General features: G+C 40.1%; 95 protein-coding genes, 3 tRNA genes, 1 other RNA gene and 3 pseudogenes. 37 read left to right on the forward strand and 65 right to left on the reverse strand.

Annotated features, from left to right (window positions below; all coding sequences use genetic code 11):
- Nucleotides 1-30: 30 nt before the first annotated feature.
- The 5 genes from I6F41_RS09780 to dnaQ form a co-directional block, all read right to left on the reverse strand.
- Nucleotides 31-107: transfer RNA gene (locus I6F41_RS09780), tRNA-Asp, on the reverse strand.
- 41 nt (nucleotides 108-148) lie between these two features.
- Nucleotides 149-225: transfer RNA gene (locus I6F41_RS09785), tRNA-Asp, on the reverse strand.
- 26 nt (nucleotides 226-251) lie between these two features.
- Nucleotides 252-328: transfer RNA gene (locus I6F41_RS09790), tRNA-Asp, on the reverse strand.
- Nucleotides 329-426: 98 nt separating this feature from the next.
- Nucleotides 427-1,797, reverse strand: a complete 1,371-nt coding sequence (locus I6F41_RS09795; RefSeq protein WP_197108279.1) for a TIGR03503 family protein — start codon at nucleotides 1,795-1,797, stop codon at nucleotides 427-429.
- A 9-nt stretch (nucleotides 1,798-1,806) separates the two neighbouring features.
- Nucleotides 1,807-2,520 (reverse strand): DNA polymerase III subunit epsilon, encoded by a 714-nt coding sequence (gene dnaQ, locus I6F41_RS09800; RefSeq protein ID WP_086999245.1) that lies wholly within the window; start codon nucleotides 2,518-2,520, stop codon nucleotides 1,807-1,809.
- Between the two features lie 68 nt (nucleotides 2,521-2,588).
- Between dnaQ and rnhA the strand changes: the two genes are divergently transcribed.
- The gene (rnhA, locus tag I6F41_RS09805) at nucleotides 2,589-3,053 is read left to right on the forward strand and encodes a ribonuclease HI (protein WP_011328623.1); all 465 of its coding nucleotides are present in this window, start codon (nucleotides 2,589-2,591) and stop codon (nucleotides 3,051-3,053) included.
- Between the two features lie 21 nt (nucleotides 3,054-3,074).
- Here the strand turns inward: rnhA and I6F41_RS09810 are convergent, their stop codons facing one another.
- The gene (locus I6F41_RS09810) at nucleotides 3,075-3,842 is read right to left on the reverse strand and encodes a class I SAM-dependent methyltransferase (protein ID WP_197108280.1); all 768 of its coding nucleotides are present in this window, start codon (nucleotides 3,840-3,842) and stop codon (nucleotides 3,075-3,077) included.
- Nucleotides 3,843-3,895: 53 nt separating this feature from the next.
- Here I6F41_RS09810 and gloB point away from each other — a divergent pair, with 53 nt between their 5' ends.
- Nucleotides 3,896-4,669 carry a hydroxyacylglutathione hydrolase gene (gloB, locus tag I6F41_RS09815; RefSeq protein ID WP_197108281.1) on the forward strand — a complete coding sequence of 258 codons (774 nt, stop codon included), beginning with the start codon at nucleotides 3,896-3,898 and terminating at the stop codon, nucleotides 4,667-4,669.
- Between the two features lie 156 nt (nucleotides 4,670-4,825).
- Complete coding sequence (locus I6F41_RS09820) at nucleotides 4,826-6,409, forward strand: LysM peptidoglycan-binding domain-containing protein (protein ID WP_011328626.1); 1,584 nt, start codon at nucleotides 4,826-4,828, stop codon at nucleotides 6,407-6,409.
- A 44-nt stretch (nucleotides 6,410-6,453) separates the two neighbouring features.
- Here I6F41_RS09820 and I6F41_RS09825 read toward each other — a convergent pair whose 3' ends face one another.
- The 4 genes from I6F41_RS09825 to I6F41_RS09840 form a co-directional block, all read right to left on the reverse strand.
- On the reverse strand, nucleotides 6,454-7,527 hold the full coding sequence (locus tag I6F41_RS09825) for a phosphotransferase enzyme family protein (RefSeq protein ID WP_011328627.1): 1,074 nt from the start codon (nucleotides 7,525-7,527) through the stop codon (nucleotides 6,454-6,456).
- Between the two features lie 77 nt (nucleotides 7,528-7,604).
- On the reverse strand, nucleotides 7,605-8,048 hold the full coding sequence (locus I6F41_RS09830) for a flavodoxin (RefSeq protein ID WP_011328628.1): 444 nt from the start codon (nucleotides 8,046-8,048) through the stop codon (nucleotides 7,605-7,607).
- Between the two features lie 3 nt (nucleotides 8,049-8,051).
- Entirely contained in the window at nucleotides 8,052-8,816 is a 765-nt protein-coding gene (gene truC, locus I6F41_RS09835; protein WP_011328629.1) for a tRNA pseudouridine(65) synthase TruC, read from the reverse strand.
- Complete coding sequence (locus tag I6F41_RS09840; protein WP_089368532.1) at nucleotides 8,809-9,129, reverse strand: YqcC family protein; 321 nt, start codon at nucleotides 9,127-9,129, stop codon at nucleotides 8,809-8,811. The genes truC and I6F41_RS09840 overlap by 8 nt, the downstream gene beginning before the upstream one ends.
- A 210-nt stretch (nucleotides 9,130-9,339) precedes the next feature.
- Here I6F41_RS09840 and I6F41_RS09845 point away from each other — a divergent pair, with 210 nt between their 5' ends.
- Both I6F41_RS09845 and I6F41_RS09850 read left to right on the forward strand, forming a co-directional pair.
- A complete protein-coding gene (locus tag I6F41_RS09845) occupies nucleotides 9,340-10,368 on the forward strand; it encodes a DUF3549 family protein (protein WP_197108282.1) in 1,029 nt (342 codons plus the stop codon).
- Entirely contained in the window at nucleotides 10,369-10,668 is a 300-nt protein-coding gene (locus I6F41_RS09850; RefSeq protein ID WP_197108283.1) for a DUF3301 domain-containing protein, read from the forward strand.
- A gap of 673 nt (nucleotides 10,669-11,341) precedes the next feature.
- Here the strand turns inward: I6F41_RS09850 and I6F41_RS09855 are convergent.
- Nucleotides 11,342-11,983, reverse strand: coding sequence for a GNAT family N-acetyltransferase (locus tag I6F41_RS09855; RefSeq protein WP_011328633.1), 642 nt, complete (start codon nucleotides 11,981-11,983; stop codon nucleotides 11,342-11,344).
- A gap of 278 nt (nucleotides 11,984-12,261) precedes the next feature.
- On the opposite strand from I6F41_RS09855, the gene I6F41_RS09860 reads away from it, so the two are divergent.
- From I6F41_RS09860 to I6F41_RS09870, 3 genes are all read left to right on the forward strand, one after another.
- Nucleotides 12,262-12,498 carry a DUF2789 domain-containing protein gene (locus I6F41_RS09860; RefSeq protein ID WP_011328634.1) on the forward strand — a complete coding sequence of 79 codons (237 nt, stop codon included), beginning with the start codon at nucleotides 12,262-12,264 and terminating at the stop codon, nucleotides 12,496-12,498.
- 121 nt (nucleotides 12,499-12,619) lie between these two features.
- Nucleotides 12,620-12,883, forward strand: a complete 264-nt coding sequence (locus tag I6F41_RS09865; protein ID WP_197108284.1) for a hypothetical protein — start codon at nucleotides 12,620-12,622, stop codon at nucleotides 12,881-12,883.
- 16 nt (nucleotides 12,884-12,899) lie between these two features.
- Complete coding sequence (locus I6F41_RS09870; protein WP_197108285.1) at nucleotides 12,900-13,673, forward strand: Zn-ribbon-containing protein; 774 nt, start codon at nucleotides 12,900-12,902, stop codon at nucleotides 13,671-13,673.
- Nucleotides 13,674-13,770: 97 nt separating this feature from the next.
- On the opposite strand, the gene syd is transcribed toward I6F41_RS09870, so the two are convergent.
- Nucleotides 13,771-14,310 (reverse strand): SecY-interacting protein, encoded by a 540-nt coding sequence (gene syd, locus I6F41_RS09875; protein WP_197108287.1) that lies wholly within the window; start codon nucleotides 14,308-14,310, stop codon nucleotides 13,771-13,773.
- Between the two features lie 59 nt (nucleotides 14,311-14,369).
- On the opposite strand from syd, the gene queF reads away from it, so the two are divergent.
- Nucleotides 14,370-15,215 (forward strand): NADPH-dependent 7-cyano-7-deazaguanine reductase QueF, encoded by an 846-nt coding sequence (queF, locus tag I6F41_RS09880; protein ID WP_011328638.1) that lies wholly within the window; start codon nucleotides 14,370-14,372, stop codon nucleotides 15,213-15,215.
- Between the two features lie 38 nt (nucleotides 15,216-15,253).
- Here the strand turns inward: queF and I6F41_RS09885 are convergent, their stop codons facing one another.
- The 3 genes from I6F41_RS09885 to I6F41_RS09895 form a co-directional block, all read right to left on the reverse strand.
- Complete coding sequence (locus tag I6F41_RS09885; protein WP_197108288.1) at nucleotides 15,254-16,150, reverse strand: peptidylprolyl isomerase; 897 nt, start codon at nucleotides 16,148-16,150, stop codon at nucleotides 15,254-15,256.
- A gap of 90 nt (nucleotides 16,151-16,240) precedes the next feature.
- The gene (gene tamB / locus I6F41_RS09890) at nucleotides 16,241-19,918 is read right to left on the reverse strand and encodes an autotransporter assembly complex protein TamB (RefSeq protein WP_197108289.1); all 3,678 of its coding nucleotides are present in this window, start codon (nucleotides 19,916-19,918) and stop codon (nucleotides 16,241-16,243) included.
- Nucleotides 19,918-21,645: an autotransporter assembly complex protein TamA gene (locus tag I6F41_RS09895; RefSeq protein WP_197108290.1), complete on the reverse strand. Its 1,728-nt coding sequence runs from the start codon at nucleotides 21,643-21,645 to the stop codon at nucleotides 19,918-19,920. The genes tamB and I6F41_RS09895 overlap by 1 nt, the downstream gene beginning before the upstream one ends.
- A 201-nt stretch (nucleotides 21,646-21,846) precedes the next feature.
- Between I6F41_RS09895 and I6F41_RS09900 the strand changes: the two genes are divergently transcribed.
- A complete protein-coding gene (locus I6F41_RS09900; protein ID WP_011328642.1) occupies nucleotides 21,847-22,182 on the forward strand; it encodes a ribonuclease E inhibitor RraB in 336 nt (111 codons plus the stop codon).
- A gap of 36 nt (nucleotides 22,183-22,218) precedes the next feature.
- On the opposite strand, the gene I6F41_RS09905 is transcribed toward I6F41_RS09900, so the two are convergent.
- From I6F41_RS09905 to I6F41_RS09930, 6 genes are all read right to left on the reverse strand, one after another.
- Complete coding sequence (locus tag I6F41_RS09905) at nucleotides 22,219-23,970, reverse strand: DEAD/DEAH box helicase (protein ID WP_197108291.1); 1,752 nt, start codon at nucleotides 23,968-23,970, stop codon at nucleotides 22,219-22,221.
- 176 nt (nucleotides 23,971-24,146) lie between these two features.
- Entirely contained in the window at nucleotides 24,147-26,111 is a 1,965-nt protein-coding gene (locus I6F41_RS09910) for a S9 family peptidase (RefSeq protein ID WP_197108292.1), read from the reverse strand.
- 70 nt (nucleotides 26,112-26,181) lie between these two features.
- The gene (locus I6F41_RS09915) at nucleotides 26,182-29,118 is read right to left on the reverse strand and encodes a TonB-dependent receptor domain-containing protein (RefSeq protein ID WP_011328645.1); all 2,937 of its coding nucleotides are present in this window, start codon (nucleotides 29,116-29,118) and stop codon (nucleotides 26,182-26,184) included.
- Between the two features lie 794 nt (nucleotides 29,119-29,912).
- Complete coding sequence (locus tag I6F41_RS09920) at nucleotides 29,913-30,860, reverse strand: class I SAM-dependent methyltransferase (protein ID WP_197108293.1); 948 nt, start codon at nucleotides 30,858-30,860, stop codon at nucleotides 29,913-29,915.
- Nucleotides 30,861-30,921: 61 nt separating this feature from the next.
- On the reverse strand, nucleotides 30,922-33,564 hold the full coding sequence (locus I6F41_RS09925; RefSeq protein WP_182684233.1) for a TonB-dependent receptor plug domain-containing protein: 2,643 nt from the start codon (nucleotides 33,562-33,564) through the stop codon (nucleotides 30,922-30,924).
- Nucleotides 33,565-33,936: 372 nt separating this feature from the next.
- On the reverse strand, nucleotides 33,937-36,282 hold the full coding sequence (locus I6F41_RS09930; RefSeq protein WP_197108294.1) for a DNA polymerase II: 2,346 nt from the start codon (nucleotides 36,280-36,282) through the stop codon (nucleotides 33,937-33,939).
- Nucleotides 36,283-36,341: 59 nt separating this feature from the next.
- Here I6F41_RS09930 and dinG point away from each other — a divergent pair, with 59 nt between their 5' ends.
- The 5 genes from dinG to I6F41_RS09955 all read left to right on the forward strand — a co-directional run bounded on the left by dinG (nucleotide 36,342) and on the right by I6F41_RS09955 (nucleotide 40,373).
- Nucleotides 36,342-38,417, forward strand: a complete 2,076-nt coding sequence (gene dinG, locus I6F41_RS09935; RefSeq protein WP_192531563.1) for an ATP-dependent DNA helicase DinG — start codon at nucleotides 36,342-36,344, stop codon at nucleotides 38,415-38,417.
- Nucleotides 38,418-38,419: 2 nt separating this feature from the next.
- On the forward strand, nucleotides 38,420-39,196 hold the full coding sequence (locus tag I6F41_RS09940; protein ID WP_011328650.1) for a TSUP family transporter: 777 nt from the start codon (nucleotides 38,420-38,422) through the stop codon (nucleotides 39,194-39,196).
- A 1-nt stretch (nucleotide 39,197) separates the two neighbouring features.
- Complete coding sequence (locus I6F41_RS09945; RefSeq protein ID WP_192531564.1) at nucleotides 39,198-39,806, forward strand: primosomal replication protein; 609 nt, start codon at nucleotides 39,198-39,200, stop codon at nucleotides 39,804-39,806.
- A 140-nt stretch (nucleotides 39,807-39,946) separates the two neighbouring features.
- Nucleotides 39,947-40,222: a late competence development ComFB family protein gene (locus I6F41_RS09950; RefSeq protein ID WP_089368542.1), complete on the forward strand. Its 276-nt coding sequence runs from the start codon at nucleotides 39,947-39,949 to the stop codon at nucleotides 40,220-40,222.
- Complete coding sequence (locus tag I6F41_RS09955; RefSeq protein WP_083497521.1) at nucleotides 40,212-40,373, forward strand: YbaM family protein; 162 nt, start codon at nucleotides 40,212-40,214, stop codon at nucleotides 40,371-40,373. Before I6F41_RS09950 ends, I6F41_RS09955 begins: the two co-directional genes overlap by 11 nt.
- A 210-nt stretch (nucleotides 40,374-40,583) precedes the next feature.
- On the opposite strand, the gene I6F41_RS09960 is transcribed toward I6F41_RS09955, so the two are convergent.
- Genes I6F41_RS09960 through I6F41_RS09970 form a run of 3 tightly spaced genes read right to left on the reverse strand, consistent with a single transcriptional unit; the run spans nucleotide 40,584 to nucleotide 42,315 of the window.
- Nucleotides 40,584-41,096 carry a CC0125/CC1285 family lipoprotein gene (locus I6F41_RS09960; RefSeq protein ID WP_197108296.1) on the reverse strand — a complete coding sequence of 171 codons (513 nt, stop codon included), beginning with the start codon at nucleotides 41,094-41,096 and terminating at the stop codon, nucleotides 40,584-40,586.
- Nucleotides 41,097-41,107: 11 nt separating this feature from the next.
- Nucleotides 41,108-41,827, reverse strand: a complete 720-nt coding sequence (locus tag I6F41_RS09965; protein ID WP_058373748.1) for an anti-sigma factor family protein — start codon at nucleotides 41,825-41,827, stop codon at nucleotides 41,108-41,110.
- Nucleotides 41,824-42,315: an RNA polymerase sigma factor gene (locus tag I6F41_RS09970; RefSeq protein ID WP_197108297.1), complete on the reverse strand. Its 492-nt coding sequence runs from the start codon at nucleotides 42,313-42,315 to the stop codon at nucleotides 41,824-41,826. Before I6F41_RS09970 ends, I6F41_RS09965 begins: the two co-directional genes overlap by 4 nt.
- Nucleotides 42,316-42,494: 179 nt before the next feature.
- On the opposite strand from I6F41_RS09970, the gene I6F41_RS09975 reads away from it, so the two are divergent.
- Complete coding sequence (locus tag I6F41_RS09975) at nucleotides 42,495-43,820, forward strand: S8 family serine peptidase (protein WP_197108298.1); 1,326 nt, start codon at nucleotides 42,495-42,497, stop codon at nucleotides 43,818-43,820.
- Here the strand turns inward: I6F41_RS09975 and I6F41_RS09980 are convergent.
- The 3 genes from I6F41_RS09980 to I6F41_RS09990 all read right to left on the reverse strand — a co-directional run bounded on the left by I6F41_RS09980 (nucleotide 43,804) and on the right by I6F41_RS09990 (nucleotide 48,008).
- Complete coding sequence (locus I6F41_RS09980) at nucleotides 43,804-44,736, reverse strand: hypothetical protein (RefSeq protein ID WP_197108299.1); 933 nt, start codon at nucleotides 44,734-44,736, stop codon at nucleotides 43,804-43,806. The genes I6F41_RS09975 and I6F41_RS09980 overlap by 17 nt on opposite strands.
- 51 nt (nucleotides 44,737-44,787) lie before the next feature.
- Nucleotides 44,788-45,621 carry a hypothetical protein gene (locus tag I6F41_RS09985; RefSeq protein ID WP_231613493.1) on the reverse strand — a complete coding sequence of 278 codons (834 nt, stop codon included), beginning with the start codon at nucleotides 45,619-45,621 and terminating at the stop codon, nucleotides 44,788-44,790.
- Between the two features lie 212 nt (nucleotides 45,622-45,833).
- Entirely contained in the window at nucleotides 45,834-48,008 is a 2,175-nt protein-coding gene (locus I6F41_RS09990) for an exonuclease domain-containing protein (protein ID WP_197108300.1), read from the reverse strand.
- A 126-nt stretch (nucleotides 48,009-48,134) separates the two neighbouring features.
- On the opposite strand from I6F41_RS09990, the pseudogene I6F41_RS09995 reads away from it, so the two are divergent.
- The 4 genes and pseudogenes from I6F41_RS09995 to I6F41_RS10010 form a co-directional block, all read left to right on the forward strand.
- Nucleotides 48,135-48,326: pseudogene (locus I6F41_RS09995) on the forward strand (MFS transporter); the annotation flags it as partial.
- 235 nt (nucleotides 48,327-48,561) lie between these two features.
- Nucleotides 48,562-49,821: an OmpP1/FadL family transporter gene (locus tag I6F41_RS10000; protein ID WP_182684237.1), complete on the forward strand. Its 1,260-nt coding sequence runs from the start codon at nucleotides 48,562-48,564 to the stop codon at nucleotides 49,819-49,821.
- A gap of 3 nt (nucleotides 49,822-49,824) precedes the next feature.
- Nucleotides 49,825-50,238 carry a YeeE/YedE family protein gene (locus I6F41_RS10005; protein WP_011328658.1) on the forward strand — a complete coding sequence of 138 codons (414 nt, stop codon included), beginning with the start codon at nucleotides 49,825-49,827 and terminating at the stop codon, nucleotides 50,236-50,238.
- 3 nt (nucleotides 50,239-50,241) lie between these two features.
- Complete coding sequence (locus I6F41_RS10010) at nucleotides 50,242-50,646, forward strand: DUF6691 family protein (RefSeq protein ID WP_011328659.1); 405 nt, start codon at nucleotides 50,242-50,244, stop codon at nucleotides 50,644-50,646.
- A gap of 228 nt (nucleotides 50,647-50,874) precedes the next feature.
- On the opposite strand, the gene I6F41_RS10015 is transcribed toward I6F41_RS10010, so the two are convergent.
- From I6F41_RS10015 to I6F41_RS10040, 7 genes and pseudogenes are all read right to left on the reverse strand, one after another.
- A complete protein-coding gene (locus I6F41_RS10015; RefSeq protein ID WP_011328660.1) occupies nucleotides 50,875-52,368 on the reverse strand; it encodes an acetyl-CoA hydrolase/transferase family protein in 1,494 nt (497 codons plus the stop codon).
- Nucleotides 52,369-52,740: 372 nt separating this feature from the next.
- Nucleotides 52,741-54,930 (reverse strand): DEAD/DEAH box helicase, encoded by a 2,190-nt coding sequence (locus I6F41_RS10020; protein WP_086999315.1) that lies wholly within the window; start codon nucleotides 54,928-54,930, stop codon nucleotides 52,741-52,743.
- Nucleotides 54,927-56,234 (reverse strand): ATP-binding protein, encoded by a 1,308-nt coding sequence (locus tag I6F41_RS10025; RefSeq protein ID WP_086999318.1) that lies wholly within the window; start codon nucleotides 56,232-56,234, stop codon nucleotides 54,927-54,929. Before I6F41_RS10025 ends, I6F41_RS10020 begins: the two co-directional genes overlap by 4 nt.
- Before the next feature lie 2 nt (nucleotides 56,235-56,236).
- A complete protein-coding gene (locus tag I6F41_RS10030; protein ID WP_197108301.1) occupies nucleotides 56,237-58,684 on the reverse strand; it encodes a tellurite resistance TerB family protein in 2,448 nt (815 codons plus the stop codon).
- Between the two features lie 257 nt (nucleotides 58,685-58,941).
- A pseudogene (locus I6F41_RS18185) lies at nucleotides 58,942-59,091 on the reverse strand (DUF7830 domain-containing protein); the annotation flags it as partial.
- A 209-nt stretch (nucleotides 59,092-59,300) separates the two neighbouring features.
- Nucleotides 59,301-59,397, reverse strand: an RNA gene (gene ffs / locus I6F41_RS10035) — signal recognition particle sRNA small type.
- Nucleotides 59,398-59,535: 138 nt separating this feature from the next.
- Nucleotides 59,536-60,405: a DUF3014 domain-containing protein gene (locus tag I6F41_RS10040; RefSeq protein WP_179807551.1), complete on the reverse strand. Its 870-nt coding sequence runs from the start codon at nucleotides 60,403-60,405 to the stop codon at nucleotides 59,536-59,538.
- Nucleotides 60,406-60,577: 172 nt separating this feature from the next.
- Here I6F41_RS10040 and I6F41_RS10045 point away from each other — a divergent pair, with 172 nt between their 5' ends.
- On the forward strand, nucleotides 60,578-61,723 hold the full coding sequence (locus I6F41_RS10045; RefSeq protein WP_011328667.1) for a patatin-like phospholipase family protein: 1,146 nt from the start codon (nucleotides 60,578-60,580) through the stop codon (nucleotides 61,721-61,723).
- Between the two features lie 38 nt (nucleotides 61,724-61,761).
- Here I6F41_RS10045 and I6F41_RS10050 read toward each other — a convergent pair whose 3' ends face one another.
- Nucleotides 61,762-63,735 (reverse strand): monovalent cation:proton antiporter-2 (CPA2) family protein, encoded by a 1,974-nt coding sequence (locus I6F41_RS10050; protein WP_197108302.1) that lies wholly within the window; start codon nucleotides 63,733-63,735, stop codon nucleotides 61,762-61,764.
- Between the two features lie 129 nt (nucleotides 63,736-63,864).
- On the opposite strand from I6F41_RS10050, the gene I6F41_RS10055 reads away from it, so the two are divergent.
- Complete coding sequence (locus I6F41_RS10055; RefSeq protein WP_179807549.1) at nucleotides 63,865-64,761, forward strand: GGDEF domain-containing protein; 897 nt, start codon at nucleotides 63,865-63,867, stop codon at nucleotides 64,759-64,761.
- 88 nt (nucleotides 64,762-64,849) lie between these two features.
- Here the strand turns inward: I6F41_RS10055 and I6F41_RS10060 are convergent, their stop codons facing one another.
- The 6 genes from I6F41_RS10060 to lpxB all read right to left on the reverse strand — a co-directional run bounded on the left by I6F41_RS10060 (nucleotide 64,850) and on the right by lpxB (nucleotide 72,865).
- Complete coding sequence (locus I6F41_RS10060) at nucleotides 64,850-65,200, reverse strand: hypothetical protein (RefSeq protein ID WP_086995281.1); 351 nt, start codon at nucleotides 65,198-65,200, stop codon at nucleotides 64,850-64,852.
- A complete protein-coding gene (gene tilS, locus I6F41_RS10065) occupies nucleotides 65,200-66,507 on the reverse strand; it encodes a tRNA lysidine(34) synthetase TilS (protein ID WP_089368972.1) in 1,308 nt (435 codons plus the stop codon). The genes I6F41_RS10060 and tilS overlap by 1 nt, the downstream gene beginning before the upstream one ends.
- A 138-nt stretch (nucleotides 66,508-66,645) precedes the next feature.
- Nucleotides 66,646-67,605, reverse strand: coding sequence for an acetyl-CoA carboxylase carboxyl transferase subunit alpha (gene accA / locus I6F41_RS10070; RefSeq protein ID WP_011328672.1), 960 nt, complete (start codon nucleotides 67,603-67,605; stop codon nucleotides 66,646-66,648).
- Nucleotides 67,606-67,621: 16 nt separating this feature from the next.
- On the reverse strand, nucleotides 67,622-71,113 hold the full coding sequence (gene dnaE, locus I6F41_RS10075) for a DNA polymerase III subunit alpha (RefSeq protein WP_086995284.1): 3,492 nt from the start codon (nucleotides 71,111-71,113) through the stop codon (nucleotides 67,622-67,624).
- A gap of 2 nt (nucleotides 71,114-71,115) precedes the next feature.
- The gene (gene rnhB, locus I6F41_RS10080) at nucleotides 71,116-71,718 is read right to left on the reverse strand and encodes a ribonuclease HII (protein ID WP_011328674.1); all 603 of its coding nucleotides are present in this window, start codon (nucleotides 71,716-71,718) and stop codon (nucleotides 71,116-71,118) included.
- Nucleotides 71,708-72,865 carry a lipid-A-disaccharide synthase gene (gene lpxB, locus I6F41_RS10085; protein WP_197108303.1) on the reverse strand — a complete coding sequence of 386 codons (1,158 nt, stop codon included), beginning with the start codon at nucleotides 72,863-72,865 and terminating at the stop codon, nucleotides 71,708-71,710. Before lpxB ends, rnhB begins: the two co-directional genes overlap by 11 nt.
- Nucleotides 72,866-73,200: 335 nt before the next feature.
- Between lpxB and I6F41_RS10090 the strand changes: the two genes are divergently transcribed.
- Genes I6F41_RS10090 through cydC form a run of 5 tightly spaced genes read left to right on the forward strand, consistent with a single transcriptional unit; the run spans nucleotide 73,201 to nucleotide 79,618 of the window.
- Nucleotides 73,201-74,784 (forward strand): cytochrome ubiquinol oxidase subunit I, encoded by a 1,584-nt coding sequence (locus I6F41_RS10090; protein WP_011328676.1) that lies wholly within the window; start codon nucleotides 73,201-73,203, stop codon nucleotides 74,782-74,784.
- A complete protein-coding gene (cydB, locus tag I6F41_RS10095; protein ID WP_011328677.1) occupies nucleotides 74,781-75,920 on the forward strand; it encodes a cytochrome d ubiquinol oxidase subunit II in 1,140 nt (379 codons plus the stop codon). Before I6F41_RS10090 ends, cydB begins: the two co-directional genes overlap by 4 nt.
- Nucleotides 75,921-75,932: 12 nt before the next feature.
- Nucleotides 75,933-76,097, forward strand: coding sequence for a cytochrome bd-I oxidase subunit CydX (gene cydX, locus I6F41_RS10100; protein WP_011328678.1), 165 nt, complete (start codon nucleotides 75,933-75,935; stop codon nucleotides 76,095-76,097).
- Nucleotides 76,087-77,862: a thiol reductant ABC exporter subunit CydD gene (gene cydD, locus I6F41_RS10105; protein ID WP_086995287.1), complete on the forward strand. Its 1,776-nt coding sequence runs from the start codon at nucleotides 76,087-76,089 to the stop codon at nucleotides 77,860-77,862. Before cydX ends, cydD begins: the two co-directional genes overlap by 11 nt.
- Nucleotides 77,855-79,618, forward strand: a complete 1,764-nt coding sequence (gene cydC / locus I6F41_RS10110) for a thiol reductant ABC exporter subunit CydC (protein WP_197108304.1) — start codon at nucleotides 77,855-77,857, stop codon at nucleotides 79,616-79,618. The genes cydD and cydC overlap by 8 nt, the downstream gene beginning before the upstream one ends.
- Here cydC and I6F41_RS10115 read toward each other — a convergent pair.
- From I6F41_RS10115 to rpsB, 14 genes are all read right to left on the reverse strand, one after another.
- On the reverse strand, nucleotides 79,615-80,004 hold the full coding sequence (locus I6F41_RS10115) for a septal ring lytic transglycosylase RlpA family protein (protein ID WP_192531574.1): 390 nt from the start codon (nucleotides 80,002-80,004) through the stop codon (nucleotides 79,615-79,617). The genes cydC and I6F41_RS10115 overlap by 4 nt on opposite strands.
- Nucleotides 80,005-80,157: 153 nt before the next feature.
- The gene (lpxA, locus tag I6F41_RS10120) at nucleotides 80,158-80,928 is read right to left on the reverse strand and encodes an acyl-ACP--UDP-N-acetylglucosamine O-acyltransferase (RefSeq protein ID WP_011328682.1); all 771 of its coding nucleotides are present in this window, start codon (nucleotides 80,926-80,928) and stop codon (nucleotides 80,158-80,160) included.
- Between the two features lie 2 nt (nucleotides 80,929-80,930).
- Nucleotides 80,931-81,383, reverse strand: coding sequence for a 3-hydroxyacyl-ACP dehydratase FabZ (gene fabZ, locus I6F41_RS10125; protein ID WP_011328683.1), 453 nt, complete (start codon nucleotides 81,381-81,383; stop codon nucleotides 80,931-80,933).
- A gap of 27 nt (nucleotides 81,384-81,410) precedes the next feature.
- Nucleotides 81,411-82,433, reverse strand: a complete 1,023-nt coding sequence (gene lpxD / locus I6F41_RS10130) for a UDP-3-O-(3-hydroxymyristoyl)glucosamine N-acyltransferase (protein ID WP_197108306.1) — start codon at nucleotides 82,431-82,433, stop codon at nucleotides 81,411-81,413.
- Between the two features lie 7 nt (nucleotides 82,434-82,440).
- Nucleotides 82,441-82,959 (reverse strand): OmpH family outer membrane protein, encoded by a 519-nt coding sequence (locus I6F41_RS10135; protein WP_041454497.1) that lies wholly within the window; start codon nucleotides 82,957-82,959, stop codon nucleotides 82,441-82,443.
- 11 nt (nucleotides 82,960-82,970) lie between these two features.
- The gene (gene bamA / locus I6F41_RS10140) at nucleotides 82,971-85,442 is read right to left on the reverse strand and encodes an outer membrane protein assembly factor BamA (RefSeq protein ID WP_197108308.1); all 2,472 of its coding nucleotides are present in this window, start codon (nucleotides 85,440-85,442) and stop codon (nucleotides 82,971-82,973) included.
- 96 nt (nucleotides 85,443-85,538) lie between these two features.
- The gene (rseP, locus tag I6F41_RS10145) at nucleotides 85,539-86,897 is read right to left on the reverse strand and encodes a sigma E protease regulator RseP (protein WP_011328687.1); all 1,359 of its coding nucleotides are present in this window, start codon (nucleotides 86,895-86,897) and stop codon (nucleotides 85,539-85,541) included.
- Between the two features lies 1 nt (nucleotide 86,898).
- Nucleotides 86,899-88,104, reverse strand: a complete 1,206-nt coding sequence (ispC, locus tag I6F41_RS10150) for a 1-deoxy-D-xylulose-5-phosphate reductoisomerase (RefSeq protein WP_197108320.1) — start codon at nucleotides 88,102-88,104, stop codon at nucleotides 86,899-86,901.
- The gene (locus tag I6F41_RS10155) at nucleotides 88,101-88,967 is read right to left on the reverse strand and encodes a phosphatidate cytidylyltransferase (protein ID WP_011328689.1); all 867 of its coding nucleotides are present in this window, start codon (nucleotides 88,965-88,967) and stop codon (nucleotides 88,101-88,103) included. Before I6F41_RS10155 ends, ispC begins: the two co-directional genes overlap by 4 nt.
- A gap of 20 nt (nucleotides 88,968-88,987) precedes the next feature.
- Complete coding sequence (locus I6F41_RS10160; protein ID WP_011328690.1) at nucleotides 88,988-89,767, reverse strand: isoprenyl transferase; 780 nt, start codon at nucleotides 89,765-89,767, stop codon at nucleotides 88,988-88,990.
- 165 nt (nucleotides 89,768-89,932) lie between these two features.
- The gene (gene frr, locus I6F41_RS10165) at nucleotides 89,933-90,454 is read right to left on the reverse strand and encodes a ribosome recycling factor (RefSeq protein WP_011328691.1); all 522 of its coding nucleotides are present in this window, start codon (nucleotides 90,452-90,454) and stop codon (nucleotides 89,933-89,935) included.
- 50 nt (nucleotides 90,455-90,504) lie between these two features.
- Nucleotides 90,505-91,254: a UMP kinase gene (gene pyrH, locus I6F41_RS10170; RefSeq protein ID WP_011328692.1), complete on the reverse strand. Its 750-nt coding sequence runs from the start codon at nucleotides 91,252-91,254 to the stop codon at nucleotides 90,505-90,507.
- A 157-nt stretch (nucleotides 91,255-91,411) separates the two neighbouring features.
- Nucleotides 91,412-92,263 carry a translation elongation factor Ts gene (gene tsf / locus I6F41_RS10175; protein ID WP_011328693.1) on the reverse strand — a complete coding sequence of 284 codons (852 nt, stop codon included), beginning with the start codon at nucleotides 92,261-92,263 and terminating at the stop codon, nucleotides 91,412-91,414.
- A 103-nt stretch (nucleotides 92,264-92,366) separates the two neighbouring features.
- Entirely contained in the window at nucleotides 92,367-93,095 is a 729-nt protein-coding gene (rpsB, locus tag I6F41_RS10180) for a 30S ribosomal protein S2 (RefSeq protein ID WP_011328694.1), read from the reverse strand.
- 271 nt (nucleotides 93,096-93,366) lie between these two features.
- Between rpsB and map the strand changes: the two genes are divergently transcribed.
- The 3 genes from map (at nucleotide 93,367) to dapD (ending at nucleotide 97,675) form a co-directional block, all read left to right on the forward strand.
- Nucleotides 93,367-94,152 (forward strand): type I methionyl aminopeptidase, encoded by a 786-nt coding sequence (gene map, locus I6F41_RS10185; protein ID WP_089368556.1) that lies wholly within the window; start codon nucleotides 93,367-93,369, stop codon nucleotides 94,150-94,152.
- A gap of 64 nt (nucleotides 94,153-94,216) precedes the next feature.
- Nucleotides 94,217-96,835 carry a [protein-PII] uridylyltransferase gene (gene glnD / locus I6F41_RS10190; protein WP_011328696.1) on the forward strand — a complete coding sequence of 873 codons (2,619 nt, stop codon included), beginning with the start codon at nucleotides 94,217-94,219 and terminating at the stop codon, nucleotides 96,833-96,835.
- 9 nt (nucleotides 96,836-96,844) lie between these two features.
- Nucleotides 96,845-97,675, forward strand: coding sequence for a 2,3,4,5-tetrahydropyridine-2,6-dicarboxylate N-succinyltransferase (gene dapD, locus I6F41_RS10195; protein WP_011328697.1), 831 nt, complete (start codon nucleotides 96,845-96,847; stop codon nucleotides 97,673-97,675).
- 141 nt (nucleotides 97,676-97,816) lie between these two features.
- On the opposite strand, the gene I6F41_RS10200 is transcribed toward dapD, so the two are convergent.
- The gene (locus I6F41_RS10200; protein WP_197108310.1) at nucleotides 97,817-98,392 is read right to left on the reverse strand and encodes a hypothetical protein; all 576 of its coding nucleotides are present in this window, start codon (nucleotides 98,390-98,392) and stop codon (nucleotides 97,817-97,819) included.
- A 199-nt stretch (nucleotides 98,393-98,591) separates the two neighbouring features.
- Between I6F41_RS10200 and I6F41_RS10205 the strand changes: the two genes are divergently transcribed.
- Nucleotides 98,592-100,619: a BCCT family transporter gene (locus I6F41_RS10205; protein WP_197108312.1), complete on the forward strand. Its 2,028-nt coding sequence runs from the start codon at nucleotides 98,592-98,594 to the stop codon at nucleotides 100,617-100,619.
- A 257-nt stretch (nucleotides 100,620-100,876) separates the two neighbouring features.
- Here I6F41_RS10205 and I6F41_RS10210 read toward each other — a convergent pair whose 3' ends face one another.
- From I6F41_RS10210 to pspA, 8 genes are all read right to left on the reverse strand, one after another.
- The gene (locus tag I6F41_RS10210; protein WP_011328700.1) at nucleotides 100,877-101,221 is read right to left on the reverse strand and encodes a 4a-hydroxytetrahydrobiopterin dehydratase; all 345 of its coding nucleotides are present in this window, start codon (nucleotides 101,219-101,221) and stop codon (nucleotides 100,877-100,879) included.
- A 39-nt stretch (nucleotides 101,222-101,260) separates the two neighbouring features.
- Nucleotides 101,261-102,058, reverse strand: a complete 798-nt coding sequence (gene phhA, locus I6F41_RS10215) for a phenylalanine 4-monooxygenase (protein WP_011328701.1) — start codon at nucleotides 102,056-102,058, stop codon at nucleotides 101,261-101,263.
- 238 nt (nucleotides 102,059-102,296) lie between these two features.
- The gene (gene megL / locus I6F41_RS10220; RefSeq protein ID WP_197108314.1) at nucleotides 102,297-103,478 is read right to left on the reverse strand and encodes a methionine gamma-lyase; all 1,182 of its coding nucleotides are present in this window, start codon (nucleotides 103,476-103,478) and stop codon (nucleotides 102,297-102,299) included.
- Between the two features lie 157 nt (nucleotides 103,479-103,635).
- Complete coding sequence (locus tag I6F41_RS10225; RefSeq protein WP_011328703.1) at nucleotides 103,636-104,661, reverse strand: YcjF family protein; 1,026 nt, start codon at nucleotides 104,659-104,661, stop codon at nucleotides 103,636-103,638.
- Complete coding sequence (locus I6F41_RS10230; RefSeq protein ID WP_086997937.1) at nucleotides 104,658-106,079, reverse strand: YcjX family protein; 1,422 nt, start codon at nucleotides 106,077-106,079, stop codon at nucleotides 104,658-104,660. Before I6F41_RS10230 ends, I6F41_RS10225 begins: the two co-directional genes overlap by 4 nt.
- Nucleotides 106,080-106,142: 63 nt before the next feature.
- Entirely contained in the window at nucleotides 106,143-106,544 is a 402-nt protein-coding gene (gene pspC / locus I6F41_RS10235) for an envelope stress response membrane protein PspC (protein ID WP_011328705.1), read from the reverse strand.
- Nucleotides 106,541-106,774 (reverse strand): envelope stress response membrane protein PspB, encoded by a 234-nt coding sequence (gene pspB / locus I6F41_RS10240; protein WP_011328706.1) that lies wholly within the window; start codon nucleotides 106,772-106,774, stop codon nucleotides 106,541-106,543. The genes pspC and pspB overlap by 4 nt, the downstream gene beginning before the upstream one ends.
- 85 nt (nucleotides 106,775-106,859) lie before the next feature.
- Entirely contained in the window at nucleotides 106,860-107,519 is a 660-nt protein-coding gene (gene pspA, locus I6F41_RS10245; protein ID WP_041454499.1) for a phage shock protein PspA, read from the reverse strand.
- Nucleotides 107,520-107,704: 185 nt separating this feature from the next.
- Between pspA and pspF the strand changes: the two genes are divergently transcribed.
- The 6 genes from pspF to I6F41_RS10275 are packed head-to-tail and all read left to right on the forward strand — an operon-like array spanning nucleotide 107,705 to nucleotide 114,114.
- Entirely contained in the window at nucleotides 107,705-108,790 is a 1,086-nt protein-coding gene (gene pspF / locus I6F41_RS10250; protein WP_086997934.1) for a phage shock protein operon transcriptional activator, read from the forward strand.
- A gap of 48 nt (nucleotides 108,791-108,838) precedes the next feature.
- Complete coding sequence (locus I6F41_RS10255; protein WP_011328709.1) at nucleotides 108,839-110,446, forward strand: ABC transporter substrate-binding protein; 1,608 nt, start codon at nucleotides 108,839-108,841, stop codon at nucleotides 110,444-110,446.
- On the forward strand, nucleotides 110,446-111,480 hold the full coding sequence (locus I6F41_RS10260; RefSeq protein ID WP_089368562.1) for an ABC transporter permease: 1,035 nt from the start codon (nucleotides 110,446-110,448) through the stop codon (nucleotides 111,478-111,480). Before I6F41_RS10255 ends, I6F41_RS10260 begins: the two co-directional genes overlap by 1 nt.
- Nucleotides 111,467-112,360, forward strand: a complete 894-nt coding sequence (locus I6F41_RS10265) for an ABC transporter permease subunit (RefSeq protein ID WP_011328711.1) — start codon at nucleotides 111,467-111,469, stop codon at nucleotides 112,358-112,360. The genes I6F41_RS10260 and I6F41_RS10265 overlap by 14 nt, the downstream gene beginning before the upstream one ends.
- The gene (locus I6F41_RS10270) at nucleotides 112,361-113,353 is read left to right on the forward strand and encodes a peptide ABC transporter ATP-binding protein (protein WP_011328712.1); all 993 of its coding nucleotides are present in this window, start codon (nucleotides 112,361-112,363) and stop codon (nucleotides 113,351-113,353) included. It abuts the gene before it with no gap.
- Nucleotides 113,353-114,114: an ATP-binding cassette domain-containing protein gene (locus I6F41_RS10275; protein ID WP_011328713.1), complete on the forward strand. Its 762-nt coding sequence runs from the start codon at nucleotides 113,353-113,355 to the stop codon at nucleotides 114,112-114,114. Before I6F41_RS10270 ends, I6F41_RS10275 begins: the two co-directional genes overlap by 1 nt.
- Before the next feature lie 296 nt (nucleotides 114,115-114,410).
- Here I6F41_RS10275 and I6F41_RS18030 read toward each other — a convergent pair.
- Nucleotides 114,411-114,574: pseudogene (locus I6F41_RS18030) on the reverse strand (transposase); the annotation flags it as partial.

Raw genomic sequence — 114,574 nt, forward strand, 5'->3', positions numbered from 1 at the left:
GTATATTTAAACTGTTATCTTTTTTCTTATTGGCGGAGTGGACGGGACTCGAACCCGCGACCCCCGGCGTGACAGGCCGGTATTCTAACCAACTGAACTACCACTCCAGAATAAGAATATGTTTTACAACCATATGTTGTGTAAGCGTTGGCGGAGTGGACGGGACTCGAACCCGCGACCCCCGGCGTGACAGGCCGGTATTCTAACCAACTGAACTACCACTCCAGTTTTGCTTACAAGTTTTCGAAAATTGGCGGAGTGGACGGGACTCGAACCCGCGACCCCCGGCGTGACAGGCCGGTATTCTAACCAACTGAACTACCACTCCACATTTTCGTTGCTGTTTGAGTCTCCCCTGACAGCGGCGTGAATAATACGAACCAGCCCCTATTTCGTCAAGGGCTTTTTCGCTTTTATTTAGGTTTTTTAGTCATCTGTCATCGAAAGGTTTAAAATTTCACCGCTTTTGTCATTTTTTGAGCCGTTTTTAGTACTTTGCTTTTTTTCAGAATTACCAACATCGTCATTTGTTGTTGTCTTTTTATTTATAAAAGGCAGCTTCACTTTAAATTTAAGCGATTTTTTCTGTACAAAAATACGAATTGCCAGCCAACCCATTAATAAAACGCACAGATTTCCAACAATAATTAAGCTGAGTAAAACCCAATTCGCTATTTTTTCTGCTACGGGTTCACTCTCAATCATTAAATCAGGTGGAATTATGGTCGCTGGATCAACTGCTGGTACCGCTTCTATTGGGCGTGCAATTTCAAATTTGTACGTTGGCAGCGTTGCCATAAACTCACGACCCTTTATATTTGTGCCAAAAATAGACAGCTCGACACTATATCGACCCCAACCATAATTTTTAATTGCTAACTGCCTCGTATGTTGTGCATCCGACTCTATACTAAACATTTGCTCTTCGTTATTAGGGTAGTAAATTTTACCCTGCATAATTACGGTTTCTGGCTTAACTATTGTGTCATCTAAATTAATAGCTAAAAGGTGCTCGTTACTTTCTTGCTCTGCTAACGTCATGTCGTAACTTACTGGGGCAGAATGTACCACAATGCTGCTTTGCACTATTCGACGTTGTAATAAGGGGGTTGCTATGTAGAGTTCGGGGATCCATTCTCCTTCGGGAAAGTCTAATTTAAACTCGCCCGTAAAAACGCCATCGTTTGGGCGTTCGTCAAACCCTCGGCCATCATCTTTAAATTCAGCGACTTCTTGAGTAATGGCTCCAAAATTAGCAGCCTCTGCATTATTAGTACTTACAAAATCAACATTTAAGGTAACGACATCTCTAAATAGATTGGCATTTATGGGAGCACCGTCATTTAAAATTTTTCCGGTGATTTTTATTGTCTCGCCTCGAAACAGCATTTCCGGTAACGGCTCTGCCTCAAGTGATACCTGGCCTAATACGACAATGCGGCTGTCGGGTAAGATATTACCTATAACTTGCCAAGGGCCAGCCATGGGGTTGCGTATGGTAACCAAATCATAACTAAGCTCGTCATGCCAACTTAAGTCAGGGTTTTTAACTGATTCGGTAGCAAAATATTTACTGCCATCGGGCCTTACTAAAATAACAGCCGGTGAGCCTGGTTTTCTAAAAAAAAGTAAGGTTATTTCAGCTACTTTACTATCAATACGAAAACGATTATCTAATAAAGGGATTTCATTTTGCCTCCCATCACGCTTTAGTACTTCAACTTGTTTAACGCCATATGCGCTGGTTGCAAAAAAACTAGCAGATACTAATGCGGTTACCAAATAAAAGGTTTTCATAATATGGCCTTAATCAGCGCGCCATATACAGTGGCCGCCTTCATTATTAACAATATCTAATCGTGCTTCGTGTGCAGCTTGTTCTGCCTCACTGGCGCTTAATACTACAAGAGGTGCTCTTTGGGCGCTTAAGCGTCGTATTCCGCCTTTTTGCTGTTCGGTATCGTCATTTTTATTTTGATTCAAATTTAGCTTAACTTGTCCGCCAGTCATTGCTAGGTAAACGTCAGCTAATATTTCAGAATCCAGTAATGCGCCGTGCAAGGTTCGCTTAGCGTTATCTACGTCGTAACGACGGCATAGCGCATCTAGGTTGTTCTTTTGTCCTGGATGCAAGTCACGCGCCATTTTAAGCGTGTCGAGTACTTGACAGAAAGTGGCCGTTTTAGGATAGCCCTGGTTAAGCAGAGAAAATTCGTTATCCATATGGCCAATATCGAACGGCGCATTATGAATAACCAGTTCTGCCCCCTTAATATAATCAAAAAACTCTTGAGCAATTTGATGAAACAGTGGTTTATCACGTAAAAACTCATTAGTGATACCGTGAACGTCTATTGCTTCTTCTTCACTGTTGCGCTGTGGGTTAATATACACATGAAAGTTATTGCCGGTTAAGCGGCGATTTACTAATTCAACACACCCGATTTCGATAATACGATGCCCTTGTTTAGGGTCGATGCCGGTGGTTTCTGTATCTAAAACTATTTGTCTGCGTGCCATATCGAATTAATCCTGACTCTGGTATCTTTCTATAATCACTTTATTGTACATAATATCAAGGTAAAACAGTGGAAAAAACCGTAGAGATTTATACCGATGGTTCGTGTTTAGGTAATCCAGGCCCCGGTGGTTATGGTATATTCATGATTTATAACGAACATGAAAAAAAATTGAGTCAAGGTTATAAACTAACAACTAATAATCGCATGGAAATGCTGGGGGCAATTGTGGCTCTGGAAGTATTAACTCGCCCATGTGTTATTAATATCACTACCGATAGCCAATATGTGAAACAAGGTATTGAGTCTTGGATCACGAATTGGAAAAAGCGCGGCTGGTTAACCTCAGCTAAAAAACCAGTAAAAAATGTCGACTTATGGAAACGCCTCGATTTAGCGTGCGCTAAACACACCGTAACCTGGAAATGGGTTAAAGGGCATAGCGGTCATAAATACAATGAAATTGTAGATGACTTAGCGCGCGATGCCGCTGGCAGTAAAGATTTACTCGATGATGTAGGTTATCAACCTTAAAGCTGATTAGCACATACCAAATTACTTTTTATTTTGCTCACAATGCTTTAAGTGTTGCTTTGAGGTTTGTCTAAGGCCCCCTTCTACTGTTGTAAAGCGCGGGCGAGCATGCCACTTAGGTTTAATGGGTGTGAGCGGTGCAACACGTTTACGTGCCACCAGCATGTAAACACTGCCCATAGGTTTTAAGTATTGTTTGGTAAAGCTACGCCAAAACGCAAAACGCGACAATCTATTACCTCGCGCCAGTGATGAGTAAATAAAGCGCTCATCACTCACTATTTCAAATCCCAATAAATTAAGCCAATCTTTAACCCGTGCAGGGGTAAAAAAACGCCCTGTCCATGGCAGTTTCTGGCCACTAAATGGTAATAATTGCGCAAGCCCACATAAACTAAACGGATTAAAGCCCGTTATCACAATATACCCACCTGGAATTAAAGTGCGATGTGCTTCGCGTAAAATATGGTGAGGATCTGAGTGATACTCTAAGCAATGGCTTAAAATACATGCATCAATAGTGTGCTCATAAAATGGTAATTCGTCTATATCGGCAATAACGCCGGTGTGAGCGCCCGCTTGCGCTACGCACACTTGGTGTTTTATTAAACATTTACTGGTGTTTAGCTCGCCACTCAAACTACCTAACTTAAGCATATGGTAGCCAAACATACGGGGGAGCCACGGCGCTAATTTACGTTCAATCTCACAGCGTAAATAATCCCCATGAGGAAACTGCTGCCATGACAACGGTTTAGGTCCTTCTTGAAAACTAAGGGCTGGTTTCATTTTATGAGCTCGTTATACTAGGTGTTAACTGTCACTTTATAGAGCAACGTTACATGGTGCAAGTCAAAGCAATTAAAGCCTTTTCAGATAATTATATTTGGTGCTTAACTACAAGCAATAATACGCAAGCTTGGGTAGTCGATCCGGGCCAAGCAGAGCCAGTACTTGATTATTTGGCGCAGCATAATTTAACCTTGGCGGGTATTTTAATTACCCATCATCATTACGACCATACCGATGGCGTAGCAAAGCTGGTTAGCGAAAACCCAAATATTGCTGTATACGGCCCAACTAACAGCCCGTTTAAGGGGATTACTCAGCAACTTACTGATGGCCAAAGTATTACAGTGCTTAATACTGCTTTTAATATTATAGCGACACCCGGGCATACTCTAGATCATATTTGTTATGTTAATGAACAACTTGCCTTTACTGGTGATACTTTATTTAGTGGTGGTTGTGGGCGTTTATTTGAAGGCTCTGCAGCGCAAATGTGGCACTCGTTTAATAAACTGCGCGAATTACCTGCTGATTGCAAAGTTTACTGTACTCACGAATACACTCAAGCTAACCTCGCTTTTGCAACAGCCATTGAACCGCGTAACCCAGAGCTACTTGCCTATAGTAAAAGAGTAGATGAACTGCGCAGCAAAAATGAAATTACTTTACCAAGCACTATCGGCCAAGAGCTAAAAATAAACCCCTTTATGCGCAGCGATTTACCTAACATTACTGAACTATTACCAAAAGAATTTTGCTCGGTTACAAAAAACAATGAACCTTGGGAAAACTTTGCGGGTCTGAGAAAGTTCAAAGACCATTTTTAATCCGCTAACCAATAGCCACATGTACTTTTTGTTTAGCAATCAAAAAGTTAAAATTAGCATTTGATTATTGCTAAGTGTTTTAAAAGGTCACAAGTGGCAATGTTAGCTCATAACGGGTAGTATTCGCCGAGTTTTTTACCCCATGTATTGGTATTTATGAATAAATCTCCCCTATTACTGGTTTTAGTATTAGCACTAAGCGGCTGTCAAACGTTAACAAACGAAAACACTGACTCGCAAGCCGCAACTCAAGCAAATAAGCAGCTTGGAGGCGCAAGTCCACACGATATTAGCAATGCATTAATGAGCAGCGCCAAGTATCAACACGTTAAAGATACTGACACTGAAGCACCTATTTTTGATGATGTATGGGAGCGTATTCGTTACCAGCTTTCAATAGAGGTGCCGCAAAATCGCCCCGTAGTTACCGAGCGTAACTATTATGCAAAGCACCAATCTTATTTAAATCGTATTTCGAAGCGTGCCGAACCTTATTTGCATTTTATTGTTGAAGAAATAGAAAAACGTGAAATGCCTATCGAAATTGCACTGCTGCCTATTGTAGAGAGTGCTTTTGATCCGTTTGGTTACTCGCATCGCACGGCGTCGGGTATTTGGCAATTTATGCCACAAACCGGTGAGCGTTTCGATTTAAAGCAAAACTGGTGGTATGACGGGCGTCGCGACATAGTACAATCAACTCGCGCTGCGCTTGATTACTTGTCGTATTTACACAAAACCCTTGAGGGCGATTGGCTCAATGCCATTGCAGCTTATAACTCGGGTGAAGGTCGCTTGTTGCGCGCGATTAAAAAGAATCGCAAAAAACACTTGCCGACCGATTTTTGGTCACTTGATTTACCTAGCGAAACCACCGCCTATGTACCAAAATTATTAGCACTGGCCGACTTGTTAAAGCGCTCAGATGACTTTAACGTGACGTGGAATCCTATTATAAATGCACAAGTTGTTGAAGTAGTTGAAATTGGTTCGCAAATTGACTTAGCACTCGCTGCAGAAATGGCCGATATAACACTCACTGAGTTGTATAGGTTAAACCCTGGTTTTAATCGTTGGGCAACCGATCCTAATGGCCCGCATTCTTTACTATTACCGGTTGATAAAGCTGAGCAGTTTAGTCAAAAATTAGCTAATACTGATATTAAAAACCGCTTACGCTGGCAGCAATATACGGTTGAGCGTGGCGACAGTTTATCGGTTATTGCCAAAAAGTTTACCACCAGCACCAGTGCAATCCGATCATTAAATAAGTTAAGCTCAAATACAATTAGAGTCGGTCAGCAACTATTAGTGCCACTAACTGATGGCGCAATTAATAGCGAACATTTACCAGAGCAAATGCGCTCTGCGGCTAATAATACCAGCCGTACTAAGCTTTCGCATACGGTTAAAAGTGGTGATACGCTGTGGGATATTAGTCGTGAATACGATGTCACTATGGATGAGCTTGCAAAGTGGAATAAGCTGAAGAAAAGCGCTACATTGCGTTTAAATCAAAAGCTAACGGTATATAAATCTGCTAATAAAGCAAAGACAGCAGCAAACACTACGCATCGTACAATTACGTATAAAGTGCGCCGCGGTGATTCGTTAGCGCGTATTGCGTCTAAGTTTAACTTAACTGTAAACGACATTATAAAGTGGAATAGTTTAGCCGGACAAAAGTATTTACAGCCGGGGCAAAAGCTTAAATTAAAAGTAGATGTTAGAAGCAGTTAAACTGCAACAGGTAAAACTAAGGCGCTTATAGCGCCTTAGTTATTTTAGGCTTGTGCTAATATTGCTTTAAGGGTGCTTTGTTTTGCAATAATATCTTTATAAAGCGCAAACTGATTTTGCGCCCGCTCTAAATTATGATTGGCATGTTTGATTGAAAAATAATTATCGCCATCAATATAATCTGTTAAAAATCGCAGGCCTATCATAAAGGTCATCACTTTAGCACCTAGCCAAAAGCTTTGTTTTTCTTGCTCGGTGATCAGGCCTTTTAATGGCTCTACGTAACCTTTAACTATGGCTGCAAATATTTCTTCGCGCACACCTACATTACTTAAATCGGTGGAGTCTTCTTGCTCTGGTGAGCAAAAGGTGCGTACCATATCACCAAAGTCGTAAAGCCAATACCCTGGCATACAGGTGTCTAAATCGATTACCGCTTTAGCATTATGTGATTGCTCACAAAACAGCATGTTATTTATTTTTGTATCGTTATGACAAGGCCTTACCGGTATAGATCCTGCTAATGCTTGGAGTTCATCAATGAGTGTAAATTGCGATAAACAAAAATCAACCTCAGCTTGGCAACTAGCTAAGCGCTGCTCTGGGTCAAGACTAACTGCAGTTTTAAACGTCTGTGCACGCATGGCTAAGTTATGAAAGTCAGGGATCACATGGTGCAATTGTTCTGCATCAAAATCCTCTAGCGCCACAGCAAATTGACCAAAGGCATTCGCCGCAGTTTGCGCTTGGGTAGCATTAGTGACTACATCGTCGCTGTAACTGCCACCAATAAACTCTAGTGCTCGCCATACCCCCTGATCACAGTTAACTAAATAGTCATTATTAATAGTCGCTACGTGGCGAATAATATCTAAGTTGTACTCACCCAATTGCTGCTTGCTAGTTAGGTGTTGCTCTATTAAACGGGCATTTTTTACGAGTAAACCGGGCTCAGGAAACACATCAACATTGAGCTTTTGTACTACTAGCGACTTTTTAGCAGTGCTAAGTAACCATGTACTATTGATCAGCCCACTACCGATTGGTTTGATACTGATATGCTGATTGCCTACGCCAAAACTTTCAGACAAATGAACCGCGATGGGATTTAGCTGCATAGCTATTTTGCTACCTAAAAATAAAATAACTCAGATAATAAAGGTGAGCTTAGGGTAACACTCACCTTTATTAATAATTAAAGCTTACTAAGCCAATTTTTTAACCACGGCTCGGTAACCGGCCAAGGTTCAAAGTCTTCGCAGGCATCAACCTCTAAGCGGTTACCAACAGGCTTAGCTTGTAAGTCACGTAATAATTCATCAAAGCTGCGCCCTGCACCACAAAAGGTGTCGCCGTAGCTTCTGTCGCCCATGGCAATAATTCCAAATGGCTTGTCGGTTAACATAGGAAAAGTACTATTTAACTGATTATAAAAATCAGCCAAGTTATCAGGCACATCGCCTTGGCCGGTTGTTGAGGTGATAATTAAAATATGTGATGCACTTTGAATGTCGCTCAACACTGGCTCATTAAATACCGTAACGCCATGCCCAGCTTGCTCTATTGTTGTGGCTACTTCGTCACTTAAACGCTCTGCACCGCCATATACGCTGCCTACAAAAATACTAATATGTGCCATTAATTAATAATCCTTTTCTTCATCTGGCCAACCTAGTTGTTTGCAAATGCTGAGCATTGCATCACCTAGTGGCGCTTTAATTGTTATTGATTCATTACTATAAGGGTGCACAAAGCTAAGCTCAGTTGCAAATAACATTAATCTGCGCAGCTCAAAATGCTCCCTAAAAAATTGATTATGCTGATTATCACCATGGTTTACATCGCCAATGATAGGCAGTGATAAATGCTTTAAATGCCGACGAATTTGATGTTTACGCCCCGTTTTAGGAAAACATTCTACGAGGGAATAGCGCACCGTTGGGTACTTGCCAATGGGAATAGGCAAGGCTGCTTGGTGCAAGCAGTTAAACTGAGTTTGCGCTTCTTGTGGCGCTTTGTCTTGATCGGCAAACTTATCTGCTATTTTGTCCAGCTCTTCTTTTAGTGGTTTATCTAAAAATACCGACTCGGGTGCAAAACCACGTACTAAGGCTAAATAGCGTTTACTAATAGTGCCTTCAATAAATAACTGATTCATATCGCGGGCCGCTTCTGAACTTAACGCAAACAGTAACACCCCCGATGTGGGTCTATCGAGCCTATGTACCGGAAAAACATGCTGCCCAAGTTGATCGCGTAGCATTTGCATAGCAAACTGGGTTTCGTGCTTATCTAAAAACGAACGATGCACTAATAAGCCTGAGGGTTTATCTATGGCTACGTAGTTTTCATCCTGATACAAGATAGTCAGTTCGCCATACTCAATTGGTATTGGGCGCTCACTCATTTGGATCTCCTAAAAAGGCATCGAGAGCTGTTAACAGAGTAATAATTTCATCGCTGCCTTTTTTACTCGCAAGCGTCATTTGTGCCATAGGAGCAATTGCAAAGTTGCGCGGCAATGGCTGCTTATCAATAATTAGCTGCTCAACTTTTTCAATAAATACAAACTGTAACCATTGTTCAAATGCCATGGTGTCGTGACAAAAAGGCACGTTTGATTGTAATGCTTCTACTGCTATTGGCTCATTTTGCCAAAGCTGATGCTTTTTTAAAAGTGCCCTTAACTGCACTAAATAAGCTTGAGTTTGCTGGTACATAACCGCCCTCTTAAAACTAGATGAAGTAATAATACCATTTGTATTTATTAAGAGCGAAATTATAGTAACTGAAAATACCCGCTTAATATTACCCCCGCTTGCTCGGTTATTTAGCAAAATCAAAACTCAAATTCTATAAGCGCGGTTCCCTCAACCTTTGCTATGGCGTATAATTGACGCAATTTTGTAGTAAAAACAATTGAGAAAACGATGAGTAAGCAAATAGCGACATTAGGGCAGCTTTTAGATAATGCAGGTACTCAGTGGCGCGCGTTTGATATTGGTAGGCACATAATTAAGCTTGATAAAAAACAATTTTTAGCCATAGAGCAAGCACAAGTCCCTTACCCATATCCGCTTGCTGGTCATGCGTGGTTAGCTATTCAGTTTTGGGATAGTAAAGCGAGTAAAGAACCTTATGTATGGTTTTTAAAATTTCCAGTAGATGAGCAAAGCAAATTGGTGAGTGCGAGTCGTGATCACTTTGCCGACATGGTAATTGAAGCACTCGGCACACAGCTTACCGGTGAGCAAGCCGACGGTAAACTTGATAACAACCCTTATGTTTTTACACCAAATGCCAACAAATTAGCAGCCTTTAATGCGCAACTTAAAGTATTATTAAAGCAACCTGCATCACAGTATTACGAGCATACGCAGTTGTACTTTAGTGGCAAGCTGGGTTTTGAAAATTGGCAAAGTGTGGCATTACAAGGCATTGCCGATTTTGCACTGCGCCTCGATAATGAGACTAACTTAGCTAATTTACAAAAAGCCTGGCCTCATTTGCCCGTTGAGGTATTACAGCCCCTTAGCGCCATGCTTGAGCATGTAGAAATACCGCCCTCATTTAGCCAATTACTAGTAGAGTACGGCCAAGCGGCTATAAAAAATAATGACCCGTTTGCTGTTACAGTAGCGCTACGTTCGCTTTCTAAAGCGCAAGCGCAAGGCTTAACCACCCAATTGGTCGATAGTGTATTAACTTCATCGGTTAATCAAGATGCTGACGTACTGCTCACTATTGCTGGGCGTTGCTTTAAACAACTAGAAGACCCTGAACGCTTGCATGTATTTATGGACAACTGTGCACACCATCAACAAATTACTGAACTATTTGTGAGTGTTTTTGCTGATTTAGTTGCAATACCCACCATTCGCCCGCATTTATTAGGCTTATTACGTAAAGAAAATCGTAGCGAAACCCTCGCGCGTGCAATTGGAAGGTTATTCTCTTAAATGGCAAGTTTATGGACGTTCATACTTATTGGTAGTGTAATTTACTTATTTTGGCTAAACCGAAAGGTAGCCGAGGCGGCGAACGTTCATGCTAAACGCCAAAGCGAACAACTGCAGGTGCAATTAATGAGCGTTGCCTGTAGTAAACGCCGCTTTGGCTTTTTAAAAAGTGGTAAACCTGGAGTGAAAAGCGAATTTATTTTTGAGTTTTCAAGTAATGGCGAAAATGCCTATCAGGGAATACTGATCATGGAAAATGAGTATTTAAAAAGTGTGGTTATTCCACCGCATAAAATATAACCTTTATACTGCGCTAAAAGTTTAATTTAGGGTAAGGTTTAATTTAAAAATAAGTAAAACACAAAAAACTAAGGCGTAACTAAAGTTACGCCCCAATTGACAAACATCCTGTTAGGTATCCTTTACCTGTGTAATCCGTATTATCATCCTCTGAACGAGCAAACAACCTTGTTCACCCTCACATTGCATCCTGCAATATCCTCTTGCCACCTTGGCTGTCCTGCGTAAACTAACGCTCCGGCTACTTCCTGTAGCGCCATCCTTGATTATCCCTTAGTAGCTCCTGCCACTTAAGCGCATCATGCACTTTCCTACTCATCCTTGCATCCGTGTTAACTTGTCCGTTTTGCTTCTTGCTAGCATCTGCTATGTTGCCTACTTCCGTATCCTTGGCAATCACTCAATCATTGAGCTGTGTCGTCTTGACAAAGTAAAGTTTAAAGCAAATGCCTAGTAGATATAGTACCTAGCTGTTAATTATTAAATGGCATTTATATTAAAAAACACAAACTATAAAAATAACCTTACATATCAATCAAATAGGTAAGGAATAACTATTTCAATGCAATTTAAACTGACAACTCGCACAGCGATGTGAGATATATCTCACGGTCATATGTCCGTTTTGGGATGTAAACCACCAATGCAGGCTACCTTATAACCTAAATTAAATTTAGTTTTTTGACTTAAATAACAATTCGCCCGCAATCTTATTAAAAGTAAGCTGCTTAAAGCTTTCAAACCCTTCGGTTTTAAAAAATTGAGTATGCTCTTTGCGCGTTACAAACACCGCCATACCTGTAGACTCGGCATTAGATTGAACTAGGTCATTTAGGCCTCTTAATAAATAACGCCCAAACCCTTGGCCATGAAAATGCGGATCGACCGCAATAAAAGCTAAAAAATAGTAGTTGCCCTGCTGCTCTAGTGCATCTCTAATTGTTTGCTCTTTATCTATTAGTTGATTGGTTTGTAAGTAACCAGCACTTAACATTAGCTTTAAGCGCCAATGCCAATAACGCTGCGCCTGTAATTGGCTGTTTGATTCGAACACGCAGGCAACGGCTTTGAGCTTATCGTTACGATATAAACCAATAAGCGGCTGCTTCTCTTGCCAAAAGCTGCTTAGCTCTTCGCGAATTAATGATCGAAGTTTTTTTTCGTAGGCCGATTTACTCTCTTGCTCGTAATTGAGCATAGTTTGTAAAATAGGATCGTCGTGATACGCCTGATAAATTAAACTTGCGGCAATACTTATATCTTCTGCGGCTAAATACTGTACGCTAAATGTATCGGCTTGGGTGGTCACAGTCATTATTATTCCTTTTTTGTATTAGAACAACACATCATTATTTTCGCCTTATGATTAAACCATTAGCTTGGCGCTATAATCACTAACTTAATGCGATTGGGTTTACTCATAGCTACAACTTACACACATAATAAATTTATATTTGTTCTCTAAATAAGCGCTTTATTTACTCACTTTCTAAACTATAGCTGTAAAGTTATTAATGGTAAATTCAGCGTGAGTTTAGCTGGCTTAGACTATAGTTTATTTATAATCTTATTTTGACACGCTAGGAGCACAACATGGATACAACAAAGCACGATATAAATACACTGTTTGCACAACTTGGCTTACCTAGTTCTGAAGCTCAGATTGATGCTTTTATTGCTTCCCATGCGATTGAAGATACAACGTTAATACAAGATGCACCTTTTTGGGATGAATCTCAACAGCATTTTTTAGCTGAATCACTCGCAGAGGACAGTGATTGGAGTGAAGTTATTGATGAGCTTGATGTACGCCTTCGCCAAGGCAATTAATTTTAAGGTAATTGATTTAATTTGGGACATTTAATGTGCCCCTCCCTATTTATTGTTACTATAGCCTCCACGCAGCAGCTTCATGCTGCGTACCTATTTATACTAAAGAGTTATAAACCTAATGAATGCTGCTGTATTTGATGCAATTAAAGTCCTTCTTGATGAAGGCAAAGTACCTACTGTCGCGCTTACTAAAAGTCGTTTAATTAAGCCTGTGCCTATGCCTGTTATTATTGCGGCGGTGAGTCAGTATAAAAACAATCCAGATTCAATTTATAACTTAATGAAAAGCCAAGCACAACCGAGTGGTAGCGATTCTAAAACTTCGCAGTTAGATAGAATTGAAGAAAAGCTCGACCGGTTACTTACCCTGCTAGAAAAATAATAATTCGAGACTATAAATGTTCGTTGTTGATTTAACCTTTGATTGCTACCAAGACACCACTTTAGAGAAGGCCGAACAAGCTATTAATCGCTTGGTTAATGCGCTGCGTTTTAATGGCCAAATAATGGGCGAAGAATTTCCTACTGTTTTAAAAGATGGTTTCTTTATTACCCGTGTTATGTGCCCAAACGAAGATGCCATGCACCCGCTTAACAATAGTCCATTTGTAAAACACAGCATTGAGCAATTGCACAGCGCTGGTTTACTTGCGCCAAAAGTAAAAATTATTGGTCAAGATATTCATTCTAATGGGTCTGATTGCTGCGCCGAGCCTTCTAGCTATATTTTATACACCACTTATGTGCATACTTGTAGCCCACTTTATTGTGGTGACGACTTTTTACCGGTACCGCTATTTCGGATCCCAGCAATTGCTAATGGTGATTATAAAACCTTAATTAAATGGCAGGAAGACTGGCAAGCCTGCGATCAAATTCAAATTAATGGCGCAACACGCTGTGAGTTTCCTGCTCTTGAAGAAATTTCGAGTATTAAAAGCGACTTATTCCGCCGCGGTAAAGACATTACTAAACGAATTAGCTTTTTAACTAAAAAACCTGTGTATTACTATATATACCGCGTAGGTGGCACCGATAAAACTTCTGAACTAGAGCGTAAATGCCCAAGCTGTAATGGCGATTGGAGGTTACCTGAATCCTGGTTTGGATTATTTGATTTTAGGTGTGAGCCCTGCGCCTTAGTGTCTAACATATCGTGGGACTTTCAATAAGTTAAAGATATTATTAATGTATTAGCTCGATATTAAAATTAATTCCGAGCTAATACTTTACACTAAATCGTTTTAAGGTAATTAACGCCTGTTTTAATTAAACCTCAAGCGCTTGCAAAAATTCTTCTATATTGGCAGCAAGCACATGATGCGTTTTTTTGCCTACGTACTCTAAGCACACTTCACCGCTGTGCAATAACACACTTACTAACAAATCATCTTGTGCTGTTAACCCTATAAATACTGTTTCAGGTTGTTTAAGTTTACGCTTCATTAAAACGTGGCCAGTTATATTTTGTTGCAATAAATCAAAGTCATCGCTATTCCATACCTGTAACAATTCAACTTGGTGACCATCAATACTAGCTTGAATATTGCCACCATACATATGCCCATAAAGCGCATTTAAGCCACTTGGAAATGTAACATCCAATGCCTTAGCTAAATCATTAAGCGAGCCTGCAGGTTGCTGCAGCACAGCTTGCCACTGAATATTACCTTGTTGATCAACATTGCCTATTTCACATGGGCTTGGCCATTGTTCATCGTGCACCATAAGTGGATGTTTTTGCGTGTTTTTTAGGGTTTTGTCATTAAACCTTTGGTGTAGCTGGGTTAACTGCAATACAACAGACATACTATGAAACTCATTTAAATTAGATATAATGCCGCTATTGTAACTATTTAAGGGCAAACATGACAGATTACAGCAATTCTCCCGACCTTAAAGGCAGTGTGTTAGGCCAATCAACTGAATATATAGATCAATATACTCCAAGCTTACTTTTTCCAATTGCACGCAAGCTAAATAGAGATGCTTTAAATATTGACGAAGCCGCTTTACCATTCAAAGGCCAAGACATTTGGACTGGTTACGAGCTGTCGTGGTTAAACGCCAAAGGCAAGCCGCAAGTCGCTATCGCTGTATTTACTTTTGCCTGCCAAAGCAGTCACCTTGTTGAATCTAAATCGTTTAAACTGTATTTAAATAGCTTTAACCAAACTCGATTTAACAGCCGTGATGAAGTGAAACAGCATTTAGTTAAAGATCTAACCGCAGTGGTTAACAGCTTAGTGCAGGTAACTTTATACAATGCAGATGAGTATAACTGCCTTCCTTACACCCCATTACCTGGTGAGTGTATTGATGATTTAGATATCGAAATTGATAACTACGATATTGACGCTCATTCTCTAAAATCGCAAAGCAATAAAACGGTAACCGAAACCCTGCATAGCCACTTACTTAAGTCTAACTGCTTAATTACCTCACAACCCGATTGGGCAAGTGTAATTATTCGTTATACAGGTGAGCAAATATGTAGAGAGTCGTTACTTCGCTACTTAATTTCGTTTAGAACCCATAATGAGTTTCATGAACAATGCGTGGAGCGTATTTATAGCGATTTAAGCACTCAGCTCAGCATTAAAAATCTTGAAGTTTATGCTCGCTATACGCGCCGTGGTGGCCTTGATATAAATCCGTATCGCTCAACTCATAATAACGACACGCCATTTGCAGTTAAAATTAACCGCCAATAAGTGTTTATTGTAATAAAAAAGGAGCCTAGGCTCCTTTTTTATTCACTACGTTTGGTGGGAATAGCCACAGCGCACACGTCTATATAATTAGCTGTATGTACAAACCAAGGCTCAGAGCGATTTTTTCTTGCCGCAATTAGGTTTTTAAATGCCTGTGAGTTTGTTTTCATCACTTTAAAAACACTTTTATCACTATTATTAATGTCTTCAAGTACTTGAATATCAGTTATTGGGTTAAATTCTTTATCATTGCGAGCGGTACGCTCTAAGCGGTTAACATGCTCTATACCCTCAAGTACGCGTCCAAATACAGTGGTGTTTTTATCTAAATAACGTGGCGCTTGCCCTATAGTGATAAAGAATTCGGTGCTTGCACTATTTATATCGTTATCTCGCGCCATTGCAAATATGCCACTGCAATGCACTTGCCAAGTTTGGGTTTGTAGTGCGTTTTGAGCAACCGCAAAACCATTTAAAAAACCAGTTATAGGTGCATAACCATCACCTTCAAGGGCTGTAATTGCCAACGGGTGTTTAGTAGTTAAATAAAACTCGGCCAAAAGTGATTTATTTGCAGTCTTAATAATCTTTTTAGCACTGCTAGCACCACCTTGAGCTACAAATCCCTCAACAAAGCGATAAACACTCGTTCCTTGATAAAAGCCTTCTCGCGCAAGCTTTTTAATATTTTTTACATGCTGTGGAGCAAGCTGCGGATTAAGCTCAATATAAGTGGCGCCTGTGGGTAAGGTTATTTTTAAAATATTTTGCGAGTTAACCACTCGCCACTCGTCCTCGGCGGCTTTAGTAATAACGTCACTGGCAGTGTGCTTTATTTTAGGCTCACCTTGTTGCGTGGTAATGCTTTGTTTATATTGTCCAGCACAGCCGTTTAATAACATCGCAGCGGCCACTGTTAACAGGTACTTTTTCATAAATTAGCGCCTTATTATTATAGTTTTACATTAGGGTCTTATCCTTAAGCTTGGTTATTACTTACTAACATCTGCTTTAACCTGTAATTATTAGTCCCAATCAAACTTATAAAGTATATCTACGTTTTGATATAGCCCACTGGTTATTTCGATATAAAACTGCGAAAGCAGCTGATAACGTATTGCCACTTCACTAAGGGAGTCAAAAATACCAACACTGTATTTTACTTGTAAGCTCGGTGCCACATAGCCTGATATTTCTACTTTTGTTTGCTCACCACTGCCTTTAGAGGTAAGGCTAACATCCGACAAACCAAACGTTTCACCCACTTTAGAAACCAGCCCTTCACTGCGGCTAACCCCCTGCGAAAGTAACAACTGAGTGAGCATAGCATCGGTGGAGCTATCGCCCTCGCCTAGTGGTTGGCCATTGAGTAAATAGGCCAAAGCTTGTGCCTGATCCATCGCTGGCTCCGAAAACACTTTTAGCCTGGGTTGCTCTACATTACCTGTAAGCGTTACCCCAGCAATAACACCATTGGCGGTGTTTTCGGGATTACGAATGGCTTTAATATTTAAGTAAGGCTGCTCTATTGAGCCACTAAAGCCAACCTGGCCGGTACGAATTAACAAATCTTGGCCAAATGCTAAGTATGTACCGTTTACTAACTTAAGCTCGCCTGTGGCAATAATAGGAGTTCCTTGGCTCATTTTAATCGCCAAGTCGCCTTCTACTTTAGATTCTAGACCGAATGATTCAATTTTCACGTCATTTTTTACAATCAGTTTTAAATCTATATCGTAATCAAATGGCACTTTTTTAGTCGCTTTGGTTTTTTGATCAACGATTATTTCGTCATCGCTAACTTGCACAGCGCCCTCTGGCAGCTCTTCTATTTCAATTCGCCCATAAGGGACAATTACTTCACCCACAAGGTTTATTGCGTTGTTAGCCAAACCAATTTTTAAATCTGGAGATACTTTAAAAACGACTCCTTGCTGAGCACGTACATAAAATTGCTCACCTACTATTGCAACGTTAACGGCTGGTTGTTCACCTTGCCAATCTATGTCGCCATTTAATTTAATATTCCCGCCTTGGGGATCTGTTAAAAGGCCTTTAATTGTTGCTGTCGCTTTGTTAAATAAAATACTCACATTCGATTTTTCAAGTGCTATTGGTAGTTGTTCACCTTGTAAATTAATATCATCAATATTTACTTCACCTTCAAGGAGTGGCTCTTTTAATGTACCTGCTAATGCAATTTTACCGCTAATATTGCCTTTGAGCTGCTCAATAGTGTCTAAAAATGGCTGCAAGTTAGAAAATAATATTTTATCTATGTTTACATTACCGCTTAACGCTTGCGTGTTTTGTATGTCATCTACATTAATTTGGGTGGTAATTTCACCTAACACGCTAGAGTTTAAGTTAGCTGTTAATTTACCTGTTTGAGAATCAGTAAATGCATTCACACTAAGCGTTTCTATTGGTAAACGAAAGTTATCTTCTTCGGAATTGTATTTGGCTATTAAGTTATTTGAATTTAAAGAAGCGCGTAATGTTTTCAGCGCACTCGCTTGCCAGTTTGCAACAAATTCCCCTGTTAAAGCGCCTTCTGCACCAACATTATCAGGTAGTAAATGCTTTAGTTCCTCAAATGCTAAATTGTTTAATTTAGCATTGAATTGACCTAACTGTTTATTTTGCGACAAAGTGTCGATACACAACTCACTTTGTGCAGATTGCCAGCAGTGCTTACTTACATCAAAATCGCCTGTTTGGGTGTTTACGTTAAGTGTAATTTTTTTACTGTTGTTAAAGCTTAGCTTTTTATCGCTTAACTGCACATTGCTCAATGCACCTTGCCAAATCGCATTGGTAAGTTGACCATTAACTTCAAACTCAACTGCACCTTGTTGCGCATCAACAGATGCGGTAAGTTGATGATCTTTTTTATCCCCTGTTGCATCTATTTTTACACTGTTAATTTGTTGCTCAGCAACTAAAGCCGAACCAACATCTATTGCAATATTAGTTTGCCAATCGGCCGCTGTATCAAGATCAGCTTTAACAGATAACTTACTTATATTTATTTCATCAAAAATAAAACGTTCCAGCATTAATGCTAAGTCAACCGACGGTGTTAACCTTTGACCTCTAAGGGCTATATTGGCCTTACCATCTGCAATAAATGGCATATTAGCCTGCTCATCACTTTGTAGTGTTATATTGCCATCTACTAACCATTTGCTATCTATTTGGCCATTGAGTTCTAATTTATTTTTACCACTGCTTAAATAAAAACTATCAATATTAGCTTTTAATGCATTATCTAGCCTAAAGTTTGCGGCAAACTCTAATGGCACGTCGTTAAGTGTGCCGGTGAGTTTGGTATTATTCATTTTCAGTTGCCAAGTATCCGTTTGTGCATTAAATGAGCCTTTAAACTGCCCAGAAATATCACTCGTTACTGCATCTGTTAAGTATTGCGCTTTTAAATGCGATAGCGTCCCTGCAAAATCTGCTTGTATACCTTGTTGCCAGTTAACATTGGCATTTATTTTTGCAGTGCTGTCGTTGGCCTTAACCGACAATGTAGAAAGCTGTGCATGGGTAAGCGTGCCCGTTAATTGTGTGTTTAAATCAACGGCTGGGTACGCGCCTAACTGGCTCGTTGCAGTTAAACTAAGTTGATAGTCATCTGCGTTGCCCTGCGCACTTAAGTTAACCTTACGTAGCGTTAACTGCTCGCTTTGTGCGTCGATCAGCCACTGGTTTATTTTGCCTTTAACTGTAAATGGGTAGTTTGTTTGCTTTAAATTAGCATTGGCATTTAAACTAAGCGGAAATTGCCCTGTGGTTTCTAAATCAACATTTAAATTTGCCAAGTCGCCACTGAGTGATAAGTCAGCTTGGTGTTGCGGGCTTTTTAATACAATATGACCTTTTAGCGGCATATTACCTACAAGCTCTGTGTTAAGTTGTGTATTTAATTGCCACTGCTGATAACGAGCCGCTAAAGAATATAAATTTATTTTGGCATCTTCTACAGTCATTTGCAGTGCTATATTTTCTATCTCATAGTCTTGTTCGCCCTGCTGTATAGCCACTTTATCAATATCAAACTGCTCAATGGTTATATCCAGTGGTGAAGTAAATTCGATATTAGGCAGTGCAGGAAGCTTCGTAATTGCCGTTGATGCTGTTTGTGATTGCTGGGATTGGGCTTGCTCTTTTAGCGTAACCAGTATTTTAGGTATGTTTAAGCTTTTTACTACAAGCTCTGATCCCATCGCTTTTGCCGATAACTTAAAGTTATCAACACGCACGTTGGCGCTTGGGTGTTCTAAAGTAAATACTTTTACAGCTATATTTTTAACAGCGATATTAAAAGGTAAGGTAATTTTAGTTAGTGGCTCAGATGGCTCTTCTGCAACTGCTTCAGTTGATTGCTCCAAAGTTAAGGCCATTGTATTAGCACTTAAATTATCAATGCAAATACCGTCGCACTGCCACCAAAATAAATTAAGCTTTAGTTGCTGGGCATTAAAATCTACCCCGTTATTGTTATACCTAACATTAAATACATCGTTATATAAAAACCGACCGTTTTTAATGTCAATATTTAAACCATCAACCAACTTGTTTGCACTATAAGCAATAAATTGATTACCGGGTGCAGTAAATAATATACAAAATACGGTTATTAGCAGTATGACTAAAACAGCACTGACACTTGCAGTTATTTTTTTAAATACAGTCATTAAATTTCAGGCCCTATAGTAATACTCAAACGGGTGCTTTTACTTTCTTTGGTAAGTCCCCAAGCGTGGTCAATTCTAACCGGACCTACAGGTGTTAAATAACGAAAACCAAACCCAGCACCTACTTCAAATCTATCCGAAAAATCATTGGTTGCAGTACCTCCATCTACAAATAAAGCAACCCGCCAATTTTGCGCAAACTGATAGTTGTATTCTGCAGTACCAGAGACTAAGTACTTACCCCCTATTAGCTGCCCTTCATCGTTTTCGGGTGAAATTGATTGATACGCAAAACCACGCACACTTTGATCGCCACCAGCAAAAAAGCGCAGTGAATACGGCACATTAGCTATATTATCGACCAACATGGCACCTAGGTTCGCTTTTAAAAACACTAAATGGCGGTCTAAATAAGTTCTCAGCCAAGCGTTTTGTAACTGCACGCGGATCAAATTAGTACTAGAGAGTACATCTTCTACGCCAAACTCTGCAGATATTAACCACTGTTCGCCCCAATAAGGGGTTGTTCCCCCTTTTGATTTTTTACGTGCATAACTAATACCTGGCATTAACATTTCACTGCTTTCTTCTTCGTCGTCACCTATTCTATATGTTTCATGGTCGCGGCGTATAAAAGCGGTACGCACCCAGTTATTATCAGTTAACCATTGGCGTTGTACTTGCCCGGTAAGTATTTCACTATAAATATTATTAGCTAATTCATCCTCAAGTTTATAACCAACCGAAAAACGCCATAAATCGTCATTAGGATCATCCTCTGGGATTGTATAAGCCATTGAAATATCTTGTTGTCGCTCAGACACATTTAAGTTACTTTCTAGGTAATGGCCATCTTGCGTTATCCATGGTTTACTCCATTTAAAGCGCACTTTGGGGCCTAAGTCGGTACTAAAGCCACCACCCACTTCATAGCTATTTGCAGGTTTATGTAATACATCTACTTTTATAGGTACTTGGTTATTTTTACGTTCGGTTATATCTGCATATACTCGTACACTAGTAAAATAAGGCGTGCTTGATAAATCAAGATTATAATCGGCTATGTGGGTCGATTTATAAGGCTGCCCTTTGGCAAAAGGCGCTAAAGAACGAATATACTTTTCAGCAGGGGTATCGCTAGCAATTACAATATCGCCAAACTGATAACGCCCCCCAGTTTCAATAATAAAAGTAACTTCTGCGCTATGTTTCCCCAAAGATACTTCTAGTTTACGCGCAGGCCATTTAGCGTCAAAATAACCTAGCTCTAACAGCATTGATTCTATTTTTTTATGCGCGCTGTCATAATGTCCGTGGTTTAAAATATCTCCCTGCTTTAGGGTAATATTATTAATTACTGCCAATAAAGCGGGGTCCTGCTTGCCAGCCCCCTTTACACTAATATTTATTGCAGCGATGCGAGTAGCTGGCCCTCGCTCAACTCTAACCACCAAATCACGCTCATCTTTATCAAAGTTAACCTCTACTTTAGGGCTGTAATACCCTAATGCTTTAATACTATTCTCGACTTGTTTTTTTGCATAGCGGCGCAGGGTCAAGGTCGGCTTTTCACCTATAAGTTGTTTTAAATAAAGCGCAACATTTTTTTCTAAATCGTCATTTATCCCTTTAATCTCATAATCTTCTATTACATTTTCAGAGGCAACAGACTGAGCACTCAGAAGAATGCAAAAAATAAACATGTAACGCAAAAACTGATTAAACAAGTAAATATCCTTACCTTTAATTCTTAAAATATAACGATGCATCAACTCTATAATATCATAGCCGTAATGAGCCTTACATTAACTTAATAGCTACCCAGTGACATAATATGCAATCTATAATATTAAAATTAGTACGCTTTAAGCGTTTATTTTGGTTACAATAGCCATAACAAGTACACAATAATTTTAATGAGTTTTTTAATGCAATTTCCTGATGACGAAAATGGCCAACTTTTAGCTGAAATAGCCGCCGCTGGTATTGATTTAAGTAAAATGCACCAAGTCGATTTTTATATTTTATTTGAGCAACAAAGCGATGCAGAAAAGTTTGCCAAAGAAGTAGTAGCCGATACATTAGTACAGCATGCTGAACTCGAAAAATGCCAAGACACTGGCGTATGGGAAGTAATTACTCAAGTACAAATGGTTCCTGAGCACACTCTATTAGGCCAAGCTGAGCAATACATTGAAAGCATAGCTAATAACTTTAACGGTTACGGCGATGGTTGGGGATTAATGGACGCAGAAGAAGCTTAATCTGCATTCCCATACTAAATTATAAATCAGTTAAACCTAAGGGTTTAACTGATTAGCTTTTCTAAAACTGCCTTTATAATCAAACAGCTTATCTGCTACCTTCCAACCATATTTTTTACTTTTACGCGCAATTACAAAGTCGGGCGCAATTAAATCTAACTGTGCGTTAATTACCTGCTCTGCCGTTTTAAATTTTACGGGTGCTTGACCTTGGCCTACCCGCTTACCAAATTGCCGATTAAAAATATACGCCGCCCCTTTATTTGCAATATCGTAAACTTCGTCGCAACTTGCACCGTCCTCGTCAAAATACGTTACTTTAATCATCTCATTTTTAAGCTGCGTTACACTTAAACCACTACAGCGAAGTACGAGTGCATCTTTTAAGTTTAAAGCATTGCGTAATTTATCATCAGGGTCGGCCATTACCGCACCGCAATCATGGCATTTACGTGCGGCTATATCGTTTTGCGCACCACATTCATCACACTCTTTAAAGCGAAAACGATAATCACACTGCTCTTTATTACCTTCATCATCTTCTAGCAAGCCCTTACAGCGCCTACCAAAGTGTTCAATAACCTTTCCTGTAGAGTCAGTTTTACCCCAATAAATATTAGCAAAGCCACAGCCAGGACAAAGCACTTGTACCGGCTCGTTATCGCTATCGCCTTTTTTATCGCCAACCTCAGGGTGAAACAAATCAAAACCATTTCCGGCATAATCGATCACCAAACAATCTGTTTTTGACTCGGCTAATCTAAGTCCTCTGCCGACAATTTGCTGGTATAAACTCACCGACTCAGTAGGGCGTAAAATAGCAATAAAATCAACATGAGGTGCATCAAAGCCGGTGGTGAGTACCGATATATTAACCAGGTATTTTAATTGCTTGGCTTTAAATTGCTTAATTATTTTATCGCGTTCGCTATTAGGTGTGTCACCTGTAATTAAGGCGCTTTGCTGATGAGGTAAATAGCTTAAAATTTCTTGTGCGTGCATAACCGTAGCGGCAAAAATCATAATACCTTGGCGGTTTTCACTATATTGCATTACTTGTTGTAAAATGGATTGCGTTGCCCGTGCGCTGTTTTTTAATAGCGCATTCATATCCTCATTAGTATAACGGCCAAACGCATCACTGGTTAACGCCGAAAAGTCGTAATGACTAATCGCCGCATCCACTTCATTGGGTGGCGTTAAATAGTTATGTTTGATCATATAGCGCAGCGGTAATTCAAAAATACAGCTTTTAAATGGGCTGTCTTTATTGCCCCGCACAAAACCATGATAGTGATGATGATAAATCCACCCCATACCTAATCGATAAGGCGTTGCCGTTAACCCTAATACTTTTAATTGTGGGTTATGCGCTTGCAAGGCATTAATAACTTTACCGTATTGGCTTTTTTTATCGCCATTAACTCTATGGCACTCATCAATAATTAACAGTGAATAATGCTCATTAAGCTGATCTAAATTACGCGATAGCGACTGCACACTAGCAAAAGTAACCTGGTGGTTTAACGATTTTTCTTTTAATCCTGCCGAAAATATACTCGCCTCAAGCCCAAAGCTTTTATACTTTTGTGAGTTTTGCTCTACTAATTCTTTAACATGCGCCAGTACTAATATTTTTTGTTTAGCTATACGCGCCAGCTCAGCAATTACCAAGCTTTTACCCGCACCAGTAGGTAATACTATCACTGCGGGATCATTGGTTTTTCTAAAGTGTAAAACGGTACGTTCTACGGCTTCTTGCTGGTAAGGTCTTAGGGTGTAGGTCATGAGATAACAATTAAATTTTAATGAGGGATTTTAGCAAATAACTTAACTTTAAAGGTAATTATTAATTATGCGGTTTTTAAATCGCATAATTAAAACTCATTTTAATGGGGAATACTACGATAAAACATTTATATCTATTAATAACACCCCTAAGTTAATTACTCAGGGGTAGACTTTTATTTACCTATGTTTTTACCAAAAAATGTTAGCATTTTTTCCCATCGCTCTACATTATGCTCTGGTTTATAAAAACCATGCCCTTCACCTTTTTTGTACATCCACTCTACAGAGTGATTGCGTTTTTTAAGCGCATCTCTTAGCCTAAATGCATGCTCTTCAGGTACCCTTACATCTTGGCCACCCTGAATAATGAATACAGGTGCTTTGAGTTTATCTACATTATGCACTGGCGATTGTGCTTCTCTTTCTGCTTTTGTCTTCGGAAGTACGTTTTCTAAGTAATTTAAACCTGAAGATGATTCTGAGATATCGCCTTCTTCGAACATTAGCTGTAAATCGTAAACGCCTACAAAGCCTACAACACACTTATAAAGCTCAGGTTCTCGTATAGCACTTTGAACCGCAGCATAACCACCATAAGATGCACCATAAGAACAAATTCGACCTTCATCAACGACCCCCTGTTTAATTAGGTAACGTACACCATCGGTCATATCATCAATCATGCTTGTCCCCCAGCTTTGGTAACCCATTTGCAGAAATTTTTTACCATAGCCACCTGAACCACGAAAGTTCGGTTGAAAAACAGCGTATCCATGTGATGCAAGTACTTTTACATCACTACTTAATGTTGATAATGAATCTCTAATACCATGTGGGCCACCATGAGGATGCATTATTAGAGGTAAATTCTTATCTGCATTCACAGGGAGCGTTAGCAGCCCGCGAACCTCTAACCCATCACGTGTTTTATAAGAAATTAGCGTTGTTTGAGGGATCTCCTCCTGACTTAACCAAGGTTTAGCTTTAACTATCGCGCTAAGACTTCGTTTCTTAGTATCAAATAAGTAAAATTGCTTTGGGTTATTAGTGGAGCTAACTGTTAACACCAGCTTCGTATTATCTAAAGTTGAGGAGGTAACCTCTATAGTTTGGTTTTTAAATGAATTTGATAAGCTCGATAATAAACTCGCAAAGCCAGTATCTGTTATATCTTCAAAAAAAACATTTTCAATTGAATCTAATTCATAACTTGCTCCAATTACTTCACTGACTTTGCCGTTATTTATACTAACAACTGGCATTAGATCTGTATTTGGATGAGTCACTTTCACAGTTTGTTTGTTTGTTTTCAGATCAAATGAAGAAATAGATAACGTATCAGTTGTATTATCACTAATACCAATCACAGTTGAATTATCAGCTAAAAATGTAAGTGGGGTGAAAGATCCTGAATCACTGTCAAATCGGAGTACTTCATGCCACTCATCATCTTTATTATCTCTTGTGACTACAATACTTTGATTATTTTTATCTGGGGCAATACCTGTTGCCAGCCTCGCAATACCATTATGATCCAATAAAACGCTCGTATTTGTTCCTTTGTAAACACGTAAAGGAAGCTTCCCCATACTTTGTTTACGCCCTGAACTTGCTTTTACTCGCTGTAACTCTAAATAGGGTTCTTCAGAAAATGGGGAAAAAGAAGAGATTATAAGTTCATCGTCGATCTCTGGTAATAAGTCTATTATTCTTGCAACTCGAATTCTTGAGTCACCTGAGCGAGGTCCTGCTATTATAGTTTTACTTTTACCATTTACGTTTATAGATAAAAGATCACCTGTTGCCATTGGCGCATCATAAGCACCGTATTCTTGAGCTAGTGAAATAATTACTCGTTCATTATCGGCCCAACCAAAGTCTGCAACAGCTTCACTCTCTTTTCCTTCAGTAATAGAAACAATCTCATGATTACTAACATTAAGTATAGTTAGCCTAATAGCGCCTGTTTCCGTTCTTGTTGTAGCAGCAAGATGTTTACCGTCAGGTGAGATTTTCATATTTATAAACTGTGCGTGTTTTGCGTAATTTTGCAAGTTAGCACTATCGACATTGGCCTCAGCCCCTACTGACGCAGCAATTAAAAGCATACCTACAGTAAATTTAGCTATATTCCTCATTAGTATTTCCTTATCAATAAAAAAGCCCTCCTACGAGGGCTTAATAAATAGACTTTAATCTAAATGCTAATTAAAAATTATAAGTAACATTCGCAAAGAATCTACGGCCTAAATTATCATATTGTGAATAAAGCGCACTATTACCAACAGCTCTAACATAACTAGGTGACACTTGCGGCGGCTCTTCATCAAAAACGTTCGCAATACCCATTGTTACATCAAATTGGTCAAGCTTTAAATTACCTGAAAGTGAATGGTAAAATACTTTAGGTGTTTCAGCTACAAAAGTAATCTCTTCACCACGGTAAGTTGATTCATTTGAATCATCGTAATATTCATAATCATTCGTTTCATCAACATACCGTGTAGTCCATGTTAAGCTCCAGTCATCCTTTTTAAATGTTGCTGAAATATTACCAACATGTTTAGGATCACCAATCTCACCAATGTATTGGCTTGGCTCACTGTCAGCAAAAAGCTGGTAAGTGCGCTCTAACTGAACAGTATGCTCAATGTTGAAGTATACCGAACCAAAATCAAAATCATCACGGTAAGTGAAGTTTAAATCAACGCCACGAGTGCTCTGATTCGCAACGTTAGTGTAACCACCGTAAATAGTATCAATACCGTAGTTGCCGTCTGTTCCATCATTTCGCGTGAACTGAGTACAAATAGGATCATTCGGGAAGTTTTCAGAGTTATAACAAGTGCTAGTTATATCACTGCCACCTAAATTAGCTACTTGGTTGCTAATATCAACTTTGTAGTAATCAGCTGAGAATGCGTAAGTATTTTCTGGACTTGTCCACACAAAACCAAAACCTTCCGAAATCGAAGTTTCAGCTGTTAAACGCCCTGCACCACCACTTGTTACACTCGTAGCTGAACTTGCAGTAGAGCCATCATAATCAGTAGGTACACCAGAAGCTAAACAGTTGTTATAGGTACGTTCTGAAACAGTACCATCTGCATATCCTGAGCCGTAATCAAAACATGGATCAACTGAGTTCTGACCAAGAAAACCCGTTTGTCCTGCTAAGTATAGCTCATACAATGCTGGAGAGCGGAACGATGAACCACGAGAACCTCTTAGTGTGAAACCATCAACAACTTCCCATACTAAACCTACTTTAAACGTGTTATCGCTACCGTAAGTAGATACATCAGTCCAACGCCCTGATGTTGTTAACTCCATGCGCTCAGCCCATGGTTCACCCTGAAAAAGTGGCACTCGAATTTCACCAAATACGGCACGAGTATTTTGTGTTCCTGCTGTACGACTCGCACTGCTTAAACCCCAAGAATTACCAGTAGAAGAAGCGACTCCTGGCGTATCATCTAGCTCATCTTTTTGATAAGACATACCAAATGCACTGCCAACTGCACCTGCAGGTAATTCAAATAAATCACCCGTAATATATGCTTCTAGCGTTTGTTGCTTGTAAATGGTTTCACCTGTTTCTTCACCAAATAAGAAGTTACGAACTTCATCTGAAGGATTACCATATAAAAATTGTGGATCTGTCCAAGGTACATCAACACATGCTTTTCCTGAATTAGCAGTAACCTCACCAGAACATGATGTCCCATTTCCTAAATGCTGTTGGGCCATTACCATTGAATCGCGGTAAATTACTTTATTTTGGTATTCACCTTTACTATGGCTGTTTTGATAAGAAACGTCCCAATCCCAAAAACCTAAAGAACCCTCCAAACCAAGAACAAAACGTCTGTAGTCGATCGTCGTTTCGCTACCATAATGATCCGTCAATGCAACTGGCATAATTCGAACATCACCACCAAAACCTTCATATAAATCAGCATCAGGTCGAGCTATATCACCAACCCAAAATTGACGGTATGCTTGTGTTTCAGTTTTACGAGAACTATATAAGGCTTCTGCATAACCACTTATACTATCCGTAAAGCTATAGTCACCTTGTAAAAACAATGAATAAGTAGCTGTTTTAGGTATCATTGATTCGTTGTCAGAAAATGGATGCTCTAGATTTCTCCAACCATCAGACTCTTTATCAAACCCTACATTATACCAACCATCTGGAGTCGTAAAATCGCCTGGACCACTAGCAGCATCATTAAAGCTACTGTAACCATTGTTACCAAAAAAACCATCATAATCGTAAGAGCCATAGCCAGAGTCAAAGTTTGATGCGCCATCATTGCTCAACCACAAACCATAGCCTGATTCATTACAGTGATAATTACCTGTTCGTGGATCGATCGGATCAGCTCGCTCACCATCTTTGTTATAATATCTACGGGCGCTACAATCGAAAAACTCACGATCGCCACGTTGTAACTCATGCTGCACTTTATAATCACCAACTACTCGAATTGAGCCTTTTTTAAACTCTTCACCGATTGAGAAGTTGATACGTTGCTGCTCACCGCCTGACTCAAATGGCTGCGAAAGGTCAACTGAAATAGACTTATCATCACCTTTTTTAGTAATAATATTAATTACACCTGCAACCGCATCAGAGCCATAAAGAGAAGATGCACCATCTTTTAAAACTTCAATACGTTCAATAGCAGATATTGGTAATGCATTCATATCAAATGATGATACTTGTCCGCGCGTACCTGCAGGACCAGCACGACGACCATTCAACAGTACTAATGTACGATTAGCTCCAAGGCCACGCATTGAAATAGTTTCTGTGCCAGCGCCACCTGAAGTAACATAGCCAACTGATAATGCAGAGGTAACTTGACTAGAACCAGCAGCAATTGTGCTGGTACGCAGTAACTCTCCTAATGACGTAATACCTTGATTAGCTGCATTTTCTACAGAAATGATAGTAATAGGCGTATCACTAGCAAAACTATCTGTGCGGATACGAGAGCCTAAAACCTGAATTTTTTCTACTTCTTCTACAACTTCACCTTCTTCTGCCGCAAATGAACTAGCTGAAAATAAAGCTGTTGATGCTGCACCAAAAGCAATCGCTAAGCGAACTGCTTTTGAAACTTTAGTATTTAACATTTTATTGTCCCTATAGTTTTATTTTATTTTATTTTTATCATTGTCTTATGAAAAGTAAAGCTACGGTATCTGCATAGCATCTATTTTCAAATTAAAGAGTATTACTAAGGACACCATCAGGTCAACACCTAGTTAACATAAAACAACCCTTGTTTACATACATTTACAAAGCACATGTATTCATATAAACACAATGAATAATATCTGATAAACAATTTACCGCACTTATTGTGGGTACTATTGTTTATCTATAATTGAGTTTTTAGGGATATATGAATCAACTGATAAAAATCAGCTTTTCATATTTGGCGGGACATAGAGCAAAAATAAAGGTATAGAAGTAAAGGTAATATTACTTATAATTAATCTCTGTATTATGTTTGGTTTAGTAATTATTAAGCTAGCTTTACATTAAAATTGAAAAACAGCCCATACTAAAGCAGTAACATATTACTAACTAAATAGAACAATTGAGTTTAACTGTACAAAAGCGTAATAGTAGCTGCTACATATCTACAAAGTCACTTAGCGGATTAATAACTTTAAAGCTTATATAAAATAAGCAGAGGGGCAGAGGTTTATATGCCTCAAGTCAGAAAGATAACTATTTAAACAGACCGCTACAGTATTAATAGCCTGTTGCGTTATTAATGAAGGGACAATTGGTTGTAATAAGCAGATAGTAATTTACAACTCTTTTTTACTTAATTTAAACAGCAACGAAGAACTACATAGCTGTTTATTATTGTACTAATTTACACTTTTAAATTAGTACAATACATTCAATGTTAAATTTACTTTCGTGCTTTTATAACCCAGCAAAAAATACCTGCGTCTATTTTCATAACATCGAACTCGTAGCTAGACCAATTATCTTGCAGAAGGGTTTTTATATACTCAACATCTGAGTTTGACCACGATGCGGCTTGTTGATCTTGTAAGCGAAGCTGAAAAGAATATAAATTGTCACGGAGTTCTTCTACTCTTTTACTGTCTGTTTTCGGCCAATCAATGATCGCTGGAAGTAGCTCTTTTACTAACAAATTAAACCAGTCTAACTCATCTTCACTGTTGCATTTACTCTGCTGATATTTTACTTGCTGTAACAGGTCTACATTTTTTTGCTTAAATTGAACTTGTTGCTCAGCAGTCGGATCTACCTTATTTGTAATAGACTGACAAAAATCAGCGAAGTCTTGAAGTTGCAATAACAAACCATTGTCTTTACTTAAATCTTTGAGTACTTTTAACCCAATTTTACAATCTGTAGAAATAAATGAGTCTTGATGATGTACTAACGCAATAAATTCACCATTAGGTTTTAATGCCTTATTTACCGCTAAAAGAGCGGCGGCGGGCTCTGCATACTCAAAACCAAATTGGCTTATAACACTATCAAATTGAACGTTCTCAAACGCTAAGGTTTCAGAGGGCATATTGCCATAAAAATGTATTTTTTCGAGGTGTTTGTAATTAGAATCTGAGGGGGCATGTTGAGATAATGGTGCTATGTTTGCCGCGTCTGATGCATAAACATCAAAACTTGCATTAAATTGCTGTGCTAAAACAGCCAGTCCACCATTCCCGGTAGCTAGGTCTAAAATTGTAGTTGATTCAGGTAGTGATTTAAAAATAGTTTGCCAAAAACTGGCGACAATGCCTTTATAACCTTGGCTGTGCTCCCCTTCTGCAAAACTATTAAGTGATTTGGTCCTTGACCAGTATGAATTCCAATGTTGCATTTTTTACCCATAAAAAAAGGTGGGTTTTAAACCCACCTTTTTATTTAACTTATTTTATAAATTAAAACGATTGTGAGAAACGTAAGTATGTAACACGACCGTAAGCATCATAAAGGTCGAAGTTATAGCTACGACCGCCAAAGCTGCTTAACTGTGGCTCTTTTTCAAAGGCATTTTGCATACCAACAGAAACCTTAGTGCCTGTAGGGAAGCTATACGTTGCTTGTAAATCATGTGTTATCCACGTTGCAATATTACCTGTACGTTCCACATTACCGCCAGCTACTTGCCTTACATCTTCATACTGAGAACCAATCATGTTGATATTCCAAGTAAAGTCAAAGTCTTGTATTGCATAGCTATTTGACAATGAAGCACGTTGCTGTGGCTCACCTGTGTCTTTAAGTGTATTACGACCACCATCAATTTTACTTTCAAACTGATGACTAAATTGTAATGTTTGTTTTAACGTACCTGCTGCATCAAAGTCAAATGTTGTGTTTAAATTTACATCTAAACCACTAACTTCCCATTTACCTTCGTTAGCATAACCCTGAGTGATAAGGTCAATACCACCGTTGCTTAAACGTGTAACACCTAAACCTGCAGGAATTGGGTCACCTGTTTGTTCACGAGTTAGGATTGTATCTGAACCAAAGAAACGGATCATGTTAGAGATTTCAATCTCATAATAATCAGCAGAAAAGTTTAACCAATCTGTTGGTTGGTAAGCTAAGCCTAATGAAATCTGCTCTGATGATTCAGAACCCATTTCTGCGTTTGCTAAAGTAATCGCGCTTACTTGTACGTCACAACCTGCTGCCAAACCTAAATTTAAACAAGATGGATCATCTGATACACTTGGGTTATCTGGAGCTGGCTTAGCTGTAAGGATATCCAATGTAGGTGCGCGGAAACCTTCACCATATGATGCACGTAATACAAGTTCATCATTCACATCGTATTTTACTGAAACTTTAGGTGAAAAATCTGAACCATAATCAGAATAATCATCGTAACGACCTGCTAATGTAAACTCTAGGCCTTCCATAACTGGGAATAATGCTTCAAAGTAAGCACTTGTTAAATTACGACCACCACCAGCACTATTACCTGCAGAACCACCTACTTGACCAGCTTCTGATAATGAATCGTACGTATCAGAATAATCTTCTTTACGGTACTCAAGACCAACAACAGCTTGTAGAGTTCCGCCATTCATTTCCATTACGTCAAATGCAGCAGAACCAAACACTTCTTCTTGTTGGAAAGTACCAATTCGCGATGTAGTTACATTCAAGCCGTTTAGTACTTTAGCGTAATTATTACGTTCTTCATCTGTAGTAAAACGTGTGCCAAATGGGTCATTTAGCATGTAATCACCGTTATCAACAGCTGTTCTTGCATTTGAACCCATTAAATAACCACGACCAATTTCATAGGTTTTTGTTTGGTTTTTACGCGCACCAAAATCAACAAAAACATTACCGATTTGCCCTTCAACACTAATCATAAAGTCTGTAGACCAGTTATCAACTTGACTATCACGATTACCTAATGCAGCAAAACGATGACGATATCCAACTTCACGTGCACCTAGACCATCTGAAGGAGCATCATAAAATGGGCTAGCTGGGTTAGTTGGGTTATTTGGGCTATCAGCTGACATGAAAGCACCAACACCTGCGTCATTCAATGTTGGCGCGTAACGACCAAAAGACTTAGTTTTTGATACTAGAGTATGAGACAAGATTCTCCAGTCATCATTAATATCATAATTAGCTTTTAAGAACGCTGATGTGTTTGATGTAGAAGCTTCGTTAGCATTTGTCGCGTTAAAGTTATATGCACAGAAATCATCACCTAGTGAAAAGAAGTTATCGATTCCATCACAAGCGCTAGCTGATAAAATTGAACTTAAGCCACCAGCACTTGGCTCGCCATCAGCACCAATACCATCGTAGCCACTTGGTCTTACCCAGTTTGCGCCAAAGCTTGAAGCACCAGGTTGTACCCATTCGTAAGCATTTTCATAAATAATGTCACGGCTGTTCCAAGAAACACCACCAATTACAGAAGACTTATCGCTTGAAGCACCAAATACTACAGAGCCTTCTTCACGGTCACCACCGTCTTTCGGTAAGCTTACTTCTGAAGCACCGATACGCATTTCAATACCGTTAAAATCTTTTCTGGTAATAATGTTAACTACACCAGCGATAGCGTCAGAACCATATACTGCAGAAGCACCATCAGATAAAATTTCAATGCGCTCAACCGCCGCCATTGGAATTGAGTTCAAATCTTGTGAGTTACCAGTTGAAGGTGACTTAGGTAAGCGACGACCATCAACTAAAATTAGTGAGCGTGAAGCACCTAAACCACGTAAGTTAATTTGCGAAACACCTTGCGCAGAACTACCAGACTGTGGACGAAATGAACCCGCCGAGTTAAAGCTTGTATTACGTAATAAGTCTGAAACAGAAGTTTGTCCTGAAAAGTCAATCGCAGCACGATCGATAACAGTTACAGGTACAGAACCTTCTAGGTCAGTTCTTTTAATACGTGAACCAGTAACAGCGATACGCTCTACTTTTTCTACGCCTTCTTCAGCAGCAATTGAGCTTGCTGAAAATACAGCTGTTGAAGCTGCACCAAAAGCGATTGCTAAGCGAACAGCTTTTGAAACTTGATTATTTAACATTTGATTCTCCCAAGAATACTATTTTATTTTTTATATTTAATCATCTGATTACGAATAAACAATGATTATGCAACCAATGATAATACTATGAGAACAGAAAGGTCAACATAAAATTAACTTTAAGTGACCTGTCATTATCATATATCACACTAAATCACCGCTATTAGTACTGGTCGTTTACAAAAAGTCTTTTGGTAAGTGCGATACAAATTAAAAAATAAAAATAACCCATTGTTTTTAAATTAGTTTACTTCAGTGTTATTTTCGACTGTAGTTTAATTAAAATCATACTTGTTAACTTTCGGCATGTGAATTTTTGTAAACAGTTTATTTAATCAGTTTCACACTTTGATTTTTTACTGATTATTAAGCTTAAAACAAGGTACTTTGGGTTGAGTTTGGCTGTACGCCAAGTGCGCTTAGAATCATATCGGCAACTGGTTCTAGCTGCCGCTGTATATAAAGAGGGTAATTGAGGGTGTTGTTTGCATTGTAAATTTCAGCGCCATTAATAGCATAAACATATTCTATTATTTGGCCGCGCTTTACATCAAAGTCGGGGTTATTCGCTTTATATTTTTTTACTGCTCGCACATGCGGGGGAATATTTTTTACATAGTCACTTAAATTTTGGCCTAAACGTTTACGGTATATAAGTTTTTTATCAAACTCCCCTGCGTATAGTTTTTTAGTGTAGCTTTTTATAATGTTGTTTAATTGCTCTATTTTAAATTGTTGATCAAATAATGTTTTAAAAAGTTCGGTTTGAAACTCTTGTGCAAACTGGGTCCAATCGCTGCGCACGGTTTCCATTCCTTTAAAAATGAGCTGCTTGGCGTTGTTTTTATCAATTTGGCCAACGTAACGTTTTTTTGAGCCTATTTTTTTTCCTCTTATGGTTGGCATAAAAAATGGGCTGTAATGGGTTTCAAACTCTATTTCTAAATAACTGGTCAACGAAAAGCGAGTTTTAACGCTATCAGACCAGCGTTTGTTAATAATTTGCATCACATCATTGCCTATTTCATTACACTGTGTGGCATTTAAGCGCTCATTTACTTTTACAAATATTGAATCTGTGTCGCCATAAATAACCTCATAACCTAGCTCTTCAATCCATTTTCGGGTGGTTTGCATGATTTCGTGCCCCCTTAGTGTAATTGAACTTGAGAGCCTGGGATCGTAAAATCGGCAACCTTTAGAGCCTAATACACCATACAAGCTGTTCATTATTATTTTTATTGCCTGAGAAAGCATTGGCTGGTTGGTGTCTTTAGCTTTTTGGCGAGTACGGGTTAAGTGCTTAATTAATTTGGGTAAATGATGCAGGTCGCGTGAAAAAAGTGCATCGTTAAACCCTGCTACCGCACTTTCGGGAGAGTTTAGCCCTTCTATAAGGCCTAATGGATCAATACAAAAAGTGCGCATAATTGACGGATACAAGCTTTTAAAGTCGAGCACTAATACATTTTCATATAAACCAGGAGTCGACTCCATTACATAACCGCCAGGGCTTTCAAACGATAAGCCATGATCGCCTAAATTAGGTGCAACATAGCCACTGCGATGTAATAAGGGTAAATATAGGTTGGTAAATGCAGCTACCGAGCCGCCCATACGCTCTAGTTCAAGCCCCGTAAGTTGCGTTCTTACTATGGCAAATTCAAATAGCTTTAACTTAACAAAAATTCTATTTACTAATATACAATCTTGGCGGTTATAAGCGGCAAGTGCGAGCTTGTCGTGATTAAATTGACGAATAATTTCGCTAAGGCGATTATCAGCTTGAATTAACTTAGACTCGCCCAGCACTTTATAAGAAATATTAGCTAACGAATAACTGTCAAAATGATAAGTGGCATTTTTTAGTGTATCTATACCATCTATTACGCTGCGCCCAGGTAAAGTAAGCCGGGTGTAATGACCCGTTCTAATTGTTAAAGGTTGTTGATCTCTACCTAAATTAAGCACCAGTCCTAATGCTTCTGCGCGCGCGTTAAGTACGCTAAAATCAAATTCAATTACATTCCAACCTACTATCACATCCGGATCGTTACTAGTAATGTAGCACTGCAGTTTTTGCAGTAAGTTTATTTCATCAACGCACCAGTCAATACTAAATGCGTTACTGTGAGGCTGTGGCTCACCAATCATTAATACGCAATCTAGGCCATTACCAACTAATCCAACCGAGAACAACACGCCTTCTGCGTTACATTCTATATCTAATGAAAGCGACGCGAGCTGTGGCGTATAGTTTGGATTAGCTTTTAGTTTTGCTTGAGTAATTTCGATAAAGCCATTTTTTTGTAGCGCCTCTCCAGTTACCCACACTCCTCCTTTAATAAAGCGCTCCATTAAAAATCGGTCGCTGTGGCGAATATCCCCTTCGTATATATTTATTTGCTCCTCAAGCTGGGCTCTTGCTTTATAAAGGCTACTACTGTCGTTAAAATAGCAGGCTGTGCAGTCAACACCACTAAAGTGGCGCATATTAACCGCTTTAAAACTTACCTTTATTTTGGCTTTGGCTAATAACGTTTGTGCAAGAGGAAGTTGTTGTTGCGCAATAAAAAATACGGCTTGCTGGTTTTCAACAACCACCTTTATAGGCCCAGACTCAGAGCTTAACCAATAACACAAAGTAAGGCCCTGCCTGTTTTTAGACGAGTATTGTTGCCTTGATAAAATAAAGCCCTGATAGATTGCTTGTGTCAATGTCCGATCCCACTTAATATATACACTGTAATTATATACATACTTTAGGTAATCATCACATGCTATCGAGCTCATTAAAAAAAACTATTAGGCAAGTACATCAGCATGTGGCTAATAACCTAAGTGATTACCGCCCGCGTAGCAGCCAAAATTACTTAGTTGCCGAAATAGCAAAAACGCTTGCGGGTGAATATCACAAAAAACAACGTATTTGCGTTATAGAAGCAGGTACAGGCACTGGCAAGTCTCTGGCATATTGTTTAGGCGCTTTGCCACTTGCGCTAGCACAAAAAAAGAAATTAGTTATTTCAACCGCCACAGTTGCGCTGCAAGAGCAGTTAATAGCCAAAGAGTTACCTTTTTTTAAAAAGCACTCAGGGCTTAGTTTTAAGTTTGATTTAGTAAAAGGTCGCCAGCGATATATTTGCGCTCATAAACTACACAATGCGGTTAACGGCGATAGCCAAACACAAATGGAATTTATGCCTACGCTTAGCTCCCCTTTAAGCGTAATGGAAACCAAATGTTTAAATGAGCTTTACACCGCTTATACGACTAAAAAATGGCAAGGCGACAGAGACAGCTGGGCCGACACAGTTCCTGATAAAGTATGGGGATTAATAGCCTGCGATAAACATTCGTGCCAGCGCCAAATGAAAGCGCATCAAACCTGCCCGTTTCAGCTTGCGCGTCAGCAATTAATGCAAATGGATGTACTGGTGATCAACCACTCTTTATTACTTGCAGATTTAGACTTAGGCGGTGGTAAAATTTTACCCGAACCCGACAACACTATTTATGTAATTGATGAAGCACACCACTTAGCACATATTACTCGCGACTTTTCATCAGCGGCGGCGACAATAAAAGGCACCATAGAGTGGCTCGATAAGCTCACTAAATTTAGCGGCAAAATGGCTAAAGTAATAGTGGGTCAAAAGGCGATAGGACAAAACTTTAAGCTTTGCGATAGCATTAACGACGCCAACAAAGATTTAAAAGTAGTACGCGACATTCTCGATAATGCTGACTTTGAATATTCAAAAGATGATACTTACAGGTTCGAAAATGGCGAAATTCCACAGTCACTACACAGTAAAGCCAAAGATATAAGCGAAGCCACGCAAGATGCACTGCGCTGCTTAAGTAAAATGCATGACACGCTAACCCAAGATGTAAGCGACGGCGATATAAAACCCTACGTAGCCGACCCTATTTTAGGCGAGAGCGGGCAATACATAAATCGTTTAGAGCAATTAAATAAGCTGTGGTTTAGCTATGCAAATAAAGGTGAAGGTACACCGCATGCTAGATGGATAAAGCGCCTTGAGTATAAAAACCACCATGACCATTTATTAAGCGACTGCCCTATTGAAGTAGGTTACTACTTAAAAGACAAGCTATGGAGCGAGTGCGCGGGCGCAGTTTTATGCTCGGCTACATTAAGTGCTTTAGGCTCGTTTGATCATTTTGCTTACGAAACAGGCCTGGCCAAAGAGGAAGGCGTTAAATTTATTAAAGTGCCCTCGCCTTTTGACTACCCAAATCAAGCTACTTTGCGTATTCCGGTTTCTAAAATTGAACCAACCGATAAAGCATTTAGCGATCACTTAGCCAATACTCTACCTGAGTATTTAGACACCAAAAAAGCCAACCTAGTATTGTTTGCTTCTTATTGGCAAATGGACCATGTATCAAAGTTTCTTAGAACAAAAGGTTTTAACTTATTAGTACAAGGCGAAATGTCGCGTGAGGCAATGCTTAAATTACATACTAAAAATATTGATGAAGGCAAAGGTAGTATTTTATTTGGCACCCAAAGCCTATCAGAAGGCCTTGATTTACCAGGTAAATACCTAGAAAATCTAATAATTACAAAAATTCCTTTTGCCGTACCCACCTCACCAATTGAAGAAGCGCAAGCCGAGTTTGTACAAAGTAAAGGCGGCAATCCTTTTTTATCAATAACCGTTCCCGATGCGGCAAAGAAATTGGTACAAAGCTGTGGTAGACTGCTGCGTAAAGAAAGCGATGCTGGCTGTATTACTATTCTCGATAGACGCTTGATCACTAAGCGATACGGCAAAGCAATACTCGACTCCTTACCTCCTTTTAAAAGACAGATAGATTATTAATAATGTTTGAACTTGCACTCGATCCAACAACCTGGGCTATTTTATGTGCCGTTGCACTTGCCGCAGGTTTTATTGACGCCATCGCCGGTGGTGGTGGTATGTTAACGGTTCCTGCTTTATTAACAGCAGGCTTACCACCGCATTTAACGCTTGGCACAAATAAATTAGCCGCAAGCTTTGGCTCTTTAACTGCAAGTTATACTTATTATAAAAAAGACTTATTTAACCCTAAGTTTTGGCTAGCCTCTATTTTTGCCACCGCCATTGGCGCATTAATAGGCACTTTAATAGTTGATCATTTAAGTATCGACTTCTTAAATAAATTATTACCTATAATTATAATTGTTGTAGCCTGTTATAGCTTGTTTGGTAGTTTAAGTACCACAGAGGGAAGTGAGCTACCTAAGCTTACCCAAACAATGAAAATAAAGCAGTGGCTACAAGGCTTAAGCTTAGGTTTTTTTGATGGCTTAGCAGGACCAGGTACAGGCACCTTTTGGACCGCCTCAAACGGCATGCTATATAAAATGAACCTACTGCTAAATTGTGGTTTATCGCGCTCAATGAACTTTGTGTCTAACTTTATTTCACTTATTACTTTTGTAGCATTAGGCCATGTTAACTTTTTACTGGGTATTACTATGGGCTTTTTTATCATGCTAGGCGCATGGTTTGGCGCGCATTCAGCAATACGCTTTGGCAGCAAGTTTATTCGCCCAGTATTTAATACTATGGTTATATTATTAGCACTAAAACTTATTTACGAGGCTTACTTTTAATATGCACTCACCCGCTTTTGATAAACTACGCCAACAAGTTGCAACCTTAAAGCAGCAAGCCGAGCAATTTGATAAAGCAAAACTGTTTTCTAAAAACCGTTATATGCAAGCGCAACCAAGCTTATTTGACCGTGCTGTTTTTAGTACTAAAAGTATGAACCTAGCCGACTATGTAGCCGAAATAGAAGACGAAGTATCGTCTTTACCACCAAGTGAGCATCGCCATGCATACACCTACGCACTTGAGCGTATAGCAACACAAGTACAAGCTGTTTTTAATGTTATTAAATCAACCCCTATTTGGATAAAAGAAAATAAAAGTCACTATAAACCACGCCCCAAACAAGCCGTTTATAAACAAGCCGTGCAACAAGTAATACAATCTTCTCATGAGCTTTATGACGAACTTAAACAAAATCACGAGTTTGAACGCCGATTATTGTTAATGATTGAAGAGCGCAAAATGCAAATGGATAAAGCAACCCCGGCTAAAGCACAAAAGCTAAATATGGAAATATTAACAACGCATGCACGCTTAGGGCGCTGTAGAAAAGCGATTTCAGCCACCGAAGAAAAAATACAACGTGTAGAAAAACAACAACTTCGCTAAACACTTTAAGTATGTTTCACAATGCCAATCAAGCCGTTAACTAATTAACCGTTAATAAATAGCTGTAAAGCTATCCCCTCGATTTATACTGTTCCTTGGTATAAACTCAATTAAATGGATTAAAAACGAGCGAGTGGAATATGCAATTACACGAAGATATACATAACTTTTATGAAAAATTTGTTTTAGAAGAAATAATTAATCGCAAACTTAATGAACAGTATACTGATGATGTAATGGCCGATTTTTGCTGTACTGTTTTAAATCAACTGCCTGCGCGCTATATTCGCTCCGACGTAGATATGGCCTATTATTTATCACAAACAGAGCGTATGCATATGCAACAGCGGGTGCAAACAGCCATTGATGTAGCAATTAGCCAAATTGCAAAAAAGAAACCCCAGCATGAGCAATAATCTACAACAAGCACCAACCCATATAAAACTCGCAGTCGATTTAATTATGCTACTAGAGCAACACGACGTTGCTCCTGATGAAGTACTTAAAGCACTCGAAATAGTAAAAATCGACTTCGAAAAAAAGCAGAATAACAGCAACGCATCTTAGTTACCTGCTTATCGTTTTAATAGTTAACTTGAACTATGGTTAAGAGGTTTTCAGTGAAAACAAGAAGAATTCACGCGTCAATAGCTGGCCTATTGCAAGTAAATTCAACGCAGTTAGCGCTGAAAATAGCTGCTTGAGTTAGATTTATTATCCAAAGATCAGGCTAGTTAAGCTTTAGTTTCAATAGGGTAATAACCCAGTTGTGTTGCGTTACTTTTTCGCTTTAGCACTTAAATTATCAATCACATCCTGAGCACTATAGCTGTTATCGTTTGGTTTTATCCCTTTACCCATTTTGATATCAAGCAGCGTATGTACTTCTTTGCGACTATCGTGATTACTAATTTGCACACCCATTTCGTTCACTGGGCGGGTGCGTGTTTCACAGGTAAGCAAACCACAGCTGCGTTCAACCTGCTGGCCACGTGTTGCACTTACTGATGACGTCGGTGCGTGTGATTTAGATTCAACAAAGGTTTCTTTGTTAGTAACCACAAACCAATCATAACCTTGAGCTTGAGTTAGTTCAGCCGCTCTTAACAGTGCATAATCGCCAGCGTCAGCGACGCTGTTTGATACGCTTTTAAATTCAACACGATAGCGGTCATCACTAATTTTTTGCTCGCTATAACCGGTTGAGCCTTTGTTAGCTGGGCGGTAATCGGGTTTTGATGCGCACCCTACCAAGATTAAAATGCCCATTATTAATAATATTGTTTTCATAAAATACCTCATTAGTTATTTTTAATTTTCCATTGCTGAGCAATGGCTTGTTGTTCCTGGTTTGTGTTTAATGGCGCGCCGCTGATCATTTGATCAATTACTTGCTCAAGCGGTTTATTATTAGAAGCCGTTTGATATTGCGAACCATTGTCACTTTTCCCTTGTTGAAACTGCGCTTTTACTTGCCAGCCATCCGCTGTTTTACACGCAATAGCAACATTGCTTTTAGCCGCTGCAGCCACTTCATACTGCCGACAAAGCTCACCTTGTAGATTCGCAAAACTTAAACTTGCTTTAAATGTTGTCCCATCGGCTTGGGTAACTTCATCAGTGCTCAACTGCGTATCTAACGCGGTTGCTATATGTTGTGCCACTAAGCTGGAATTACTTTGCGTTTGAAAATAACTAGTAGTGCCCACACCAAACACAACTGCAATACTGGCGGCAATGGCGAGGTTTTTATTCGCTGCTTGCTTAACCCTTTGCCATGCTGATAACTGCACTAGGTTATTGCTTTGTAGTTTAGCCACGGTTTTAGCCAGCGCCTCACTCAGTGGTTGCTGATCAATTAAACTCGCGTGCTGTTTAAGCAAAGCGTCCACTTCGCTTAATTCCGCTAATCGCATTACTAATTCGTCATCGGTTTCTAACGCTAAGCGTACTTGCTCCATCTCGTTTTCGGGTAACTCAGAATCTAAAAAGGCGCTAAGTGTTTCATCGGTAATTTTCATGCTTGCTCCTCATTAAAGTCTGGTTTTATTAAACTATACAGTGCACTTCGAGCGCGCGACAGTTTACTCATCACACTGCCTATGGGTATATCTAGTACTTGTGCGACCTCTTTATATGCCATGCCTTGCACCGCTACTAAAGACACAATTGCGCGCTGTTCATCGGGGAGAACACCTAGTGCGCTGTTCACTTTTTCAAGCAATTGCTTTTGCTCTAAGGCACTGTGTTCATCTGTGCTTACAGGCTCTTGTAAATGCTCATTCTGTACTGCTTCTTGGCGTACTTTGCGAGAGCGATACTCATCTATCCATACATTACGGCAAACTTTAAACGCCCACTTTGCGGGTTCAACGTCCTCGGGAATGCCTTTAACTAATAATTTTTCAATTGTTATTTGCACTACATCGTCTGCATCTGCTTTACTACCCGTTAGCGAGTAGGCAAAACGTCTTAACATGGGTAATAGTGTTTGTAGGTTTTTTTGCATTTTTTACTCCTCTATAGAGAGAAGACGATTCAAATAAAAATTTATTCCAAAATAATTGAAATTAATTTTTGCCTCAAACGTTAACTTAGGGTCTGTGACCTTTCTGGATTAAAGTTTATTCAACCTCGAAAAATAAACAGACCCTATTAACGTTTTAATTTATAAGAAGTAACTTTAGCATGAAAATACCTTTCATAATTACAGCCTCTGTTTGTTTTTGTACCAGCTCGGTATTTGCAAACCTAGTACCGGTAGACCAAGCGCTCAAGCATTTAAACTCGATTGAGCAAAGAATTGAGTCAAGCATCAATCGCACTAAGCGCTTACCCGCACTGATCCCACAAACCTCGCTGGACGAACTAAAAGCACAAGTAAACCAACCATTGAGTAACTTACCCAGTGTAATTAATATAAGTATTAACAACCAACATAATATGTTTGTTGACGTAGAGGTAGAAGGTGGCTTTCGTGCTATTCAACACCAATGGTTATTAATGGCTAATGCCGAACAACTCAGTGCGCTAAAAAAACACGATGTGACGATTATTTCAGTTAAAAACTACAGCTCTCTTGGAATGAGTTTAGTACGTTTTAATGTGGCCAAAAACATTGACTCCAAAGCACAATTAGTAAAAAAACTTAACTTAACTGACGCGGCCCTACTGGATCGAAACCATGTATATCAAGCACAAACATCAACGGCTGTATTAACGACAGTCATCGCTCAAACGCCGCAGCCTTTTTGCCAATCTAGCGCCAAAATAGGTATTATCGATAGTGCCATAAACAAGCAGCACCGCGCTTTTACTAACGCAAAAATTATTAATCGTAGCTTTTTACCCGATGGACTTAATTCCCCGATATTACACGGTACTGCGATTGCGGGCTTATTAGTGGGTAGCAGCAATGAGCTCACTCCGCTATTAGGTAATGCATACTTATATAGCGCTGAGGTGTTTTATCGTCAGTCAGAGTTTGCACAAGGGGCGACATTATTTGCCATTGTTGAGGCGTTAGATTGGTTAGCGCATGAAAAAGTTAAGGTGATCAATATGAGCTTAACTGGGCCAGACAATGCTATTTTAAAAACCAGTATCGAAGCGGCGATAAAGCAAAATAGTCTTATCGTTGCCGCAGCAGGAAACGAAGGCCCTGCGGCTAAGCCGCTCTTCCCTGCGGCGTATCATAGCGTTATTGCAGTTAGTGCTATCGATAACAATAACCAGCTTTATCGTTGGTCTAATAATGGTGACTATATTGACTTTAGTGCACTGGGGGTAAATGTATTTACCGCTTTAGGCAATGGTGAATTTGGCAAGGAGTCGGGGACTTCAATGGCAGCCCCTCATGTGAGTGCTGCGCTGAGTTGCTTACTGGTAAAACATAAAAACAACAAAACCAAAGCGCTTGATGAACTAACCTCGCTTGCTCACGATCTCGGTGAGCAAGGTAAAGATAGTCGGTTTGGCTATGGGGCAATTTATCGCCCTAAAAGTGCACTTTAATAGATGCAGAGACAATACTTTGCGTATAAGTGTTACTATTTTGCTTAGATTCATAGTCACCGTACTCGGCTTCTGTGACTAACATTATATGTTTAAACAAGTCGAGATGCCAAAACACGTTAACAACATTTCTATGCTCATCGCGCGAAGGAAGCGCCTCAAGTACTTCATTACTCGTTTGCTCTTCGTAATTTTTATTTTGATAGCGCCAGCCCAAGCCCACTTTATTACTTAAATTAAGTGCGGTAAATTTGTGCGTTATTTTTGTGTTAAAGGTATAGCCGCTAAAATCGAATTGACTGTCTTGTGCATCCTCTTTATCAGCGGCTATTGATGCCATTAGCATGGTCTGCCCGTCGTTTATAAAGTTATACAAGCCAATATCAGCCCCTACACCATCGGCATCACGCGCTGTTGCACTGGCAAAGCGTTTGGTTTTATTTTTCACACTCATTCTTAAGTAAGTTTGCGGTGATAAAAATCGCCCATAATAGGCACTTACTTGGTTAAAATGTAAAAAGGTATCGCCAGCCACATTGGCTTTAGCGCCATCGTAGCGTAGCCCTAGCTCATTACTATTAAAGCTATAGCTCCCATCTACCCCATATTGATGTAAGTCTAAATCGTACTGATCAAACTCGTCATAATTTTGCTGCTCAAAGCGATAACTTGACGTTAGCTTTACAGCTTTAGACACTTGCCATTTTGCAGTGGCGCCAGTCGAAATTTTAACGCCGCTATCGCTTTTTGATGAAATATCATCGAGTTCTTGTACTGACAATGCCGAGTTATTTAATACTCCCACCGCAGCATCGGCGGATACATCAAAACTACTTTTTGGCGCTATGGCTGTTGTTTCAGCAAAGCTGGCTTGAGTGCTAAATACGCATAATGTGGCTGTAATAATTGCTTTCATAGTGATCTCCAACACGCCGAGTAGGTTGCCCTACTCGGCTTTAATAATGTATTAAAGGCCTAGGTCTAAATCGTTGGTAATATTAGTAACCACTTCGCTTGCTGTACTCAGTGCTACATCGTTACTTATTTGCTCTGACACCGCTGAGCTAACTTGCCCACTAACACTTTGCTGTACCGTAGCTTGCAACGAACTCACGGTACTGTCTTGTACACTGCTCATTAAAGACTGCTGAACGCTGCCTACAACCTCAGTGCTTGCGTCAATCCCATTGCCTAATTGCAGCGCAGAATTTACGGTATTTGTAAGTGTTAGCTGGTTTGTTAATTGTGCTGAATTAAGCGTATTTTCTGCTGCAGCTTGCGTTACTGCAGCTTTTGCATGACTAACATTTGATACCAGCGCGGTGTCTGGCGTTGTAGGTTTAACATCTTCAGCGTTTTCAGTCTGCGTTGATGTTACATTTAATAATGAAGATTGGCTCAGCCCACCGGTTAAATTAGCGGCTGAACGAGTTAGCTGTGCTGTGGTGTTTAACGCGGTGTTGGTAGTCGCATCTAATGAAGCAGCCGATGATCTGAATGAAGTGTTAAGCGCCGAGCTTGTAGCTGCAACCAGTGAATTTGCACTATTTTCGGTATCACTTTGCCCATCTGCGGTTGTTTCTGACTTTGAAGCGGTTACGCTCGTCTCGTTCGATATGTTAGTGTCATTACTGCCTCTGGCATTTACACCATTTTGAGCCATTTTCACTGACGTTGCTGTTTGTTGCTCTGCCGACGTTGACTGAGTGATGTCAACTGCAGCTGCATGCGCCGTAGTTACAAAAGCACAAGCACCACTTAACATCATTACGCTTACAATTTTATTTAGTTTAGTCATCATCTTTTCCTCTAGTTTGTCGGATTGACATATAGAAGACGGATGAATTATTGGTTTATTCCAAAATAAAATAAAAACTTTAAACTTAATTTAAAATTAAGTGCTTTTTAAAAACTTGAATTAAAATTAAGCAGCGAGAGTATTTATGACAAAGCGGCTAGAGAACAAGCAACTGCAATTAAAGTTAAAAAACACGGTAAATACCTTCCCTGTATTTACCTATGTGCTATTGGTGCTTGTTGAATAAGGAGTAACAACTGCGCTGTGGCGGTTGCATCGGCAAGCGCTCGGTGATGGCTGGTTAAGTTTAAATTAAAGTGCTTTGACAAATTACCCAACGAGTACGACTTTAAGCCCGCAAAGGCTTTACGCGATTCCACCACAGTGCACAACTTGGGCATTTTAAAAGGCACCTTTGCCATTTCGCATTCTTTTTTAATAAACCCGTAGTCAAAGTTAACATTGTGCGCAACAAAAATGCTTCCCGCTAATTTAGCCATTAAAGATTTTACTATATCTGCAAATACTGGCGCATTACTTACCATGCTATCGCTAATACCGGTTAACGACGTGATAAACCCAGGTATATGTCGCTGTGGGTTAACTAAAGTAGTCCAGGTATCGATTACTTTGCCATGCTGTACTTTAACTAAGCCAATTTCGGTTATTTTGTTACCGCCTTTTAATGCGCCTGTCGTTTCTAAATCAACTACGCTGTAAATGCGGTTGGGATCTATAAACCATTTAACAACGGCTATATGTACCTCAAAACCACTGCTCTTTAAGTTATCTATAGTCGTTAATTGATTTCGCCTTAGCTTGTCGCCTGGGGCTTTTACTTCTTCAAAATGTACTTTGCCGTTATGGATAACCATTAAGTCGGGGTAGCCGTCTTTTAGCTGTAAATAATGTTTACTCATATTAGTTAAGTGAGTAATTAACGCCTCAATTGGGCTATTTAAAATCAGCGCTTCTAGTGGTTGTAATAACTCGTTATGCCATTTAAATAAACCGTTAGGTTGATCAAAGTATTGCGCTGCATTTTTACATACTAATTTAAGTAATGCCTGAGGTGTTTGGCACTGTGCTAAGCGCTCATTTATTTGCGCTGGTTGCGCTGCATAAAAATTACCAAGCCTTAATACTTGCGGATAAGGGGTATCAATAAATAATTCGTGCCAAAATACTAAACCAAACAAACTTTGCCACAATGTGTTTTCGGTATTAAATACCTGCATACCTTGGCCAGTGTAATAATCGTTTACGCCTTGCTCTACTTCACCTCGGTATAATTCGTCAATTTCGAGTACGCACTGAGTGTCAGCAAGCATAGTGCTTAAACGCGAACGCGTTTGCTTATTAAATTTACGCATTAAAAAGTCGTCAGCAAAGTACAGTAAATCATCCGTTAGCGGATTTTCAATAATGGCTTCTAAGCGTGTTTTTACCCACTGTTTATTACCAAGCCTGTATTGCTCTCTTATTTGAATTTCGTGTGCTTCGCTATCATCAACACACCCTTCAAGTAAACTAAAAGCAAGTTCGCTATTGGTGTTTTTTAACTGTTTAAAAAGCTGTACTAATAACTTATTTTTAAGCGCAACAGCTATTGCACCATACGCAGCTTGCACTAGAACCTGCAGCGCTAAAGCAACGTAATCGTTCTCATCGGTTATATTTTTAAATGCTAATCGGTAACGGTTTAATAAATAGTTTGATTGCGCCTCGGCCTTCGTTTCAAAGCGCGATAAGCTCTCGCTATGCCCTTCACGCGTAGCGGTTAAACCTAAGTCTCGCATTACAAAACGGTTTTGATGATTCACATCACCACTGCTTAGTTTACCTGCAAATAAAAATTCAAAATACTCGTAATAATCGCTGCGGTTATTAATTACATACTGGCTATAAAGCGGTGCAAGCTCGTGCGGGCAGCTTTTAAAAAACTCACGGGCACTATCCACCAGCGCGCCTTTAGCGGCGCTCTTTTTATAGCTTATTTGTTCGTCGTAATTACTTAGTAACTCTAGTAAAGCAGGTTTGGTTAAGTGCGCCAAAAGCTGTGAATAATGCTGCTCGTTCGGCTCAAATAAAATACCTGCTTTTTTTAGCGTATAAATAGCCTGATGCGGCGAGGTTATTTCTTCATAAGTGAGGGACTGCGCTTGTACTAAATAGGGTTTGCGCGAATACACGCGCGCCAACATACACTGGCTTTGCTCATCAAGCTGATTAATTTTATTAATAAATTCGCTGTGCTTGGGCTCAAGTAAATGCATACATTTACTTGTTACAAACTCAATAAGCTCTCTAAAATGCGCTAAATAGTATTTTGCTGGTAATTCTTTTTTCATAACATTGCCATAGCTGTATATAAAAACAGTATCTAGCATTTATGCTTATTATTCAATCTTAAAGTTGTAATCAGTAATGCTTTGAGTTATCAGGCGTTAATTAGGATAAGATTTAGCACCATTAATAGTGCTAATAATATTATTTCTTACGCTAATTATGATGCTGCAGCCCTTGCTGTGGCCGCCAGTGCGCAGTGGATTGCTAACTTTGCAATTACTATGACCTTCCCTATTATGCTTGCCAATATAGGCCTTGCCGGTGCTTACGGGTTTTATGCGTTATCGGCACTTATAAGCCTATTTTTTGTTGTTAAATATATTAAAGAAACGCGCGGTAAGACGCTCGAATCTATGTGATTTTTAAAAGCGGTGATATTAGTCGCCGCTTTGCCTTTGCACACAATAGCGCCATTTAATAATGGCGATTTAAATAACCTAAAGGTTAAATAGCAATCTATGCTCATTTATTTTAACTTTATAGCCATAGCCATTGTTCTATTACCTTTTATTATAAGTAATCTATTTAAATTCCTTTTTAGAATATCAAAAGTTAGCTATTGTCCGCCAATTCCAACTTTATGTGTCTACCAAAATGAAAAAACAGTTAATATCAGGCTTAGCTTTAACGTGCGCGTTGGGCTCATTTAGTACATTTGCTACGAATGGTTATTTTACTCACGGCTACGGCATGACCCACAAAGGTATGGCTGGCGCAGGTGTAGCGCTGTCAGAAGAGCTAATGTCTGGCGCTAATAATCCAGCAACCTTTTTACCAAACGGAACACAGCTATCTCTGGGCTTAGAGCTTTTTTCTCCTGAGCGAAAATACACTGCATCAAAAGTAGATACTTTTTACCCTGGCGCATTTTATCTTGCAGCAAAAACACAAAAAAGCGACAACACCGTGTTTGCAATTCCAGAATTTGCTATTGGTCATCAATTAAATGAAAAAGTAAATATTGGTTTATTAGTGTATGGCAACGGCGGTATGAATACCGAGTACAGCGCAGAGTCCGCTCCTGAAGGCACCTTTTACGCTGGTACGGCAGGCGTTGATTTAAAGCAACTCTTTATTAGCCCAACCTTAAGCTATAAGTTGAATGAACAAACACGCCTTGGTGTATCCCCCATTTACGTGGTGCAACAGTTTGAAGCACAAGGGCTTGAAAACTTTGCTCCTTTTTCGCAATCACCAGAAGCGCTTACTAATAATGGCACAGATACAAGTACAGGGTTTGGTGTTCAATTAGGTATAAGCCATGCAATTAACTCATCGCTTAGTTTAGGCGCAAGTTACCGCTCAGCAGTGTCGATGGAAGAGTTTGATAGCTATAAAGGTTTGTTTGCAGAGCAAGGCGGATTTGATCTGCCAAGTTCATTTCAACTTGGTGCAGCTTATCAGCTTACACCTAGTAATCAGGTGGTATTTGATTGGCAAAAAATCAATTACAGCGAAGTAAAAAGTATTGCAAATCCAATCAATAACTTAATGTCAGCGCCTTTAGGAGCTAACGCCGGCGCTGGATTTGGCTGGAACGATATGACTATTTATAAGCTTGGTTATCAGTGGCAGCGTACACCGCAACAAAAAATTCGTTTTGGGGTGTCTTACACCGAGCAACCTATTCCTTCGTCCCAAGTTATATTAAATATTTTAGCGCCGGGCGTTCAAGAGTGGCATTTTACAACGGGCTTTAGCCATTCTTTTACCAACAAGGTACAATTAAACGCTATGGCTTTTTATTCGCCTGCAAAAAAAGTAACGGGTGCTAACTACTTAGCGCCAAATCAGCAAGTATCAATCGAAATGAAACAAACCGGTTTAGGTGTTTCTATTGTTTGGGAAATTTAAAAAATGGTAACAGAATTCACCCCAGTGTCGGCTGCAATAGGCGGTGCATTAATAGGTATAGCGTGTACGTTATTACTGGTTTTATACGGAAAAATTGCAGGCATATCGGGCATTGTTAAGTCTGTATTTGCTAAAGCAAATTCGGGCTCTCGTTGGCAGTTATACTTTATTTTAGGGTTGTTGTTAGCAGGTGTAGCTGTAAGAGTATTTGCCCCTTCTTTATTAGAAGCCGAATTACAGTTGTCGCCTTGGCTTATTATTGTTGCGGGGCTTTTAGTTGGCGTAGGTACAACTTTAGCTAATGGATGTACAAGTGGCCATGGCGTGTGCGGCATGTCGCGTTTTTCTACCCGCTCTTGGGTTGCAACGTGTACATTTATGCTCGTCGCCATTATTACAGCAAACCTGGTAGGATAAGTAATGAAAGCAATTATGATGGTTGTTATAGGCTTTATATTTGGCTTAGGGCTTATTATTAGCGGTATGACAAACCCCGCTAAAGTAATTAACTTTCTTACCTACGGGAACCAATGGGACGCAAGTTTAATTATAGTGATGGCTGTTGCCATGCTAATAATGATGCTTACGTGGTTATGGGTTGCAAAAAAAGAGAAGCCACTCCTTTCAGGATCATTTAACTTAAGTGATTTGAAAAAAGTTGATGCGCGCTTAATTACTGGCTCAATACTCTTTGGTTTAGGCTGGGGTTTAAGTGGCATATGCCCAGGCCCTGGCTTGGTTCAATTAGTGTCTTTTAAAGTGGAATTTTTGTTGTTTTTTGCGGCCGTGCTAGGCGGTATGTGGCTAACTAAAAAGCTTACTTAAGTTTGATTTTAGAGGCTGTTTAAGTAACCCATTAATACCAGGTGTTAATGGATTACTTAAAGGTAATTAGCCAGCACTTATTATCCGAATTTAGGCCTTTTAATACTCAAGACTAAGTGGCTAATTAATTGTGTAGAGTAGCGCTAAAAAAACGCCCCTAAAAGGAGCGTTTAATTAAACCCAAAACAGATTAACTGTATGGATTGGTGCAATTTGGGATTATATTTATTAGGCTTTTTTCATACTGCCTTGCTCTTCAAGGCGAATATGCCAGCTAAACGCTTCTTCTAATAAATGAGGTGTGTGTCCGCCTCGCTTACAAGCGCGCTCATAGTAATCTAGCATGGCGTCACGGTAATCTGGGTGCACACAGTGCTTAATAACTTGTACAGCACGTTCACGTGGCGCTAAGCCGCGTAAATCGGCTAAGCCTTGCTCGGTTACTAATATATCAACGTCATGTTCGTTATGGTCAACGTGGCTTACCATAGGTACTACACTCGAAATAGCGCCATCTTTAGCAATCGACTTAGTAACAAATATCGCTAAATGCGCATTACGTGCAAAGTCACCCGAGCCGCCAATACCATTCATCATGCGAGTACCACAAACGTGGGTTGAGTTTACGTTACCGTACATATCAAACTCAAGCGCAGTATTAATGGCAATGATCCCTAAACGGCGTACTATTTCAGGGTGATTCGACACTTCTTGCGGACGTAACACTAACTTATCTTTATATTCTGATAGGTTATTAAATACTTTTGCATTACAACGCTCTGATAAAACAATTGAACTGCCTGAAGCAAATTTAAGTTTACCGGCATCAATTAAATCAAAGGTCGAATCTTGTAATACTTCTGAGTACATTGTTAAATCTTCAAAATCAGAATCTAACAATCCCATCATTACCGCGTTAGCAATATTACCAATACCTGCTTGTAATGGCCCTAGGTTTTCTGCCATACGCTTTTGTGCTACTTCTTCTTTAAAAAAGCTCACTAAGTGGCTGGCAATAGCCGCTGTATCTACGTCAGGGTCGGTAACTGTTGAAAACGAATCGCTCTGATTAGTAAAAACAATGCCAACAATTTTAGCAGGATCAATTGGAATAGCCGTGCTACCAATACGATCATCTACTTTAGTTAAAGGAATTGGTTGGCGCACAGGGCGATACGAAGGAATATATATGTCATGCAAGCCTTCAAGTTCAGGGCTGTGCAACATATTTATTTCAATAATCACTTCTTTAGCAAAAATAGCAAAGCTTGCAGAGTTTCCTACCGAAGTAGTAGGCACAATATGGCCTTCTTCAGTAATGGCTACCGCTTCAATAACCGCCACATCAGGCATAGTTAATTGATGATTACGCAACTGCTCAACGGTTTCTGATAAATGCTGATCAATAAACATTACTTCGCCGTTATTAATCGCTTTACGTAATGTGCTATCTACTTGAAAAGGCATACGGCGGGCTAGCACACCCGCTTCTGTAAGTAGTTTATCTAAATCATTACCTAACGACGCACCGGTCATTAGGTTTATTTTCATTGGGTTATTTTTAACACGCTCAACCAGTGCTCTTGGCACGGCTTTAGCTTCACCGGCACGAGTAAAGCCACTCATGCCTACTGTCATTCCATCTTTAATAAATTGGCTAGCTTGTTCTGCTGACATTACTTTTTGGTGCAGATTGCTATTGCGGATACGTTCTAACTGCATACTACTGAGCCCCTTTTTAATTTGGCGTTATTTTAAGTATTACAGCGCACTTCGCAATCTAGACTTAGGTCGCATTTACTAAATTAAGTTACGCAAACACAGAATAAAGTGCCTTGGTGGTAGCAATCTACTTTAATGTACGAACATTTATATAAATTTAATATGCTGATATAGCGTAAGTTTTAAGTGAGTATTTAAAGTATGGGATTAAAATTAGAAAAAAGTAGAATAATGAGAGAGAAATAAATTGAATAAAATGTAGTTTAAAAATTGGCTTAATTATAAGTAATTAGTTTATACACCCAATGTCGTTTGAAGTATAAGGTGACACAGAATTCTGAACGCCCTCTAGCTTTATGATGCGAGATTTCTTTAGAGTAATTTTTTTACTAATATCCTTGTCTTCTCAACGTCAAATGCTCTAGCGGCATATCCTTGTGTGAGTAAATTTTGTGATAAATATTCATCAAACTTATCAATGGCCTTTTCTGAGATAACTTCAGCTAAATCAATTGCTGATATTGTTTCGTTATTTTGAAAGCTTTTAAGCGCATCAATAACATCTTCTACTAAAGCATTTTCAACCTCTATCACCCCTGCAAATGCGCCAGCACCAAAACCTTTGTTAATAAGTACAGCAACAAGTGTATTTAAAACTTTATCTCCGGCCCAAGGCAGAATAACTACTATATTGCCATGCTGTATAAAATGCGTACTATCAAGTTTTGCTGTTTGAAAAAAACCTGCTGCTTCTTTGAAAAGTGATTGAGCAACCTCATCACCAAACTCAATTTTTTGTTCGCCAACTTGAATTCTGTAATCTCCTTCTCTCAATATTGTCAGCATCTCTTGCCTTACTACATCATGTACAGCCATCCCTGTACCACCGAACTTAGGTGGTTTCCCGCCTTTTGCATGCTGTACTGAAATCACTTTTTTGTCAGCATCAACCAACTCAACAACCCAACGCTTGCCAGCAAATATAATATGTTGCCCTTCTAAAATTAGGCTGTCTATGGGCAATGTCCCTAGTGTTTTACTACCAGTCACTATTCTAAATTCTTCAGGGGTTTTAAACACCGCATAAAACGTATAATGATTTGTTACTTTTTCACCCATGTGGCCTAAAACAAGTTCACCACTCCCTAACTGAGTAATAAGCTCTACTTTTCCCATGTGAGACAGCAAACCTTTAAAGTGGGTAATACTAACCTGCTGAAACGGCCCATCTTTGCACAGTAATACGTAGATTTGATCTGCTCTTATACCACCCCATTGCGCGATGAGCGCTAAGACTTGATGTAGTAATGTCGAAAAGTGATAAAGCGAAGTGTCTGCGGGTTCGTACCACTTGCTTGCAACCAGTAACCGTATCATCGCCAGCGATTGAACTAATTCAAGCCGAAGTTTATCTGCAATATTTGATTGCTCTGTAAGGTCGGCCTCTGTTATCAGCATTCGCAAAACACTAGCGCCACCACGCCTGCCTGAACGACCCATTCGCTGCCGTAAGCTTGCAATAGAATGTGGCGCAGTAACTTGCACAACAGAGTTAACTTTACCTATATCAATGCCTAACTCCAAAGTCATAGTACATATTGCTGTTGTTGGAATTTGATCTTGCTGAAGCCGAGCTTCAAGTGTTTCTCGCATTTCTTTGGCTAACGAGCCGTGATGTGGAAAAAACTCGTTAGGCACAATGTTGCTCTCACACATCTCTGCAAGAGTAGTTGCAATGCTTTCGGTGCGGCTTCTGCTGTTGGCAAATACTAGGTGGTTTCCACCACGGCAAAGGCCATATAAATCGTTACATACTCTTTGCTCCGCAGTAAGCGTCTCATCTGTTACTACAGCGCTTTCAATGTATCCTTTCACTTGCATTTTTAACGATGATGAAGACTGCGTTTGCTTTATTATTTTACAAGGTAGTGATTTATTTGGTCTTAAAGATGCTGGGACACTTTCTAGGTCACCTAAAGTGGCACTTAAAGCCGTTCTGGGTATTGGCGAGTTTACGCGGCCAAGCAGATGCTCTAAGCGGTGCAGTAAACTCAACAAGTGATGGCCACGCTCAGTACCAATAAATGCGTGAAATTCGTCTATAACTATATGCTTTAAATTCTGAAAAGCAGATTTTACCCAACCACTGTCTCTTATTAATAATGACTCTAGGGACTCAGGCGTTATTAACACCATGCCGGATGGATTTCGTTTCAGCTTATTTTTTCGACCTTGCGAGCTATCACCATGCCAAGGTGTAACTTGTATGCCTAATAAATCTGACAAGCTTTCGAGTCTTCGGTCTTGATCGTTTATTAACGCCTTTAGCGGGCTGATATATAAAATGCCCACACCGCTTACTTCATCTGCGATACTACTTATTGCAGGTAAAAAAAATGCTTCCGTTTTACCTGCGGCAGTAGAGGCACTAATAAGCACATCAGTATTGCCTGAGAGGATAGGATCAATTGCTAAACATTGTATCTCTCTAAGTCGATCCCAACCTTGTTTAAAAATCCACTGCTGAATGCGAAAATCGAGCTTTTCGTGTGCGTTGATCATAATTTAAAGTCAGCTAGCTCATCGTCTTCAGATTCAATATCTAACTCTACATCGGAAGGTTTTTCCTGTGCTATATTAACATTTTCTATTAAGCTGTCCCACGAAATGTTTGGATTTTGATCAATCACGGCAAGCATATCTAAAAACGCTTTGATCGTATTTCTTGGTGTTCTGAAGTAAGCGTCTCCAATTGTTTTACTGCAATGGACTAAAAATGCTTTTAGGGACTCGTCAGGCACTAAATATAACGATTCATCCCCTGATGCGAAAACATGTCTAAGGTTTTTAAGTAATATGAATAACTCTTCTGGCGTTAAACTTGCCAAATGTAATGCTGGAGATGAGTAATCAATAACACCAGCTTGTTTTGCAAATGTATTGCCAGCTAAGCGAGATTGCAGCGCTTCATAACTATATAAGCCTTTTCTTGGATCAAGTAAAAACTCAGGTGTACCACCCAGTAAAAACCCTAAGTACTCAGCCGATCCTTGTAAGCAGTCGTTGAGTATTCTTAGAATTTGCTCGTAATTTGATAATCGTGCTTGGGTGCTATTGAGTTTGTATAAATTTACCATTTCATCGAGGTTAACTAATAACCCTTCGTAGCCAGCTTGCCTTACAAATAAGCTCATAAGCTTTAGAGAGTCATAAAACGATGCATCTGAAATAATACTTCTGATACCAAGATCTTTGCGAGCATCTGTTTTTGTAGCATATTCTGCTCTTAACCATTTTACAGCGTTGTTTTTAAGTTGCTCGTTATCTGTTTCATGGCCTGTCCAGTATGCTTCGATAACTTTTGCAAAGTCGTAACCACCTACAAGCTCAGAGAGTGACGCGAGCCTTTCGTGGATCACTGTGGTTATTTCCTTGCTTGTATTATCAGCTTCTTTTCGTGCTTCGGTAATAAACTTTTCAACCACACTGGTCAATGCATTACCATCAGGCTTATTACGAGTAGACATGTTTCTCATTAACTCAGAATACAAGTTTCTGGCTTGTCCTGATGATGCATGAATACGACGGTCGGGAGATAAATCCGCATTAACAGTAACTAGCTTTCGCTCTAATGCTATCGCTCTTACAACACTTAAAAAGAATGTTTTACCTGATCCATATTCACCAATAATTAACCGAAAAGCAGAGCCGCCCTCTGTCACTCTGTCGATATCTTTAATGAGCGCCTTAAGTTCATTACCACGGCCTACTTGTATATGCTGTATGCCGACTTTTGGGGTAACACCCGATTTAAGAGACTGTATAATTGCATCGCGCTCTTTTGCTCTAATTTTTTTTGCTGCCATTGTTATAACTCCCTTATCTCTTCGACTATTTCTTCATCAATGTATATGTCACCATCGTCTTCGATTACTGGTGCATCCACTAAATCAAATGACCAGTCATTGATGGTTTCTATAGCACCATCGACCATTAATTTTAGCTCACTACACATTTGGGCTACCTCTTCGCGACCCCATTGCGCTTTAGCACATAGCTTTTCAAACAACTGGCTATGAGCCAGATCTAATCCATCAACTTCGTTTGTCAGCTCTGAGACTTCAATATAATCGCTTTCATCTTCACCTGAGATAAAGATCTGTTCCAACATATTTTTTGCTTCTGTTGTTTGGCTTTCATGAAGGGCTAATATTGTTTCATCTAAGCTAAATTCTGATGAGTTTTGATTACTTAGTGCTGGTTGGTGACTACTTGTAGTAAGCTGATGAATATCACTCGTAACAGACTCTTTATTCAACCCTAAATTTGTGTAGAGTTTTTCGATTTGCTTTACTTCTTTGTTATCAACATTGCCATCAGCGAGCGCAATAGACAGAATAAACCGTTTCACAAATTCTATTTCTTTTACACCTAAATTATTAAGTCTATTTTTTAACCCCGTATTATCTGATGGTGTAACTAATCGCCATGTAAGATAAGCCTTTAGAGATCGCTTTTCTGTATCCGTTAATTTTTCATCATGAGCAATTAGCTTTTCTAACTCTGAACTTTCTGACTCATCTACAATTCCATCTATATTTGCAACCATAGCACCTAAGCGCAGTGCGACACCGACTTGATTAAACGCATAGCTAGGGACGAACTCTTCCCCATGACCTGGATAAAATAATACAAGTTTGCCATCTAATTTAGGTTTTGTATGGTGATAACGTAAGTCAGGCGCAATACCAATATCAGCAAAGCTAGCTAAGTTATAAATGAGCTCACCTTCTTTCTTATTTATCGCTTTTGGTGCTGGTAAGTCTGTTTGCAACCAAAAATCAGCTACATTTGTTACCCCATCATGTTCTAAAATGATAGTTTGGGCCCACGTTTTAAACTTTTCGATTAATGGTGATGGTTGGCTATTAGCGATGGCACGAGGCAACAGTATTAATGCAGCTAAATCATCTTTGCTTGTATTAGTCTTAGCTAAATAACGGCTATAGCTAGCTAGTTCCTCAGTGACCATATCTGCTATTGGAATAAGCTTTTTTATAGGTGCTTTTAATATGCTCGGGTCAGGCAAACCGTCGAGTAAAATTTTAACGCTAAGGATGCCACCACTGGCAGCAAAGTACTCAGCGTTTAATTTAGTTTTATTTACTTTTACTTGCATCCCTTCTGGGAATTTTTGCTTGTAGTAAAGTTTGAAAAGTGAATCAAACTCTACATCGCAGCGTCTAGCTGCTGTTTTTAGATTGTATTGGTCTGTATTTTTAATCCACTCAAGTGCTAGTTCATCACTCACTCTTTCTGTGGCAACAACTTGCTCTGAAAGACGTAATTTAAAAAGTAGTGAATGACGCGTCTTCGGTAATATATGTTTTTTACTTTTAAATAATTCAGGTTTAAGTAAATACATAAATTCCAAAAAGTTTGCTGAGTAACCAGCAAAAGAACGATTTGAAATAAACACCTTGTGCAAACGCAGTACTTCATAAAAAATGTCTTCAAATTGTTCATCTCCAACTTTATCAACTTGACCATTTTCAATAACAAATCTTTCAAGTCCATAAAAGTACAAAAACACGAATCCTACTGGGGTATTGGCCGCGCTTCTGTCGGTTGCTAACCAGTCAAGGTAGGCTCCTCTACACTGTCTAGAAAGCCTGTTATAACTCGGCCAGTAACCAAGTGAATCATCTGTATAATAACCTAGCTGATGCCCCAAAGGGGTTGATGCGGGTAAAATTGGGTTTAATAATGCAGGCTCAGAGTCATAACCTCGAAGAGACTCCATTTTTTCACCTAAGTAAATAAATCCTCTTAGCTTGCGCTTGTGTATAATAGTTTCTTTCTTCTTATCAAGCCATTGGGCTTTTCTTGTACTTTTAATGTTTGCATTTTGAGGTTCTGTGCTCTCAAAAATATTAAATGTAGCAAAATCGTCCTCAGAATGTGTTGCACTATGGGCACTCTCTATAATTGGCGTAGGTTTATTAACAGCAGTGGTGTGAGTTTTTGGATTAGTCTGCTTTGCTGTGGTTAATTCAGTAGCTTGTTCGTGTAACTCAACACTAACTGATGCTTTTGTAGTTGTAATAGGAGCTATCGAGCTAGTTACGTCACTCGAAGGTCTAGATAAAGAAGGCTTAGATAAAGAATGTTTAGAAGCAGCCGCATCACGAGTTTCTTTTATATTTTGACTCGGGTTACCTAGCACTCTAGGCTTTGTTTTTTTTGAATCTGAGCGTGAACTTGTAATTAACCAAATTATCAATATAACAACTGCAATTATAAAAACGAATTCCATGCAACATCCCTTTAAAAATGGTTGGCACCATTTTGTTATTTAAAACTCCATCTACTACTAACATACCACTAAAAAATTCATAAATGTATAGTACTGTTGCTAAGTAATTTCAATTATTCTTAAGCAAACAATAAAACCGTCTTTAATAAAGCTTACTATGTATAGCAATTCAAACTGTTACTCGGGATTAACTTGATCACCCGTAGTAAAATGTCAAACTTACAGAATTCAAAGGCTAAACTGAACTTGGTTCATAATTAAAAAGTTGCCGCAGGTGGAGTACCAGCAAGAATTAAAGGCTCAAAACATGTAATACATAAAATACTACCTAACCCTTCAGGCTCTCTCAAAAAACGTCTAAGCTTGAATAGTTTTGCTTCATCTAAAGATAGAATTTTATTAGAGGTGTAGTTTTTCCCTCATCAGGTAAAAACACTTTGGAAACTGTAGACATAAATTAAGCTTTTAATTCCATTTAAATGATCATACTTAAGACAGCTAATTTAAAAATCAGAATATGGTTAAGCAAGCTTTAATAGCTTTATTTAAAAAGGATATGTTTATGAAGTATATTAAATTAAATTTGTAACACCCAAATGAGGAATTTGGGTGGCAGTCTTACCAGCCACATCTCGGCACACACGTCACAAACTGTGGCTGCTCCCTTCCGGGCCTGACCAGGTTCGCCTGCTAGTGTTGCGAGAGGACCAATAAGACTACCATTGAGGGCCTTGGTTGGCGCGGGAGGGATTATCTCTACTTTTGCTACGTTATTCAAGGGATAATCGAAAAAGAAAGTGCGATTGCATACTTCATATACAATCGCGGCCTTTTAAACTGTTTTATGTTTACTATTTGCTCTCTAACTGCGCTTTAATATTACGCAGTGCCGCTTTTACTTTTTTCATGTTCTCTGGGCCCATACGTAAAAGCTGTTTTTGTGCAGCGGGTAATTGCTCCCACTCTGCAAATGCATATTGGTAGGTTACTGAATCGCGCAGTAATGGTAAGTTACCTTCTGGCTCTGGTGTATCGAGTAATAAGTCGATTGCATCTTCAAGCGTTTGCGTAAACTCATTATCGCCGTAACCAATTTCTGTATAGGCATTATTAATAAGCGGTTTATATTCTTCAAATAAACGCACGGCTTGGGCGGCGCTCATACTAGTAAATATTTTTACATACGGGGTGTAACGTTCATAACTATTAGGATCGATAGTTAAAATATCACCTTCTGTGACACTAAATTTTTCTTCTGGCTTTATTACTGGTGTATGTTTTGTAGCAACTTTGCCCTTTGCTAAATTATCAACAAACACGACACCACGGCGAATAACATCATCGGTAATCATTAGCTTCATTACCGAATCACTTAAGTATTCATCCATTTTTGCCACAACGACTGCATCACTTTCATCAAGTGGTGGTAATTGCACGGCTGCTGGCTCGGCATCACGCTGCGCTGGCATTTCATAATCTTGCGGTTTATCTGGCAATACTGATGGAACATCTAAAACAGGATCATTCTCTGGCTTTAACTCCATCATAGGCTGCTCTACTGGTGCTGGCTCAACCTCAGTAAGCACTTCTGCTTCGTTGCTTGGCTTAAGCAATACAAATGCAGCGGCGCATACGAGTACCACTAAAATAATAATGGCAAAAAGTAGATTGTTATTAGGTGGACGTTTTTGAACATCTGACGCTGATGGTTTATCTGACATACGAACTCCATTAAAATTAAAATGCAATATCACTTAGAGTATTCTAAATGAGTTTAATTCATAGCTTACAGTAAATAATATTAAAAGCAGCTAAGGTATCCTTTGATTCTTCTAGCTTAAAGACTTAAAGTAAATAAATAAAGTAAAGACGTAGAACAGTTTAGTCCCTTATATGAAAATCAAGCAAGTTGATCCTAACAAACCCAAAGTTGCCCTTCTATTAACAGGGGGTGGCGCACGCGCTGCTTATCAAGTAGGCGTACTTAAAGCATTAGCTCATAGCATGCCTAGAACAGCGCCTCTGCCATTTAGAGTAATAAATGGTACATCTGCTGGGGCTATAAACTCTGCGGCGCTAGCTTGCTATGCCTCCTGCGCGCACTTAGCAGTTAGAAAGCTCGAGTCTGTATGGAAGAACTTTTCTACTTCTATGGTGTATAAAAGTGATTTTTTAAGTGTATTTGGTCATATTACTCGTAATATTTTAACCAGTTTTCAGTCAGAACATATAAATCATCCGCCTGCGAGTTTATTAAACAATCGGCCACTGCGTAAATTATTAAACGAAATATTAGATTTACATCGCATTGAACGCAATTTACATCACAATTACTTAGAAGCGCTTTCGATTACCGCCTCTAGTTATACTACTGGTGATTCGGTGGCGTTTTATCAATCTAATACACGCCTACCATGGCAACGCGCTAAACGTGAGGGCCGCGCTACGCGTATTAATGTTGAGCATTTAATGGCTTCGAGCGCCATTCCTATGGTGTTTCCTAGTGTAAATATTTATAACCATTACTTTGGTGATGGCTCTATACATCAGTTATCGCCTCTAAGCCCATCAATACATTTAGGCGCTGAAAAAATATTCATTATTGGTGTTGAGCAGCCTAAAGAGTTACATCCTGTGGGTTACTCAGCTCATTACCCTGGGCTGTCTTCGGTCGCAGGGCATTTACTCGACAGCGTGTTTACCGACACTATGCAATCTGACTTAGAACGGCTAGAGCGAATTAACCGCACCTTAGGCTTGCTGCCAGCTCGCGATAAACACCAAGAACTTAAGCGCATAGAAACCTGCGTGATCAACCCATCACAAAACTTTAATGCTATTGCCGCGCAGTACTACGACGATATGCCATGGGCAATTAAAGTGTTGCTTAGGATCATAGGGGTTAAAAAACATTCGCAATCGAGTTTAACCAGCTATTTATTATTTGAAAAACGTTATACCCAACATTTAATACAAATTGGTTATGAGGATGGCATGAAAAAGCTGCCTGAAATACGTAAGTTTTTAGAGCTAGATTAGGGCGCTGATGCATGCTCGCCCTGCATCATCTAAGTAACTTACTCAATACCATCAAATAAATAATGCTCTACTCGCTCTACGCGCCTTGGTTTACCTTGCAGTATTAAAATATCGTTGGCTAGTAATATAGTGTGATCTGATGGATTGTCTATTTCATTATTTTGTCTGCGCAGTGATTTTATAGACACTTTTCGTTTTGCTAAATTAAGCGCCGCAATACTTTTATTAACCGCAAAAGCTTTATCGGGTAGCGCTATTACATGCAAGTATTCAAGGCGTTCATGCGCGCCTTCGTCTACATCAAGGTACTCACCGGTAAAAAAGCGTTGCAATAATTGATAACGATTATGCCTTTCGGTGCTAACACGGCGAATAATACGGCTCATTGGTACCCCCGACATAGACAAAACATGCGAAACCAACATTAAGCTAGCTTCAAGGGTTTCTGGCACAACTTCGGTAACCCCCAGTTCTTTTAAACGCTCCAGCTGACTGTCGTCTTTGGTTCTTATTAGTATTTTTACCTCTGGGGCAACTTGCTTGATTGCATCTATTACTATTTGCGTTTGCTCAAACTCAGTAAAGGTAATAATGACTAAACGTGCTCGCTCTACTCCCGCACATTTTAAAATATCTTTTTGTTTAACATGGCCAAATAATATAGGCTCACCAGCCGCTTTACCTTCTTGAACTAAAATTGGATTACTTTCTATTGCTATATAATCAATGGCTTCTGGTTTTAAAAAACGTGCAACCGTTTGCCCCACCCGTGAAAAGCCACAAATAATGACATGATCACTATACAGTGTGCTGCTTTTAGGTTCACTTTCCCACGCTTGGCTTGCACGATCTAGCACGCCAATACGCTTTAAAATAAAAGGTGTTTTATCAATTAAAAAGGGCGTAAGCGCCATAGAAAGCACCCCTAAAGCAATTAAAAACGATACTTGCTGATTAGTTAGTAACTGATGCTGAGCGCCTAGCGCTATAAGTACAAAACCAAACTCCCCCATTTGCCATAGCATAAATGCACATGCTAGCGCGTCTTGTTTTCGCTCGCCCATTAGCTGAGCACTTATTGCCATTACCGCTATTTTTAATACTAATAACCCAACTAATGCGCCAATAATAAGTAAGCTATTATTAAGCACATACATTACATTGAGCTGCATGCCGACAGTGACAAAAAACAACCCCATTAAAATATCTCTAAATGGCCTAATATCTGCCTCAAGCTGATGCCGATAATGGCTTTCTCCTAGCATCATGCCTGCTAAAAAAGCGCCCAGTGCCATAGATAAACCAAATGAGTAGGTGAGTAAGGCAGCAAATAAAGCTACCAGCAAAGTGGTAAGCATAAATAGCTCGTCGGTACGTACTAACGCAATTTCATTAAATACTTTAGGCAAAATCCATTTACCTATAGCCCAAAGTAGTAAACAAACAAACGCCCCTTTCGTGAGTGCTACTGCTAACGCCCAGCTAATACTTTGCGATCCGGTAGCGGCTAATAAAGGTAAAATAATCAGTAAAGGCACAACCGCAATGTCTTGCAATAAAAGCACTCCAATGGCGAGCTGCCCACGGCGTTTATTTAACTCTCCGTTTTCTTTTAATAGCTTAACAACCACAGCAGTTGAGGACAGCATCATAATAACGCCAATTGTAAAACTGGTGAGCAAACTAAAGTTTAAGCAATATAAAATCACAATAAGCACTGTACTGGTTACTACAACCTGCAATGATCCTAAGCCAAATACTATATTGCGCATTGCCATTAGGCGCGAAATAGAAAACTCGAGCCCCAAACTAAATAATAAAAATACTATACCTAGTTCAGCTACTAAATCCATTTCGTGAGTTTGCGTCATCCAGCCAACACTGTGATTACCCGCTAAAACCCCTGTTGCTAAATAAGCCAATATAGGAGGTAGCCCTACGCGCTTAAAAATCCATACAAATAAGACAGCAGCGACTAATAAAGTAAAAATTTGAGTATTAATATTTTGCAAATATTACCTCGTTACTTATAAAAACAGCCATGCTTAACTATAGCAATCACCAATTTATCGGCCAGTTTTTAAATGTGGCATAAAATTCGCTTGGTATTATAAGATCATATACTCGGGGGAAATAAATCAATGGAAAATGTGCATATATTGACACAACGTATTGCTGGACGCGGAGAGTTTTTGCCGTTTTCGGCTGAGCATTATCGTAAAAATGAACCGGCAGCAACGCAAGAGCTAGCTGCAAAATTACAAACCAGTTTAATACTCGAAGATATATTAGCTATTTATGCAAAATTTGCAAAACAACTGCTAAATTTTTCAGGTATACAGTTCAAGTCTGCGCTAGGTACAGTGCAAACACCTGATTGCGATATTGATACGCTTTCTTATACTTTTGATTTAATTGTCGAAAATGATAATTTAGGGCAACTAATATACTTTAGTAAATATCCGCTGAGTGTGGCCATAGAACAAAAACTACAATATTTTCATAGTGCGCTGCTCTACCCTTTACGTAATGCGATAATGTATAACCGGGTATTAAAACTTGCCACAAAAGATGCATTAACGGGACTAAGCAATAGAAGTCAATTTAATGACACCTTACTGCAAAAGCTTGAAAACTGCCGCCGTTACCAGCGCCCATTTAGTTTAATGTTGCTTGATTTAGACAGTTTTAAACAAGTAAACGATAACTTTGGTCATAAAGTGGGTGACGATGTACTTAAAGAGTTTGCCTTAGTACTTAATGGCTCTATTCGAGGCACTGACTCTGTATTTAGATTTGGTGGCGATGAATTTGCAATACTAATTGAAGATCCTGAGTTTACTACTAATAAAGTAATAGCTGAGCGCATTATGCAACGCGTTAAAAACTCAAAGATAATGGCGCAGTACTTAGTTACTACCAGTATTGGCTTTACTTTAGCGAGTAGCCAAGACACCGAAAACGATGTTTTTTCGCGAGCTGATAAAGGTTTATATAAAGCCAAAGCAGCGGGACGAAATTGCGCCAAAGCATATTAAGTACAGCAATTAATATTGTTGTAAATAAAAAGCCTAGCTTCCCCCGCTAGGCTTTTTATTGCTGCCTAAGTAGTTTTAATAAGTCTACCTACTTAGGCAGCCACTTTGCCGATAAAAACTTATACATAACCAACGCAATGCAAAAACCAAAAAAGAAACCACTGAGTAAATTAAGTAATGCAGCAATGCTAGCAAGTGGCGTAAATAACACTAACAACAGCGGTACACTCACTCCTAAAATAAAAAACAGCCCACCTTTACCTAACCAATAAGCCAGTAAAATACTAGCGCACACTATTCCACCCGCTATAGCGCAGCCTAATGTCACTATATCAAGCGTTAAAAAATAATTAGCAAGCACAGCAATAACCGCTGTAATTAGCATACCTTGTGGTGCTTTATTTACTAACGATAAGCCTACATGCGGCTCCTTACTCATTATTTACACTCCCAATAAATACCGTTTTCATCACTATGGTTAGCACTTATAAAATAGCCTACCACTTGTACTAGGTCATCATTATAAAAAATTAACGGCACATTAGCACGCAGCCAAGGAGCCACTTTTGCATCTTTAAACCAATGCTTGAGCGTATTACTTCCTGGTTTTTTTAAAGGTTTGATGCGCGCACTATTACAATTAAAACGCACGCTTACTTGCTCATCTGCAGTTGGCGCTCTGACTCCTACGCCACTGTGTTTTTTTAGTAAGCGACCATCGGCAAGCTTTAGCTCACTGCGGGTAATTAGTGTGTTGTTTAATATTTGCGTACTTGGTACAACAAAATATAAATGCCCTTGATGGCGGCGTATTTGTCCATCACTAAGCTCAATAAGCATTTGTGCATCGCTTTTAGCTGCAATAGCCTGATTAATTATTTGCTCCAGCTGCTTTTGCGATGGTAATACATGAGTAAATAGCTCTAGCCATGCACGTACTACATTGGCTGTTCTAATCGGAGTAAATTTGGCAATAGCACTTATATTTAACGCCTGCTGAGAATTAACGCATTGCGTTAAATCAATGTGAGTATATTCGTTGAGTAAAGCGTGTTGCTGCTGCAGTAAACTAATACTGCGAGCGGTACATTGTTCAAAACCATTAAAGCGCGCTGCTAATATTGGCACAACTTGCTGGCGCATAAAGTTACGCTCAAAGCGCTCATCAGTATTAGAATCATCGGTAACATGGTTAAGTGCATATTGCGCCGCAAAGGCTTCTATATCACTGCGTTTTACCGCTAACAGCGGCCTGAAACATAATCGGCCGCTGGTTAAAGTGCGCTCGCGCTGCATTGCACCTAAACCTTTTAAACCCGAGCCACGTTTTAAGCGCAGTAAAAAGGTTTCTATTTGGTCGTTTAAATGTTGCCCAAGTAAAATAATGCTGCCATGTGGGCTTAGCTCATCTAATGCTTGGTAACGAGCATCGCGCGCTTGCGCCTCTAGGCTCGTGCGTGACTGCTGCTCTATATTTACTTTAGCCGTTTGAAATGGCACATTTAGCTCATTGCACAGGGTTTGACAAAAAACCTGCCAGTCGTCGGCATACTGGCTCAAACCATGGTGTATATAAATAGCAGAAACTTGCAGTGCAGGATCCTGCACTCGTAAAGCATGCATTAAATGCAGTAACACCACAGAATCAACGCCACCAGAAAGTGCCACAGTAAACACCCTATGACCTTGCTCAATATATTGACCCAATGATTGTTTTACTTGTTGATAAATAAGCGATGTGTGCATTAATTTAACCTGAGCTCCAGATAATTTAGCCAATAATTTTAAAATACTAAGTTTTAGGTACTTGATTTTAGCCATTTTAAAACAAAAAAACCGCATAAGCGGCTTTTTTAAATATTTATTGCTAATTATTAAAAGAATTTAAGAGCAATAACCAAACGACATTAAGCGTTTGTAGCGCTGATCAAGCATCTCTTCAAGCGAAAGTGCTTGTAGGTCGGCTAAGTCACGCTTTAATCGCACTTTTAAATTACGTGCCATAGCATCATAATTACGGTGCGCTCCACCTAATGGCTCATCTACTAAGTTGTTAATTAGGTCTAACTCTTTAACTCGCTTAGCAGTTACACCCATAGCTTCAGCTGCAAGTGGGGCTTTATCGGCGCTTTTCCATAAAATAGACGCACACCCTTCAGGAGAAATTACTGAGTAAGTACTGTATTGCAACATGTTAACACGATCGCCAACACCAATTGCTAACGCACCACCCGATCCACCTTCACCAATAACCGTACAAATAGTTGGCACTTTTAAAGAGGCCATTACTTTAAGGTTACGGGCGATAGCTTCTGACTGGCCACGCTCTTCAGCACCCACACCAGGATAAGCTCCAGGGGTGTCGATAAAGGTCATAATTGGCATTTTAAAACGCTCAGCCATTTCCATTAAGCGCAATGCTTTACGGTATCCTTCAGGCTTTGGCATACCAAAGTTACGTTTAATTTTTTCAGCGGTACCACGGCCTTTTTGTTGGCCAATAACCATTACTGGTTCGCCATCTAAACGCGCTATACCACCTAAAATTGCCGGATCATTAGCAAAAGTACGATCACCTGCAAACTCGTCAAACTCCGTAAAAATACGCTCGATATAATCTCGAGTATAAGGACGCAACGGATGACGTGCCAGCTGTGATACTTGCCAAGCGCCAAGTTCAGAGAATATTTTCTCTTTTAATCGGTCGCTTTTCTCTTTTAGCTTGCTGACTTCCTCTTCTAATTCAAGGTCTAATTCGCCAGCGCGGCTTACATTTTGTAATTCTTCAATTTTCACTTCTAATTCTGCAATCGGAAGCTCAAAATCAAGATAATTGAGGCTCATGCTCTAAACTACCTAATTAGTTAAATTCTAGTTCTACATCTTGCGCTGCCATTAGCGATAACTTATGAATTAAGTCGTCACTTGGCGTAACACACCATTCGATCCCTAGGGTTAATTGCGCCAATGCATCTGGGCGTTGGTAATAAACCTTGATCGGACACGTTCCCATTTTATATGGTTCGAGTACTTTTTGTAATTTATCGAAGAAACCTGCCTCGACTTGCACCATGTTCAGCGTCATTTTAATCGCTTTAATACGTTTTTCACGCGCTTGAGCAATGGTGTTTATTTCTCTGGCGGTCATTGTAATACCACCAGAGAAGTTATCAAAGCTGACCTGTCCAGATATCACCAAAATATTATTAACTTGGAGCATATCTTGGTATTTTTCAAACTCATCTGAATATAAGCGTACATCAATGCGGGCGCTCTTGTCATCTAAAGTTATTAATGCCCACCTATTTCCTTTTTTATTAATAAGCACTCTGGCCGAAATTACAAGCCCTGCAGCTGTAGATACTACATCGCGATTAGTAGGCTGTAAATCGACCAATTTACCACTGGTATAATATTTTAGCTCGCGGCGATATTGATTTATTGGATGACCGGTTAAATAAAGACCAAGGGTTTCTTTTTCGCCATCGAGCCATTCGTTATCGGTGAGTCCTGTGGCTTTAATAAAGGCTTGCTCTACTTCATCGGGTTCAGTGGCTAATAAGCCAAATAAATCACTTTGCCCTAATAACTCTGCTTTATTGTGCTGATCGGCGGCGCGCATGGCACTTTTTAAGCTTGCCAATAACGTGGCGCGCCCTGATTGAGTTTTTTCAGGGCCTAGCTGATCAAGTGCCCCTGAATAAATAAGTTTTTCGGTTACACGTTTATTTAAGCGTTTTAAATCAACACGGGCACAAAAATCAAATAAATCTTTAAATGGTCCGCCCTTAGCGCGTGCTTCTAAAATTGCATCTACAGGTGCTTCACCTACTCCTTTAATAGCGCCAATACCGTAAACAATTTCGCCTTGCAGGTTTACTGTAAATTTGAACTCGCCTGCATTCACATCAGGCGGGAGCAAGGTGAGTTTCATGTTTTCACATTCATCCACCAAAATAACTATTTTGTCGGTATTATCCATATCGGCCGACATTACCGCAGCCATAAACTCTGCTGGATGATGGGTTTTCATCCACAGTGTTTGATACGACACTAATGCATACGCAGCGGAGTGCGATTTATTAAAACCATAACCTGCGAACTTTTCTACCAGATCGAAGATCTTAATTGCTAGTTCGCCGTCAATGCCGTTATTTCGCGCACCATCTTCAAATGTTGAACGCTGTTTTGCCATTTCTTCGGGCTTTTTCTTACCCATAGCACGGCGCAGCATATCGGCGCCGCCTAGTGTATAGCCTGCTAATACTTGGGCTATTTGCATTACTTGTTCTTGATACAAAATAATGCCGTAGGTTGGCTCTAAAATAGGTTTTAAGCTTTCGTGCTGATACTGCGCATCGGGGTATGAGATTTCTTCGCGGCCTAATTTTCGGTCGATAAAGTTATCTACCATGCCCGATTGCAGCGGACCGGGTCGAAACAAGGCTACTAAAGCAATCATATCTTCAAAGCTGTCGGGCTTTAAGCGCCTTACTAAGTCTTTCATGCCCCGTGATTCTAGCTGAAACACCGCAGTCGTTTCGGCGCGCAGTAGTAACTCAATACTCTTTTTATCATCCAACGGAATAGTATTAATATCTACCGGCTCTTTACCGGTGCGCGCTAAGCGCTCGTTGGTCATGTCGAGCGCCCACTGCAATATAGTCAGCGTTCGTAAGCCTAAAAAGTCAAACTTAACTAAACCGGCAGTTTCTACATCGTTTTTATCAAACTGAGTAACCGGAAACTTACCTTCGTCATCGCAATAAAGAGCAGCAAAGTCGGTAATTGTGGTGGGCGATATTACTACCCCACCCGCATGCTTACCGGCGTTACGTGTACACCCTTCGAGAATACGACACATGTCGATTAAATCTTTTACTTCATTGTCGCCATCGTAGGCTTCTTGCAAGCGTGGCTCTATATCAAATGCCTTGGCAAGTGTCATCCCAGGATCGCCTGGGATCATTTTTGAAATACGATCAACAAAACCGTACGGGTGACCTAGCACTCGGCCAACATCGCGTATTACCGCTTTTGCCGCCATGGTTCCAAAGGTAATAATTTGCGATACCGCGTTACGCCCATACAAGGCCGATACATGATCAATCACCTCATCGCGCCTATCCATACAAAAATCGACGTCGAAATCGGGCATTGAAATACGTTCTGGGTTCAAAAACCGCTCAAACAGCAAGTCAAATTCCAATGGATCAAGGTCGGTAATTTTAAGCGCGTAGGCTACCAGTGATCCTGCACCTGACCCACGCCCAGGGCCAACTGGAATATTGTTATCTTTGCTCCACTGAATAAATTCCATTACGATTAAGAAATAACCTGGGAATCCCATTTCGTTAATTACACCAAGCTCTATATCTAGACGCTCATCGTATTCAACGCGTTTTTCTTTACGCTCTTGCTCATCAGGAAATAAAAACTGTAATCGCTCTTCAAGACCGTCTTGCGACACCTTAACTAAAAAGTCTTCAATTTTAAGTGAGCCGGTCGGATAATCTGGCAAAAAGTAAGTACCAAGTTGCACCGTTACATTACAGCGTTTGGCTATTTCTACGGTGTTTTGTAATGCCTCTGGAATGTCGCTAAATAACTCAGCCATTTGCTCTGGCGTTTTTAAGTATTGCTCTTCTGAAAATCGTTTAGGGCGGCGTTTATCATCCAGTGTATAACCATCAAAAATAGCCACGCGAATTTCGTGTGCTTCAAAGTTTTCTGGTTTTAAAAACACCACTTCGTTAGTGGCCACAACGGGTAATTGCTCTTTAGCAGCAAGCTCTACCGCCATGTGCAAGTAATCTTCTTCAAGCGGTCGATTAGTTCGAACCAGCTCAAGGTAGTAGTTATCACTAAAATGCTGTTTATAAAAACTAACAACCGATTCAATAACACTCGGATTATTTTTTAATAACGCTTTACCTAAATCGCCGTCTTTTGCACCAGAGAGTATTATTAACCCGGCTTTAAGTTCTATTAGCCAATCACGATCAATCACCGGGCGATGAAATACATGCCCGCGCTGATATGCTTTAGATATTAATAAGGTGAGGTTTTTATAACCTTGATTGTCTTTTGCTAAAATAGTAATGCGGCTTGGCTCGTTTTCAAACTCAGGGCTGCGTAGCCAAAAGTCAGCACCCACTATAGGTTTTATACCTGTGCTGTGGGCTGTTTCGTAAAAGCGCACTAAGCCACATAAGTTCATTTGGTCGGTAATAGCAATTGCCGGCATTTGTAGCTCTTGTGCTTTGGCTACAATTGGCTTGGTTTTGGCAAGGCCATCAACCATCGAAAAATCAGAGTGAACTCTTAAGTGAACAAAATCTGGAGCTGCCATGTTTACGCCTCACCCTTGGCTTGCGCTAATACACGTTGCACTGGTTTAAAGCTTTTACGATGCTCCTTTATTGCGCCATATTGCTCAAGTGCTGCAAAATGCGCTTTGGTTGGATAGCCTTTATGCCCTGCAAAACCATATTCTGGGTGGCGTTTATCTAGCTCTACCATTTCGTTGTCGCGCGCTACTTTAGCTAAAATAGAAGCGGCTGAAATTTCGGCTACTAAGCTGTCGCCTTTTACTATTGCTTGCGCTGGCATGGTTAACTTAGGTAGGCGGTTGCCATCTATAAATACAAATTCAGGTTGCGTGCTTAGCCCCTCTACTGCGCGAGTCATGGCAAGCATAGTGGCGTGCAGAATATTTAGCTCATCAATCTCTGTTGGGCTGCAACGACCATACGCGTAACACAATGCTTTTTCTTGAATTTCAATGGCAAGCGCTTGGCGTTTTTTATCCGTTAATTTTTTTGAATCTGCTAAACCTGCAATAGGCTTTGAGGGATCTAAAATAACGGCAGCAGTAACTACGTCGCCAACGAGGGGGCCACGCCCTACTTCGTCAACACCGGCAATAAGGGCTACATTGGGTCGTTCAATTTGCATTTATTAACTCCGCTACAGCATTGGCTGCTTGTTCGCTGGCATTTAACCTAATTTTTTTGTGGATCGCTAAAAAGCGTGCTTTTAATGCTTGGTTATCGGTATTTAGCATAGGCGTAAGTGCTTGCGTTAAATTAGCTACATTGCACTCACTTTGCAAAAACTCGGGTACGAGTTCTTCATCGGCCAATAAATTCGGCAATGAAAAATACTTTATATTAAAGGTAAATAAGGTTTTAAAAATCCAATAGCTCAGTAGTTTAATTTTATAACCCACTACCATGGGCTTTTTATACAGCATGCCCTCAAGCGTGGCAGTACCCGACGCTAATAAAATAGCATCGGCTGCTTGCATAGCTTGTTTTGATTGTCCATCCAGCAAACTAATTTTAAGCGTTGGCGCAGTAGCATTTAAAATTTCAGTAAACTGCGCTTTGCGTTTGGCGTTAACCAATGGCACCACAATTTTAAGTGCTGGGTTTTGCGCTTGTAACTGCACGGCTGTTTTAATATAGGTTTCGCTTAATAAGCCTACTTCTGAGCCGCGACTACCAGGTAGCAGGGCAAGTACTTTATCATCAGGGCTTAAACCTAGCTCTTTGCGGGCTTTGCTATCGTCGTGCTCAAGCGCTATATCGTCTGCTAATGTGTGCCCTACAAATGTACAAGGTACTTGGTGCTTGTCGTAAAATTCTTTTTCAAACGGTAATAATGCAAGCACTAAATTAGTAGCAGCACTTATGGTATGAATGCGTTTTTCTCGCCATGCCCAAACCGAGGGGCTTACATATTGTACTGTTTTAATTCCGGCGTCTTTAAGTGGCTTTTCTACGCGCAAGTTAAAATCGGGCGCATCTATGCCAATAAATACATCGGGTGGGTTATCAATAAAATGTTGCACCAGTTGTTTACGTATTTTAAGTAAGCGTGGTAGGCGCCCTAATACTTCAACCAACCCCATTACCGACAATTCATCCATGTCGTAAAGCGTGTTACAGCCTTGCGCCTGCATTTTAGGGCCCGCTATACCTTCAAAAATCGCATCGGGAAAATGCTTTTTAAGTGCTTTAATTAAGCCTTCACCTAAAATATCGCCCGACAGTTCACCTGCCACAATACCAATTCGTAGTTGTTTTTGATCTTTATTCATTTGATTTTTTCACACGTAAACTAGGGCCTGTTTGCCTTTATGGGTTAACAGGCTCTGGGCGTTAATTGAACCTAGTTTACCGCGTTTTCGTATTGGATTAAATGCTTAAAACTAAGTGCTTAAATTTGCTAAAAATAGCCCAGGTACTGTATGCTTTTGATACTGATTAAGCACTAACCGCTTATATTGAGTTTTACTAATATAAATATTGACTTCAAATGGTCAAAAGTAAATACTAACGCAACTTTCAGTAATTACTGAAACCTTATAAAACCAACGCACCCGTCAAATTATTGCTTTGTGCTGTAACTACATCACATATTTAGGAGCTAAACATGATAGATGAAACCTTTGTGGATCTATCGCGATTGCAGTTCGCTGTTACCGCCCTCTTTCACTTCTTATTTGTACCTTTAACTATAGGTATGACTTGGATCTTAGTTATTATGGAATCGGTTTACGTTATGACCGGTCGTGAAATTTATCGCGATATGACTAAGTTTTGGGGGAAATTGTTTGGTATTAACTTTGCAATTGGTGTGGCTACGGGTCTTACTATGGAGTTTGAGTTTGGTACCAACTGGTCTTATTATTCCCATTACGTAGGTGATGTTTTTGGGGCTCCATTAGCAATTGAAGGGTTAATGGCATTCTTTTTAGAATCAACTTTTGTGGGTATGTTCTTTTTAGGTTGGGACCGGCTCTCTAAACGCCAGCACTTAGGTGCTACCTTTTTAATGGCAATTGGTACTAACATGTCGGCGTTATGGATTTTAATTGCCAACGGCTGGATGCAAAACCCAGTAGGTGCCGAGTTTAATTACCAAACCATGCGCATGGAAATGACCAGCTTTGCAGAGCTGGTATTTAACCCTGTAGCACAGGTTAAATTTATTCATACCGTATCTGCAGGTTATGTTGCTGCATCTATGTTTGTGCTCGGTATTAGTGGTTATTATATTTTAAAAGGACGCGACTTAGCCTTTGCTAAACGCTCGTTTTCAGTCGCCTCTGGCTTTGGTTTAGCCTCTATTTTTTGTGTTATTTTGCTCGGCGATGAATCGGGTTATGAAGTAGGCGAAGTGCAAAAAGTAAAACTGGCCACCATTGAAGCAGAATGGCATACCGAAGAAGCTCCAGCAGCGTTTACACTTATAGGTTTCCCAGATTCAGAAAAGCAGGTAACTCACGGCGCTGTAAAAATCCCGTATGCATTAGGGCTTATTGCAACTCGCTCATTAGATGAGCAAGTGACCGGTATTAACGATCTAGAAAAACAACACGAAGTGCGAATTCGTAACGGTATGATTGCGTACGAATACCTAGTAAAACTGCGCGCTGGTGATGACACGCCTGAAAACGTCGCTAAATTTAACACCCTAAAAGACGATTTAGGCTACGGCCTATTACTGAAGCGTTATACATCTGATGTAGTAGATGCCACAGAAGAGCAAATTCAAAAAGCAGTTAAAGACTCTTTTCCTAAAGTGGGTCCAATGTTTTGGTCTTTTCGTATTATGGTTGGCTGTGGCGTATTAATGTTGGGTGTGTTTATTCTTGCTTTTTACTATAACGCGCAGCGAGTTATTGAGCAAAAACGTTGGCTGTTATGGGCTACTGTTTTAAGTATTCCACTGCCGTGGATAGCCATTGAATTTGGTTGGATTGTGGCTGAATATGGTCGCCAGCCTTGGGCTATTTCTGAAATATTGCCAACCTTTTTAGCAACTTCTACGCTAACGGTAAACGATATTTTAATTAGCTTAACTGGGTTTATTGTATTTTATACCGGCTTAGCCATTGTTGAAGGTTGGTTAATGCTACGCTTTATTAAGCAAGGCCCAAGCTCACTACATACCGGTAAGTATCACTTTGAACTACCTAATAACACCACTGAAGGTAGAGGAGAGCAATCATGATTTTTGATTATGAAACATTAAAAATGCTGTGGTGGTTGATCATAGGCATACTGCTAATTGGCTTTGCAATTACCGACGGCATGGATATGGGCGTTGCTATGCTGCTGCGCCTAGTGGGTAAAACTGATTCAGAGCGCCGCACCGTTATTAATACTATTGGCCCGCATTGGGATGGCAACCAAGTATGGTTTATTACCGCCGGTGGTGCACTATTTGCCGCGTGGCCTATGGTATATGCCGCGGCTTTTTCAGGCTTTTATTTTGCTATGATGCTGGTATTGTTTGCATTATTTTTTAGACCACTTGGGTTTGATTACCGCAGTAAAGTAGATTCAAAACGCTGGCGTAATAACTGGGACTGGGGCCTATTTGCTGGTAGTGCCATTCCTGCATTAGTATTTGGTGTGGCCTTTGGTAACCTATTTTTAGGTGTGCCTTTTAGCATTGATAATTTTTTACGAGTAAGTTACCAAGGTTCGTTCTTTGCACTACTTAACCCATTTGCACTGTTAGTAGGTGTAATTAGTATTACTATGTTAATAGCTCATGCAGGTATGTGGCTACAATTGCGTACTGCTAGCTTAGTTGCAGAGCGCTCAGGGCAATATGGTCGTTATGCACTTATTCTATTTATTGTGCTATTTGCAGCAGCTGGTTTTTGGGTTGCTAATTTAACGGGTTATCAAATTGTATCTATGCCGGATACACAAAGCCATGCCGACCCACTGGCAAAAGTAGTTACAACTGCGCAAGGTGCTTGGCTAACTAATTACAGTGAGCGCCCTTGGACTATGACCTTCCCTATTTTAGCGTTTGCAATGGCACTCAGTGCATTGTTGTTCTCTAAATTAAATAAACCCGCATTAGGGCTTGCTTCAACTAGCTTAATGTTAATAGGCATTATTATGACGGCAGGCGTATCACTGTTCCCCTTTATTATGCCATCGAGTAATAACCCAAATATTAGTTTAACTATTTGGGATGCGGTGTCGAGCCATATGACGCTTAACGTTATGTTTGTTGCCGTAGTTATTTTTGTGCCAATTATTTTATCTTACACCACCTGGTGTTACGTAAAAATGTGGCGCCGCGTTACGGTAGAAGAAATAGAAAACAACCCTCACGGTAGCTACTAAGGAGACTAAACTATGTGGTATTTCGCTTGGATTTTAGGTGTACTTTTAGCCTGTACCTTAGGTGTAATAAATGTAATGTGGTATGAGTTTCAGCAAAATAAAGACAGTATTGCTGATGACGAGCAAGTAATGCATGATTTATTAAAAGAGACTAACACAACTAAAAATGACGACTAACACCCGCCCTGATCGCGCGCAACAGCAGTCTTTGCGCGCTTTTTTAAAGCGTCAAAGTAAACCCGCTGCAATGCTATTAAAGCTAAGCATTGCACTGGGTACTGTTAACGCATTACTCATGATTGCAGGTGCTTATTTACTTGCTCAAGCTATTCATAATGTAATTTTTGAACAGTATAGTTTGGCTGAAATCACCTACTTATTATGGCCTTTGGCCGGTATTATTTTACTGCGCGCGGTATTTTTAACACTAAGTGAACGCTTTAGCGCTTATGCTGCACTTAAAATAAAGTCGGCAATGCGCCAAACCCTACTTAATAAGCTCAGCCTGCTTGGGCCAAGCTATGTAGAGCAACATGGCCAAGGTGCTACCCTCAATACATTGCACAATGGTGTAGAAGCGCTACACGATTATTATGCTAAGTACCTACCTGGCGTTGCCTACAGTGCGCTTATTCCGCTGGCTATATTAATCGTTATTTTTCCGACAGATTACAAAGCTGGGCTAATATTTTTATTAACTGCGCCCCTTATTCCTTTTTTTATGATTTTAGTTGGCTCAAAAGCCGAAGCGCTTAATCAACAACGTTGGCAACAACTGGCGGTATTAGGGAATTACTTTTTTGATCGCGTACAAGGGCTTACCCAACTTAAACTATTTAACGCCACTCGCTTAGAGCTAAAACAAATTGCTAAAATATCTGATGACTTTAGACACGCAACACTTAGCGTATTAAAAATTGCTTTTTTATCATCATTTGCATTGGAGTTTTTAGCAACCATTAGTGTGGCCTTAGTGGCGGTTATTATTGGTTTTAGATTGTTTTTTGGCACACTTGATTTTGCCACTGGTTTTGTGGTTTTACTGTTAGCGCCTGAATTTTATTTGCCGCTGCGTCAATTAGGCAGCCACTATCATGCGCGCTTGCAAGGTATAAGTGCCGCCGCCGACATGCTAATAATTTTAAATGCCCCATTGCCTGAGCAACAAAGCGAACATACTACTGACAAAATTAGCGCTACTATTAGCTCAATTACAGTTAATAACCTTAGCTTTACCTACCCAAATAGTGACGAAGGAATAAAAAATATAAACTTATCTCTACCCAACAAAGGGTTAATTGCCGTTGTTGGTGCCAGTGGCTCGGGTAAAAGTACTCTGTTTGATTGTTTATTGGGGTTTCACCCCGAGGTCATTAAGCATATAAGTATTAATCAGCAAATTTTAAGTACTGCACATATTGGGCAATTACAAAGCCACATTGCGTGGATACCGCAATCAGCCACGTTATTTTACGACACTATTGCTGCCAATATTAAATTAGCAAAGCCTAATGCAACGCAACAAGAGCTTGAGCATGCAGCAAAGCAAGCAGGCGCTTTGGGCTTTATAAAGGCACTGCCTGATGGTTTTAATACTTTAATTGGCGAGCAAGGTGAGGGACTTTCTGGTGGTCAAAAGCAACGCATTGCCCTTGCGCGTGCTTTTATAAAACAAGCACCTGTATTGGTACTTGACGAACCTACTGCACACCTTGATAGCGAAACCGAACAAGTTATTCAACATGCTATAGCTGATTATGCAAAAAATAATTTAGTGCTAGTTATTGCCCATCGGCTCAATACAGTCAAAAATGCTGAGCAACTTATTGTAATGCACAATGGCAAAATAGCTCAGCAAGGTTGCTTTAATAGCTTAGCGGCTGAAGATGGTGAGTTTGCCACTTTACTGCAAACAGCACAGCAAGGAGCAGTTCATGCATAATTTTATTCGCTTACTAAAACTGTGCCGTCCTCACTACAAAGCTATGTTGCTGGGTACCTTTTTAGCCACACTTACAGTACTTGCTAATGTGGGGTTACTGGCTATATCGGGCTGGTTTTTAGCCTCAATGGCGGCAGCCGGTATTGCCGGTACACAAATGAATTACTTTACTCCAGCGGGTACAATTCGCTTTTTAGCGATTGTACGCACCGCATCACGGTATGGGGAACGCTTAGTAACTCACAATGCTACGTTTTTAATGCTAAGTGAAATTCGCGTTAGTGTGTTCTCTACCCTCAGTAAACTCAATAATGTTGACTTAGCAATGAGCCGCAGCGCCGATTTAGTTAATCGGCTCCAAAATGATGTAGACGCGCTAGATAAGTTTTACTTAAACGTATTATTACCTATGTTAGTTGCGCTATTAAGCGTGCCTATTATTATGCTGTTTATGTCGGCATACAACGCCGATGTCGCACTTATTTGTTTTACTGGCATTGTTCTGATTGGCGTCGTTTTACCTGCTTTTCTTAGCGTTAAATTAAATAAAAACAGCCACAAAGAAACACAGTTAAGTGCACAGCTGCGCTCTGAGCTTTCCGATACTTTAACCGGCCTTAGAGAACTAAGTATTTACCAAGCTCGGGAGCAGCAAATTGCTAAGTGCGATGATTTAAGCGAGCAGTATAATCAGCAACTGTTTATTCGCCACAAGGCGCTGGCTAATACCGATGGTTTAAGTTTATTAGTTGTACAACTGGCCATGATCGCAAGTATTGTGACCATAGCGCCCCTGGTTTACAGTAATGCCATGGTTAATGTTGAGCTGGCAATGCTAAGCCTATTTGTGCTCGCCAGCTTTGAGAGTGTGTTACTCCTGCCAAATGCGTTTATTGAATTACCAAATGTGTTAAAAGCAGCTGAACGTTTATTTACGCTTGAAGATAAAGCCGTAAATGCTAATACGCAATATGATGCCGCTATAAATAATAATTTGGCTTTGCAAAATCCCTCACTAACACTTAAGAACATTAGTTATTGTTACGATAAACACCCAGCATTAAATGACGTGAGTTTTGAGCTAAAGCCGCAGCAAAAAGTGGCCATTGTTGGTAGAAGCGGCAGCGGTAAAACCACCTTAGTTAACTTACTCACCGGTTTATGGCCACTGCAACAAGGCAATATTACCTTGAGTGAGCAAGGCAATATTACCTTGAGTGAGCAAGGCAACTGCGTTGATTTGCATTTATTAAGTAATGATAACCGAGCAAGGTTAATTAATATTTTGGCTCAACAGCATCATATTTTTGATGGCACTTTAAAAGAAAACCTATGCTATGCAGCGCCTAATGCAACTAAAGCGCAAATGCTAGATGCACTAGCGCATGCACAACTTAGCCCGTGGTTTACTGAGTTAAAATCGGGGTTAAATACTCGCTTAGGTACCGGCGGGCGTAATGTGTCACAAGGTCAGTCGAGGCGGATTGCGATTGCGCAGGCTTTATTGCAAAACCCCGCTATTTTAGTGCTTGATGAGCCAACAGAAGGGCTAGATAATCAATCTAAACAAAGTGTAATGCATGCCATTATGCAAGTTATGAGTAACGCCAGTGTACTTACTATTACCCATGATCCAGCCCTGCTTGAGCATATGGATAATATTATTTGGTTAGAGGATGGGCGAGTAATAGCACAAGGCACCCATCAGCAATTACTTAGCGATCCTGCTTACACGTCACTTACTATCCGTTTTTAATTCGCTTTATCTATTACGGTAACTTGCACATCAATAACGCCGACTTTAGGGTCGGCTATCTTTTTAAACATACTGCTCGATAAATCTATAATACGCCCGCGTATATAAGGGCCTCGGTCGTTAATTCTCACTATTACCGACTTATTATTTGCTAGGTTTGTTACTTTCACTTTAGTACCAAAGGCCAGCTTAAGATGCGCTGCCGTTGCTGCTTGCTGATCAAAGCGTTCGCCATTTGCGGTGGTTCTTCCTTGGTATTTATTGGCATAAAATGATGCTTTGCCAAGCTGTGTCAGCTCCCCTGAGCTTGATTTTACAAGTGGTTGACTACTACAACCTGCAAGGATAATAGCAATAAAAGTAACAGTGAGTTTTTTAAGTATCATTTAATAGCTTATGTAATTGATATAATTAGCAACTAGCCTACAGCTGCTTGCCTGAGCTGATCCTGAATTACTCACTAATAATTATAAATAATAAGCAATAAAAAACCACCATCGATTACTCTTAGGTGGTTTTTTATATAAGCTAAAAGGCGTTTATCGTACGATACCGCGCTCTGAGCTTTTAACAAAATCTATCATTAACTGTACTGCTGGATACTTTTGCGCATCTTCGCTAAGTGACTCAATTGCTTCATCTACACCTAGGCTTTTACGATAAAATACTTTATAAGCACGGCGTACAGCCATTATCTCATCGCTTTGAAAACCACGGCGTTTCATGCCCTCAGTATTAATTGCAACTGGACCTGCAGGTATACCTATAGTGGTAACAAATGGTGGTACATCTTTATTAATAGCTGAATACATGCCTACAAATGCATGTGCGCCTACCTTACAAAACTGATGTATACCTGAGTTGCCCGCAAGAATAACCCAGTCACCAATATGTACATGCCCTGCTACACTGGCGTTATTAGCAAATATAACATTATCGCCAATCACTGCATCGTGAGCAACATGGGTATAGGCCATAAACAAGTTATTACTACCTATAATGGTTACGCCCTGATCTTGAATTGTGCCACGGTGAATTGTAACGCATTCACGAATAATATTATTGTCACCAATAGTGAGCGATGTTGGTTCGTTGTTGTACTTTTTGTCTTGGCATGCTTCACCAACCGACGCAAACTGAAAAATATGATTTCCAGAACCGATAGTTGATGGGCCTTTAACTACAACATGAGACTCAATAATACAGTTATCACCAATGACAACATCATTGCCAATATAACTATATGGTCCCACTGAAACATTGCTGCCTAGTGTCGCGCCTGGTTCGATTATTGCCGTTGGATGAATCACAATTAAAACTCTCTTCTCGCACACATAATTTCGGCGCTACATACTAGCTTGCCATCGACTTTTGCTTCTGCTGCAAACTTCCATAAATTACGACGTTCTTTTAAAAACTCAACATGTAAATGCATAGTATCACCAGGAAGTACTGGTTTTTTAAAACGTGCATTATCTACAGCTGCAAACAAATACAATTCATTTTCGCTACGGTTTTCAACCGTTTTAAAGCCAAGTAACCCAGTTGCTTGAGCCATGGCTTCTAATATTAATACACCCGGAAAAATTGGCTGATTTGGGAAATGCCCGGTAAAAATGGGTTCGTTTATAGTCACATTTTTAATAGCATGCAAAGATTTGCCAGGTGTAAAGTCAATTACTCTATCAACTAATAACATCGGGTAGCGATGCGGTAATAAACTTAAAATTTCTTGAATATCAAGGCTATTTAATTCGTTTGCCAAAATAGCATCCTCATTAGTGTTCAACGTTTATGGCTTATTTAATTGCTCAAGTGCTTTAATACGGCTTTTCATTTCAGAAAGGTTACGCAAGTGAGCGATTGATTTACGCCATTCTTTGTTTGTAGTATGAGGTATACCAGATGAATAGATACCTGGCTCGGTGATTGATTTTGTCACCATACTCATACCCGTAATTATAACACCATCACAGACGCTCATGTGACCATTAATTGCTGTCATGCCGCCAATTTGGCAGTTTTTACCTATGGTGACGCTACCAGCAAGTACAGTACAACCAGCAATAGCTGTGCCTGAGTTAACTTCAACGTTATGTGCTATTTGGCATTGGTTATCAATAATTACATTACTATGGATAATAGTATCGTCAAGTGCACCACGATCAATTGTAGTACTTGCGCCAATTTCAACTTTATCACCAATAATAACAGAGCCAAGCTGAGGAATTTTAATCCATTGCCCACGCTCATTAGCATAACCAAAACCATCACTACCTATAACGCTATTGGCTTGCAACAAACAATCTGAGCCAATTTCAACATTATGATAAATAGTTACATTCGACCAAAGCTTAGTGCCTGAGCCTATTTTAACACCTTCACCAATAAAACTGTTCGGACCAATTTGTACGTTATCGTTAATTATCGCATTGCTTTCAATTACCGTATTAGCGCCAATAGCGGCACTTTTACTTACTGTCGCATTTGGGTCAACAACCGCGCTTGGATGAATGCCTGTTGCGGCAGAGCGTGGCGTCGTATCCATTAATTGCGCAAGCTTGGCGTAACTTACATACGGATTTGAAACTATTAGTTTATTGCCGTTAAAGTAAGGAGCATCTGCTTCACTAACAATGACAGCACTGGCTTGAGTCGCTTCAAGTTGCGAGCGATATTTCTTATTCGCTAAAAATGCAATATGCCCTGAGCGGGCATGTGCAAGTGTTGCTATTTTTGTTATTTCTAAAGCGCCATCACCTTGCAGCTCGGCGCTTAGAAGTTCCGCTATTTGCGAAAGCGTATAATTTTGCATAACTTAATTATTTCTTACTCACTGCAGCAACTACTTTATTAGAAAGATCAGTTACTTTTTTAGGGTTAAAGTAAATAGTTGTATCTTTAACTTTAACTTCATCAAAGTCGCCATCTTTAGCAATGTCTTCAATTGTTTTGATAATTAAACCCTGCACTTTTGCAAGCTCTTGGTTTTGGCGTGCTTTAATTTCTTGCTCAAGAGGACGACCTACTTCAGCAAGGTTTTTTTGCATACCCTGAATTTTGTCACGCAGTTTATCTTTTTGCGCTTGGCTCATAGTGGTACTTTCACGCTTGAACTTTTCAGCTTCAAAGCGAATATCGCCTTGTAGCTTTTCTAACTCTTGACGGCGCTCTGCAAACTCAGTTTGTAGAGATTGCTCAATTTTAGCCATTTGTGGTATTTGCTTGTAGATTTCTTGCATGTCTACAATACCTACTTTATGTGCAAATGCACTTACCGAGGTGCCCATCATAAGTGTTGCTAAAACAGCTACTGCCGTTGATTTAAATAATTTATTCACAAAAAACTCCTTTAAAAGCTGTTACTAATATTAAAACTGATGGTCTTCGTATCGTCATCTTCTTCTTTTTGCAATGGATACGCAAAACTAATCAGCATTGGACCCATTGGAGAGATCCACTGTAATGATAAACCGGTTGAAACCCTAAAACGCATTGGATCAGAGTAATCATCTAATTTAGCTCGCTCATCGGCTGCTAAATTTTGGTAACGGTCTACGTTAAACTCGGTATCCCATACGTTAGCAGCATCAACAAAGAAACTGGTACGTACTGAACTGGTATTTTCTTCATCTAAAAACGGTGTAGGTACAATTAATTCCATACCTGCTACCGCTTTAGCATTACCACCAATTCGACCTTGTGGTACTAGCACATCAAATTCAGATGAGCCGCCTATATTACCTGTGGTTGAGCCATCTGGTAAAGGTGTACCCGGAATTGATTGCGGTATACGTGCAATTGCGCGTGGTAAAATTGTATTTCGGTCAAAACCACGTAGTTCCATTTCAGTAATACGGAAGTATTCTTGGAATGGCAGTACTTGGTCGTAGCCGTTAGTTGAGCCATAACCATTACCGTAACCTAACGCCGCACGGGTTGAGAACACCCAGCGATGGTCGTTCGATATTGGCCAGTAAAAACGCGAATCATAGTTTAACTTAAAGTATTTTAAGTCAGAATTCGGCGTTGTTGCTGTTAAGTTTAGCGTTTGACGTGAGCCCGCTGTTGGGAATAAACCACGGTTTACCGTAACGCGAGACCAGCCAGCACTTAACTCATATTTAGTAAAGTCAAAACCAGCATCTGGGTTGTCTTGGTCTAAGAAGGTTTCACGCAGTACACGCGTTTGCTCGTACTCTGCAATATCTGAAAGCTCTTCTTGAATCCAACGAACACCAAAGTTAATGCGGTTAACCGCATCAATTGGGAAGCCTATATTAGTCCCCAATCCATAGCTTTTCGACTTATAGTCGATCAAACTAAACTTACTTGCATCGTAGTTACTGTAAAAAATACTGCTACCTTGCGATACGCCATCTGGCGTGAAGTATGGGTCGGTATAAGACACGCTCACACGCTCAGAACCACGCGAGGTATTAATATTAAAGCCTATTTGATTACCAGTACCTAAAAAGTTAGATTCTGTTACACCAATATTAAACTGTAAGCCTAGGTATGAGCCATACGCTAAGCCGGCATTAAAGCTACCAGCCGACTGCTCTTTAACCGTAAAATCAACATCTACTTGGTCATCAACACCTGGGACTGGCACAACGTTAAAATCAACTTTTTCCATATAAGGTAAACGCTGAATTTGTAATTTTGAACGCTCTAAGCTTTGGTTAGATAACCATGCGCCTTCAAGCTGTGTCATTTCGCGGCGTAGCACTTCATCTGCAGTACTTTGGTTACCACCAACAATAATCCGGCGCACATAAACACGCTTACCAGGGTTAACCGATAAGGTTAGTTGTACTTCTTGATTTTCGTCATCAATTTGCGGAATTGTGCGTACTTCAGCATTGGCATAACCAAAACGCGCTAAGTAGCTTTTTATAAATTCTTCTGAAGAGGTAACCACTGAGCCGTTATATAACTCACCCGCTCGTAGTGGAATAACACTTTTAATTAAGTCTTCGCGACCAAGTAAGTCACCAATAAAGTCAAAACCTTTAACTTTATATTTAACCCCTTCAGTTAAGTTAGCTGTAACGTATACAGACTCACGCTCTGGGCTAACCGACACTTGGGTAGAGTCTATGTTAAAACGTAGGTAACCACGGTCTAAATAAAAGCTACGAATTTTTTCTAAATCGCCTTCAATGGTTTGTTTTTGGTAGCGGTCGCTGCCCATAAACTGCCACCAAGCTAAGTCTTGTTGCGACTCAGCCAGTTGTAATAGCTCTTCATTAGAAAAAAGTTCATTACCTACCAAGTTAATTTGACGAATTGATGCAGCATCACCTTCATCAAATTTTAATTTAAGTTTAACCCGATTACGCGGCAGTTTAGTGATACTAATATCGACTTTAGCGTTGTATTTACCAATACTGTGGAAAAATTCAGTTAAGCCTTTTTCTATATTATCAATAACGGTTTTATCTAGTGGCTCGCCTTGGCGAATATTTTGCTGATCAAGTGACTGATTAAGCTGCTCATCTTTAATATCTTTATTGCCATCAAACTCAATAAAGCTAATTGTTGGGCGTTCAGTTACTTTAAAAACAACGTTATTACCGTCGCGTAGCGCTTTTATATTGTCAAAGTGACCTGAGCGGTAGAGAGACTTGATTGTTTTTGAAATCGTGTACTCATCAACATTATCGCCCACGTTAATAGGAATATGCGTTAATGCAGCACCCAGTGCTACACGCTGTAAACCTTCAACTTTGAGATCTTCAACAATAAAGGAGTTTTGGCCTAGGGCTGCAAAGCTTGCACCCAATAAACTTGAAACTACCAAATGTTTTTTTATAGCCATTTTATTATATTTATCCTTTACAACTGTATTACCGCTTAGCATCGAAAAGTAAATTTACGAGCTGTACAATCGTGGTTCTAATTAGTCATTGTCACGTTAAAACGACAAACGCGATACATCATTGAACAAAGCGAAACATGTTAAAAAAATGAGTAGTAACGCACCCACTTTAAAACCAAACTCTTGTGTCTTTTCAGAGACTGGCTTTTTACGAAAAAGTTCAATTATGTAATACATTAAGTGTCCGCCATCAAGCACTGGCAAGGGCAATAAATTAAATACACCCAAGTTAACACTGATCAGTGCTAAAAAGCTTAAAAACGCAACGAAACCGTAGCTTACGCTAGTCCCCGCGCCTACGGCAATGCCTACTGGGCCACTTAAATTTTTAACCGAAATCTGGCCTGTAATTAAATTACCTATCATATCAAAGCTAAGGGTAATTAATCGCCACGTTTCTTTACTACCTCGCACAATACTATCGAGCGGGCCATAATGTCTAGTTTCTATATAACCTTGCGGCCATTTTTCTACTATTGGTGCAACCCCTAAAAAGCCTTGCTCTATGCCCTGAGCGTTAACCCTAGCTTGAGGTATTACCGATATTATTTTTATAGTGTCTTGTCTTTTTACACTAAATTGTAATGATTTGTTAGCCGATTGGGTAATAAGATTAACTAATTGCTGCCAATTGCTTATTGTTTCGCCATTTACAGCCACAATAGTATCATTTATTTTTAACCCTGCCAGCTCTGCAGCAGAGCTTTTAGTAACCGCAGCAATACTAAGTGTTGCTTGTGGCCTAAATGGTACTATGCCTAGAGAGCTCAATGGTGGCACGTCTTGTTGATCAAGTTTCCAGCCGTCTAAATTGAGCATTTTTGTTTGCTGCTGATAGTTTTCGTTACGTACAGTTACTGCAACGCTTTTATCACCTAAACTCGACATAAGCGCAAAGGTTGCGTCTTGCCAGGTGGTAATTTCATCATCACCAATTTTAATAATTTGTTGGCTAGGCATTAATCCCGCTTGCGCTGCACGACTGCCTTCAACCACACTGCCAACAACAGGTTTTACTGATTGCACACCCACCATATACATAACGGCAAGTGCAAATATAGCAAATATAAAGTTAGCAACGGGCCCCGCAGCAACAATCGCTATACGCGCTTGTACCGACTTAGCATTAAACGATAAATGACGCTGATTTGCAGGTACTTCATCAACCCGCTCATCGAGCATTTTTACATAACCACCCAAAGGTATGGCTGCTATAACGTACTCGGTATCGTATTTATCACGCCATTTTAGCAATGGTTTACCAAAGCCGATAGAAAAGCGCAGCACTTTAACGCCGGCTTTACGCGCCACCCAAAAGTGGCCGTATTCATGTACTGTAACTAAAATGCCCAGCGCTAAAATAAATGAGCCGAGATTCCAAAAAAAATCGAACATATTAATGCGTCACTTTTGTTATAAACTGCGATGCGCTTAAACGCGCTAATCTATCGCACTCTAAAATTTCATCTAAGCTTTGCACATTGGTGTACGTGGCCGCTTCGAGAGTCTGTGCATTTATTGTGTATATATCGGTAAAACCAATTTCACCATTTAAAAATGCACTTACCGCGATCTCGTTTGCGGCATTCACTGTCGTTGTTGCGCCTTGCCCTGCGCTACACGCATCAATCGCTAGTTGTAAATTAGGGTAACGAGAAAAGTCAGGTTTAGTGAACGAAAAGTCACTAATATCTGAAAAGTTTAACGGCTTAACCCCTGCATTTATACGCTCAGGGTAAGCTAATGCATGGGCAATTGGGGTACGCATATCAGGGTTACCCATTTGCGCTAAAATTGAGCCGTCGTGATATTGCACCATAGAATGAATTATACTCTGTGGATGAATAACCACATCAATATCACTCGGGTCGCAGTTAAACAGCCATTTAGCTTCAATAAACTCAAGCCCTTTGTTCATCATGGTGGCTGAGTCTACCGATATTTTTTGTCCCATAGACCAATTAGGGTGCGCCACGGCTTCTGCTATGGTTACATCTTTAAGGGTATTTATATCACGGGTTAAAAATGGGCCGCCTGAGCCGGTAAGTAATATTTTACTTACGCCATGAGATTGCAGGTGTTGATCGCCTTGCGCATTTTGTAGAGAATACGGTAAACATTGAAAAATAGCGTTATGTTCACTGTCTATTGGTAGCAATGTCGCTTTGTGTTGTTTTACTTTATCAATAAACAACTGACCCGACATTACCAAAGATTCTTTATTGGCGAGCAGTACTTTTTTTCCGGCTTCTACTGCGCTTAACGTCGGCAATAACCCTGCAGCGCCGACAATTGCCGACATGACAGCATCAACCTCTGGATGCCGACACAGCTCGCTCATAGCCTGCTCACCATGCATTATCTGCGTTTTACATGGCGTATTACTTAAATATAACGACAATTGCTTAGCAGCGCTTTGTGTTGCCATAACGCCATAGCGTGGCTGATGCGCAATGCATAGCTCAGCCATTTTTCTAGCATTTTTCCCAGCAGCTAATGCAAAAACACTAAACTGCTGAGTATTTCTTGCCACAACATCTAAGGTATTAAGGCCAATAGAGCCTGTAGCCCCTAGAATTACCAGTTGCTGCTTTTCACTCATAAACTCAAAGTCCACGCATAACACATTACAAACATAGGTGCGGCTGCGGTTAGGCTATCAATACGATCTAAAATCCCGCCATGTCCTGGCAAGCAATTACCGCTGTCTTTAAGTCCTGCTTCGCGTTTAAACATGCTTTCAAGCAAATCACCCACCGCTGAAAACAAGGCAATAAACACAGTCATAATGGCGTAAATTGGCCATACAATTAAATCTACGTCGGTAAAATGACAAAATGTAAGCACAAATATAACTGCAGCGACAACGCCGCCGGCTAAACCTTCAATAGTTTTATTTGGGCTTACTTTTGGCATGAGCTTACGCTTACCAAAGCTTTTACCTGTAAAGTAGGCACCAATATCGGCGCTCCATACGATTCCTAAAACCACTAAAATAAGCATAGAGCCAAAATGACTAGATTCGGTATATTGCGCACTGCGCAGCGTATTTAGGGCTAACCATAAAGGCACTAACGTTAGTAATCCGGCAATACCGCGCATTACTATGCCTTCGTTCCATGCTTTAGCCATTTCTGGGTAGCGCCATACTAAATAACTAGCAACAATCCACCATGCAAACGACAGCGTAAATAAGTAATTTGCATCACCTACCAATTTGCCATCTTGCCAAAGTGATTCGATTGGCCAGTGCAGGTTTAGTAACGCTAGCAAAGCGGCAACTAAAAGTACAAAAGCGCTGCGCTTAAGTTTATTGCACAGCCCCATAAAAGCAGACCATTCCCATGCGCCCATTAATACAATTGCACCCGCAAAATAACTAAATAATGTCAGTGGGGTGTAAAAAACCAAAGCAAGCGCTAATGGTGCTAGCACGAGTGAGGTTAGAATGCGTTGTTTTAACAAAATTATGACCCTTATTCTATTTAGGTTTGAGCGAGTAATTGTTTTATTTGTTCGCCCGTACAACCAAATCGTCGCTCTCTGGCAACGTAACACGCTATGGCCTCAGCAAATGCTGCTTCATTAAAATCAGGCCACAGTGTGTCGGTAAAGTAAAGTTCAGCGTAAGCTGCTTGCCAGAGTAAAAAGTTACTAATTCTGACATCGCCACCAGTACGAATTAGTAAATCAGGCTCGGCCTGATCTGCCATACTCATGTACTGTGCTATACGCTCTTCTGTAATATCGGCTGGGTCTAATTGCCCCTGTGCAACTTGCTCTGCAAGTTGTTTAGCAGCATTAGCCATATCCCAACGTCCACCGTAATTTGCAGCAACATTTAAATGCAGCCCGGTATTATTTGCTGTAAGCTTTTGAGCAGTATCTACTTTACTGCGTAAGCTTTCAGAAAACCGCGATAAGTCTCCAATAATGGTCAGTTTTACATTGTTTTTATGCAGCTTTTTAACTTCTTTACTAAGTACAAATAAAAAAAGCTCCATTAACGTTTTTACTTCGTCTTCAGGTCGACGCCAGTTCTCACTACTAAAAGCAAATAAGGTTAACGATTGTATCCCTAATTTAGTACAAAACTGTACAGATTGACGAACTGCGTCCACACCTTTTTTATGCCCAAACACACGCGGTCTATTTCTGGCTTGCGCCCAACGCCCGTTACCATCCATGATGATAGCTACATGTTTAGGTAAACATTGCTGTGAAATTGTGTCAGCATCTAGAACCATAAATATTGAGTATTCCATAAAAAAACGCCGCCTAGTATACCCCAGCCGGCGTTTCAAAACTAATAAATTTAACCTGTACTCGGGATAATAAATCTATTTCAAGTGGCTATTTTTAACGCTAACTGCGTTGAATTTACTTGCAATAGGTTCAATCTATTACCCCAAGTGCAGCGTATTAGTTTCTTAGATTTCCATCAACTCAGCTTCTTTAGCTGCTAATTGAGTATCCATTTCTTTAATGAATTTATCGGTCATCTTTTGAATTGCTTCTTCAGCTTGACGCGCTTCATCTTCAGAAATATCTTTATCTTTCAATAAGTTTTTAAAATCGCCATTCGCGTCACGACGAATGTTACGTACTGCAACACGACCGCCTTCAACTTCACCACGAACAATTTTAATTAAGTTTTTACGACGTTCTTCAGTCAATGCTGGCAATGGTACACGAATAACTGAACCTGCTGACATTGGGTTTAAACCTAAGTCAGATGCCATTATTGCTTTTTCTACCGCTTGCGCAAGTGACTTATCAAATACACCAATAGCCAGTGTACGTGAATCTTCAATTGTTACGTTAGCAACTTGGTTTAAAGGTGTTGGCGAGCCATAATACGACACCATAATACCATCTAGCAATGCAGGATGAGCACGACCAGTACGAATCTTAGATAACTGGCTGCCCAGTGCTGCTACACTCTTTTGCATGCGCTCTTGCGCATCTTTTTGAATATCGTTAATCACAGTTTAATCCTAATCTATTTAATTACTTCATCTGAGGCTTGTGAAGAAATAAGGGTTCCCTCTTCTTCACCCATAATAACACGTTTTAATGCGCCTGATTTATTCATATTAAATACGCTCAATGGCATATTATGATCGCGTGCTAATGTAAATGCCGCTAAATCCATTACTTTCAATTCTTTCTCAATTATCTCATTGTAACTTAAATGACGATAAAGTGTCGCATCTGGATTTTTAACTGGGTCATCGCTGTAAACGCCATCTACTTTAGTCGCTTTAATTACCGTATCGGCTTCAATTTCGATACCACGTAAACAGGCTGCTGAGTCGGTAGTGAAAAATGGGTTACCCGTACCGGCTGCAAAAATAACTACGCGGCCCGTTTTTAATAAACTAATTGCTTCAGCCCAATTGTACGCATCACACATACCATGAAGTGGAATAGCCGACATTAAACGACAGTTTACAAATGCACGATGCAGCGCATCACGCATTGCCAAACCATTCATTACGGTTGCAAGCATACCCATGTGATCGCCAACAACACGATTCATGCCTGCTTCTGCTAACGAGCCACCGCGTAAAAAATTTCCACCGCCAATAACTAAACCCACTTCTACGTCGAGCTCTACGAGCTCTTTAATTTCTTGAGCCATGCGGTCTAACACTTTAGGGTCGATGCCAAAGCCTTCATCTCCCATTAAAGCTTCACCGCTTAATTTGAGAAGAACGCGTCTAAAAATAGGTTTACGATTGATAGTCATAGTATTGGGGCCAACTTTTATAAAAAATGGATAAAAAATAACCGCGCTTATGTTAAACATAAAAGCGCGGTTATTTTAAAGAATTTCTAGCTGTGAAGCAAAAGCAAATAACACATTAATTGCATGTCTTTTTTACTCCCTACACAAATAGTTAATCTTATTTAGCTTTAGCAGCAGCGATTTGTGCAGCAACTTCAGCAGCAAAATCTTCTTCTTTTCTTTCGATACCTTCACCAACTTCTACACGTACGAAGCTAGTAACTGTTGCGTTTTTCTCTTTAAGAATTTCGCCAACAGTTTTCTTAGGTTCCATGATGAAAGCTTGACCAGTAAGAGAAACCTCACCAGTGAATTTTTTCATGCGGCCAACAACCATCTTCTCAGCGATTTCAGCAGATTTGCCTTCATTCATCGCGATTTCGATTTGTACTTGTTGTTCTTTAGCTACAACATCAGCAGGAACGTCTGAAGGAGTTAAGTACTCAGGGCTTGATGCAGCAACGTGCATTGCAACGTGCTTAAGTGTTTCTTCATCAGCAACACCAGCAACAACAACACCAATACGATCACCATGACGGTACTCAACTAGGTTTTCACCCGTGATGTACTGTAGACGACGTACGTTAATGTTTTCACCAATTTTAGTTACTAGCTCAACGCGTGCTTCTTCAAACTTAGCTTGTAAGTCTTCGATAGTCACAGTGTCTGCAATTGCAGCTTCTGCTACTTTATCAGCAAACGCTAAAAAGCTTACGTCTTTAGCTACGAAGTCTGTTTGACAGTTAACTTCAACTAGCACTGCAACATTACCATTTTTCTTGATAATGATAGCGCCTTCAGCAGCGATATTGCCTGCTTTTTTAGCTGCTTTAGCCGCGCCACTTTTACGCATGTTTTCAATCGCTAACTCGATGTCGCCATCAGTTTCAGTTAACGCTTTTTTACAATCCATCATGCCAGCGCCAGTACGCTCGCGTAATTCTTTAACTAGGGCAGTAGTTACAGCCATTAGTAATTCCTCAAATCTGAATCAGGTTTAGATAAGCGGGTTACCCGCTCTACAAGAATAGCAAGTCTTCACCTTTAAAAGATGAAGACTTGAAGACAGCTAATTACTCAGCTTCTACGAAATCGTCTTTTTCAGCTTGAGCAACAAGTGTGTTCTCACGGCCTTCAGTGATCGCAGTTGCAACAGCGTTAGTGTAAAGACTTACCGCACGGATAGCATCATCGTTACCAGGTACGATGAAATCAACGCCATCTGGGTTCGAGTTAGTATCAACAATTGCAACAACCGGAATACCTAGGTTGTTAGCTTCACGGATAGCAATGTGCTCATGGTCAGCATCAATAACGAAAAGCGCGTCTGGAAGACCGCCCATGTTCTTGATTCCGCCAAGGCTCTTCTCAAGCTTTTCCATTTCGCGGTTAAGCATTAACGTTTCTTTCTTAGTTAACTTCTCGAAAGTACCGTCTTGGCTTTGTATTTCAAGGTCTTTAAGACGCTTGATTGATTGACGAACTGTTTTCCAGTTAGTCAACATGCCACCTAACCAACGGTGGTTTACATAGTACTGGTCGCTTGCGATTGCAGATTCTTTCACTGCTTCGCTTGCTGCACGCTTAGTACCAACGAAAAGAACTTTACCTTTGTTTGCAGCAGCACCAGATAAAAACTTAAGTGCAGTGTTGAACATTGGTACAGTTTGCTCAAGGTTGATGATATGTACACGGTTACGTGTGCCGAAGATGAAAGGCTTCATCTTAGGGTTCCAGTAACGTGCTTGGTGACCAAAGTGAACACCAGCTTGAAGCATATCGCGCATTGAAACGTTTGCCATTTTATAGATCCTCTATAGTTGTTTAGGGTTAGGCCTCCACATATCCCATAGCACCAACACCGAAGTATTTAAACTTCTAATGCACCCAAGTGTATGTGACGATACGTGTGTGTGTTAAAATAAAATTGTGTTTGCCTTAAATACAAAAAATCATTAAAGAATTTATTTGTAAAAAGACGGCGCGCTTTATACCATATTAAAATTAAATACTCAACATCGCGTGCAAAAATTGTGCGGCGATAAATGTTAAAAACTCAACTTTGGAGCTTCAATGAGCGCTATTATTAAGACCCCTGAAGAAATAGAGAAAATGCGCGTAGCTGGGCGCTTAGCGGCAGATGTACTTGAAATGATCGGCCCATATGTAGTGCCGGGCGTGACTACCGATGAGCTAAATACAATTTGTCATGATTATATTGTTAATGTGCAAAAAGCAATCCCTGCTCCATTAAATTATCATGGTTTTCCAAAATCAGTTTGCACCTCTGTAAACCATGTTATTTGCCATGGTATTCCAAACGAAAAGCCATTAAAAGATGGCGACAGTATTAATATTGACGTTACCATAATTAAAGATGGCTACCACGGCGACACTTCTAAAATGTTCCATGTTGGTACCCCTAACATTCAAGGTAAACGCCTTGCAGAAGTAACACAAGAAAGCCTCTACATTGCCATTAAAATGGTAAAACCAGGTGTGCGTTTAGGCGATATTGGCGAAGCAATTCAAAAATATGCTGAAAGCTTCAACTACTCAATTGTTCGTGAATACTGTGGCCATGGTATTGGCGCAGGGTTTCACGAAGAGCCACAAGTAATGCACTATGGCAAAGCAGGTACTGGCGAAGTATTAAAAGCCGGCATGTGTTTAACTATTGAGCCTATGGTCAATGCGGGCAAACGCCAATGTAAACTACTTAAAGATGATTGGACTGTGGTTACACGTGACCGTAGCTTGTCAGCCCAGTGGGAACATACTTTGTTAGTAACTGAAAATGGTGTTGAAATTTTAACGCTACGATCAGATGATACAATCGACAGGATCATTGAGCATTAAAATACCCGTTCAACTTGATAGCTATTTATCAAAATGAACTCGTATAAATAAGGAATCAGCCCCGGTGGCATTACCCAACAAAGTAAAAAAGTTGCTTAGCGACGCAGAGCAACTTAGTGATTATCGCGATTGTTCTAGCTATTTTTATAAATGGCTTTTTAATGAGTTTTCTAAACAACCGGTTGGTAATTTAATTAATGCCAGGGCTGAATTCATAGATCGTTTGCTGATCAAACTGTTTCATGTTTATGATTTAGCGCACGAACCCGACCTAGCACTTATAGCCGTAGGTGGTTATGGACGAGGTGAATTACACCCCTATTCCGACATCGACTTTTTGCTACTAGTAACACAACAACCAAACGCTGAAATCAGCGAAAAAATAGGTCAGTTTGTTACCATGCTTTGGGATCTCAATTTAGAGATTGGGCACAGTGTTCGCACTATAGCGCAAGCCATAGAGCAAAAACGTGAAGACGTTACCTTTGCCACCAGCTTATTAGAAAGCCGGCTTATTTTTGGTAATCATATAGAATTTGAAAAGCTAAAAAACCACATAATTGACACGCCAGTGTGGCGCTCAAATGAGTTTTTTTTAGCCAAAGTACAAGAGCAACATTTACGCCACCGAAAATGCCACGGCACAGCGTATAATCTCGAACCTAACATAAAAGAAAACCCCGGTGGCCTGCGCGATCTGCAAACCATTATTTGGGTTGCTAAAAAACACTTTAGAGCAGAAACCCTACAAGAGCTTATTAGCCATGGCTACCTTACTCACGAAGAGTTTCAAGAGCTTTCAGAGTGCCTAGAAAACTTATGGAATATTCGTTTTGCGCTGCATTTGGCTGCTGGGCGTTCAGAAAACCGCTTACTGTTTGATCACCAACCGCAAGCCGCCGAAATTCTGGGGTTTGGTAGCGATGGTAAATCGTCAGTTGAGCGCATGATGAAGCGTTTGTTTAGAATAATGAGCCGCGTACGCGAACTAAACCTGATGCTACTGGCGTACTTTGAACAAAGTATTTCGCCAAAACACCATCAACCTATTATTCAAGAGCTTGACCGCAATTTTGAGCGTATTGGCAATCAAATTAAAGTAAAAAGCCCATCGGTATTTTTTAGGCGCGATCAGCTTTTTATGTTATTTGAGCATATTGCCGACAACCCAGAAATAACGCACATTTATCCCAGCACTATTCGCACGATTCGCCAAGTGCGCCGCCGTTTACTGGGCGACTTACAAGATTACGCTGCCTGTCGCGAAGCTTTTTTACGTCTTATAAAGCACCCCAATGGTATGGGCCGTGCGTTTACCTTAATGCATAAACACGGCATGCTGGCTGCTTATTTACCGCAGTGGCGAAACATATTTGGGCAAATGCAATTTGACTTATTTCATGCCTACACAGTAGATGAGCACACCCACAGATTAATAAATAATATTTATCAGTACTTTGATAAAACCGGTGTCAGCGAATTTCCTATTTGTAGTGAAATAGTCACTCGTATGGATAAACCTGAGCTACTTTATTTAGCGGGTATATTTCATGACATAGCAAAAGGCCGTGGTGGCGACCACTCAGAACTGGGCGCTGTTGACGCACTAGCCTTTGCAAAGTTACATGCCTTTTCTGTCGCCGATGGTAAACTAATCGCATGGCTGGTTAGTAATCATTTACTTATGTCGGTTACCGCACAACGTAAAGATATAAACGACCCTGGAGTTATTAAAGACTTTGCCACACGAGTAAAAACAGAGCGCCAACTTGATTATTTATATTGCTTAACCGTTGCCGATATACGTGCCACCAACGACAATTTATGGAACGATTGGAAAAACACCCTGCTGCGTGAGCTTTACTTACATACGCAACACGCACTGCGTTTAGGGCTTGAAAATCCAATGGATCAACGCGACCAAATTCGCGACAAAAAGCATCAAGCTAAACAGCGATTACTCAACTTAGGCTACATGGAAGACCAAATTGATTTAATTTGGAGCCGCTTTAAAGCCAATTACTTTACCGCTTTTAGCGAACAGCAAATTTCATGGCACAGCCAGCATTTAGTTAATAGCGAAGATTTAAGTCAACCGAGTGTTATCGTATCAAATAAAGCGATGCACGGTGGCACCCAAGTATTTGTATACAGCCCTTACTCTGGGCCTTTATTTGCCCGCTTAGTGAGTGTTATTGGTTCTAAAAAAGCGCAAATACAGCACGCGCAAGTACTTACCACCAAAGATGGCTACGTACTATTTAACTTTGTTATTTTAGAAGTAAATGGCGAGCCAATTGCCAGTGGCAGAGCACAATCAATTAAACGCGCCCTAGAGCAAGCCTTGTTTGAGCCGCGTAAAAAAATTCGCTTTAAAAAGAATCGCTCGCAACGCTTTAAAGACTTTAATATAAAACCTAAAATTGTGCTGCGCCCGCATCCGCGTAAAGATCGCAGCCTAATTGAAATCCAAGCAATTGATATACCCGGTTTATTGACTAAAATAGCCGAAGTTTTTCAAGCACACTTATTACACATACACGCTGCGCGTATTACCACAGTGGGGCAGCGCGCAGAAGATTTCTTCGTGGTCTCTAATAACGAGTACCAAGCACTTACAGACGAAGAACAAGCCAAAATTCATCAAGCATTGCGTAAAAAACTCAACGCAGAAACCGAATAAGAGGACACTATGTCAGATTTAAAAACGATGATCGAAAACGCCTGGGATAACCGCGATAGCATTAGCCCAAGCACAGTATCTGTTGAAGTAAAGCAAGCCATTATTGACGCGCTTGACCTGCTAGACAGTGGCGCAGCACGCGTTGCTGAAAAAATATCGGGTGAATGGGTAGTACATCAATGGCTTAAAAAAGCGGTTTTACTGTCGTTCCGTATTCGCGAAAACCAAGCAATGGACGATGGCGTAAATCAGTTTTACGACAAAGTACCACTTAAATTTAGCGACTACACGCCGGAGCAATTTAAACAAGGCGGCATGCGCGTAGTGCCTAATGCTGTTGCGCGTAAAGGCAGCTTTGTAGGTAAAAACGTGGTACTTATGCCATCGTATGTAAACATTGGCGCATACGTTGACGACGGCACCATGGTTGATACATGGGCTACTGTAGGCTCGTGTGCACAAATTGGTAAGAACGTACACTTATCGGGTGGCGTAGGCATAGGCGGCGTTTTAGAGCCATTACAAGCCAACCCAACCATCATCGAAGACAACTGTTTTATTGGCGCACGCTCTGAAATAGTAGAAGGTGTAATTGTTGAAGAAGGCGCGGTAATTTCAATGGGCGTTTACATCAGCCAAAGTACCCGTATTTATGACCGTGAAACCGGTGAAATTCACTACGGCCGCGTACCAGCAGGCGCAGTAGTAGTCCCTGGCGCACTACCATCAAAAGACGGTAGCCACAGCCTGTACGCTGCAATTATAGTGAAAAAAGTAGATCAGCAAACACGCGAAAAAGTAGGCATAAACGCCCTGCTTCGCTCAATTGATGATGAATAGTTAAGTAGGTTGGGTAGAGCGCAGCGAAACCCAACGACACTTTAAAGTTAAGTGTTTTAGCTGAACTTTAATTGTATATTTAAAAGCGCTAAGCCCTTGTGGGTTTAGCGCTTTTTATTTAGCCAGCATTGTGTATTTCAATCACCCATTACAACTCAAGCCGTGTAAGTCTATTTGTTTTACCTGCTGAGTTTTCGTTTTAAAATCATAATAACGAATAATTAGCTGATTGTTTTTCTCATAAAATGACATGTCCCGTAACCAATCGATAGTGGCTATTGGCATGTATGTATAAAAACCATATTCACCCACACACTGATAACCAAAGTAATGATACGCACTGCCAAATGCACCTACATCGCTGGTATACGCTACTATATTTTCCTGCTGCTGATAAAATTGCGCTTGACTGCCAACAATGGCATACCAAATACATGTAAGCCCAAGTGCTACAATTTGCAACCCTGCCATTATAAACAATAGCAAGCTAACTAATTTTGCTTGAACAGTATGTTTGCTTGTTTTACTGATGCTTTTTATCAATACATAAGTAGCAATACTTACCAATATCAGCTTTATCCAAACTAGGTAAGTAGACAACTCATAGGTAAATTTTTGGCTGTGCCACTGTATGCCAAATACAGGCGGAATAAACATCGAGTCTATAAAGGTCACTGTAATAATTAGCGCTGCAAGGTGATAACGAGATAGGGTCATTAAGGCTGTTTTTTTAATTGTTTTAACCATGCTATTAAATATGTAATAAAAAAGCAAAAAGGTACTTTGAATAAATAATGCTTAGACCAGTTTACTTTACTTGAAGTAGCTAAAAGTAATTAAATTAGCCAAGCACACCCAGAATATAATAAGGTAGTTAAGCATACATTAAAGTTAGCAATAAATATTAAGGACTAATATGACAACAAAAGCTTTACGCTCAACTATTTTACTCCCCGTATTTTTGCCTGCCGTATTCATCATTCTCCTTTTAGTGATAGGTACGAGCAGTAACCCTGAACTTGCTGGTAAAGCATTCAGTATCGCCCTTACTTGGATAACAGAAACCTTTGGCTGGTTTTATATGTTATCTGTCGCTATATTTTTAGTATTTATAGTCTCTGTTGCCGCCTCTAGTTGGGGAAACATAAAACTAGGGCCCGATCACTCAGAGCCGCAATATAGCTTTGCAGAGTGGTTTGCTATGTTATTTTCTGCAGGCTACGGTGTTGCACTGCTCTACTTTGGTGTTGCTGAGCCTGTATTGCATTATGCATCTCCACCTTCGGGTGCGGCAGAAACAGTTAACGCTGCTAAACAAGCAATGCAAATTGCATTTTTCCATTGGGGATTTCATATATGGGCAATATACGGAATTGTAGGTTTAGTACTTGCCTACTTTGCTTTTCGTCATGGTTTGCCCCTATCAATTCGCTCAGCGTTATATCCTTTAATTGGCGATAGAATTTATGGCCCAATTGGTCACGCGGTCGATATATTTGCTATTTTAGGTACTCTATTTGGTATAGCCACGACCTTGGGGTTATCGGTAACGCAAATAAATGCGGGCCTACATTATTTATGGCCAAGCATTCCTATAAATACCACAGTGCAAATATCAGCCATTGCCATTATAACCGCAGCAGCAACCATCTCTGTGGTAGCAGGTATGGATAAAGGCGTTAAGCGTTTATCTATTTTGAATATGACCTTGGCAATATCTTTAATGATGTTTGTATTTTTTATTGGTCCTAGCATTCATATTTTAGAATCTTTTTTACAAAATACTGGCAGTTACTTAAGTGGTATTGTTGAGCGTACCTTTAACTTGCAAGCTTATAGTCGCAGCGACTGGATAGGTAACTGGACCTTATTTATATTTGGCTGGACAATTGCCTGGGCACCTTTTGTGGGTATGTTTATCGCAAAAATTAGCCGTGGTCGCACCATCAGGCAATTTGTTGTTGGGGTAATGTTAGTGCCCACCATATTCACATTTTTATGGTTTTCGATATTTGGTGATACGGCTCTCAATTTAATCATGAATGAAGGCTTAGACACTTTAATTACTGATGTGCAAGCGAACCATGCCGTAGCGCTATTTCAATTATTTGAAGTATTACCTTGGTCATTCTTTATTTCGCTATTAACGGTATTTTTAATTATCACCTTCTTTGTTACCTCGTCTGACTCTGGCTCACTCGTTATTGATTCATTAGCTTCAGGTGGTAATGCAAACACTCCTGCATGGCAGCGGGTATTTTGGGCGGTTCTTGAAGGTGCGGTTGCTGCAGCTTTATTACTGGCAGGCGGGCTCAGCGCACTGCAAACTATGACAATAGCCAGTGCATTACCCTTTGCTATTATTATGCTAATTGCCACTGTTGGCCTATGGCGTGCGCTTGTAATTGAAGGGCATCGCGATACCAGTTTACAAGCACATACTTTAAACGGCAGAAACTTAAATTTATCGCATTGGAAACGCCGTTTAGCAGCCATGATCGACTACCCAAAAAAAAGCAAAGTACATAACTTTATTGACCAAGTAGTGACTAAAGCGATGAAAGAAGTGCAAGCCGAATTAAAATCTCGACAATGGCATGCTGAAGTAGTATTTGATGCCGACTTATGTCGCGCGCACTTAACTGTTTTACGCCATGAACATATGGACTTTGTATACGACATAAGGTTAACAGAGCATGCAATGCCTAGTTTTGTTCACTCTGAGCTAAAACCTGAAACAGATAACACTGAAACGTATTGTCGTGCAGAGGTATACTTGCGCCGTGGTGGTTTGTCGTATGATATTTTTGGCTATAGCGAAGATGATATTGTGAAAGATATTCTCGACCAATTTGAAAACTATTTGCACTTTTTAGATAACAGCCCAGGCGAGCTTCCTTGGGATATGACTGAGCATGACGAAATGCTAAACACCGACAAATAATTTGCGCTAACCCAATTTAGCCCTTATCTGCATCACATAGTTAAGGGCTAAATAATCCAAAGCGATCGTAGCCAGGCTGGCTTTATCACTAACCAGATTTATCGTTTGCTCTATGCCTTAAAAACAACCCTAATTTGCTCACTACCCACATCCACCTGCTAGCCTAAGCTCCCTGTGTTTGGTCTTTTATTTTCCCTAAAAAGCAAAAAGGCACTTAAAAATAAGTGCCTTTGTTGGTTTGCTCAATTAGTTTGGTATTACAGCGCGTTAAATACGTCATCTGTTTTTGCAGCGCAAATAAAATCGTTTTTGTGTAGTCCCTTAATTGAATGGCTCCACCAAGTAACTGTTACTTTGCCCCACTCGGTTAATAAACCTGGGTGATGGCCTTCGTCTTCAGCCATATCGCCTACTTTGTTAGTAAACGCAATAGCTTGTTTAAAGTTTTTAAATTTGTAAACACGCTCAAGCTGCATAATGCCATCGCGTACTTCAGGTACCCAATCAGGGATTTTGGTAATTAATTGCGCTAGCTCTTCGTCTGATACTTTTGGCGCATCGGCATGACAGGCTTCGCATTTTTGTGCACTTAATGAAGACATTTTAAATCCTTATCTTTAGCGTTACTTTTTATATTAAAGTTAACTAGCTAATTTTTCTTTTGGTGAAAATTTTGGGTCGTGCAAGCCAAGTTCTTTTGCTTGTTCAACCAAAGCCATTATATCCATTTGCGATATATCAAACAGATCATGAATCGAATTTATGGTGTAGTACTGCGGTTGCATAATATCAATTCGGTACGGGGTACGCAGCACATCTAATACACTCATTGGCGTAATTTCTGGCGTGCTTGAGTATACGTACTGGGTTTCTCCTGGGCTTGATAAAATACCACCGCCGTATATACGCAAACCATTATCGGTTTGCATTAAACCAAATTCAACGGTAAACCAGTACATGCGCGCTAGGTATACACGATCTTTTTTCTCTGCCGCGTAGCCAAGTTTTCCGTATTTATGCGTAAACTCTGCAAAATCAGGGTTAGTAAGCATAGCGCAGTGACCAAATATTTCATGAAACACATCGGGTTCTTGTAGGTAATCAAACTCATCCCGGCTACGAATAAAAGTCGCCACCGGAAATTGCTTATTGGCCAGTAACCGAAAAAACTCATCAAAGTCGATAAGTGCCGGCACTGGCGCTACTTGCCAACCGGTAGTGGCTAGCAGTACTTCGTTTAGCTCACTAAGTTGCGGAATACGATCGTGTGGCAGGTTTATTTTTTTTAAACCTTCCATATATTCGTTACAGGCTTTGCCTTCAATGCACGCAAGTTGGCGCGCTACGAGCTCAGACCAAATTTTATTTTCTTCATCGCTCCAATGTATAACGCCATTTTCATCTGGTGTTTTGGAGGTGTATTTACTTGCTTTAGCCATTAGTACCTTCTTTGGGATTAACCCGAAACCGGTGTCAGGGTGATACCCAAGTAACTTGGATACCGATTGCAGCCATACTATGCAAAAGTGAACAAAAGTTTAATAGCTTGGGCTACATCTGTATTAGCCACGATCAGCCATCTTGTACACTTAAAATTACACGCCAGTAAATAATTTAAAACAACCTAGCAATTACAAGCTTTAAAGATGCAAAATATCGTACACAATTAAATACACTCTAATTTATTTGAGTAAATGCCTGATGAAGATCAGCAATAATATCGTTAACATCTTCAAGTCCAACCGAAAGCCTAATTAATCCATCGCTAATACCTGCAGCGAGTCTTTCCTCTGGTGTGTAAGGTGAATGGGTCATAGAGGCTGGATGTTGAATAAGTGTTTCAGCGTCGCCTAAACTTACGGCAATTGTACAAAGCCGCATACTATCAATGAATTGCGCCCCCTGCTGCAAACTACCTTTTAGCTCAAAAGCAATAACACCGCCTGCCGCTTTCATTTGTTTGCCAATAAATTTATATCCAGGGTGCGATTTAAGCCCAGGATAGTAAACTTTACTTACTTGTGGGTGCGCTTCTAAGTATTCGGCAATTGTTTGTGCGCTGATACAGTGGCGCTCAATTCTTATGGCGAGGGTTTTTAAACCTCTATTAATAAGCCAAGCATCGTGCGGGCTTATAGTGGCACCAATGTCTTTAAGCACCGTCATTTTTATTAGCGTTATATGCTCCATAGATCCACATACAATGCCCGCTACCACATCGCCATGGCCGTTTAAATATTTTGTAGCACTGTGTACTATAATATCGATACCGTACTGCTTAGGTGATTGTAGTAATGGCGTTAAAAAGGTGTTGTCGACCACGCTAATTAAGTTGTGCTGCTTTGCAACGGCGCCAATTAATGCTAAATCGATAACCGCCATAGTGGGGTTAATGGGCGTTTCTACAAATATCATTTTTGAATTGGGTTTAATTGCAGCGCGTAGTTCATCCTCGTTGGTCATATCAACAAAGGTGACTTCTATTCCCCAGCGCGGCAACATGTGCGAGAAAAACGCAAAGGTACACCCATATAAAGCACTCGATGCAATTAAATGATCCCCTTGCGATAAAAAGCTAATTACTGAGGCCGATACCGCCCCCATACCAGTTGCCGTTGCTGCAGCCGCTTCACAGCCCTCTAATTGCGCTACTTTTTGTTCGAGCTCGGTAGTAGTTGGGTTGCCTAGGCGGGTATAAATATAGCCCGGCTCATCGCCAGCAAAACGTGCTGCACCTTGCGCTGCATTTTCAAAATGAAAAGTTGAGGTTTGATACAAAGGAGAAGTGAGTGCGCCGTGAGGGTCGTTTGCTTTTTGCGGGCCGTGAATACATTGGGTGTTTATATGATGCTTGCTCATTGAATACTCTCTTATTTTGATTGTTATTGGGTATTAGCCTTCAATCAAAACGTATGGGCATTCAAAGCACAAGCATCCCGGATGCTCAGATGGCTACTTGTGCAATATTTATACTTTTAGCTGTACATAAATATTGCCAAGTATTTCTTAATACTGCTTATTCCGTTGTCTCGGGCTTTTTACGGCTAATAATTTTACTAGCAATATTTTGTACCGTACTTTTTAATAAATTGCGTTTATTTTCAAGCCGAGGTAATGGGCGGCTTAGTTCCATTGCTTTGTAGCCAATGCGCGCGGTAAATATACCGGCACTTAAGCCCTGTGCTGCTCGCCCTGAAAGCTTACCTAATAACTCGGCGCTTAGCGCGGTTGCAGCTAAATCAGAAATAAGCTCGGCACTGCCCACAAACATTACTTGCTTTATTAGCATGCGATACAGTTTTATGCGACTTGCGTAACCAAAACCAATCCCGTAAATTTTTCCTATTTGCTCTATTAACTTAGTACCACGCCACAGCACAGCCATCATATCCACCAGCGCCAGCGGGCTAAGCGCAACTAGTAACGCCGATTCAGTTGCAAAGCGATTAATTAGCTTTTTAGCTTGGGTATCTTGCGTTATTAATAAACTATTGGCGTACAGCGTCATTATTTCTTTATCGCTGTGATGCGTTGCCACTTGATTTTTAAAAGTTTCAAAGTTATCAAGTTGCTGATGTTTATTTAGTTTTTCAAGCCAAGGTAATGCGCCGCCTACTTGCTCGCTATTTAACAGCCTGTCGGCTTCATGGCGATGTAACTGGTTACGTTTTAAACTGCGCAGCATTCGGTATTCGCGCCATAATAAGCGCCCTATTAGCAACACCCCACTCACTACAGCGGTTAAATATATACTGCCTAAAATAATCGACTGTTGAAAAGCCAGTACCAATGAAAAAGCAAACTCTAACAACACCAGCACTATAAAACTAACAACAAAAATGCCTTTGAGCGTTTGCCATTTTGACTTTTTATATACTGGCGCTAGGTCAATTTCTGGCTCTAGCGCTTCGTCATTATCTTCTTGGTAATCACTTTGTCCATGTTCAATTATTTTTGCAGGCGCCAATTCAGGTTCGTTTTGCTCCATACTCTGGGTATTTATACGACGTCCTGCTTGAAACTCTTGGTTTGATTCACTCATGCTAACTTGTCTCCTAACAGGTACTGCATCACATGATCTAATCGAATATGTTTTAACTGCTTATCTGGGCTTGGCATTGGCGAAAACGATAAAAACTCAAACCCTTGCGCTGGCCATTCACTTTTATTAAGCATTCTATTAGGCGGCTGTGGCGGTAAGTAGGTTAGCCAATCAGGCTCGTTAAGTGGCTTGCCATAAATGCAGTCTAGCGTTTGGCCTTTGTCGGTTACTTGGCGCGGCTGTGTTGCGGTAATTGACGACATAGCCATGGTTTCTATTTGCACACCATCAAACTTTAAATGATTACTTTGCTCGTGCACTAATGAGTCGAGTAATAGTGCTAAATCTTTATGATGCTTAGCGGTTATATGATCTGATTTATTAGCGGCAAATAATATTTTATCTATATTAGGTTTAAATAAGCGTTTAAAAAAGCCCGATTCACCATAACTAAAGTGCGCCAATAACTGATTAATAACACTACTTTGCTCTTGCAAGGTTGCATGCCCTTCGTTTAAGGCACTAAGCACATCCACTAACACTATTTGGCGATCAAAATGGCGAAAGTGTTCATTATAAAAGGGCTTTACAACCTCTTTAACGTAGGCGTTAAAGCGTTTAATTAAATGCGCTAAGTTAGAGCCTGCAACTAGGTTATTACTATTTATCTCACCCGATACTGGAAAAAACAATAGCAATGGCGCGCCTTGTAAATCGCCTGGCATTAACATGCGCCCAGGTTGCAGCATAGCTAATTTAGTGTCTTTTTTAAGCCCTACCAACATGCTTTGATAAAGCTGTGCAATATGCGCAAGTGCGCTTTCATCTACCGGCGCATTTAGGTCGAGTTGCTCAACGGCTGTTAAAAACTCACTTGAGGTATGCACCCGCAAATGCTGCGTTAATAGCGGATATTGCAGCTCGCACCACTGTGCATAACTTTGCTCCAGCATAGGTAAATCAAGCAACCACTCGCCGGGGTAGTCAATAATATCTAAATAAAGTGTTGATTGCGGTGAAAAATGGCCACGCAGCCCAGCGTTACTTTGATACTTAATAGCTAAACGCAGCGTATTTATGCGCTCGGTTGAAGGCGGCCATGTTGGCTCGCCGTCACTGGGGAGTAACGCATTTAATGCTCGAGTATAATTAAATGTGGGCACTTTAAGCGCCTCTTGCGGCACTACTTTAGTGGCAATGTGACGGCGCTCGCGCATTACATCAAAAAAAGGCAGGTTTTTATCACTCGCTTGGCTTGTTAAGTGTTTAACTAATGCGGTAATAAACGCTGTTTTGCCGCTGCCACTCAAACCTGTTACAGCCAGTTTTACATGCTGATCTAAGCTGCGATGCAATGCTTTTTGTGCTTTGCCTTTAATACTGGTAAAGGTCTTTTTTGCAAATGAAGTACGACTCATAATGGTTTAGCACTTAGCACTTCACTTACTGTTTAATGTGTAGTTGCCGTGCTATTAAATCCTTTAAAGTTTGTTAATTTCACGGCTCACCGTAAATTCAGTAGAAGTAACATAGCGTTCTATATTTTGTAGGCGCGTATCTACGCGTGTTAAACGCTCTTTTAAGTCTTGCAATGCGCGGCGCGGTGGCTCGCCTTTTTGCCATACTTTAAATTTCACTTCTAGCGGATCGCCATAGTTAGTTGAATTTGTTTTATAGGCGCTAGTGGGTTCTTTTTTATCTAAAATAAACCAGGCTGCAATATACGCTACCACAAATAAAGGGCCGCCAGTTAGTAATACCGCACTAACAAATATAATACGAACTAACCATAATTCCATATTAAAATAATCGCTTAGTCCAGCGCATACGCCGGCTATTTTTCCGCGCTGCGGATCTCTTAATAATTCACGTTTGGTACTCATACTTTACGCCTCCACTGTGGCGACTCTTGATCAAGTAATGCTTCGAGTGTTTCGACTCGGTCTGCCATTTTTTCGGCTTTTTGAGCAAGCTCTAATAATTGGCGATGCTCGTGTTCACTTAACCCTTGGCTTACTTGTTTTTTGCTACGGTAGTGCAATATTAACCACAATGGCGCTACAAAAATCATAAATAAAATAAATGGTGCTACGAGTATTTCTGGATCAAACATAACCCTCTCCTGACTATCCGTATTAGTGTTTTAAGTAGGGGCACATGGGCCCCTTATATTATTATTGGTATGCGTTAGCTATACGTTACTTATCTGCTAGCTTCTTTTTAAGCTCAGCTAACTCATCGTCTACCTTTTCGTTTTTTTGCAGTTCGGCAATTTCATCTGCTAAGGTTTTTTTGCCTAAATCGTACGACTCTATTTGAGATTCTAGTCCATCTATTTTAGTTTCGTAACGCTCAAAACGATTAAGTGCATCTTCTACCTTTGAGCTATCAAGTGCTTTTTTAACTTCAAGGCGCGACTCAGCCGAACGCTGACGTAATATAATCGCTTTTTGACGAGCTTTAGCATCTGCTAGCTTTTCTTGTAGCGTGGTTACTTCTTGTTGTAACTTTTCGATGTGTGAGCCTACATGCTCAAGTTCACCCTCGACTGAGGCTACAGCTTCGGCTGACTTTTGCTTTTCGAGTAAAGCGGCACGTGCTAAATCGTCACGATCTTTGCTTAGCGCTAGTTCAGCTTTGTCTTGCCAATCATTCATTTGCGCTTTAAGTGTATCAACGCGACGTACTAATTCTTTTCGCTCAGCGAGTGTTTTAGCTGACGTAGAGCGAACCTCTACCAAGGTGTCTTCCATTTCTTGAATAATCAGACGAACCATTTTTTCTGGGTCTTCTGCTTTATCTAAAATGGCATTGATATTAGAATTAACAATGTCTGCAAAACGTGAAAAAATTCCCATAACATTTACCTCTATAATTTAAACTTAGTTTGTCTGCTATAACTGTATCAATATGCTTGCCAACTTTATAAAAGTTAAAATACATAATTTATTCATAGAGTTAAACTCAAATTACAAATTACTTTAGTTATCTCCCATTATGAAATACACTAACTGTTAGTAAAAATGACTAAGAGTTAGGAAATATGAGCCAATATCGCCAACAAGATAACTTACTCGGCCAATCTGATAGCTTTTTATCGGTACTTGATCAGGTATCGCAGTTAGCTAACCTAGATAAACCAGTGCTTATTATTGGTGAGCGTGGCACAGGTAAAGAGTTAATTGCAGCACGTTTACACTTTTTATCTAAACGTTGGGATCAAAACTATGTAAAGCTCAACTGTGCGGCGCTTAACGAAAACCTGCTCGAAAGTGAATTATTTGGCCATGAAAGTGGTGCTTTTACTGGCGCTAGTAAACGCCACGAAGGCCGCTTTGAACGTGCAAACAGCGGTACTTTATTTTTAGATGAGCTAGCAAACACCTCCGAAATGGTACAAGAAAAACTGCTACGCGTAATAGAGTACGGTGAATTTGAGCGTGTAGGCGGTAAACAAACAATAAAAGTAGATACGCGTTTAGTGTGCGCTACTAACGAAGATTTACCTTATTTAGCACAGCAAGGTGAGTTTAGAAGCGATTTGCTCGACCGCCTGGCTTTTGATGTAATAACCCTTCCCCCACTGCGTGAACGCCAAGGCGATATAATGCTGCTTGCAGAGCAGTTTGCAATGAATATGGCGCGCGATTTAGAGTGGCAATTGTTTAGCGGTTTTACCCGTAGTGCCACAGAAACACTGCTTAGTTATGATTGGCCTGGTAATATTCGAGAGCTAAAAAATGTGGTTGAGCGCAGTTTGTATCGCCATGGGAGTGAACAGATCCCCGTTCATCAGATTATTTTAGACCCATTTGAAAGCCGTTTTAGGCCAAAACCACGAGTAAAGCCTACTGCTTTTGTTAATAATAACATTAATACTCCTGAGCCAGCGGTTGCCGCAGCGCCGGTTGCTCAAGCACTACCAAGTGCAGCGCCTATTAATACTGAGTTTCCATGTAGCTTAAAAAAACTCTCTAACGACTTTGAAATTTTAATGATTAACAAAGCTTTAGAGCATAGCCAATTTAATCAAAAGAAAACTGCAGAAGTACTGGGTTTGACGTATCATCAATTACGTGGCTATCTGAAAAAATATAACTTGCTATACCCAAGCGACACCAAGGGGTGAGTTTCAGTTTACTTAGTTATAGTTCAATAATAGTTAGAGGTTACGCAGGTGCATAAATTATTACTTGCTTTGCTATCAACCAGCCTTATAGGGTGTATAGATAGTAAAGAAGAAATCTTAAAAGAAAAAAACCAAGGCTTAGTTTATTGCGCTGAAGCAAACCCTGTGTCGTTTAATCCGCAGGTAACAACGACAGGCTCAACTATAGATATTATTGCCAATCAATTATACGACCGCCTAATTAGCATTGACCCTGTTACTGCTGAATTTCAAAGTGAATTAGCCACCGATTGGAAAACGAGTAAAGACGGTAAATCGATTACTTTTACCTTACGTAAAGACGTAAAATTTCATACCACAGCTTATTTTACGCCTAGCCGTGACTTTAACGCTGACGATGTTATTTTTACTTTTAGCCGCTTATTTGATGTTTATAATCCGTATCACTTTGTTGGCGATGCTAATTATCCTTACTTTCAGAGTGTAGGAATTGATCAGCTTATTCGTAAAATTGTACGTGTGTCTGACTATCAAGTACGGTTTGAATTGTTTAATGCCGAAAGTAGCTTTTTAGCCAATATGGCCACCGATTTTGCTGTTGTATTGTCACAAGAATATGCCATGCAACTAAAAGCCAGCGAACAAACCAATTTGTTTGATCACTACCCAGTAGGCACAGGCCCGTATATTTATAAAGAGTATAGGCGCGACCATTTAGTGCGCTTTTATAAAAACCCAGTTTATTGGAAACACGACGTGGTACTGGATCAATTGGTTTACGACATTACCCCTAACGGCACCACGCGTATAGCTAAAATGCTCACCAAAGAATGTGATGTCACCGCTCATCCAAGTAGCGCGCAATTGAGTATTTTAGCCCAGCGCGACGACATTAATGTAGAAAAAGAAACTAACTTAAATATTGGCTACTGGGCATTTAATACTGAGCGCCCCCCTTTTGACGATATACGAGTACGACAAGCACTCGCTCATGCAATTGACGTAGATAAAATAATGCAGGCTGTGTATTACGGCAATGGTATTCGCGCTCAATCAATTTTACCACCCACCTCGTGGGCGTTTGAACCACAAGCTAACATTCCAAATTTTGACCCTGCTTTAGCCAAAAAATTACTTATTGAAGCTGGCTTACCTAATGGCTTTAACATGAACATTTGGGCCATGCCAGTGAGTCGTATTTATAATCCTAATGCCCGTAAAATGGCCGAGCTAATGCAAAGTGATTTACGTAAAATAGGGGTTAAAGTGAGTATTATAGAATACGAATGGAATACCTTTATTCAGCGTGTTGGCGAGCACCGACACGACAGCGTACTACTTGGCTGGGCTGCCGATACGCCCGACCCTGATAACTTTTTTAGCCCTTTGCTAAGTTGCACGGCCACCTTTAGTGGTAAAAATGCCGCAAATTGGTGTAACCCACAATTTGACTCTTTACTTAACCAAGCGCTTAGTACAACCGATATAGCACTGCGTAAACAATATTATGACGCTGCACAAAGCATGATTATTAATGAGCTACCTTTAATACCAATAGCCCACGGCATGCGTTTTCAGGCAAGCAGTGCTGATGTAGAGGGCATAACGCTCGGCCCATTTGGTGCTATTTCGCTTGCTAATGCGAGGAAAAAATAATGCGCTTAGATTATATTTTACGCCGCATTGGTTTATTTGTTTTTATGGTATTAATGCTTAGCGTTTTTACTTTTTTACTGAGCTTTTTATTTCCTGGCGATGCATTAAGTAATTTAAGCGGTATTCCCAGTAATAACTTTGCGCAACACACCCAGTTAGAAGATAAGTATTTATATAATAGTAATTATTTTATGCAATATATCGCTTTTTTAGGGCGCATATTGCAAGGTGATTGGGGACTGTCGTTTGCCTCTGGAGATAGCGTGTTTTCGCAAATACTCGACTTAATTCCTGCCACACTCGAGCTTAGTATATACGCGCTGTTTGTTTCGGTTGTTATTGGTGTTCCTACAGGCATATTAGCCTCTGCTTATTATAAACAATGGCCCGATAAGCTTATTTCCTCTACCACTATGATAGGCTATTCCATGCCTATTTTTTGGTTAGCATTATTACTCATTATGCTATTTTCATTGCAACTGGGTTGGTTTCCAATGTCAGGAAGAATGAGTTTACTCTATGAAATACCACCCACTACTGGCTTTATTTTAATTGATATTAGCTTGGCAAGCTTTCCGTACCAGGGCATGGCTTTTATTGACGCCTTACACCACCTTACCTTGCCTACCATAGTACTGGCTATGTACCCCACTACGGTATTAATACGCTTTACTCGCGAATCTATGCTTAAAGTAATGGATCAAAACTTTATTAAAACAGCGCGCGCAAAAGGCCTTAATCGCAGGCAACTTATAATGCACCATGCGCTGCGTAATGCATTGTTACCGGTAATTAAGCAAATTGGTTTACAATTTAGCACGCTTATTACGCTGGCAATGATCACTGAAATTATTTTTTCGTGGCCTGGGATTGGCCGCTGGTTAATTGATAGTATTTATCAGCGTGATTACCCCGCTATACAAGGTGGCTTAATGGCGGTTTCTTTATTTATTATTTTTGCCACCATAATCGCAGAGCTAATTTATACTCTATTCGACCCACTCTCACGGAACCAAGCTCATGGCAAAGTTTAACTTATTTTCTGAAGAGTCGAATAAATCGCCCCTAGCACGGCTGTGGCGAAAATTTAAAACCAACCACCCTGCACTCGTTGGTTTATGGGTGTTTATTGCTTTTGCTTTACTGGCTGCCAGTGCGCCTTTTTTAGCCCCTTATGGGGTTAATCAGCAACATAGTGATGCCTTACTTATTCCGCCCTCGTGGCGCGAAATGGGTGACGTACGTTTTCTTTTAGGCACCGACGATTTAGGCCGCGATGTGCTTTCTAGATTAATGAACGGCGCAACGTATACATTTGGCTTATCAATTATTGCAGCATTTTTAACCACTGTCATTGGCTTACTCGTAGGCACTTTTGCTGGTATTAGTCGTGGGCTTCGCTCCAGTTTTTTAAATCACTTACTGGATATAACGCTTTCTATTCCGTCGTTGTTGCTGGCAATTATTATTATAGCGATATTAGGCCCAGGTTTAATGAATACCGTATGGGCAATTATTTTGGCACTGCTGCCGCAATTTATTCACTCTATTCGCAACTTAATTGTAGATGAGCTGAGTAAAGATTACATCACCGCTTATCGGCTCGATGGCGCCTCTAATTGGCATATATTGTCGCGAGGGATTTACCCTAATATATATGAATATATAGTGGTTATTTTTACCATGGCGCTCTCTACTGCTATTTTAGATATAGCCGCTTTAGGTTTTTTAAAATTAGGCGCGCAACCACCTACAACCGAATGGGGTGCAATTTTAGCCGAAAACCTCGGGCTTATATATTTAGCCCCCTGGACTGTAGCCCTACCAGGCGTACTGTTGTTTTTAGCGGTACTGTCAACAAACTTAGTAGGCGATGGACTTCGCCAAGTTTTACAAGCGCGTAAGGCTGATTAAATGCAATTACTTGATGTTCGAAACTTAACCATTGAATTACATACCTCTGAAACCGTTATTAGGGCCGTAGACAGAGTGAGCTTTAGCTTAAAAGAAGGCGAAGTACATGCTTTGGTGGGTGAATCTGGTTCTGGGAAGAGCTTAATCGCCAAAGCAATTGTAGGAGTGCTTAATGAACGCTGGGTAATAACAGCTGATAGAGTGCATTGGCGCGGGGTAGACTTAATGCGTTTAACCCCAGAACAACGCCGTAAAGTAGTGAGCCAAGACATAGCAATGATCTATCAAGATCCGAGTCGCTGCCTTGACCCTACCGCTAAAATATTTGATCAAATAGCCGAAACCTTACCTGAGGTAGCAAGTAAAGGGTTTTTCTTAAAGCGTAATCGCGAGCGCAAAGACAGAGTAAAAGCACTTATTCATAAAGTCGGTATTAAAAACCACGAAGAAATACTTAGCAGCTACCCCCACGAGCTTTCAGAAGGGGTGTGCCAAAAAGTGATGATTGCTATGGCAATTGCGCGTACGCCAAAATTATTAATTGCAGATGAGCCCACCACCGCACTTGAAAGCACCACCCGTGCACAAGTATTTAGATTGTTAAAAAGCTTAAATCAGTTAAAAAACATGTCTATTTTAATGATTTCTCATGAGCTAGAAGAAATTGTTAACTGGTCGCATACTATTCATGTTTTATATTGTGGACAAATGGTTGAAGCAGGCCCAACGCATCGTATTTTTAGCCAACCACGCCACCCTTATACGCAAGCACTACTAAAAAGCCTACCTGATTACGAACATGGTTTGGCGCATAAAGAGCCTTTTTACGCGCTTAAAGGCACCATTCCTACGCTGCAACATTTACCAATTGGTTGTCGGTTAGGGCCGCGTTGCCCGCAAGCACAAAGAGAATGTGTTATTGCGCCAAAGCTAACTAAACACCAAGGGCATAGTTATGCGTGTCATTTTCCGCTGATCAAGGAGATGAAATAGTGCAACCCTTACTAAAAGTACAAGCATTATCAAAAAGCTTTAATTTACGGGCTGGATTATTTAGCCGTAAAAAATTTGCAGTACTTAAAAATATTTCGTTTAGTGTTGGCAAAGGCGAAACCATAGCCATAATTGGTGAAACGGGTGCCGGAAAAAGTACCCTAGCAAAATTACTTGCCGGAGCCGATAGCGCTGATAGCGGGCAAATTTTACTCGAAAACAACATAATCGAAAATAACGGCATTCGCGATCCACAATGTCGCCATATCAGAATGATTTTTCAAGACTCAGCAACCTCGCTAAACCCGGCACTGACTATTGCCGACATGCTCGATGATTGCCTGCAATTTAATACCGATTTTGACAAACAACAACGCGCCGAAAAAATAGACAGCACCATGTTAAAAGTGGGGTTATTAGTAGATCATCAACAATATTATCCGCACATGTTCAGCATAGGGCAATTACAGCGTGTAGCGCTTGCTCGCGCACTTATATTAGATCCTAAGGTTGTTGTACTCGATGAAGCACTTTCATCTCTAGACCCCTCTGTACGCGCACAAATAGTTAATTTATTACTAAAGCTACAACTAGAAACTGGATTAACCTATATATTAATAACCCATCACCTTAGTTTAGTCCGCCATATTAGCGACCAACTGGTAGTACTAGAACGAGGCGAAATTGTTGAATACGGCCCCACCGAAGCAATATTCCAAAATCCCCAATCGAAAATAACGCAAAAATTATTGAGTTGTTGATGAGACAATCCAAGAAAAACTAACTTCAATACGTAAAAGTGTACGCGTTTAGGTTTGATTTAGAACATAATTAAACCTGAACGTCTGAAAAACTAAAATGACACCCACTTTAATAATTAATCCCTTTGGTGTTTATCTAAACAAACATTGCTGAGCTTAAAATCCCCTTAGCTTTGACAATCTCTCTGCTTATTTAAATAATATTCAAATAACGCTGTTTTTATTCATTTTTAGGCATGCGAAATACTGTGCTTTCACAGTGAGGGGGAATAACGGAGAGTTTTTGAAGTAACGCTTTAAGCCAGTAGCTTCTCGCAATTACTAACGTTGGTGCGCCGCTTTCTGTTTAGGTGTTCGCAGTATCCTTCGTGTGACGCTGGGCGACCTACTGCACCATGAAATACGCGACTAAATTGTGTGGTGAGTTTTAGCCAGTTTTCGGGGGTAATGTTTACTCTTT

Origin of the sequence: Pseudoalteromonas sp. SCQQ13 (assembly GCF_015864415.1) — a bacterium.
GTDB lineage: Bacteria > Pseudomonadota > Gammaproteobacteria > Enterobacterales > Alteromonadaceae > Pseudoalteromonas > Pseudoalteromonas nigrifaciens.

What these genes read in the sequence shown, in the direction of transcription:
- I6F41_RS09795 (WP_197108279.1), bottom strand. Translation starts at nt 1,797, where the DNA reads ATGAAAACCTTTTATTTGGTAACCGCATTAGTATCTGCTAGTTTTTTT.
- dnaQ (WP_086999245.1), bottom strand. Translation starts at nt 2,520, where the DNA reads ATGGCACGCAGACAAATAGTTTTAGATACAGAAACCACCGGCATCGAC.
- I6F41_RS09810 (WP_197108280.1), bottom strand. Translation starts at nt 3,842, where the DNA reads ATGAAACCAGCCCTTAGTTTTCAAGAAGGACCTAAACCGTTGTCATGG.
- gloB (WP_197108281.1), top strand. Translation starts at nt 3,896, where the DNA reads ATGGTGCAAGTCAAAGCAATTAAAGCCTTTTCAGATAATTATATTTGG.
- I6F41_RS09820 (WP_011328626.1), top strand. Translation starts at nt 4,826, where the DNA reads ATGAATAAATCTCCCCTATTACTGGTTTTAGTATTAGCACTAAGCGGC.
- I6F41_RS09825 (WP_011328627.1), bottom strand. Translation starts at nt 7,527, where the DNA reads ATGCAGCTAAATCCCATCGCGGTTCATTTGTCTGAAAGTTTTGGCGTA.
- I6F41_RS09830 (WP_011328628.1), bottom strand. Translation starts at nt 8,048, where the DNA reads ATGGCACATATTAGTATTTTTGTAGGCAGCGTATATGGCGGTGCAGAG.
- truC (WP_011328629.1), bottom strand. Translation starts at nt 8,816, where the DNA reads ATGAGTGAGCGCCCAATACCAATTGAGTATGGCGAACTGACTATCTTG.
- I6F41_RS09840 (WP_089368532.1), bottom strand. Translation starts at nt 9,129, where the DNA reads ATGTACCAGCAAACTCAAGCTTATTTAGTGCAGTTAAGGGCACTTTTA.
- I6F41_RS09845 (WP_197108282.1), top strand. Translation starts at nt 9,340, where the DNA reads ATGAGTAAGCAAATAGCGACATTAGGGCAGCTTTTAGATAATGCAGGT.
- I6F41_RS09850 (WP_197108283.1), top strand. Translation starts at nt 10,369, where the DNA reads ATGGCAAGTTTATGGACGTTCATACTTATTGGTAGTGTAATTTACTTA.
- I6F41_RS09855 (WP_011328633.1), bottom strand. Translation starts at nt 11,983, where the DNA reads ATGACTGTGACCACCCAAGCCGATACATTTAGCGTACAGTATTTAGCC.
- I6F41_RS09860 (WP_011328634.1), top strand. Translation starts at nt 12,262, where the DNA reads ATGGATACAACAAAGCACGATATAAATACACTGTTTGCACAACTTGGC.
- I6F41_RS09865 (WP_197108284.1), top strand. Translation starts at nt 12,620, where the DNA reads ATGAATGCTGCTGTATTTGATGCAATTAAAGTCCTTCTTGATGAAGGC.
- I6F41_RS09870 (WP_197108285.1), top strand. Translation starts at nt 12,900, where the DNA reads ATGTTCGTTGTTGATTTAACCTTTGATTGCTACCAAGACACCACTTTA.
- syd (WP_197108287.1), bottom strand. Translation starts at nt 14,310, where the DNA reads ATGTCTGTTGTATTGCAGTTAACCCAGCTACACCAAAGGTTTAATGAC.
- queF (WP_011328638.1), top strand. Translation starts at nt 14,370, where the DNA reads ATGACAGATTACAGCAATTCTCCCGACCTTAAAGGCAGTGTGTTAGGC.
- I6F41_RS09885 (WP_197108288.1), bottom strand. Translation starts at nt 16,150, where the DNA reads ATGAAAAAGTACCTGTTAACAGTGGCCGCTGCGATGTTATTAAACGGC.
- tamB (WP_197108289.1), bottom strand. Translation starts at nt 19,918, where the DNA reads ATGACTGTATTTAAAAAAATAACTGCAAGTGTCAGTGCTGTTTTAGTC.
- I6F41_RS09900 (WP_011328642.1), top strand. Translation starts at nt 21,847, where the DNA reads ATGCAATTTCCTGATGACGAAAATGGCCAACTTTTAGCTGAAATAGCC.
- I6F41_RS09905 (WP_197108291.1), bottom strand. Translation starts at nt 23,970, where the DNA reads ATGACCTACACCCTAAGACCTTACCAGCAAGAAGCCGTAGAACGTACC.
- I6F41_RS09910 (WP_197108292.1), bottom strand. Translation starts at nt 26,111, where the DNA reads ATGAGGAATATAGCTAAATTTACTGTAGGTATGCTTTTAATTGCTGCG.
- I6F41_RS09915 (WP_011328645.1), bottom strand. Translation starts at nt 29,118, where the DNA reads ATGTTAAATACTAAAGTTTCAAAAGCAGTTCGCTTAGCGATTGCTTTT.
- I6F41_RS09920 (WP_197108293.1), bottom strand. Translation starts at nt 30,860, where the DNA reads ATGCAACATTGGAATTCATACTGGTCAAGGACCAAATCACTTAATAGT.
- I6F41_RS09925 (WP_182684233.1), bottom strand. Translation starts at nt 33,564, where the DNA reads ATGTTAAATAATCAAGTTTCAAAAGCTGTTCGCTTAGCAATCGCTTTT.
- dinG (WP_192531563.1), top strand. Translation starts at nt 36,342, where the DNA reads ATGCTATCGAGCTCATTAAAAAAAACTATTAGGCAAGTACATCAGCAT.
- I6F41_RS09940 (WP_011328650.1), top strand. Translation starts at nt 38,420, where the DNA reads ATGTTTGAACTTGCACTCGATCCAACAACCTGGGCTATTTTATGTGCC.
- I6F41_RS09945 (WP_192531564.1), top strand. Translation starts at nt 39,198, where the DNA reads ATGCACTCACCCGCTTTTGATAAACTACGCCAACAAGTTGCAACCTTA.
- I6F41_RS09950 (WP_089368542.1), top strand. Translation starts at nt 39,947, where the DNA reads ATGCAATTACACGAAGATATACATAACTTTTATGAAAAATTTGTTTTA.
- I6F41_RS09955 (WP_083497521.1), top strand. Translation starts at nt 40,212, where the DNA reads ATGAGCAATAATCTACAACAAGCACCAACCCATATAAAACTCGCAGTC.
- I6F41_RS09960 (WP_197108296.1), bottom strand. Translation starts at nt 41,096, where the DNA reads ATGAAAACAATATTATTAATAATGGGCATTTTAATCTTGGTAGGGTGC.
- I6F41_RS09965 (WP_058373748.1), bottom strand. Translation starts at nt 41,827, where the DNA reads ATGAAAATTACCGATGAAACACTTAGCGCCTTTTTAGATTCTGAGTTA.
- I6F41_RS09970 (WP_197108297.1), bottom strand. Translation starts at nt 42,315, where the DNA reads ATGCAAAAAAACCTACAAACACTATTACCCATGTTAAGACGTTTTGCC.
- I6F41_RS09975 (WP_197108298.1), top strand. Translation starts at nt 42,495, where the DNA reads ATGAAAATACCTTTCATAATTACAGCCTCTGTTTGTTTTTGTACCAGC.
- I6F41_RS09980 (WP_197108299.1), bottom strand. Translation starts at nt 44,736, where the DNA reads ATGAAAGCAATTATTACAGCCACATTATGCGTATTTAGCACTCAAGCC.
- I6F41_RS09985 (WP_231613493.1), bottom strand. Translation starts at nt 45,621, where the DNA reads ATGATGACTAAACTAAATAAAATTGTAAGCGTAATGATGTTAAGTGGT.
- I6F41_RS09990 (WP_197108300.1), bottom strand. Translation starts at nt 48,008, where the DNA reads ATGCTAGATACTGTTTTTATATACAGCTATGGCAATGTTATGAAAAAA.
- I6F41_RS10000 (WP_182684237.1), top strand. Translation starts at nt 48,562, where the DNA reads ATGAAAAAACAGTTAATATCAGGCTTAGCTTTAACGTGCGCGTTGGGC.
- I6F41_RS10005 (WP_011328658.1), top strand. Translation starts at nt 49,825, where the DNA reads ATGGTAACAGAATTCACCCCAGTGTCGGCTGCAATAGGCGGTGCATTA.
- I6F41_RS10010 (WP_011328659.1), top strand. Translation starts at nt 50,242, where the DNA reads ATGAAAGCAATTATGATGGTTGTTATAGGCTTTATATTTGGCTTAGGG.
- I6F41_RS10015 (WP_011328660.1), bottom strand. Translation starts at nt 52,368, where the DNA reads ATGCAGTTAGAACGTATCCGCAATAGCAATCTGCACCAAAAAGTAATG.
- I6F41_RS10020 (WP_086999315.1), bottom strand. Translation starts at nt 54,930, where the DNA reads ATGATCAACGCACACGAAAAGCTCGATTTTCGCATTCAGCAGTGGATT.
- I6F41_RS10025 (WP_086999318.1), bottom strand. Translation starts at nt 56,234, where the DNA reads ATGGCAGCAAAAAAAATTAGAGCAAAAGAGCGCGATGCAATTATACAG.
- I6F41_RS10030 (WP_197108301.1), bottom strand. Translation starts at nt 58,684, where the DNA reads ATGGAATTCGTTTTTATAATTGCAGTTGTTATATTGATAATTTGGTTA.
- I6F41_RS10040 (WP_179807551.1), bottom strand. Translation starts at nt 60,405, where the DNA reads ATGTCAGATAAACCATCAGCGTCAGATGTTCAAAAACGTCCACCTAAT.
- I6F41_RS10045 (WP_011328667.1), top strand. Translation starts at nt 60,578, where the DNA reads ATGAAAATCAAGCAAGTTGATCCTAACAAACCCAAAGTTGCCCTTCTA.
- I6F41_RS10055 (WP_179807549.1), top strand. Translation starts at nt 63,865, where the DNA reads ATGGAAAATGTGCATATATTGACACAACGTATTGCTGGACGCGGAGAG.
- I6F41_RS10060 (WP_086995281.1), bottom strand. Translation starts at nt 65,200, where the DNA reads ATGAGTAAGGAGCCGCATGTAGGCTTATCGTTAGTAAATAAAGCACCA.
- tilS (WP_089368972.1), bottom strand. Translation starts at nt 66,507, where the DNA reads ATGCACACATCGCTTATTTATCAACAAGTAAAACAATCATTGGGTCAA.
- accA (WP_011328672.1), bottom strand. Translation starts at nt 67,605, where the DNA reads ATGAGCCTCAATTATCTTGATTTTGAGCTTCCGATTGCAGAATTAGAA.
- dnaE (WP_086995284.1), bottom strand. Translation starts at nt 71,113, where the DNA reads ATGGCAGCTCCAGATTTTGTTCACTTAAGAGTTCACTCTGATTTTTCG.
- rnhB (WP_011328674.1), bottom strand. Translation starts at nt 71,718, where the DNA reads ATGCAAATTGAACGACCCAATGTAGCCCTTATTGCCGGTGTTGACGAA.
- lpxB (WP_197108303.1), bottom strand. Translation starts at nt 72,865, where the DNA reads ATGAATAAAGATCAAAAACAACTACGAATTGGTATTGTGGCAGGTGAA.
- I6F41_RS10090 (WP_011328676.1), top strand. Translation starts at nt 73,201, where the DNA reads ATGATAGATGAAACCTTTGTGGATCTATCGCGATTGCAGTTCGCTGTT.
- cydB (WP_011328677.1), top strand. Translation starts at nt 74,781, where the DNA reads ATGATTTTTGATTATGAAACATTAAAAATGCTGTGGTGGTTGATCATA.
- cydX (WP_011328678.1), top strand. Translation starts at nt 75,933, where the DNA reads ATGTGGTATTTCGCTTGGATTTTAGGTGTACTTTTAGCCTGTACCTTA.
- cydD (WP_086995287.1), top strand. Translation starts at nt 76,087, where the DNA reads ATGACGACTAACACCCGCCCTGATCGCGCGCAACAGCAGTCTTTGCGC.
- cydC (WP_197108304.1), top strand. Translation starts at nt 77,855, where the DNA reads ATGCATAATTTTATTCGCTTACTAAAACTGTGCCGTCCTCACTACAAA.
- I6F41_RS10115 (WP_192531574.1), bottom strand. Translation starts at nt 80,004, where the DNA reads ATGATACTTAAAAAACTCACTGTTACTTTTATTGCTATTATCCTTGCA.
- lpxD (WP_197108306.1), bottom strand. Translation starts at nt 82,433, where the DNA reads ATGCAAAATTATACGCTTTCGCAAATAGCGGAACTTCTAAGCGCCGAG.
- bamA (WP_197108308.1), bottom strand. Translation starts at nt 85,442, where the DNA reads ATGGCTATAAAAAAACATTTGGTAGTTTCAAGTTTATTGGGTGCAAGC.
- rseP (WP_011328687.1), bottom strand. Translation starts at nt 86,897, where the DNA reads ATGTTCGATTTTTTTTGGAATCTCGGCTCATTTATTTTAGCGCTGGGC.
- ispC (WP_197108320.1), bottom strand. Translation starts at nt 88,104, where the DNA reads ATGAGTGAAAAGCAGCAACTGGTAATTCTAGGGGCTACAGGCTCTATT.
- I6F41_RS10160 (WP_011328690.1), bottom strand. Translation starts at nt 89,767, where the DNA reads ATGGAATACTCAATATTTATGGTTCTAGATGCTGACACAATTTCACAG.
- frr (WP_011328691.1), bottom strand. Translation starts at nt 90,454, where the DNA reads ATGCAAAAGAGTGTAGCAGCACTGGGCAGCCAGTTATCTAAGATTCGT.
- pyrH (WP_011328692.1), bottom strand. Translation starts at nt 91,254, where the DNA reads ATGACTATCAATCGTAAACCTATTTTTAGACGCGTTCTTCTCAAATTA.
- tsf (WP_011328693.1), bottom strand. Translation starts at nt 92,263, where the DNA reads ATGGCTGTAACTACTGCCCTAGTTAAAGAATTACGCGAGCGTACTGGC.
- rpsB (WP_011328694.1), bottom strand. Translation starts at nt 93,095, where the DNA reads ATGGCAAACGTTTCAATGCGCGATATGCTTCAAGCTGGTGTTCACTTT.
- map (WP_089368556.1), top strand. Translation starts at nt 93,367, where the DNA reads ATGAGCGCTATTATTAAGACCCCTGAAGAAATAGAGAAAATGCGCGTA.
- dapD (WP_011328697.1), top strand. Translation starts at nt 96,845, where the DNA reads ATGTCAGATTTAAAAACGATGATCGAAAACGCCTGGGATAACCGCGAT.
- I6F41_RS10200 (WP_197108310.1), bottom strand. Translation starts at nt 98,392, where the DNA reads ATGACCCTATCTCGTTATCACCTTGCAGCGCTAATTATTACAGTGACC.
- I6F41_RS10205 (WP_197108312.1), top strand. Translation starts at nt 98,592, where the DNA reads ATGACAACAAAAGCTTTACGCTCAACTATTTTACTCCCCGTATTTTTG.
- I6F41_RS10210 (WP_011328700.1), bottom strand. Translation starts at nt 101,221, where the DNA reads ATGTCTTCATTAAGTGCACAAAAATGCGAAGCCTGTCATGCCGATGCG.
- phhA (WP_011328701.1), bottom strand. Translation starts at nt 102,058, where the DNA reads ATGGCTAAAGCAAGTAAATACACCTCCAAAACACCAGATGAAAATGGC.
- megL (WP_197108314.1), bottom strand. Translation starts at nt 103,478, where the DNA reads ATGAGCAAGCATCATATAAACACCCAATGTATTCACGGCCCGCAAAAA.
- I6F41_RS10225 (WP_011328703.1), bottom strand. Translation starts at nt 104,661, where the DNA reads ATGAGTGAATCAAACCAAGAGTTTCAAGCAGGACGTCGTATAAATACC.
- I6F41_RS10230 (WP_086997937.1), bottom strand. Translation starts at nt 106,079, where the DNA reads ATGAGTCGTACTTCATTTGCAAAAAAGACCTTTACCAGTATTAAAGGC.
- pspC (WP_011328705.1), bottom strand. Translation starts at nt 106,544, where the DNA reads ATGAGTACCAAACGTGAATTATTAAGAGATCCGCAGCGCGGAAAAATA.
- pspB (WP_011328706.1), bottom strand. Translation starts at nt 106,774, where the DNA reads ATGTTTGATCCAGAAATACTCGTAGCACCATTTATTTTATTTATGATT.
- pspA (WP_041454499.1), bottom strand. Translation starts at nt 107,519, where the DNA reads ATGGGAATTTTTTCACGTTTTGCAGACATTGTTAATTCTAATATCAAT.
- pspF (WP_086997934.1), top strand. Translation starts at nt 107,705, where the DNA reads ATGAGCCAATATCGCCAACAAGATAACTTACTCGGCCAATCTGATAGC.
- I6F41_RS10260 (WP_089368562.1), top strand. Translation starts at nt 110,446, where the DNA reads ATGCGCTTAGATTATATTTTACGCCGCATTGGTTTATTTGTTTTTATG.
- I6F41_RS10265 (WP_011328711.1), top strand. Translation starts at nt 111,467, where the DNA reads ATGGCAAAGTTTAACTTATTTTCTGAAGAGTCGAATAAATCGCCCCTA.
- I6F41_RS10270 (WP_011328712.1), top strand. Translation starts at nt 112,361, where the DNA reads ATGCAATTACTTGATGTTCGAAACTTAACCATTGAATTACATACCTCT.